This is a genomic window from Shewanella sp. NIFS-20-20, from assembly GCF_019209865.1.
GTDB lineage: Bacteria > Pseudomonadota > Gammaproteobacteria > Enterobacterales > Shewanellaceae > Shewanella.
The window spans coordinates 1-81,848 of sequence record NZ_JAHUTT010000011.1; the positions used below are offsets into that span (position 1 = coordinate 1).

Annotated in this window: 73 protein-coding genes; 19 read left to right on the top strand and 54 right to left on the bottom strand. The window is 46.5% G+C overall.

Annotation, left to right across the window (positions count from 1 at the left end):
• Positions 1-373: 373 nt before the first annotated feature.
• The 5 genes from gmhB to KU855_RS05510 all read right to left on the bottom strand — a co-directional run bounded on the left by gmhB (position 374) and on the right by KU855_RS05510 (position 6,611).
• Positions 374-919 carry a D-glycero-beta-D-manno-heptose 1,7-bisphosphate 7-phosphatase gene (gene gmhB / locus KU855_RS05490; protein ID WP_218529300.1) on the bottom strand — a complete coding sequence of 182 codons (546 nt, stop codon included), beginning with the start codon at positions 917-919 and terminating at the stop codon, positions 374-376.
• 283 nt (positions 920-1,202) lie between these two features.
• Positions 1,203-2,264: an HlyD family secretion protein gene (locus KU855_RS05495; RefSeq protein ID WP_218529301.1), complete on the bottom strand. Its 1,062-nt coding sequence runs from the start codon at positions 2,262-2,264 to the stop codon at positions 1,203-1,205.
• A 137-nt stretch (positions 2,265-2,401) separates the two neighbouring features.
• Positions 2,402-3,592, bottom strand: a complete 1,191-nt coding sequence (locus tag KU855_RS05500; RefSeq protein WP_256260893.1) for a glycosyltransferase — start codon at positions 3,590-3,592, stop codon at positions 2,402-2,404.
• A gap of 7 nt (positions 3,593-3,599) precedes the next feature.
• Complete coding sequence (locus tag KU855_RS05505) at positions 3,600-4,967, bottom strand: hypothetical protein (RefSeq protein WP_218529302.1); 1,368 nt, start codon at positions 4,965-4,967, stop codon at positions 3,600-3,602.
• A 387-nt stretch (positions 4,968-5,354) separates the two neighbouring features.
• Complete coding sequence (locus tag KU855_RS05510; protein WP_218529303.1) at positions 5,355-6,611, bottom strand: FAD-binding oxidoreductase; 1,257 nt, start codon at positions 6,609-6,611, stop codon at positions 5,355-5,357.
• Between the two features lie 671 nt (positions 6,612-7,282).
• Here KU855_RS05510 and dapA point away from each other — a divergent pair.
• The 6 genes from dapA (at position 7,283) to KU855_RS05540 (ending at position 13,417) form a co-directional block, all read left to right on the top strand.
• On the top strand, positions 7,283-8,197 hold the full coding sequence (gene dapA, locus KU855_RS05515; protein ID WP_218529304.1) for a 4-hydroxy-tetrahydrodipicolinate synthase: 915 nt from the start codon (positions 7,283-7,285) through the stop codon (positions 8,195-8,197).
• Between the two features lie 18 nt (positions 8,198-8,215).
• Positions 8,216-9,217 carry a 4-hydroxyproline epimerase gene (locus KU855_RS05520; RefSeq protein ID WP_218529305.1) on the top strand — a complete coding sequence of 334 codons (1,002 nt, stop codon included), beginning with the start codon at positions 8,216-8,218 and terminating at the stop codon, positions 9,215-9,217.
• A gap of 18 nt (positions 9,218-9,235) precedes the next feature.
• Positions 9,236-10,774, top strand: a complete 1,539-nt coding sequence (locus KU855_RS05525; RefSeq protein ID WP_218529306.1) for an aldehyde dehydrogenase (NADP(+)) — start codon at positions 9,236-9,238, stop codon at positions 10,772-10,774.
• A 134-nt stretch (positions 10,775-10,908) separates the two neighbouring features.
• Positions 10,909-11,583 carry a GntR family transcriptional regulator gene (locus tag KU855_RS05530; protein WP_218529307.1) on the top strand — a complete coding sequence of 225 codons (675 nt, stop codon included), beginning with the start codon at positions 10,909-10,911 and terminating at the stop codon, positions 11,581-11,583.
• A gap of 78 nt (positions 11,584-11,661) precedes the next feature.
• On the top strand, positions 11,662-12,735 hold the full coding sequence (locus tag KU855_RS05535; RefSeq protein ID WP_218529308.1) for a ketoacyl-ACP synthase III: 1,074 nt from the start codon (positions 11,662-11,664) through the stop codon (positions 12,733-12,735).
• Positions 12,736-12,850: 115 nt separating this feature from the next.
• Positions 12,851-13,417, top strand: coding sequence for a DUF1415 domain-containing protein (locus KU855_RS05540; RefSeq protein WP_218529309.1), 567 nt, complete (start codon positions 12,851-12,853; stop codon positions 13,415-13,417).
• Between the two features lie 22 nt (positions 13,418-13,439).
• Here KU855_RS05540 and ycfP read toward each other — a convergent pair whose 3' ends face one another.
• Together ycfP and nagZ are read right to left on the bottom strand one after the other, a co-directional pair.
• Complete coding sequence (gene ycfP, locus KU855_RS05545) at positions 13,440-13,982, bottom strand: alpha/beta hydrolase YcfP (protein ID WP_218529310.1); 543 nt, start codon at positions 13,980-13,982, stop codon at positions 13,440-13,442.
• A gap of 14 nt (positions 13,983-13,996) precedes the next feature.
• The gene (gene nagZ, locus KU855_RS05550) at positions 13,997-15,013 is read right to left on the bottom strand and encodes a beta-N-acetylhexosaminidase (RefSeq protein WP_218529311.1); all 1,017 of its coding nucleotides are present in this window, start codon (positions 15,011-15,013) and stop codon (positions 13,997-13,999) included.
• A gap of 225 nt (positions 15,014-15,238) precedes the next feature.
• Between nagZ and KU855_RS05555 the strand changes: the two genes are divergently transcribed.
• Positions 15,239-16,615, top strand: a complete 1,377-nt coding sequence (locus KU855_RS05555; protein ID WP_218529312.1) for an L-serine ammonia-lyase — start codon at positions 15,239-15,241, stop codon at positions 16,613-16,615.
• On the opposite strand, the gene cysB is transcribed toward KU855_RS05555, so the two are convergent.
• A complete protein-coding gene (gene cysB, locus KU855_RS05560) occupies positions 16,616-17,590 on the bottom strand; it encodes an HTH-type transcriptional regulator CysB (RefSeq protein WP_218529313.1) in 975 nt (324 codons plus the stop codon).
• Between the two features lie 226 nt (positions 17,591-17,816).
• Between cysB and KU855_RS05565 the strand changes: the two genes are divergently transcribed.
• Entirely contained in the window at positions 17,817-18,596 is a 780-nt protein-coding gene (locus KU855_RS05565; RefSeq protein ID WP_218529314.1) for a hypothetical protein, read from the top strand.
• Between the two features lie 135 nt (positions 18,597-18,731).
• On the opposite strand, the gene topA is transcribed toward KU855_RS05565, so the two are convergent.
• On the bottom strand, positions 18,732-21,383 hold the full coding sequence (topA, locus tag KU855_RS05570; protein ID WP_218529315.1) for a type I DNA topoisomerase: 2,652 nt from the start codon (positions 21,381-21,383) through the stop codon (positions 18,732-18,734).
• 379 nt (positions 21,384-21,762) lie between these two features.
• Here topA and astB point away from each other — a divergent pair, with 379 nt between their 5' ends.
• Positions 21,763-23,097, top strand: coding sequence for an N-succinylarginine dihydrolase (astB, locus tag KU855_RS05575; protein WP_218529316.1), 1,335 nt, complete (start codon positions 21,763-21,765; stop codon positions 23,095-23,097).
• A gap of 48 nt (positions 23,098-23,145) precedes the next feature.
• On the opposite strand, the gene KU855_RS05580 is transcribed toward astB, so the two are convergent.
• On the bottom strand, positions 23,146-25,545 hold the full coding sequence (locus tag KU855_RS05580) for an Ig-like domain-containing protein (protein WP_218529317.1): 2,400 nt from the start codon (positions 25,543-25,545) through the stop codon (positions 23,146-23,148).
• A 216-nt stretch (positions 25,546-25,761) separates the two neighbouring features.
• Here KU855_RS05580 and KU855_RS05585 point away from each other — a divergent pair, with 216 nt between their 5' ends.
• Entirely contained in the window at positions 25,762-27,078 is a 1,317-nt protein-coding gene (locus KU855_RS05585) for a dicarboxylate/amino acid:cation symporter (RefSeq protein WP_218529318.1), read from the top strand.
• Between the two features lie 59 nt (positions 27,079-27,137).
• Here the strand turns inward: KU855_RS05585 and KU855_RS05590 are convergent, their stop codons facing one another.
• The 14 genes from KU855_RS05590 to KU855_RS05650 all read right to left on the bottom strand — a co-directional run bounded on the left by KU855_RS05590 (position 27,138) and on the right by KU855_RS05650 (position 39,960).
• The gene (locus tag KU855_RS05590) at positions 27,138-28,442 is read right to left on the bottom strand and encodes an inosine/guanosine kinase (RefSeq protein WP_218529319.1); all 1,305 of its coding nucleotides are present in this window, start codon (positions 28,440-28,442) and stop codon (positions 27,138-27,140) included.
• 187 nt (positions 28,443-28,629) lie between these two features.
• Entirely contained in the window at positions 28,630-29,274 is a 645-nt protein-coding gene (gene adk, locus KU855_RS05595) for an adenylate kinase (RefSeq protein WP_218529320.1), read from the bottom strand.
• Positions 29,275-29,374: 100 nt separating this feature from the next.
• Positions 29,375-30,220: a tetratricopeptide repeat protein gene (locus KU855_RS05600; RefSeq protein ID WP_218529321.1), complete on the bottom strand. Its 846-nt coding sequence runs from the start codon at positions 30,218-30,220 to the stop codon at positions 29,375-29,377.
• Between the two features lie 48 nt (positions 30,221-30,268).
• A complete protein-coding gene (htpG, locus tag KU855_RS05605) occupies positions 30,269-32,176 on the bottom strand; it encodes a molecular chaperone HtpG (RefSeq protein ID WP_218529322.1) in 1,908 nt (635 codons plus the stop codon).
• Positions 32,177-32,304: 128 nt separating this feature from the next.
• Positions 32,305-32,904: a recombination mediator RecR gene (gene recR / locus KU855_RS05610; RefSeq protein WP_218529323.1), complete on the bottom strand. Its 600-nt coding sequence runs from the start codon at positions 32,902-32,904 to the stop codon at positions 32,305-32,307.
• A 7-nt stretch (positions 32,905-32,911) separates the two neighbouring features.
• Complete coding sequence (locus tag KU855_RS05615) at positions 32,912-33,241, bottom strand: YbaB/EbfC family nucleoid-associated protein (protein WP_218529324.1); 330 nt, start codon at positions 33,239-33,241, stop codon at positions 32,912-32,914.
• A 93-nt stretch (positions 33,242-33,334) separates the two neighbouring features.
• Positions 33,335-35,965, bottom strand: a complete 2,631-nt coding sequence (dnaX, locus tag KU855_RS05620; RefSeq protein ID WP_218529325.1) for a DNA polymerase III subunit gamma/tau — start codon at positions 35,963-35,965, stop codon at positions 33,335-33,337.
• Positions 35,966-36,089: 124 nt separating this feature from the next.
• Positions 36,090-36,641, bottom strand: coding sequence for an adenine phosphoribosyltransferase (apt, locus tag KU855_RS05625; RefSeq protein ID WP_218529326.1), 552 nt, complete (start codon positions 36,639-36,641; stop codon positions 36,090-36,092).
• A gap of 86 nt (positions 36,642-36,727) precedes the next feature.
• Positions 36,728-37,123 (bottom strand): response regulator, encoded by a 396-nt coding sequence (locus KU855_RS05630; protein WP_218529327.1) that lies wholly within the window; start codon positions 37,121-37,123, stop codon positions 36,728-36,730.
• Positions 37,124-37,241: 118 nt separating this feature from the next.
• On the bottom strand, positions 37,242-37,613 hold the full coding sequence (locus tag KU855_RS05635; protein ID WP_218529328.1) for a YbaN family protein: 372 nt from the start codon (positions 37,611-37,613) through the stop codon (positions 37,242-37,244).
• 50 nt (positions 37,614-37,663) lie between these two features.
• On the bottom strand, positions 37,664-37,792 hold the full coding sequence (locus tag KU855_RS18830) for a hypothetical protein (RefSeq protein WP_256260894.1): 129 nt from the start codon (positions 37,790-37,792) through the stop codon (positions 37,664-37,666).
• A 79-nt stretch (positions 37,793-37,871) separates the two neighbouring features.
• Positions 37,872-38,618, bottom strand: a complete 747-nt coding sequence (locus KU855_RS05640) for a DUF2063 domain-containing protein (protein WP_218529329.1) — start codon at positions 38,616-38,618, stop codon at positions 37,872-37,874.
• On the bottom strand, positions 38,618-39,451 hold the full coding sequence (locus tag KU855_RS05645) for a DUF692 domain-containing protein (protein WP_218529330.1): 834 nt from the start codon (positions 39,449-39,451) through the stop codon (positions 38,618-38,620). Before KU855_RS05645 ends, KU855_RS05640 begins: the two co-directional genes overlap by 1 nt.
• A 56-nt stretch (positions 39,452-39,507) precedes the next feature.
• Positions 39,508-39,960, bottom strand: coding sequence for a hypothetical protein (locus KU855_RS05650; RefSeq protein ID WP_218529331.1), 453 nt, complete (start codon positions 39,958-39,960; stop codon positions 39,508-39,510).
• Between the two features lie 229 nt (positions 39,961-40,189).
• Between KU855_RS05650 and KU855_RS05655 the strand changes: the two genes are divergently transcribed.
• The gene (locus KU855_RS05655; protein WP_218529332.1) at positions 40,190-41,146 is read left to right on the top strand and encodes a tRNA-dihydrouridine synthase; all 957 of its coding nucleotides are present in this window, start codon (positions 40,190-40,192) and stop codon (positions 41,144-41,146) included.
• Positions 41,147-41,205: 59 nt separating this feature from the next.
• Here the strand turns inward: KU855_RS05655 and KU855_RS05660 are convergent, their stop codons facing one another.
• The 12 genes from KU855_RS05660 to trmJ all read right to left on the bottom strand — a co-directional run bounded on the left by KU855_RS05660 (position 41,206) and on the right by trmJ (position 55,921).
• Positions 41,206-43,821: a TonB-dependent siderophore receptor gene (locus KU855_RS05660; protein WP_218529333.1), complete on the bottom strand. Its 2,616-nt coding sequence runs from the start codon at positions 43,819-43,821 to the stop codon at positions 41,206-41,208.
• A 401-nt stretch (positions 43,822-44,222) separates the two neighbouring features.
• Positions 44,223-46,892 carry a TonB-dependent siderophore receptor gene (locus KU855_RS05665; protein ID WP_218529334.1) on the bottom strand — a complete coding sequence of 890 codons (2,670 nt, stop codon included), beginning with the start codon at positions 46,890-46,892 and terminating at the stop codon, positions 44,223-44,225.
• Between the two features lie 1,224 nt (positions 46,893-48,116).
• Positions 48,117-48,548, bottom strand: a complete 432-nt coding sequence (gene ndk / locus KU855_RS05670; protein WP_218529335.1) for a nucleoside-diphosphate kinase — start codon at positions 48,546-48,548, stop codon at positions 48,117-48,119.
• A 304-nt stretch (positions 48,549-48,852) separates the two neighbouring features.
• The gene (fdx, locus tag KU855_RS05675; RefSeq protein WP_218529336.1) at positions 48,853-49,188 is read right to left on the bottom strand and encodes an ISC system 2Fe-2S type ferredoxin; all 336 of its coding nucleotides are present in this window, start codon (positions 49,186-49,188) and stop codon (positions 48,853-48,855) included.
• Positions 49,189-49,197: 9 nt separating this feature from the next.
• A complete protein-coding gene (hscA, locus tag KU855_RS05680) occupies positions 49,198-51,057 on the bottom strand; it encodes a Fe-S protein assembly chaperone HscA (RefSeq protein ID WP_218529337.1) in 1,860 nt (619 codons plus the stop codon).
• A gap of 64 nt (positions 51,058-51,121) precedes the next feature.
• A complete protein-coding gene (gene hscB / locus KU855_RS05685) occupies positions 51,122-51,646 on the bottom strand; it encodes a co-chaperone HscB (RefSeq protein WP_218529338.1) in 525 nt (174 codons plus the stop codon).
• Positions 51,647-51,655: 9 nt separating this feature from the next.
• Positions 51,656-51,979: an iron-sulfur cluster assembly protein IscA gene (iscA, locus tag KU855_RS05690; RefSeq protein WP_218529339.1), complete on the bottom strand. Its 324-nt coding sequence runs from the start codon at positions 51,977-51,979 to the stop codon at positions 51,656-51,658.
• A gap of 2 nt (positions 51,980-51,981) precedes the next feature.
• On the bottom strand, positions 51,982-52,368 hold the full coding sequence (gene iscU / locus KU855_RS05695) for a Fe-S cluster assembly scaffold IscU (RefSeq protein WP_218529340.1): 387 nt from the start codon (positions 52,366-52,368) through the stop codon (positions 51,982-51,984).
• A gap of 46 nt (positions 52,369-52,414) precedes the next feature.
• Complete coding sequence (locus tag KU855_RS05700; protein WP_218529341.1) at positions 52,415-53,629, bottom strand: IscS subfamily cysteine desulfurase; 1,215 nt, start codon at positions 53,627-53,629, stop codon at positions 52,415-52,417.
• Positions 53,630-53,708: 79 nt separating this feature from the next.
• On the bottom strand, positions 53,709-54,170 hold the full coding sequence (gene iscR, locus KU855_RS05705; protein ID WP_218529342.1) for a Fe-S cluster assembly transcriptional regulator IscR: 462 nt from the start codon (positions 54,168-54,170) through the stop codon (positions 53,709-53,711).
• 184 nt (positions 54,171-54,354) lie between these two features.
• Positions 54,355-55,176: a serine O-acetyltransferase gene (gene cysE, locus KU855_RS05710; RefSeq protein WP_218529343.1), complete on the bottom strand. Its 822-nt coding sequence runs from the start codon at positions 55,174-55,176 to the stop codon at positions 54,355-54,357.
• A gap of 10 nt (positions 55,177-55,186) precedes the next feature.
• On the bottom strand, positions 55,187-55,921 hold the full coding sequence (gene trmJ / locus KU855_RS05715; RefSeq protein WP_218529344.1) for a tRNA (cytosine(32)/uridine(32)-2'-O)-methyltransferase TrmJ: 735 nt from the start codon (positions 55,919-55,921) through the stop codon (positions 55,187-55,189).
• A 156-nt stretch (positions 55,922-56,077) separates the two neighbouring features.
• Between trmJ and suhB the strand changes: the two genes are divergently transcribed.
• The 3 genes from suhB (at position 56,078) to KU855_RS05730 (ending at position 57,818) form a co-directional block, all read left to right on the top strand.
• Positions 56,078-56,881: an inositol-1-monophosphatase gene (gene suhB, locus KU855_RS05720; RefSeq protein ID WP_218529345.1), complete on the top strand. Its 804-nt coding sequence runs from the start codon at positions 56,078-56,080 to the stop codon at positions 56,879-56,881.
• A gap of 148 nt (positions 56,882-57,029) precedes the next feature.
• Positions 57,030-57,434 carry a phosphate-starvation-inducible protein PsiE gene (locus KU855_RS05725; protein ID WP_218529346.1) on the top strand — a complete coding sequence of 135 codons (405 nt, stop codon included), beginning with the start codon at positions 57,030-57,032 and terminating at the stop codon, positions 57,432-57,434.
• Positions 57,435-57,518: 84 nt separating this feature from the next.
• A complete protein-coding gene (locus KU855_RS05730; protein ID WP_218529347.1) occupies positions 57,519-57,818 on the top strand; it encodes a PilZ domain-containing protein in 300 nt (99 codons plus the stop codon).
• Between the two features lie 5 nt (positions 57,819-57,823).
• On the opposite strand, the gene KU855_RS05735 is transcribed toward KU855_RS05730, so the two are convergent.
• Positions 57,824-58,063, bottom strand: coding sequence for a YecH family metal-binding protein (locus KU855_RS05735; protein ID WP_218529348.1), 240 nt, complete (start codon positions 58,061-58,063; stop codon positions 57,824-57,826).
• Between the two features lie 318 nt (positions 58,064-58,381).
• Here KU855_RS05735 and KU855_RS05740 point away from each other — a divergent pair, with 318 nt between their 5' ends.
• The gene (locus KU855_RS05740; protein ID WP_218529349.1) at positions 58,382-58,711 is read left to right on the top strand and encodes a VF530 family DNA-binding protein; all 330 of its coding nucleotides are present in this window, start codon (positions 58,382-58,384) and stop codon (positions 58,709-58,711) included.
• A gap of 12 nt (positions 58,712-58,723) precedes the next feature.
• Here the strand turns inward: KU855_RS05740 and KU855_RS05745 are convergent, their stop codons facing one another.
• From KU855_RS05745 to rssA, 6 genes are all read right to left on the bottom strand, one after another.
• On the bottom strand, positions 58,724-59,545 hold the full coding sequence (locus KU855_RS05745) for a hypothetical protein (RefSeq protein ID WP_218529350.1): 822 nt from the start codon (positions 59,543-59,545) through the stop codon (positions 58,724-58,726).
• 189 nt (positions 59,546-59,734) lie between these two features.
• The gene (ribA, locus tag KU855_RS05750) at positions 59,735-60,346 is read right to left on the bottom strand and encodes a GTP cyclohydrolase II (protein ID WP_218529351.1); all 612 of its coding nucleotides are present in this window, start codon (positions 60,344-60,346) and stop codon (positions 59,735-59,737) included.
• A 197-nt stretch (positions 60,347-60,543) separates the two neighbouring features.
• A complete protein-coding gene (locus KU855_RS05755; RefSeq protein WP_218529352.1) occupies positions 60,544-60,900 on the bottom strand; it encodes a YibL family ribosome-associated protein in 357 nt (118 codons plus the stop codon).
• A 90-nt stretch (positions 60,901-60,990) separates the two neighbouring features.
• Entirely contained in the window at positions 60,991-61,476 is a 486-nt protein-coding gene (gene nrdG, locus KU855_RS05760) for an anaerobic ribonucleoside-triphosphate reductase-activating protein (RefSeq protein WP_218529353.1), read from the bottom strand.
• 61 nt (positions 61,477-61,537) lie between these two features.
• Complete coding sequence (gene nrdD, locus KU855_RS05765) at positions 61,538-63,655, bottom strand: anaerobic ribonucleoside-triphosphate reductase (protein ID WP_218529354.1); 2,118 nt, start codon at positions 63,653-63,655, stop codon at positions 61,538-61,540.
• Between the two features lie 461 nt (positions 63,656-64,116).
• Positions 64,117-65,088 carry a patatin-like phospholipase RssA gene (gene rssA, locus KU855_RS05770; RefSeq protein ID WP_218529355.1) on the bottom strand — a complete coding sequence of 324 codons (972 nt, stop codon included), beginning with the start codon at positions 65,086-65,088 and terminating at the stop codon, positions 64,117-64,119.
• A 150-nt stretch (positions 65,089-65,238) separates the two neighbouring features.
• On the opposite strand from rssA, the gene KU855_RS05775 reads away from it, so the two are divergent.
• Complete coding sequence (locus KU855_RS05775; protein ID WP_218529356.1) at positions 65,239-66,579, top strand: DEAD/DEAH box helicase; 1,341 nt, start codon at positions 65,239-65,241, stop codon at positions 66,577-66,579.
• 52 nt (positions 66,580-66,631) lie between these two features.
• On the opposite strand, the gene KU855_RS05780 is transcribed toward KU855_RS05775, so the two are convergent.
• Entirely contained in the window at positions 66,632-67,087 is a 456-nt protein-coding gene (locus KU855_RS05780; RefSeq protein WP_218529357.1) for a YHS domain-containing (seleno)protein, read from the bottom strand.
• 110 nt (positions 67,088-67,197) lie between these two features.
• On the opposite strand from KU855_RS05780, the gene KU855_RS05785 reads away from it, so the two are divergent.
• Both KU855_RS05785 and KU855_RS05790 read left to right on the top strand, forming a co-directional pair.
• The gene (locus KU855_RS05785) at positions 67,198-67,635 is read left to right on the top strand and encodes a DUF3010 family protein (protein WP_218529358.1); all 438 of its coding nucleotides are present in this window, start codon (positions 67,198-67,200) and stop codon (positions 67,633-67,635) included.
• Positions 67,636-67,686: 51 nt separating this feature from the next.
• On the top strand, positions 67,687-68,184 hold the full coding sequence (locus KU855_RS05790) for a M48 family metallopeptidase (RefSeq protein WP_218529359.1): 498 nt from the start codon (positions 67,687-67,689) through the stop codon (positions 68,182-68,184).
• A 21-nt stretch (positions 68,185-68,205) separates the two neighbouring features.
• On the opposite strand, the gene KU855_RS05795 is transcribed toward KU855_RS05790, so the two are convergent.
• The 10 genes from KU855_RS05795 to KU855_RS05840 all read right to left on the bottom strand — a co-directional run bounded on the left by KU855_RS05795 (position 68,206) and on the right by KU855_RS05840 (position 81,111).
• On the bottom strand, positions 68,206-69,483 hold the full coding sequence (locus tag KU855_RS05795; protein WP_371316323.1) for a peptidoglycan DD-metalloendopeptidase family protein: 1,278 nt from the start codon (positions 69,481-69,483) through the stop codon (positions 68,206-68,208).
• A gap of 125 nt (positions 69,484-69,608) precedes the next feature.
• Positions 69,609-73,346 (bottom strand): AAA family ATPase, encoded by a 3,738-nt coding sequence (locus tag KU855_RS05800; protein WP_218529360.1) that lies wholly within the window; start codon positions 73,344-73,346, stop codon positions 69,609-69,611.
• Positions 73,343-74,557 carry an exonuclease subunit SbcD gene (gene sbcD, locus KU855_RS05805; protein WP_218529361.1) on the bottom strand — a complete coding sequence of 405 codons (1,215 nt, stop codon included), beginning with the start codon at positions 74,555-74,557 and terminating at the stop codon, positions 73,343-73,345. The genes KU855_RS05800 and sbcD overlap by 4 nt, the downstream gene beginning before the upstream one ends.
• Positions 74,558-74,566: 9 nt before the next feature.
• The gene (locus tag KU855_RS05810; RefSeq protein WP_218529362.1) at positions 74,567-75,343 is read right to left on the bottom strand and encodes a TSUP family transporter; all 777 of its coding nucleotides are present in this window, start codon (positions 75,341-75,343) and stop codon (positions 74,567-74,569) included.
• Between the two features lie 73 nt (positions 75,344-75,416).
• Positions 75,417-77,372 (bottom strand): NERD domain-containing protein kinase family protein, encoded by a 1,956-nt coding sequence (locus KU855_RS05815; protein ID WP_218529363.1) that lies wholly within the window; start codon positions 77,370-77,372, stop codon positions 75,417-75,419.
• Between the two features lie 205 nt (positions 77,373-77,577).
• Entirely contained in the window at positions 77,578-77,964 is a 387-nt protein-coding gene (locus KU855_RS05820; protein WP_218529364.1) for a ribonuclease E inhibitor RraB, read from the bottom strand.
• Positions 77,965-77,976: 12 nt separating this feature from the next.
• On the bottom strand, positions 77,977-78,207 hold the full coding sequence (locus KU855_RS05825) for an RNA-binding S4 domain-containing protein (protein ID WP_371316324.1): 231 nt from the start codon (positions 78,205-78,207) through the stop codon (positions 77,977-77,979).
• 73 nt (positions 78,208-78,280) lie between these two features.
• Positions 78,281-78,802, bottom strand: coding sequence for a GNAT family N-acetyltransferase (locus tag KU855_RS05830; RefSeq protein WP_218529365.1), 522 nt, complete (start codon positions 78,800-78,802; stop codon positions 78,281-78,283).
• A 46-nt stretch (positions 78,803-78,848) separates the two neighbouring features.
• Complete coding sequence (locus KU855_RS05835; protein WP_218529366.1) at positions 78,849-79,127, bottom strand: peptidylprolyl isomerase; 279 nt, start codon at positions 79,125-79,127, stop codon at positions 78,849-78,851.
• A gap of 133 nt (positions 79,128-79,260) precedes the next feature.
• Positions 79,261-81,111, bottom strand: a complete 1,851-nt coding sequence (locus KU855_RS05840; RefSeq protein ID WP_218529367.1) for a DUF885 family protein — start codon at positions 81,109-81,111, stop codon at positions 79,261-79,263.
• A gap of 72 nt (positions 81,112-81,183) precedes the next feature.
• Here KU855_RS05840 and KU855_RS05845 point away from each other — a divergent pair, with 72 nt between their 5' ends.
• A complete protein-coding gene (locus KU855_RS05845; RefSeq protein ID WP_218529368.1) occupies positions 81,184-81,696 on the top strand; it encodes a diguanylate cyclase domain-containing protein in 513 nt (170 codons plus the stop codon).
• Positions 81,697-81,848 lie beyond the last annotated feature (152 nt).

An 81,848-nucleotide genomic window follows, 5' to 3' on the forward strand; every position in this document is an offset into this window, starting at 1 on the left:
TTTTTTCGGACCCGAAAGTCCTGCTCAATGAATTCTGTCGATTCGATGATAAATCACCGAATTTGCATGTTATGCGGACATCTTCGTTGAAGTCTCTTGCGAGACGTTTTAAATCGTTGTCGATTTAGCAACTACTGTGAATGTCCACATAGATTGTCTGATAAATTGTTAAAGAACATGTCACTAGGTGACTGAGCCGAAACTCTCTGACCTACGAATCATTCATCGTGTCAGTGGTTGCGAATTATAGGCAAGAAAGAATTTAGCGCAAGCCCTTTTATTGAAAAACATCGCAAAAACCAATCGTTCGCACACTTTTCAAACCAAGCGGTGCTTTTTTACTCAAAACAGCGCTTCAACGCCCCTTTTTGCTCTATAACCCACTTAAATAAGCTGGTACATCGGCGATACTATCGAGGATCACTGTAGCTTCGGCACTCTCGACGATTTCTTTACCAGTTCTAACTAAAATACGAATTGGAACACCGGCAGCTTTGGCCGCCAACATATCATCGACTTTATCACCCACCATGACCGATTGACTCAAATCTAGTGATAGGTACTTAGCAGCATCATTGAGCATGCCCGGTTTAGGTTTACGGCAGTCACAATCCACTTTGTACACACCAATGCCTTGTTCTGCATGATGTGGACAATAATAGATGCCATCTAATTCAACCCCTTTATCGGCAAAGTTCCAATCCATCCATTCGGTCAGACTATGAAACTGATCTTCACTATACATACCACGGGCAATGCCTGATTGATTAGTAACTACCACCAATTTATATCCCATTTGCTTTAACGACATGCAGGATTCAAAGACACCATCAATGTATTCAAAATCGTCAACTTGATGGACATAGCCATGATCTTTGTTGATTACACCATCACGATCTAAAAAAATGGCTCGACTCACAGTTCAAGCTCCGATAACTATCAAAATTTGTGCTTATTATTTCACTGTTGTGTTCAAATTGCATCGTCATTATTAGGGGAATTGTCACAAGACAGACGCTCAACAGCCTACAAGCGCTATTTTTTACACCGATTGGATTTTAGCCGCGGGACACTGAACACATATTGCTAGCTATCATTGCATGCCAATCTGACAGCGGCGGAGCACATGACTAGTTATCGCCCCGCTGCCTTCATTATCATGCAATCACTGAACTATAGTGTCTGTTCAATGACAGCTAGTTTCATTGTTGCCAATGGTGGTCAAAACTGATCTCAACTGGTATGCCTTCAATATTAATATCTAAGGGTTCCTGCGGGGTTAACGTGACCTTTAGCACAGGCTTTTCACCATCAAAGGGCCCCATCAACTGTTTGGGTAAGCGCCCCACCAGCTCGGTGGGTTCATTTATTTGTGCGCGAAAGGTCTCCCCTGTAGGTAACTTGACCGTGGCTAGTTGACCAATATCAACATAATCGAGGTACTTAGGTTCAAGATAAGCAATTACCACAGGCTTTTCTCGTCCCGATAACCACAACAATGGCACCTCTGAGTTGACAAACTCGCCAACCTGCACCTGAATTTCACTTATCCTACCGACAAAAGGAGCGAGAATAGTCAGTTGTTGTTGCTGACTTTTAAGTGCACTGAGTTCACGGGCTAGTGATAGTTTTAACTGAGCTAGAGAACCCGATTCTTGCTCAATGCGTTGCTCATAAATCGCATTTAAATAATCACCTTTGGCTTGTTCATAGGCCATACTTGAGGCCGTTTGTGCTTCGATGATTGCGGCCATATCCGATAAAGGCACCAAGCCTTTATCCTTAAATTTTTGAAAATCTTTCAGTAACGACTCTTGCTTTTCTAACCCGATACTCGCGACATGAATGCGTTGCTGATATTGATTTAAAATAGCCACTTGCTGTTCAGTCAGCGATAAATCTAATTGTGATTGTTGCAGGTGTAACTCGTTTATCTTCGCTGACAATGTCGGCAGCTTAAGTTGAATTAATGCCGTATCTTTTTCAACTAAATCACCGACATTTACCAGCAATTCAGAGACAACACTCAGCTCTGGCGCCCGCATTCCTAGTGGTTCAGTGGTAATAATACCTGGCGCAAGAATAAACACATATGGCCGGGCTAAAAACCAGGCCAATAACACCACGGGAGAGATGACTAACAACAGTAATAAATACCAACGGCCTCGAAAACCATCGCGCTTCGATTGCGCGTAATTGACTTTAATACCTTTTTCATGAGTCGGTGTTTTGCTCTTACTGGTAGCAGGATAGATGATTTTCATTAAAATTTACGACCTCGTTTAAGTACCCACCAAGGAGCCATGGAACTTTCTTCGTGAGAACGCCTAACCCATTCATTTAACAATGCGAATAGACAAATAAAGCGCATAAACAATGCATACAGAGGATAAATAAACAACTAGGGTAATAATTTCAGGTCTTGTTTTGGCCGTTCAGATACCGCTAGCAACACGATGAAGTAGAGAAATATTAACACCGCCAAATAAACACAATAAATAAATGCAGTCATAGACACCACAAATTCAAACGGATAACTGAACAAAATATACAATGTATAGCCAGCAATAATGACAGGCATCAATACGTTTTGTAAGAAGCCATAAAGTAAGGTAAAAATAAAGGTGCCCATACCAAGTAACTTTGGCGAGAAAGCCGGCCAATGTTTTCTAAAATACAGAAAAAATAAATCTCCATCCCATCGTAATCGCTGCCAAATTAGAGAGTAGAGAGTATCAGGAGCATCAGTATGCCCAACCGCAAAGGTCGCGAAAGGAATTCGCCATTCTGAATGACGTTTAAAATATTGTTTAAAGCGTAAGGTTAAATCAAGATCTTCTGCGGTATGCGTATCCCAACCGCCGATTTGTATTAAGAGCTCTCGACGAAAAGCACCGAAAGCACCGGATATATTATTCACTAAATTCCATTGAGCTAAACCGGTTTTCCCCCCTTGCATCGAAATTAAGTATTCAATCGATTGCATTCTTGTCACTAACGATGCATTGGAATTTCTGACCCTAAGAGCACCCGCAACAGCAGGGACATTAGGATCAGCAAAATAACTAACGATTTGCGCGACACTATCATTATCAAATGAAGTATCAGCATCCGCATTAAAAATGATCTCTCCATTAGCCACACTTAAACCTGCATTTAAGGCTGACACGCGTCCACCACGTTGCCATTTAGGCAATACTATGATCTGTCGGTTAACGGTGGCGTATTGCTTGGCCGCATCACACGCATGTTGATAGGTTTCATGATTAGCCACCGCCCCATCAACCACCGCAATAATTTGGATGTCGCCGTCATACACCTGCTCTGCTACCGACGCAATGGTGGTTTTAACGGCTTCTTGCTCGGCGTAACAGGTAATGATGCAAGAGACTTTGGGCGTGAAAAAACTGTTCACCTGAGTCGTTTGGTGTTGTTGATAATAAAAACGGACAATGCCGCTAACCACTAAAATCATTAATGGTAATTCGAAACAAATGATCAGGGGTAAAAACCATAAAATGACACTGCCATCCTGACTAAGGCTGTGCTTAATCTCTAAAAATAAGAATGCAATAGTTGTCAAATCAAACATTTGCTAATCATTCCAAGCCAACGAAATTATCCACCAGCCAACTTTTCACATCAATTCCTATTTCAGAAGGCAGTTCTACATGATTAAACTGAAATTGAAATTCTTGCGACAATGAAGATGTCAATTCCGTCAATTTTTTATACACAGACTGTAGTTGGTTACTGTTTACAAAAGGCAAAAACAGTAACAAGCCTTCCTCAGTAAACTGACTACAGGCATCGGTAGTCCTCACGATTGACGATAAACGCTCTTGAAATTCCTGTAACTGCAAAAAGCTAAGTTCCGAACTGACAATTTCATCTAAATTCAGCACCTTTATCGCAATAATGGCATGGCGGTGATGATGGCGTCTGGCCAATTCATTTTGCCATTTGATCACCCAGTAAAACTGGTTTGAGTCCATCACATTGCCTGAAATCTCTGAGAATATCTGAGTCATCGCCCCTTGGATGACCAGTAAACGTCCTGATTGCGCTAAACGGTATGTGTGGATATTTCTGACAACTAACTCATCTAAAGCATGCTTTTCATCACATTCAAGGCACTGAGCCTGAACATTGGCATCGACAAACATATGATGACAACATCTGCACGAATGGGTCTCAATCGGTCTGTCGTAATCAACACCAATATGCCTTAACTGTGTAAAACAATTGGGACATGCGAGCACACCAGCATCTCTAAATGCACTTTGCTCCCCGATATGACCACAATTAAAGCAATGCAAGCTGGCCATAATATTAATATCTAAATCGAAGCAACGTGGGCACACATCAATATAATTCAGGTGAGATGAATGGCAACAAGGGCTAAATCTTACTCGGCTTATTAATCGGGTAGATTCGAGCCAACCTTTTGCTTGTAATTGGGCTAATAGAGCAAAACTATCGACGTTAGAGATCCCCCAAGCTTCAAAAATAGGATAATAAAATAATGAAGCTCCTTGAGGATCTTTCATCGGGGTTAACTCAAAATCAGGATGCAGCCAAAGGTAAGTTAGCAATGTAAATTCATGATTCTTTTCATAATATAAATTTACCAAACTTTTCTTATGCAGGTATTTATCCACATGTTTATCGACATCTTCACCAAATAGGCCATTGGCTAAATAGGGAGACATTCGACTAGCGGCGGTCACAAAAATTAAACATAAGCCGGTGGTATATTGTTTACGTAAATATAACAATAATTCATCTTGTTCTGCAGGGGCAGCTGCAATGACAAAATAGGCATTGTTCAAATCAACATTAAGCAATTCATTCATATTATCAATGAAAATATATTGTTGTTGATATTCTATTGGCGGCGGCATTCCGAGCCAGATGCCAGTTTTTTTACTTGGCTGACTCGGGTTAACATTCATGACATTATTCATTGGCAACCACCACCCTAAAAATTTGTATACAACTAATTTAGCATGTTTTGACAACCCGCATGGCAACACAACACTCCGACCACAAAATACGCAACAAATATTATCATGAGCAACACGCCAGCATCAACACCAATACCACTGACACAAGCGCGCCCCACAAAAGACAAATAAGCAACAGAAGGTTAGCAATGTGTTCCCCAAGTCTAATAATGCGCAATGATAATTGTACGCTGAACTATTAACGTTATAGTGATTAAGCCATTGTTTTAACTTAAAATGATTTCACGCATTATTAACATTGTAAATACTGTCTAGATTGACATTGGACCCTTATATTTTCAGTTATTTCCATCGCCGCTTAAGCATCTAGACGCTACTAGTCGACATTTAAAACCTATCTATCCGATAGAACCCCATGTCGATAGTGGGCCGGTGACCTTGGATTAGTTCACCTGTTAATTGGGCACTGATGGCTGACCAAGTCAACCCTAAGTGTTGATGACCAAATGAAACAAACACGTTATCGTGATGTGTTTGACTTATCACTGGCAAGCTGTCTGGCAATGATGGTCTAAACCCCATCCAACGTTGCCCTTGGTCGGCCGAGGCTTGCAAAAACACACTGGGCATTAGCGCTTTAGCATGCGGTAATAGACAATCCGCCCTCGCCAAAGACATTGGCGCGTCTAAGCCCCCAAATTCGACGGTCCCAGCTAAACGCGTCCCTGTTGCCATCGGGGTGATGATCATTTTACGCTCGTACGATGCCACCGGTCGCGTTAAATTGGATTGTTGCGGCATCATTAAATGATAGCCTCGCTCTGTTTCGAGCGGCACCTTATATCCTAATTGCTTGGCGAAAGGTCGCGACCAAGCGCCTGCCGTCAACAAGAGTTTATTTATCTCAATGTCAGTATCCTCTATTGTAAGCGTCAATGGTGCACTAGGATTGTTGACATTAATCTTAGTGACATCAGCCTGAGTAAACGCCCCGCCTAAGCTAATAAACTTGTTAAAAATAGCTAGGCATAACTGGTAAGGATCCTCAGTATGACCCACGTCAGTAAACCATAAGGCATAGGTGATCTTACGACTCAAACAAGGTTCCAGCTCTCGCACCTGTTGGCCAGTTAGCAACGTAACGGCAATGCCTTCGTTAACATAGGATTGCCATTGATGCCGTATGTCGAACAACGCCGTATGCTCAAACACTAATAGACTGCCGTTAAGCGTTAATAGATGTTCACATCCGCAACTTGTTACCAAAGCCTTGATGGCTGAGATTGACTGTTCATTAAGGGCTTTGATCCCTTGCTTATTATGTAATCTCCGCTCTGAGGACATATTCACCATAAACCGTAAAAACCACGGCAGTGCTCGATGAAGGTATTGAGGACGAATACGCAGCGGCCCGAGAGGGTCCATCAGCATCTGCGGAAGCGTTAACAGTAATTTGGGATCCGCTAACGGAAACACCTGTTCAGTAGCAAAATGTCCGGCATTACCAAAAGATGCTCCCAAAGCCACTCCCTGTTTGTCGAGGAGGGTGACCTGATATCCCGCCTGTTGCAAATACAAGGCGGACGTTAACCCCACGACCCCCGCCCCTAGCACACAAATATCTTGATCGTTTGTGTTTAGCATTCGTTGCTTCATCATGTCCCTCTTCTCATTTATTGCGTGTGGGGATGGATTAATCCAATCTCAAGTTTCAGTGATACAGACCTGCGAGGTTAGCATCGATAATAAAATCGCCACGCTCCCACTTTGGTCACCGATAAAATGTTGACTCGTCCGTGATAAATCACCACTCAGACACTCGAGCTCATTACGGTAGGGCTATGTAAGCTCACCCCCTGTTTTGCCATCCCCAGTCAGTGGTGCTCGCTATTCGCCACCGTCCATGTTCTCAGACCATGGCTGCAGGCCTTTAGCAAGATGGCAGCACTTAAAGGTTAACATCAGGCCATCAACCAGCCTCTACTATGGGCGGCGAAATTGTGCCCGCAGCCATAATATTCTACTTGCGGTTAACCTATCACTGACTGTGCATAAACACTGAACAATGCTTTATGCAGACGTTTTACTCATTACGTATCAGATGCTTGCGCAGAAAAATCCATGATATCTGCATGCTGCAGGTGCTTAACGCCAACTTAGACAGCAAGGAGCATACCTAGATGGCAAAGGTATCTATTCATCACCCCTGGTATTGCACCAGAATATCGCAAAAAAAATACATCTTGATAACATCATACACCTTGGATTATTGTATACAATATACCGTTATGATTATTTTAACAGAGAGGTCGACAATGAAGATTAATTGGCAAGGGGTATTTCCTGCAATTTCAACGCAATTTCATGATGATGGTTCAATTAACTTTGCATCTAATGCCACTATGCTTGAAGCACTCATTGATGAGGGCATTGACGGCATTATTGCGTTAGGGACTGTGGGTGAAAATGCGTCACTGAGTGCAGAGGAAAAGCGTGCCTTTATTGAACACACGGTAGCCACAGTGAAAGGGCGTATTACCGTCATTGCTGGTTGTACCGAAAATACGGCTCGCGCTGCCGCACAATACGTCAATGATCTTGAACCTCTCGGGATAGATGGCATCATGCTATTACCAGCCGTGGTCTATCGAGGAACAGACAAAGAAGTATTGGCTCATTATCAATACGTTGCTCGCTCAACCAGGTTACCTATCATGATTTATAATAACCCAGTCAGCTACGGCGTCGACATTGATCTCGACATGACCGCTATTTTGGCCGCCGAGCCCAATATTGTTGCCATTAAAGAGTCCAGTACCGATACTCGGCGCATTACAGAATTACAAAGCCGTTTTGGTGATCGTTTCACCATTTTTTGTGGGGTCGACGATATTGCGCTAGAAAGCATGCTACTGGGAGCCACGGGTTGGATTTCCGGCCTGACCAACGTATTTCCCCGAGAGTCGGTGGCCTTGTACCAATTAGCACGAGCCGGCCGCATAGAAGAAGCCCGCGAAATCTACCGCTGGTTTATGCCATTGCTACGCTTAGATACCATTCCCACCTTAGTTCAATGCATTAAATTAGCAGAACAAATGCTCGAGCGTGGCAGTGAAAATGTGCGCTTACCCCGACTGCCCCTGGAGGGCGAAGAGCGGGCTTATGTTGAACGTACGGTTAACACGGCACTGAGTCAGCGCATCGATTTAAGCAAGTTCAACCTTAACTAATAGCCAAGGAATGTGACGATGTTAAAAGGTACGTTTTTTTGCATCGACGCTCATACTTGTGGCAATCCGGTACGGTTGGTCAGTAGTGGCCATCCGCACTTGTTAGGCACAACCATGAGTGAAAAGCGCCAACATTTTATGCAAGATCATGATTGGATCAGGCAAGCATTGATGTTTGAGCCTCGTGGCCATGCCATGATGTCGGGCTCATTTCTCTACCCTCCTTGCAGTGAGAATGCCGACGCATCTATCTTATTTATTGAAACAAGCGGTTGCCTGCCGATGTGTGGCCACGGCACCATAGGCACCATCACCGCAGCCATAGGCGCAGGCCTTCTCACCCCGAAGACCCCAGGAACCCTGATTATTGATGTTCCTGCCGGACAAATTAACATCGACTATCAGACCCGCGATGGTAAGGTCGACTGGGTGAAAATCTATAATGTCCCCTCCTTTTTAGCCCATCAAGATGCGATGTTAGACGTGCCAGGATTGGGTCATCTTAAGGTCGATGTTGCCTACGGCGGTAACTACTATGTGATTGTAGATCCTCAGCAACACTTTCCTGGGCTGCGACATTGGAGCGCTGCAGACATTCACCGTTGGAGCCCGCTGGTTCGCGCCGCAGCGCAACAGCAATTGAGCTGCGTTCATCCTAATGATGCCTCGATTAAAGACATTAGCCATGTGTTGTGGACAGGAGATCCAATCGCGCCAGGTTCTGATGGTGCGTGCGCCGTGTTTTATGGCGATAACGCTATCGATAGATCACCATGCGGTACGGGCACTAGTGCAAGGATGGCACAACTTTATGCCCGCGGCTTGCTTAGCGTCGGCGACAGTTTCACCCATGAAAGTATCATCGGCAGCCAATTTATCGGCCGCATCGAAGCCTGTTCACACGTTGGAGACTACCCTGCCATATTACCAAGTATTCAAGGCTGGGCTAAAGTCATCGGCCACAACTGTATCGTGGTTGATGATGACGACCCTTATGCACACGGCTTCCAAGTCCTATAAATACAAGGAAACTTTTTAATGACACCAACACTACTGGGACAGCATTTAATCAATGGCCAATGGCTAGGGCAAGCCACGGCTTTTACACCTATGGACCCGGCTACCAATCTGGCATTAAGCCAAAGCTTTGCCGAAGCCGATGCCGACACCATCGCCCTAGCCGTTAATGCGGCAAGTCAGGCATTTACGACCTATCGGCGCGCATCTCCAGCAACACGCGCCACTCTGCTACAAACCATTGCCGAAGAAATTGAACTGGCGCAAGCAGATATCATCGCGATTGCCATGGTTGAAACGAGTTTGCCTCAAGCGAGATTGAGCGCTGAAACCACTCGCATCTGCGGCCAATTGCGTCTGTTTGCCCAAACGTTACTGAGTGACTACCAACCTAGGTATATTGATAAAGGCGACGCCCACCGCCACCCCCTTCCCAAGCCTGATACCCGCCTTGGGTATCTCCCTTTGGGTCCGGTGGCGGTGTTTGGTGCATCTAATTTCCCACTGGCATTTTCTACTGCCGGTGGCGATACCGCCTCGGCATTAGCCGCCGGATGTCCGGTGATCGTTAAAGCGCATCCGGCTCACCCAGGGACCAGCGAATGCGTGGCCAATGCGATTCTAAAAGCCCTGAGGCGCTGCCAACTCCCAGCGGGTATTTTCAGCTTACTGCAAGGACAGCAGCCGCAGTTATCCACCGCACTAGTACAACATCCAGCCGTTGCTGCCGTTGGCTTTACTGGCTCACATAAGGTTGGCCGTCTTCTCGCTGATTTATGTGCCGCCCGTGCCAACCCCATCCCATTTTACGGTGAGTTAGGTTCGAGTAACCCGCAAATCATTTTGCCGCAAGCCTTAGCACGTAAAGGAGCAACCTTGGCGCATAACCAAGTCGAGTCCATGTTAATGGGTCATGGCCAATTCTGTACATCACCGGGGTTAGTGCTTGTGACCCAAGGCGAGGGCTTAGATAGTTATCTTCGCACCTTAGCCGCAGACATTGCCGAGCGTCCAGCGGCCAATATGTTAACCTTGGCCATTTCACAAAGCTATCAATGGCAAGTAGAGCAGATCTTGCAGCTTAGCGGGGTTGATGTAATAGCCCAAGGCCAAGCCAATCATGCCAATCATGCCAATCACCTCATTCGTCCCTATGCCCTGCTCACCGATGCCAACAGCTTTCAACAGCACCCGATCCTAGCTGAAGAAATTTTTGGCCCGTGTGTACTGGTGGTTATCTGCCAGTCCGAGCAAGAACGCCTCCAACTCATTGAACAATTACCCGGTCAACTCACGGCGAGTATTCATGGCGAAGATCAGGAAGTGATCCATTACCAAGAGCTCGTTGAATCCCTGTGTTATAAAGTAGGTAGGATCATGGTTAATCAACTGCCTACCGGCGTAGAAGTCTGTCCATCAATGCAACATGGTGGCCCTTATCCAGCCAGTACAGACAGTCGCTCAACATCGGTTGGCAGCCAAGCTATTTGGCGTTTCTTGCGCCCAATTTGCTATCAGAATTACCCTCAAGCACTCTTACCTGAGTCGTTGCGCCATTAAGCCATAAACATCACTAACCCATAGGTGGCACGCCATTAAGGGAAGCTGTCTCAAGGCAGTTTCCCTTTATTTATGAATCAACAAAGAGTAATCTGTTACAGATTATTACTACAAAAATTGGCAAAAAAAACAACATGAGTCGAACGACACCTATCGTCCACAAAACCCGCACTCAGGTAGTAGTAGAAGTACTGAGAGAGAAAATTCTGTCTGGGGATATTGGCGCTGGCGAACCGTTACGCCAAAGTGCACTGGCTGAAGAACTCAATGTCAGTCGGATACCTATTCGTGAAGCCTTGGTGCAATTAGAGGCCGAGGGTTTGGTAAAATTTGAAGCCCATAAAGGCGCGACTGCCACTGAATTATCGGTGACGCAAGCGAAAGAACTGTTTGAACTGAGAGCCTTAATCGAAACTGAATTACTTGCCAAAGCGATTCCAAACATTCAAGATGACGACCTGAAACAGGCCGAACAAGTGCTTAATCAACTAGAGTCAGCCTTTAAAACTGAAGATGCAGTGGGCAGTTGGAGTGAACTAAACACTCAATTTCATACCTGTCTGTATCAGCCAGCCAACCGACCTCACACCTTGGATGTGGTCCACGGACTAAATACCAACTGTGATCGCTACATTCGATTACAGTTATTGTTGACTGGCGGTATTCCCCAAGCAGAACAAGATCATCGAGATTTGCTTGAATTTTGTAGAACCAAACAAACCGATAAAGCGGTTAAGCTATTAAGAAATCATATCTTACATGCGGCCAATGCCATCAGTGAATTAGTTGAACAACAAACCAACAACTAAATTCTCCTTGCAGGACATGTGTTTTAGGCACCACGTTATTGGTCTGGGCGAAATAAGCCCACCACGAGAGAATATACCATGCAGTACGCAACAATTACCGGCTGGGGCAAGTGTCTGCCTCCTGCGATATTAACCAACCATGATCTCGCCACTTTTATCGAAACGTCAGATGAGTGGATCCGTCCTCGTACCGGCATTTCCCAGCGTCATATTAGTCATGTCAATACCTCTGAGTTAGCCTCGGTAGCGGCTAAACGAGCCTTAGCGGCCGCTGGGTTAGATGCCAGTCAAATTGACATGATTATTCTTGCTACCGCCAGTCCCGATACCTTGATACCGAACATTGCCTCGACAGTACAAGCGAATATTGGTGCTCAATGTGCGGCCTTTGATATTAACGCGGCTTGCTGTGGTTTTCTTTATGGCATGGGGTTAGCTAATGCACAAATCCAAAGTGGCCAATGCCAGCGAGTATTAGTGATTGGGGCCGAGCGATTGAGTTTCTATTTAGACTGGTCGCGTCGGGAAACCGCGGTTCTATTTGGTGATGGAGCTGGCGCCGTGATCCTCGAAGCCACCGACACCAAACAGGGTGTTTTAGCTTATGAGCTCAACAACGATCCTAGCTGCCGCGAAATTTTAAGTGCCGGTTTTGGCACTAAAATGGATAGGTTCGATGCCGATTCTTTGGATTTCTTCATTCAATTTGATGGCCAAGAAATCTTTAAGCGCGCGATCCGGGGCATGGGGCAGTTAAGTAAGAAGGTCTTGGAAAAAACGGGGACGAATAAAGATGACATCGATTTGGTAATTCCCCACCAAGCCAATGAGCGCATCATTGATACCTTAGTTAGCCGAATGAAAATTGATAAAAGTAAAGCCTTTATCAACATTGCTAATTATGGCAATACTTCAGCAGCAACGATTCCGATTGCCATCTGTGATGCCTTGGAGCAAGGACGGATCAACGCCGGAGACACCATTTTATCCTGTGCTTTTGGCGCTGGATTAACCTCAGCCGCCATGCTACTCAAGTGGGGGGATAGAGTGACTCCTATCGCGGAGTCTGATGCCGAGTTACCCCCTTGCGACAGCACTGGACTTGAATTAGTCAAACGAGCCGCAGATTACTTCTTAAGTAAAGCACAATAGGCTGTTGGCCTCCCTCACCTGATCAGACGTAAGTCGAACTTCAGGTGAGGAAGGTGAGCGATAGCCTGCGCCTCTTTGCCGAGGCCACCTCTTCTTATTCATTGACGAGACCAACATGTCAGAGCCAAACGACGTCATTATTCACACCGATAACTGGGTAAAGCGGGTTATCATGAAATACAATATTTGTCCGTTTGCTCGGCGCGAAGTCGAACGCAATGCCATGCGTTATCGCGTGGTGGAAGATACCAAGTTTAAAGCGGTACTCAAGCAATTAATTGATGAGTGTCAGTACTTGGATCAACATGAGAATTTAGAAACGTCACTGTTTATTCTTCCTCGAGGTTTTGAAGATTTCTATACCTACTTGGATTTAGTCGATGCCGCTACTGACTGCCTAGCAGAACAAGGCTATGAAGGCATTTACCAGCTGGCGAGTTTTCATCCGGACTATTGTTTCGAAGGTGACGATGAACAGGCCGCGGCCAATTATACCAATCGAGCCCCCTACCCAACGTTACATATCATTCGCGAAGCGAGTCTAGAAAAAGCCCTCGCCGGTTATCTTGAACCAGAATCCATCCCACAACGCAACATTGGCTTTTGCGAACGTAAAGGGGCTGAATTCTTCCGCGACTTATTAGCTCAGTGCAAAAAGGACGGACCCCAAGGCCGTCACTAACTCAAGCCACTGCCCTAGTGGCTTACATAGCGTGATAAAACGCTTTTATTTGAGCTAACCAAGGCGCTAGATGGCTAAACTTGTGGCTTTGCTCTTCATCGAAATGAATGTCGTAATACGGGTTGAGACAAGTCTCAATAGCTGCCACATCAAGGCATTCATCTTTTCTCGATAATATCACCAGTGAGCGCCGCTGATTTTTAGCACGAAAGTCAGTCACGCATTTGGTGGCGATGTCTTGATATTCTTCAGCACGGTCTATTTGCCCCTGCATCGTGCGTTCAGGCCATAAATTGGGGTTAATCATCACACTACAACCGCCAACTAAGAAGGCCAATCGCTCAGCCCAGTAACCGCCGAGTCCCACGCCAATAAATAATGCGTTAGCATTCGGTTCGACAGCCAATTGCCTTGCAATATCATTAAGTAGTTGCTGCATATCGAGTTTGGGATGCATGGCTGAATAACTCAATAATCGCACATCAGCATCGATAAATTGTAACTGACGCATTTTGTCGTGATTACCGGGACTGGTCGCATCAAAGCCGTGTAAGTAAAAAATCATAGGCGCTCCGTGTATCAAACATTACTGACGATATGTTGTGCAATCGCCACCGCATCATGCCAACGTTTATCTTGCTCTAAGGCAATGGCTACTTGCGCTTTATTCGCCAACAAGCGCGTTGCCACTGATGGTTGCGAAAACGCAGGCCATAAAAACTCAGGATCAAGTACACTCGCGACGCCGGCCGGATCATTACATAGTAATGCCATATCACACCCGGCAGTTAAAGCAGCATTAACCCGCGCTCGATAGTCACCGGCCACCGTTGCCCCTTTCATGCCCAAGTCATCGGAGAAAATCACCCCGTTAAATTCAAGTTCTTGCTTTAAAATCTGCTGTAACCAAATGCGTGAAAAGCCTGCAGGTTGCTTATCTACTTGCGGGTAAATCACATGTGCAGGCATCACCCCTTGCAATTTATCTTTACGCATCAGCGACTGAAACGGAATTAAATCATGCGCGCGGATAGCGTCAGCTGACCGCTCATCGACTGGCATGGCGATATGCGAGTCGGCGGCAACACTGCCATGGCCGGGGAAATGTTTGCCTACCGCGGCCATCCCAGCACTCTGCATGCCGTCAATAAAAGACTCGGCTAAACGTGCCACCATGGCTGGGTCATCACTGAAACTGCGGCTACCAATTACCTCACTGATGCCATTGAGATCAAGCACGGGGGCAAAACTTAAATCAATATCGATAGAGACTAACTCGATCGCCATTAAAAAACCTAGTTCCCGCGCCCAATCGCAGGCTTGTTGAGGATCTTTGGCGACGCGAAGCACGCTACCCATTGCCGGTATGGCAGTAAAGCCTTCTCGAAAGCGTTGCACACGCCCACCCTCTTGATCGACGGCAATTAAGATCTCTGGCCGACACCGGCGTACACTGGCTATCAACTGCGCTAATTGGGAGCGATCTTGGTAATTTCTACTAAAAAGGATCAAACCGCCTACGGCTGGGTGCGCTAATTGCTCTGCCTCTAAAGGACTCAATGCCAGTCCTTGCAGATCCATCATTAAATAGCTCATCTCAAATCCATCTATATTTTCGTTGGCTGTAGTCTGCCATAAAACCTAGCCTACTGTAGAGCAGGGATTAAGGGCTTGTTTGATAAAATTTGATAACGGTAATCACAAGGATAAGAAAATCTCATGAATTGTTCTGACTCACTCTGTGGGATACTGACTTAATTAACGTCTTAATGACAAGGTGGCTATAATTTATTAGCCAGAAATTACATCAAGGTAATGGTTATGATCAGTGTTTTTGACATGTTTAAGATTGGGATTGGCCCATCTAGCTCACACACCGTGGGCCCGATGAAAGCCGCCAAAACGTTCATCGAAGGGCTAGTCAGCCAAGGACTCCTAGAACAGGTCGACGAGTTACGATCGGAACTGTTTGGATCTTTAGGTCAAACAGGTAAGGGCCACGGTACAGGCAAAGCCGTGATTTTAGGCTTGCTCGGTGAAGAACCCCACCTTGTGAATACCGATAATATCGATGCCATGCTGGCATTGGTAGAACAAGAACAAAAACTCACACTCAGCAATGGCCATATTGTTAACTTTACTCGTCAAGATGGCATAACTTACCATAGACGCAAAACCTTACCCGCACATGCCAATGCCATGACCTTGTATGCCTACCAAGCTGGGCAATGTATCGCCCAGCGCACCTATTATTCTGTTGGCGGCGGGTTTGTGCTTGATCAAGATGAAATATTGGCCACCGATGCCTCGCCAGCCACGCCAATTACTGCCGCACCCTATGACTTCAATAGTGCGCTTGAGCTAGTCTCAATGTGTAATAACAATGGCTTAAGCATTGCCTCATTAATGATGCAAAATGAATTAAGTGTTCACAATGAAGGTGCCATTGATGCCCAGTTATGGGCCATTTGGCAAACTATGAAAGATTGTGTCAATAAAGGCTATTCCAAAGAGGGATTGTTACCCGGTGGCTTAAAATTAAGAAGACGCGCCCCTTCTTTGTATCGGCGCTTAAAAGCCGAAGGTCGTAACAATATCGATCCCCTAACCGCGATGGATTGGGTTGATCTGTTTGCCTTATCAGTGAATGAGCAAAATGCCGCGGGCGATCGCGTGGTGACAGCCCCAACAAACGGTGCTGCGGGGATTATTCCGGCGGTATTATGTTATTACGATATGTTTGTTGAAGAAGTCGACCAAGATATATGTAATCGTTTTCTGTTAACCGCTGCCGCCATTGGTATTCTCTATAAGAAAAACGCTTCTATTTCTGGCGCGGAAGTGGGCTGCCAGGGAGAAGTTGGAGTCGCGTGCTCTATGGCCGCTGGCGCATTAACCGCCATCATGGGTGGCACAGTTGAGCAGGTAGAAAACGCCGCTGAAATAGGTATGGAACATAACTTAGGCCTCACCTGTGATCCTGTCGGCGGCTTAGTCCAAGTGCCATGTATTGAACGCAATGCCATGGGTGCAGTGAAAGCCATCAACGCCTCGCGAATGGCATTACGTGGCGATGGCAATCACAAAGTCAGTTTAGATAAAGTCATCAAAACCATGATGGATACTGGCCGAGACATGGGCAGCAAATATAAAGAAACGGCTAAGGGGGGCTTAGCCGTGAATATTGTTGAGTGTTAACTAACGCACTGGCAAAGGGATATCAGCCACGATGCGGTCAATCAAGTGCTGTTCTTTTTGGAGTGTAATTTGTTCAATTTGTTCTCGACTAAGATGTGGCGCAACTGCGTGAATAAAATCAAGCAAATAGCGCCGTAAAAAACTGCCACGACGAAAACCAATACGTGTGATGCTCGCCTTGAACAAATGGCTAGCATCACGCACGACAAACTCGCTATCCACTGACTTATCAATCGCCATCGTCGCCACAATTCCCACTCCTAACCCCATCGCCACGTAAGTGTTAACCACATCGGCACTGATCGCCGTGAAAGCTACCCGCGGATTTAAGCCTGCTTGTTCAAAGGCCATATCGATGGGGGATTTACCCACACCGCTGCCCAAATAGGTTAACAATGGAAACTCAGCCAACTTAGCTAAGGTCAATTGTGGTGCTCTCGCTAAGGGGTGCGTGGCGGGCACGACTATGCTGTAGTTGCACAAGTAGCAAGGTAATAACAATAACTCCGCAATCACAGGTAAAGGGTGGTCGGTGATCACAAAATCCACGTCGCCTTGGATCACTTTGTCTTCAATATAGGCGCCACTCCCTTGATGCATATCAAGACAGACCTTGGGATACTGGCTTAGAAAAGGTTTGATCACCTGCGGCAAGGCATAACGCGCCAAAGTCTCGGTGGTGGCAAGGCGTAAATGCCCCTGATCTGGGCAAGTAAACTCGTGGGCAACGCTTTTTATGCAATCGACTTTATTGAGAATATCATTGGCAATCGCAATCACCTGCTCTCCGGCTTCAGTCACATGCGTCAAGTGTTTACCACTTCGCTGAAATATTTGAATACCCAGCTCATCTTCAAGCATACGCACTTGCTTGCTAACCCCAGGTTGCGAGGTATACAGCGCGTCAGCCGTAGCCGACACATTGAGGTTATGATTTACAACTTCGGCGATATATCTAAGCTGTTGCAATTTCATGTTGGTTATCCTGACCACTAACTTCCTACGAAGACCCGCAGACGTCTTTCCTGACTGAATACCTATAATTATTAGTTTTAATAGTGCAGATTACCAAACCAAAGCGGAATAAATAATATGATTTACCTGTCGAGCGCGACACAATCGTAAAGCTAGACTAAGATAACTATGCTAGTTGTTTGATTTAATGTAGCATTGTCTCAATTCTTAACTTAATGGATTACCTATGATATTCACTGTGGTCTTAGTCCTGATAGGCGCCTTGGTATTAGTGGTGATCGGGATCAACATCATACAACAGCAGAAAGAGCGCGTTGAGGCCGATCGTAGAACTGAGTTTAATCGTCAAAAGGCGATTCTTGATGAAACAGAAGCCGTGTTAGCCAATTCAGCTATGTTGCCTTGTTCCACTCAAATCATCATCATTTTGCATCAAAGGATTAAAGACGCTCTGGAATCGGCCTTGTCGTCAACTAAGCCCCCGGTCTCAAATCAGTTAGAAAAGCGTCTGATCGATGTCAACAGTATGCTTGAGCAATTAAAAAAGAGTAACGGTCAAGCGCCACCCATCGAAAACTTCCGTCTACCTGACAACGACAAACAAATTTTATTATTGGTGCAATCACTGAAAAAATTGAAAGCGATTTTGCGCAATGAAAATAGCAAGGGCAAAATAAACCCCGAGGTCTTCACCCAAGAAGAGAAGCGTATCGATAGCCTGCAATTAAGGATAAATGTTGATGCCATGCTCAATCGTGCTCGTAGCGCTTGTGCAATTAAACAATATGGTTCGGCTAAGCAATTGGTAACGAAGGCAATTTCTACACTCAACGCATTAAAGCAACACAACCCCTCCGATCCGTTTGTACTTAAAAAGGTAGATGAAGCTAAGCTACTACTTGAAGAATTAACCGGGGCTCAAGAAACCGATCAACCGACGGCTACTCGCAATGAAAAGCCAGAAGACGATTTGGATATGTTGTTCCAACCGAAAAAGAAATGGTAATAATTTTGCGTTAATTTCCCCATCTTACAAGCCGCTCATTCGAGCGGCTTTTTTATTGGCCAATGTCAGCGTTTAAGCATAAAAAAATCCAGTACTAACACAGGCTAGTACTGGATCATGATGAAGCAAACCAAATTACTTGGTCTCTTTGGCCTTTTTCTTACGGGTGTTTTCAGCCACCCATTGACCATCCAGATATTTAGCTGACCAACCGGTGGCTTTGCCATCCACTTCGGTCGCCACGTATTGCTCTTTGGTTTTACGGCTAAATTTCACTTGTGCTTTATTACCATCATCATCGGTAGCAGGAGCATCAGCTAAGTATAAATACTTAGGCCATAATAATTCACGGTATTTCACCAGCTCTTCAACCAACGGTGCCCGAGTTTCACGAGACTTTGGAAAAGTACTGGCGGCTAAGAAAATACCGGCAGCCCCATCACGCAGTACAAAGTGCGCATCAGACTTAGTGCACTTTAGCTCAGGCAAATAAATCGGATCTTCTTTTGGTGGTGCAGCTTCACCATTTTTCAACAATTTACGAGTGTTTTTACACTCTGAATTGGTGCAACCAAAATACTTACCAAAGCGACCGTTTTTAAGCTCCATGTCATTGCCACAGCGATCGCACTCGATCAATGGCCCTTCATAGCCCTTAATTTTGAACTGCCCTTTCTCGACTTCATAACCCCCACAAGTTGGGTTATTACCACACACATGCAATTTGCGGGTTTCATCGATGAGATAAGAGTCCATCGCCGTACCACAAACATCACATCGATGCTTTGCACGTAAAGCATCGGTTTCGGCATCTTCGCTCAATGAGGTGATGGCTTCATCACCAGAAGTCAAATTCATAGTGGTTTTGCAGCGCTCTTTAGGCGGCAATGCATAGCCACTACAGCCTAAGAATACGCCCGTGGTGCCCGTTCGGATCCCCATTTGCCGGCCACAGGTCGGGCAAGGAATATCGGTTAACACCATCTCATTGGGCAACATACCGCCTTCATCAGGCTCATGTTCTGCGGTATTCAGCTGTTCAACAAAATCAAGATAGAAACCGTCTAATACTTGTTTCCAATCACGCTCACCTTTAGCCACGTTATCTAAGGTTTGCTCCATGCCCGCAGTAAAGTCATAACTCATTAATTCTTTGAAGCTATGCAATAAGCGATCACTGACGATTTCACCCATTTTTTCCGCATAAAAACGGCGGTTTTCAACCTTGACATAGCCACGGTCTTGAATGGTCGAAATAATGGTCGCATAGGTCGATGGACGACCAATACCACGTTTTTCTAATTCCTTGACTAAAGACGCCTCACTGAAACGCGCCGGTGGTTTTGTAAAATGTTGTTTTGGTGATAAATGTTCGAGACTTAGTGATTCGCCTACCGCAATCTCTGGCAACAGTTTTTCTTCTTCATTTTTCTTTTTCAAGGCTGGCTGAACACGCGTCCAACCATCAAATTTCAAAATTCGACCATTGGCTTTCAGTTCGTAATCACCAGCTTTGACGGTCAACCGAGTGGCATCGTATTTAGCTTGGGTCATCTGACAGGCAACAAACTGGCGCCAGATCAGTTCGTATAAGCGCTGCGCATCTCGCTCCATATCTTTCAAGAAAGCCGCTTCAACGTTGACATCCGATGGACGAATGGCCTCGTGAGCCTCTTGAGCGCCCTCTTTGCTACCGTAGCGCAACGGAGCTTCAGGAAGGTAACTTGCTCCAAACTCTTTAGAGATAAGCTCTCTGACGGACTCTAGCGCCTCCTGACTGATATTCGTGGAGTCGGTTCTCATATAAGTGATGTAACCCGCCTCATATAAGCGCTGTGCCATCATCATGGTCTTTTTCACCCCAAAGCCCAAACGCGTACTCGCCGCTTGTTGCAGGGTCGAAGTGATAAATGGAGCGCTAGGCTTACTTTGAGTCGCCTTGTTTTCACGCTCCAACAAGGTAAATTGCTGTGACCCTAACGCATCGACAGCCACTTGGGCGTCGGCTTTGGTCACTGGCTCAAATGCTTGCCCTTTAAAGCGCACCACTTGCATGGTGAGGTTTTGCTGAGTAGGCGTCAGCAAATCCGCATGAATATCCCAAAACTCTTCAGGCACGAAGGCTTTGATTTCACTTTCTCTATCAACCACCAACCGCACAGCCACTGACTGCACACGCCCCGCCGATAATCCGCGCGCGACTTTTTTCCACAACAATGGCGACACCATAAAGCCCACCACACGGTCGAGGAAACGACGGGCTTGCTGAGCATTGACCATATTGGTGTCTAATTGACCCGGTTTGCTAAAGGCATCCTGAATCGCCGATTGGGTAATTTCGTTGAAGACCACACGTTGATAACGCTCTGGATTGCCGCCGATGATCTCTTGCAAGTGCCATGCAATCGCCTCACCTTCGCGGTCCAAATCCGTTGCGAGATAGATTTTATCCGCCGAATCCGCCAATGCTTGCAGTTCTTTTACGACTTTTTCTTTGCCGGGTAAGATCTGATATTTGGCTTTCCAGCCATGCTCAGGATCGACTCCCATCCGGGTGACTAAGTTATATTTGTCCTTCGCACGCTTGTACTCCGCCTTTTCATCAGGAGACATTTTACGAACTTCAGCAGCGGTTTTCGTTACGCCATTGCCTTCAGACACCGAGGAAGATGTGGGTAGATCTCTAATATGACCTACGCTCGATTTAACAATAAATTCTTTACCAAGATACTTATTAATGGTCTTGGCTTTAGCCGGTGATTCGACAATTACTAGCGATTTACCCATAGTATGATTCGCGCCAATGGTCTCTGGAAGGTGGAAATGGCTCCATATATAGAGGGTTGTACCGCGAGTTTCAAGTGAATCCCTCGAATATATGCGCCAGCGAGTCAATTTTTATACAATTTATGTGTTTTTGTAAAAAATAATATTGCGTAATTAAAAACTATTCTTTCACTATTTACCATCAAATGAAAATACTTATGCACTTTAGGCCAAGCAGAGGCGATTAAGCAAATTATCTCGCTCTTGTACGAACCTCTCGCTCACGTATACTGAGGCAACTTTACAGCCGCGCAACAAAGCTGTTGCTAATTTTAAATAACTACCAAACCAACATCACAATCCACTGTTGCCCTAGAATAACTAATTACAAGGAACCAAGATGACTGCTCTGGAAGCTAATTTTGATGGGCTCGTAGGCCCTACCCACAACTACGCGGGACTGTCATTTGGCAATGTTGCCTCTCAAAATAATGCAGCGGCAGTGTCAAATCCTAAAGCCGCAGCATTACAAGGATTACAAAAAGCAAAAGCGCTCGCGGATCTGGGTCTCGTACAGGGCATGCTCCCACCACAACTACGCCCCGACCTTGCCAGCTTGCGACGTGTCGGTTTTGCCGGCACCGATGCCAAGGTGCTCCACGAGGCAGCAAGCCATGCGCCGCAGTTACTCAACAGTTTTAGCAGTGCTTCTTGCATGTGGACCGCCAACGCCGCTACCGTTTCTCCCAGTAGTGATAGCGCCAATGGCAAAGTCCATTTCACTCCAGCTAACTTGGTCGACAAGCTGCACCGCAGCATTGAACCGGGCCAAACCGCCCGCATTCTCCAAGCAATTTTCAAAGATCCCGCCCATTTTCAGCATCATATGCACTTACCCGAGCATCCATATTTTGGCGATGAAGGCGCGGCTAATCACACCCGTTTGTGCCACCAATATGGTCAACAGGGGGTGGAACTGTTTGTTTACGGTCGCAAAGCAAGTCAAGCGAACAGCCCAGCGCCCAAGCATTTTCCTGCGAGACAAACTTTGGAAGCAAGCGAGGCTATCGCGCGCTTACACCAACTCGATGACCGCTATGTACATTACATTCAGCAGAATCCCGATGTTATCGATCAAGGTGTATTCCATAACGATGTCATTGCCGTCGGCAACCAGAACGTATTGTTTTACCATCAACAAGCGTTCCTTAATAGCGCATCAGAATTAGCGCTATTACAACAAAAGATGCAAGGAGACTTGCATCTCGTCGAAGTCAGTACTGAGGATGTCAGCATCGATGCTGCGGTAAGAAGTTATTTATTTAATACCCAACTGGTCACCTTAGGTGATGGTAGTATGGCCTTAATCGCGCCGAGTGATTGCCAAGAAAACCCGCAAGTATATCAATACTTACAAAGCTTGCCTGAGCGCGGAAGTCCCATCAAACAGGTCAAGTATTTTGATGTCAAACAAAGCATGCAAAATGGCGGTGGACCGGCGTGTTTACGCCTGCGTGTCGCCCTCACCCCTGCAGAATTAGCGGCAGTGAACCCCCAGGCATTGTTGACCGATGACCTATATCAGCAACTCACGCAATGGATACATAAGCATTATCGTGATCGTTTATGCGCCACCGATCTTGCGGATGTTACTCTCTACCAAGAGTCGTGTGCTGCGCTTGATGAATTGACCCAAATTATGCGATTAGGCAGTATCTACGCGTTTCAACGCTAACCATGGTTGTCATAAAAAATGGCGCCTAAGGCGCCATTTTTTCATCCCTTAATAAATATTAATCGGGATGGTTGCCACCGGTGAGACCACGCCTGCCGGTGAGGTGACCTCAATGATCAATGAACCAGCGTTAGGCTCATCTTCACCTTTGACGACCACGCCGAAAGCGCTACCACCATTGAAGTTTGACGAAGGCCAAGTATAGTCACTGGTACTGACCACTGAGCCCGCGGTGGCTCTAAAGCTGACAATGGAGCCTGATGGCATTTGCTGATTATGTAAGTCACTGATCACTATGCTGACGGTGCCAGTGCTCTTACCAGCAATGTCCAGTACCCCATCACCATCATCAACGCCACTGTCGGTCACTATCGGCGTCGAGCCATAAGCCGCGCTGCCTGACATCACTAACACCAAGCTCGCGCGAACATTGATTGATTGTGGATTAGAGATTCCATCGGCACAGCCTGAATGTGCCGGAATAGAACAAAGCACGCCGTTATAGAGATTATCCGCTACATCAAATACCCCATCACTGTCGAAATCAACCAACTCTTCATTGGTCCCGCCAGATTCTCCACCCGCTTGCTGCGGGTTGAACACACCATCTTCATTGTGATCAATAAAGGCTTCATCCAAATCATAGCGATTACCGCTGACGTCAAGCCCATTGAGGAACATTGGCATTTCGGCCACGTCTAAACGGCCATTACCATTGGAATCAGGGAAAGACTCTTCACCAATAGCTGTCGCAATAATGGTAGCTCGACCACCATAAGACTGGCCCATAAAGTTGTTGGTGCGAGGCAACAAGCCTAACTCGGGCAACTTATTGCCATCAGGACGAGCCTGCTGGCTGCGCCAAACCACGCTACATTCACCGTTGAGGGTGGTGCACGATGGATCTATCGCGCCACCTTCAGTGGTAAAGGTCACCGCAGTGCCATCTTTAACCGGGTTATTGTAAGCATCTGCCAACCGAGCCGTGACGGTGACCTCGGTGCCATCGACAACCCAGCCTTCGGCATTCAAGGTGGAAGCAGACAATGAAAAACTGTCTTGATCTGGAATGCCAGTGGAGACAACCAGTTCACTCGATTGACTCGAAATCAAAGGCGTTGGGCCATCGACAATCGCGGTCACTCTGACACTGGTAGCCACGGTACCTGAGTTAATCACAGTTTGAACTAAGCCTTGACCATTGGTTGTCGCCGAAGCAGGGTTGACTGCGATGCCACCCACATCCGTGTTAAGGCTAAAATTAACCGACTGATTGCTGACCGGGATGCCGTTCGTATCAAGCACCTTAAACACTATGGTGGATGATTCATCCCCACCAGTGCCTAAAATACCAATATTTTTAGGTGTGGCTGATACAAACACAATACTACCGACGTCAGCCGCGAGTACATTAACCGTACCGGTGGCCGATAAATTAAGGCCGCCGGCATTGGCTGTTACATTGATGATGTCATCACCCTGGCAGCCTTGCGCTAAATAGGTACTGGTGGCGACGCCGTTGACCGCTTGCACTGGTGAGCTCAACAACGCTTTAGGCGTAATGGCGCTACTACAGGTTGAGGTAAAAATGACATCAATAGGTTGGTTGTAAGGGACGCCATTGGCATCTTGAATAACCACAGACACACTGGCAGTGCCTCCTGCCGACAATGTCGGGCTGCTGACCGCCGCTCGGCCATCGACAAAGGGAGTGCCACTGCCCATATTTAGGGCGGTTTCACCAATCACCACGATGGTTTCAGCAGTTTCACCGGTGGACAAGGTCCCCACCACGGCGGCAGCACCTAAGCTATTACCCGCGTAAATATCCACCACGGCCTCGCCATTAGCGTTGGTCACAGCGGTATCTATCGGCAATTCGCCCTTGGTACTGGTGAACGTCACTATCACGGGCTTATTAATCCCCGAGACCGTGGCCTTAATGCGACCAGGCAGAAGATTATTAATGGTGCTGATGGGGTTGCCACTTTGATCGGTCAGCGCTAACGCTATTTGTGCGCCTCCTGTCACATCCCCACCATCACCGACCATAGTAAAGGCCACATCGGCACTTTCACCGGTGCCGATACTGGCGGTGATCTTACCGGCGCCAGCGGTGCTAGCTGTATACAAGGACACCACCGCAGTGCCGTCTGCTTGTGTCACCGCCGTACCAATCGCCGGCACCAGAGTGCCAAGATTGTTGTCGTTAAGGGTGAAAGTAACCAGTTCATTGGCCAACGGATTATTATTACTATCAGTCACCGTTGCCGTTAACTGGGCAGGGTTTTCTTGTGAAATTGTGGTGTTATCTATGACCACCGAGATGGAGTTACTTGGCTCAGGCTCCTGATCACCACCAGATGAACTTAAGTCTCCTCCGCCACTACATGCTGCTAATAGCACCGCCAAAGTAAGGGCGGTAAAGTTCCTTAACGCTGACATCATTGCCAGACTCCCCGTGTTGTCCATGAATATTATTAATTATTGCGCCACCAAAATCACACAAACAGAAATTACCGCGCAACATTGCTTACATAATAATATGAAAAGCCCGCAAGATCACAACAATATAACGAATTTTACTTATTCTCTTCGGCCTTGAATCTTGCTAGTCTTTACATCGTTTAAAATAATAATGACAATATTTGAACAGGAATCACAATGAGTGAAAAAAAACACAACAAATTAGGGCTGACAGCTAAAATATTGCTGGGCATGTCAGCGGGTATTATTTTTGGTCTGCTACTGCGAAATATTTTCCCAGCCAATGAGATTGTTCAAGAATATATCACTGACGGTTTTCTCCATGTTATCGGCACTATTTTCATCTCCAGCTTGAAAATGCTAGTCGTTCCTTTAGTCTTCATTTCCTTAGTTTGTGGTACTTGTTCGTTAAGCGAACCGTCAAAATTAGGTCGATTGGGTAGCAAAACCATCGGGTTTTATTTATTCACCACGGCGATTGCACTAACCGTCTCCATTTTGGCTGCGGTGGTTATCCACCCCGGTAATGCGTCGCTAGCCACCACGGAAAATATGCAGTTCGTCGCCAAAGATGCCCCAAGCTTATCGGAAGTATTGATCAATATTGTGCCGACCAATCCTCTGCAAGCCATGAGCCAAGGTAACATGCTCCAAATTATTATTTTTGCAGTTATTTTTGGTTTTGCCATTGCCCACATTGGTGAGCGCGGCAAGCGAATTGCTGCATTATTTGATGATTTAAACGAAGTGATCATGCGGGTGGTGACCTTAATCATGCAGCTTGCACCTTATGGCGTTGCCGCTTTAATGGCTAAGCTCGCATTAACCTTAGGTCTTGAGACCTTTGGCAGTGTATTAAAGTACTTTGTCGTGGTGTTAATGGTGCTACTTTTCCATGGCTTAGTGGTTTATCCCATCCTGTTGAAGTTGTTCTCTGGATTAAACCCGTTCACCTTTATTCGCAAAATGCGCGATGTGCAGTTATTCGCCTTTAGTACGGCAAGCTCCAATGCCACATTACCTGTGACCATTGAAACGGCGGAGCACCGCTTAGGGGCCGATAACAAGGTTGCTTCATTCACCCTGCCATTAGGCGCGACCATCAATATGGATGGCACCGCCATTATGCAAGGGGTCGCCACTGTATTTATTGCTCAGGTGTTTGGGGTCGAATTAACCATCACGGATTACTTTATGGTGGTAGTGACTGCCACCTTAGCTTCTATTGGAACGGCGGGGGTTCCCGGTGTCGGTTTGATCATGTTAGCCATGGTGCTCAATCAAGTCGGGCTGCCAGTCGAAGGCATAGCCTTAATTATTGGGGTCGACCGCTTGCTGGACATGGTTCGCACGGCGGTCAATGTCACTGGTGACTCAGTGGCTACTGTGATTATTGCCAAATCTGAAGGTGAATTTAATCAAGAGATTTTCAACGACCCTCAAGCAGGAAAAACTGCGGGAAGTTTTGATGATCAAGTGCATCGTGCCAGTTGATCATCATTAAGGACATAGAAAAAAAGCGCCTGAGGGCGCTTTTTTTATAGACCAAAGGGTTATCGGCCCCAGTATGACTCTTCTAGACTATCTTCACGCTCAGGTAAGCCTCGCGACAAACGCGGACTATGCTGCGCTAAGACTTCATAGGCCACGCGGTTTGCGTACTTACAAATTTGCGAGAATGAGGAATAACATAAACCTTCACGTTTATGCTTGCTTGAACCTGGCACATTGGTTTTATGAAAATCGTTAGCCGATAAATCATGTAACAAGGCTGATAAAGCCCCATCTCCGGCACCATTGGTGTTACGGATCCGCTCAGGGCCACCCATATATGGCGAAATATGCGCGTACACTTTCAACGGGGTGACACAGTCGGCTTTCATCATAGGTCGCGAGAATTCATAACGGTTGAATTCAGGAATAGCGCCCGGTAACAAGGTATGCTGCGTTTCACGTTTTTGGCTCTCTTCGGTATACCCTGCAGTGTATAAACCGATGGGGCCGGCAGTGAGTAGAATCATATCACACCAGTCAAGGGCACTTTCACACGCCAGCAAAGGATCGCTAAAGCCAGTGAGCGCTTCCGCTTCGTCCTCGTTCATGGCCAATATGGTCACATGCTCCGAAATAAAGTCCTGCCACCATTTAGGATCTTCGGCAATTAAAAAGCGGGTACCTAAGGTCAACACCACAGGAACATCGGCCGCTTTGGCATATTCAATCGCTTTCATGGCAGCATCAGTGATGCCATCGCCTTCGCTCGCGCGCATTAAATAGGCGGTTAACACTAAGGCACTGGCCCCTTGGATCACATCACAATGAATAAACTCAGGGGTCAGTTTATCCATTGAGCCTTTACTGATGGCGAACGTGCGCTCGCCACATTCAGAGATCAGCGTGAAGCAACGGCCAATAGGCCCATCGACTGGTTGTAAATAATTTAAATCTACCTTAGATGAGGTATGACAAAGGTAGCGATAGGCGTAACTACCGACTTCAATGTTCTGACTCATTACCCCAAATAACACCGAACGATCATCAGCAAGGATAGAATAGTTATGAACCGTGTTACCAATGGTGCCACCAGCAAACTCATCACTGATCATTTGCTTGGTTCTAAGCTCTTGATAAAGTTGATGTGCCTGCTCGTCATTAATTAAGGTCGAATTCCCCTTAGGCAGCTGATAGCGTTCAAGCAATGCATCTTCTACTTTCGCTTCAATATCCACTAAGGTCTGATCAATACCTGTGATGTAAGCAGAAAAAGGTTCTGGCTGTTGAGTCAGTTGTGCGAGTAAAAGGTCTCGGGTTTTAACGGGAAAATAATGCTTAGATTTACGCTGACCGGGAAACTTCATTCTGGGTTCTCTAATTACTGGCTTCCGTGCACGCCGTCACAGACAGACAGAGGTCTGTCCCCATGCAACCTACGGGCTGCTAATGGCGGCAGATTCTAGCATAAATAAATCGATGCACCAGTACTGCCCCCCATTCAAATACAAAAAAGCCTGCACACCGGCAGGCTTTTATAGCGTCATTGGCGATTTACTTTAACGCAGCAACCATTTGCTCGCTGACCGCGGCAACGGTTTGAGTACCATCAAACTTACGGTACTGAGTATTCCCCGCAGCCGCCATCGCGCCGTAAAAATCAACCAGAGGCTTAGTTTGCTCATGGTAAATATCTAAACGCTTACGTACTGTGGTTTCTTCATCATCAGGACGGATCACTAGGTCTTCACCGGTCACATCATCTTTATCCGCCACTTTAGGTGGATTAAATACTACATGATAAGTACGACCTGAACCTGGGTGCACACGACGACCCGACATACGCTTAACGATTTCTTCGTCAGGCACATCAATTTCAATCACGTGATCTACAGCAATACCATTTTCAACCATGGCATTTGCTTGGGGAATGGTACGAGGGAAACCGTCTAACAGAAAACCGTTAGTGCAATCATCGGCTGCAATTCGCTCTTTTACCAATCCAATGATCAGGTCGTCAGACACTAATTGACCCGCATCCATGACTTTCTTGGCTTCCAGTCCCAGCGGGGTGCCCGCTTTCACTGCTGCACGCAACATATCACCAGTGGAGATTTGGGGAATACCAAAATGCTCCATAATAAATTGAGCCTGAGTACCTTTACCGGCACCGGGGGCGCCCAATAGGATAATGCGCATTCAAGAGTCCTCTTTTGCACGAATAATTAAAGTCCGTGATCTTCGCATATATAACCACAGGATAGAAGGAATTTTCATTAGACTTTAGAATGAGTCCGCGCTAATACAATAAGCTATAGAGTTTACGTCGGTATTGATTAGCGACACTATTGCCCTGCCCCAATGCCGTCATAATTTCCATAAAGGTTTTTTTCAGTTCACCATCGGCGGCATTCATGTCGCGACGGAGTACTTCGAACAAAATCGCCAACGAATCTTCATCACGACGAACCTGATGATATGCCTTAGCGAGCGCTTGGCGAGCTTCAGCAGAGTCCGGTAGTTGTGCCAATGCTTGCTCAAGCGCGCGGATCTCCGGGCTGTCAGTTGACTCTTTGGCCAAGGCTAACTTGGCCACAAGATTGGCATAATAGCCATCTTGGCCCGCTAGACCCACTTGGCTCAGTAACTGTTCGGCCTGGGCGATATCTTGCTGCTGCAGGTACACATCAGCCATCGCTAATGACACTTCATCACATGGATGTGATTGCTGCGCCTGTTGCAGTAAAGCCAAGGCGGCGGCTAATTGACTGTCATCCTCAGCTTGCAGCATAGCCATCGCTTGAGCCAACTGCAGCTGCCATAACGGTTGGACATGTTTATCCAGTAATGCGCCAACCATCTCAGTGCTCATGGGGGCCATTAACGCATCGACTGGTTGGCCTTGCTGCAATAACATTAAGGTTGGCAAGGTTTGAATACGGAAATAACCGGCAATTTCCATTTCAGTATCACAGTTAACCTTAGCTAACAAAAACCCACGAGGTTGAGCAATACTTAATTGCTCAAGTACGGCCAAACTTGTAGGTTCTGACGGTGACCAAAAAGCCAGCACCACCAGCTGCTGCATCGAAGCATCAACCACTTGCTGAATATTTTCTTTGGTTAAATCAATTACGCCATTCATAAGCAATCCTTAGAAATAAGGGCCACCGCTGGGTGGCCCTTATTATGATCAATCTTTTTGCAGTAACATTTGGTTCATCAATTTAATGAACGTCGATGGGTCGGCTAATGATCCCTTCTCTGACAGCAAGGCTTGTTGTAATAACAACTCACTCCAGTCAGTAAAAGCTTGCTCATCTTGCATATCAATCAGTCTTGCCACCAACGGATGGCTTGGGTTCAGTTCAAATGTAGGTTTAGACTCAGGCACCGCTTGTCCTGCCGCCTGCATCAACTTAATCATTTGCGTTGACATTTCCCCTTCGGCTGATACCACGCATGCCGGGGTATCGGTCAAACGAGTTGTCACTTTAACGGCACTGACTTTATCGCCTAATGCCGCGGTAACACGCTCAACTAAGCCTTTGCTTTCTTCAGCTAATTGCTCTTGGGCTTGTTTTTCTTGTGCATCTTCGAGATCACCTAAATCCAAATCGCCTTGGCTGACACTGTGCAAGGATTTCTCTTTGTAATCATGCAGATGATTAACCAGCCATTCATCAATACGCTCAGACATTAATAAGACTTCAATGCCTTTTTTACGCAGTAATTCTAAATGGGGGCTATTAGCCGCGGCGGCATAGCTATCAGCAACGATGTAATAAATGTGCTTTTGGCCATCTTTCATACGACTAATATAATCGTCTAACGACACGGTCTGGGCTGCACTATCATTAAGCGTTGACGCAAAACGTAACAAACCAGCAACTTTCTCACGATTAGCATAGTCTTCCGCTGGACCTTCTTTTAACACCTGACCAAATTCAGTCCAGAATTGCTGATATTTGTCGCTGTCGTCTTTGGCCAGCTTTTCAAGCATGCTAAGCACACGCTTAGTCAAAGCGTTACGTAAATTACGGGTCACCTTACTGTCTTGTAAAATCTCACGCGATACGTTTAACGGCAAGTCGTTCGAATCTAGCAGTCCTTGTACAAAGCGTAAGTAAGACGGCATAAATTGCTCAGCGTCATCCATGATGAACACCCGTTGTACAAACAATTTTAAGCCATGTTTACGATCACGGTTCCACATATCCCAAGGCGCCTTAGCAGGGATATACAGCAAGCTAGTGTACTCTTGATTACCTTCAACTTTATTGTGGCTCCAACTCAGCGCATCGCTAAAGTCATGCGATAAATATTTGTAGAACTCTTGGTACTCTTCATCACTCACGTCAGATTTACTGCGTAACCACAACGCGGATGCCTTGTTCTTGGTTTTCCACTCCCCTGGCACTGCCGCGATGGTTTCGCCATCTTCTTCACGCTCAGGGCTACCTTCTTGCCACATTTCAACCGGAATGGAGATATGATCGGAGTACTTGGTGATGATGGAGTTAAGGCGGTAGTCATCGGCAAATTCTTTATCGTCTTCGCGTAAATGCAGAACAATTTTGGTACCACGTTCCGCTTTAACAATATCTTCTACGGTAAAGTCACCTTCGCCGCAAGATTGCCATTTAACACCTTTATCAGCACTATCACCCGCCGCGCGGCTAGTCACAGTCACTTTATCGGCCACGATAAACGCAGAATAAAAGCCGACACCGAACTGGCCAATCAGTTGCGAATCTTTGGCGGCATCACCAGATAAGTGGCTAAAAAAGTCTGAGGTGCCAGATTTAGCAATCGTGCCTAAATGCTCAATCACACTCTCGCGGTTCATACCGATACCATTATCTTCAATGGTGATGGTGCCTTGCTCTTTATCCGTGCTAAGGCGAACCCTTAATTCACCATCCCCTTCATACAGGGCATCATTGGTGAGCGCTAGGTAGCGTAATTTATCGGCGGCATCGGCTGCGTTTGAGATCAATTCACGCAGAAAAATCTCTTTATTGGAATACAAAGAGTGGATCATCAAATGCAAAAGTTGCTTTACTTCTGTTTGAAAACCGAGTGTTTCTTGTTGAGACATGAAAATTTCCCTTGTGTTACACAAATACAAATTCGATATAACCAAGATGGGGTTAGCCAACAATATTTCAAGGGTAAAAAACAAAAAAGACCCAATATAGGGTCTTTTTTCATTCACTTAAACCTAGTTTACAAAGGCAGGCGCCCAGTAAATGACAAGGCTAAGGTGGTGCTATCAACGTATTCTAGCTCGCCGCCAACAGGAACACCGTGGGCAATACGAGAAATGCTGACCTGATAACGTCGAGCGATATCCGCAATATAGTGCGCGGTGGCATCACCTTCTACCGTGGGGTTGGTCGCGAGGATCAACTCACTAATGCCGCCACAGGCTAACTGCTCTTCGAGTAACGCTAAACCAAGCTCATGCGGACCCACACCATCCAAGGGAGACAAGTGGCCGAGCAACACGAAGTAGCGACCACTAAAATGACCACCAGCTTCAATCGCGAGCACATCGGCAGGAGTTTCTACCACACAAACAAGCTCAGACTGACCCCGCTTAGGACTCGCACAAATGGGGCAAGTTTCTTGCTCGGTAAAGTTGCGGCACTGACGACAATGACCGACATCACGCATGGCAGACGCTAATGTTTCAGCCAGCGCAAGCCCAGCATTACGATTACGTTCCAATAACGAAAAAGCCATACGTTGTGCCGATTTTGGCCCAACCCCAGGCAAGCACTTCAGTGCTTGCACTAACTCATCAACCAGAGGACTAAATTTCATCAGAAACTTAGAAAGGCATTTTCATGCCCGGTGGTAATTGCATTCCACCGGTAACTTCAGCCATTTTAGTCTTCTGATTCTCTTCAATGCGACGAGCGGCATCATTGCAAGCCGCGGCGATCAGATCTTCGAGCATTTCTTTATCATCTTCGAGCAGGCTAGGATCAATATCCACTTTACGAACATTGTGCGATCCTGTCATGGTGACCTTAACCAATCCGGCACCGGCTTCACCAGTGATTTCCATGCGAGCAATTTCTTCCTGCATCTTGGCCATTTTGTCTTGCATCATTTGGGCCTGTTTCATCAGGTTACCCATTCCGCCTTTTCCAAACATAATACTTATCTCTTTATCAAAATGTTGGGCTTATCCCACTTAGGGGCTAATCTTACTGAAAACATCATCATTGGCCAACTGTGTTGACTCGGATCATGATGCATTTATTCTGTCAGCGGCTAAGGATGGGATCTGCTGCGCAACTGCGGTTAATAGCTCCGCAGGATAACTGAGCGAATCCTCATCCAAGGTGGCCGCCAACATGGTCTGCAACCAATTGACCTGTTCATCATTCAACAAGGCATTTCTGGCTTGATCTAATAATTGCCGATGGAAGCGATGGCGCATTTCCCGAGGCGTCTCATGTTGCTGATCAACGCCTACCTCGATAGCTAATACCAAGGTCGGCGACAGAATCGGCACTAAGGCTTGCCGCAGTTGCTCAATGGCATTGGCTGCACCTAAGTGTTTTTGATCCGGTTTTAGCAATAAATTGACCTGTTCATTAGACCAATGAACGCATACCGAATTGACCGCTAACTGTCTAACGCGCCCCCCGACCGCAATGTGCGACATTTGTTTGTACCAATGCAAATCTAAGGCATCACCGCTGGGCTCGAAGTCAGGCACCATTAATTGGCTGGCCGCGCGGGTGTTCGCTACAGCCGTTGCCGCTTGAGGGATAACATGGGGATGCTTTGCCTCCAAATCAAGAGGGCTCGACGCCGCAGCGTCGACAACGACCTCAGCAGGTGCTTCCCAAGGTGGCCGACAAGCGTGCTCATCGGCCGTCGAGTTTGGCTTATTCATCTCGGGAGCCGTTGGCAGCACTGGCGAGTCACTTGGCAAGGCATCCGCCCCATGCGCTGCGACAGTGGAGTCATCAGCATCTAACACCGGTGCGCCGCTATCGTCAGCGGTTGCTTTAGCGCTGGCGCCAGCGTCACGCTTTTTTATATCACCTACCCTAGCCAAAGCACTTGGTTTATATTCAGTGTCAGCGCTCAGCGCCACTGGGGCGATTGAAGATAGGAGCTCGGCTTGTGATTTGAGCACCAAATCCAACATGTCATCGAGCGGGTCAACATCCGCAGCCTCAGAGTTGGCGTGAGCATTGGCCTTTGGGGTTACATCGATGCTTGCAGGCGCAGAGACGTCTCGCGATTGCTCCGCCGCTTGCGAGTGTTCCGCCGCTTGCGATTGCTCGCCGCCAAAACTACTGGCATAAGCGTAATAACTATCATCCGTGCTAGGCGCGTGTTGCGTCTGATAATCGCTAAACTCATCGTGGAAGCCCTGAGAGACCGCCTGACTCATGATCAAGGATTGTTCGGCCAACATGCGCTCATCAGGGCCGTCATCGGCCATTAATGGCAACTCATCAGCGCCTACAACGGCGTCGGCCTGCTGGCTGGCTTGGTCGCTTCCTACGCGTGAGCCGACATCTGCGCTAGTGGCTTGAGTAGAGGTTGAGCTAGAAGCGGGTTGCGCTTGCATGTCAGCTGCGTTCACTGCCGTTGTTGCCGCACGTGATTCTGGGCGCTTAGCCAGCGAGGGCGGCACATCAGGTTTCGCTAATGACTGTTGTAACTGCTGTGACAACTGGTTAAAAGCCTGCTTACCCTTGGCGGACGAGGACCGCTCTGCCGTGGATTTTTCGCTATGTTGACTCGATGAACTTGGGCTTGAACCGTCAGGATCGCTATCGGGCTCAAAAACCAAAGCACGCAATAACGCCATCTCCAACCCGGAGCGCGGATCCGGTGCAAAGGGTAAATCTTTGCGCCCTTGCAGCAGCATCTGATAATACATTTGCACTTGCTGCGGACTTAACTGTTCGGTGAATGGCAGTAGTTGATCGCCATATAGACTGAGTTGAGCGCAAGCCGGCGCAAATTGACACAAGGCAATTTGATGTAGTTGTTCAAGTAAGCTGCGCAGGATCTCTTCAGCATCACCGCCGTAACTCAACGCCTCTGCCGCTAAGGTCAATAACCCGACAGAGTCGCCCGCGACTAATGCCGCCAGCATGGCTTGAATATGCTGAGCATCTAAGGTGCCAAGCATGGTTTGAACTTGTTGGTGAGCGACAGTTCCCGCCCCATAGGCGATAGCCTGGTCTGTTAAGCTTAAGGCATCACGCATACTGCCATTAGCCGCCTTAGCAATCAGTTGTAACGCGGCATCATCAAATGGGATAGTTTCTTCGGCCAAGACATGTTGTAATTGACCTAAGATATCATCCAGTCCCAAGCTCTTAAGGTTAAATTGCAGGCAGCGGGACAACACGGTTACCGGTAGTTTTTGCGGGTCCGTGGTGGCCAATAAAAATTTCACATGTTCTGGCGGCTCTTCTAGCGTTTTAAGCAGGGCATTAAAGCTGCTACGCGAGAGCATATGCACCTCATCGATAAGGTACACTTTGAACCGACCTCGACTCGGACGGTATTGAACATTCTCAAGCAATTCACGCGTATCATCGACCTTAGTCCTCGAGGCAGCATCAACTTCAATTAAATCGACAAAGCGTCCCTCGGCAATTTCGAGACAACTGCTGCATTGACCACAAGGATTGGCAGTAATTCCGGTTTCGCAGTTTAACCCTTTGGCAAACAACCGTGCCAAGCTGGTTTTACCGACGCCTCGGGTTCCTGTAAACAGATAAGCATGATGTAAACGTTGCTGTTGCAAAGCATTAGTCAATGCCTGTAAGGCATGAGATTGACCAACCATTTGCTCGAATGTGGCAGGGCGCCATTTTCTGGCTAACACCTGATAGGACATGAGACTCCCCAAATAAGATGAGATTGGGAGCAAGCTCCGCTATATTTTGCTCGATATTGGCACCATATCACGCAAAGCTCAAGCTTGCCACATGGTGCCTTGCGGCATGAAAGCGTGTGCTTTTTTATTCGCCGTCAAATTCACACAGTTTAAGTACGTCAAGACCTAAAGCTTGTAAACGCGCTTCACCACCTAATTCAGGTAAAGAGATCACAAATGCACCATGAGCGACTTCTCCGCCTAAACGACGAATAAGCTTCACTGTTGCTTCAATTGTTCCGCCAGTGGCCAGCAGATCATCAACCACTAATACCTTGTCACCGGCAACAATAGCATCTTGATGAATTTCTAAGGTGTCATGGCCGTATTCTAGCTCATAACTTTCGGCGATCGTTGCACGTGGTAACTTGCCAGGCTTACGGACAGGCACAAAACCAATGTTCAGTGCTAATGCTAAAGGGGCGCCAAATAAAAAACCGCGCGCTTCGGTGCCTACAATTTTAGTGAAACCCATCCCTTGGTAATGAGCGACCATAATGTCTATGGTTGCTTTGTAGGCTTGAGGGTCTTCCATTAAACTGGTGACATCACGGAACATAATTCCTGGTTTTGGGTAATTAGGAATTGTTTTAATGCTGTGTTTAATCAACGCCAAGCTTTCAGAATTCATCGCCATATCCACTTACTTCTTCCGCCGGTTAGACCGGTCTACAAACAAAAAAGTCCACTCAAAGGTGGACTACTTTAATATCCGGCACAAGCTTATGCCGCTTTGCCACTCGTTGCAACTATGAGTGTCGAGATGTGATCGAGTAATTGTCGTTTCGCATCACAATTTAGCGGTTTGCGCAGAAACATCGAGAGTAATTGCATATCCATAGCCGCCGCCACATCGGCTTCGCTACGGGTACTAAGCATGATCACCGGAAGGTCGGCACTATCATGACGGGTTTTAATGAGCCCGGTGAGATGAGGTCCATCAATAACGGGCATATAATAGCCAGTTATCACTAAATCGTAATCTGTGTGGTTAATATTAGCTAACGCTTGTATTGCGTTATCAACACCATCCACCAGCCAGCCAGCGTCAACAAGTAAGGTTTGTACTGTTTCTCGACTGATTTTATTGTCATCGACGACAAGTATTCTGAATGCCATATTTACACCTTGTAATCTCGATGGCGCGGATTTTAAGCTAGTTAGCTAAGAATTTCATGATTAGCGCATGAGAGTGTGCGATAACGCACGCCAATGAGTGTAAATAAATACGTACAAATCACGATTCTTCCAGCGTCGGGATACGCCAGAGAAATAACATTAACATTGAGAAACAACAGAGTAGGAAAATTTTGACCCAAAACAGGGGAACAAAGTAAATGCTGATCATAAAACTGAGACTACTCATGATCACGGCTTTGCGTTTCAAGCTGGGCTGCATCGCCCGATGCTGCGCCCAATTTTGTAAACCTTCTGCAAACCATGGATGAGACATTAACCATGAGTGCAAACGTTCATTCGAGCGTGCAAAACAAAAGGCCGATAACAAAATAAAGGGTACCGTCGGCAATACCGGTAGAAAAACCCCAGCAAAACCTAACCCTAAACTAATGAGGCCAACCAGCAATAATAAACCACGCTTAAAGATCATGAATCATCCGACATGGGCCAGTAGTCATCTGGCCACCTAATCATCTAGGTTTAATAATAGGGAATAATGCCGGCTACTTTAAGCCATGACAATGTCGCGGGCAAGGTAGGCAGTAATAGCAGTAGTACGAAAACAAGCAAATACAGCGCATTGAAAGGGTCTTTAAATTCCGATTGCATAGCTAACATCCTTTGTATTATTTGACCTTGGCATTATGCTGACGAAAAATTGTGAGCACAATCACATTATTACTCATATTCAACCAACTGCCTCACTTTTGCGCAATATTCCTAATTCAGCCAAGGATGATAGCAATGACATTAATCCTTGCTGAATTTGGACAGGGTCAACACTGGGGTAATGTTGCGCTAAAGCGTCACTCACATAGGTTAACGATGCCGGCTGTTGTTGCAAGATAAACAAGGCTTGCGCCGCCAGCTGGGTTAACTGCAAAAATTGCACTTGATCTTGATGATCTCGATAAATACAAAAGTGTTGCGGCTGCTCAGCCACGGTCTGCGGAATAAAATCTTGACTGATATGTTGTACTGGGTAGTGATAACTCAGTACAACGGCAAAAGGCGCCAAACGGATAACATAATCAGCCACTTCTTGTGGCAACAATACGTTAGCCTGCGGTTCATTAGCCGCCACTGCCACCACCAACTCTTGCCATTCATAATGCGCCAACTCTAACTCAAACGGCCACTTAAAAAAGGATGGCGGTTGTTGTTGTAGAAATTGCATAAACTCACCTGCAATATCTACAAAGAGTGGGCTATGGCAATCATGATGGGCAAAAAATAGGTTAACTCTTTGGTCCCAATCACTGGCGGTGTGTAAGCTTTTTAATACCGGAAAAGCATTCGACACAAAGCCATGCACGTTATTGTAAAACAAGTCACGGTAAACCTGCATATGACGCTGTTCTGTGCCTAGCGGCAGCGCTTGACTCGGATCTTTAATGTAATCAATAAAGGATTGTTGTATTTGTTTGAAGTCCATTAAGCAATCCTTTGTTTAACCAGAGCTTGTTGCTGCAGTAAGCTGATCTGATCTATTTCAGTTAATAATTGTGCCGTGGTTGGCAAATTAAAATCACGCTCGAGCAGGGTTGGAAACACCCCATGAATGGCGTAACACTCTGCCAATAACTGCCAAACCGGCGCATTAATATTGGCGCCATGGGTATCGATGATCAAATCTGGGGCTTGTTGATAATGTCCCGCCACATGCAAATAGCGAATTCTATCCGTGGGCATGGCCGCTAAGAATTGATGGGCATCATAACCATGATTGGTGGCATTAACATAAATATTATTGACATCTAATAATAAGCCGCAATCGGCTTCATTGAGGACTTCGCATACAAAGGCCTGCTCGCTCATTTCTGCACCTGGGGCAGAATAAAAAGACACGTTTTCCAGGATCAATGGTCGCTCTAAGATATCTTGGATTAACTTTACACGTTCGGCAACATGGCTCACTGCTTCGCTAGTAAACGGGATCGGCATTAGATCATAAAGATGCCCCTCGCCTGAGCAATAACTTAAGTGTTCTGAATAACACTCAATATTATGCTGTTCAAGGAAGTGCTTAACCGCTTTAACAAACTCAACATCCACAGGGGCGGGGCCACCGACCGATAACGATAAACCGTGGCAAAAAAAACGATGTTGTTCAGTTAATTGACTAAACTGTTTGCCATATTTGCCACCAAGTGTCATCCAATTTTCAGGAGCAACCTCAAAGAAATCAATGGCATCAGGCACAGATTGGCAAAACTCATTCAGCATCTCTCGCCGCAATCCTAATCCGGCACAACTGGCTTTGGGCATAACTCGTCCTTCAATGTTAAGCCTCCCCTTAAAACAGAGGAGGCTATAATTAGCGCTTAGTGATTGCCACCACATTTACCTTCTTTGGCTTTTTTATCGCCGCCGCACTTGCCTTCGCCGCATTTACCTTCTTTAGCGGCTTTACCTTCACCGCACTTGCCTTCGCCACACTTACCTTCTTTAGCGGCTTTACCTTCACCGCACTTGCCTTCACCACACTTACCTTCTGTGGCGGCTTTACCTTCACCGCACTTGCCTTCGCCGCATTTACCTTCAGTAGCGGCTTTACCTTCACCGCACTTGCCTTCGCCACACTTACCTTCTTTAGCTTTTTTATCTCCACCACATTTGCCTTCGCCACACTTGCCTTCACCGCCAACTAACTGGTAACCAGATGTCATTTGTTCAAAACCGAATAGTGCTTGCTCTTGGGCTTGAACCGACAACGCTCCGGTCATCATGACTGAACCTAAAGCGACAGCTACTGCGGTTTTTTTCACTGAACTCATAATATTTCCCTCTTAATTGATGATTGACGTTCACTAGCATGGCTTGCTATGAACTTGAGCTAATAGACCCTCGGCGGTAGAAATAAATTTCGCGAATTACTCAATTGTTGCAAACTTTAACAACACCCCGCTTCAATTGTTATCGCACAGTTACAGAATAAAGCAAGACTATGCCAACGATTTGCCATGAGGTAAAATGTGCGGCTATTGAAAACAATCACAGATATTTATGAAAACTCGGGTAATACTGGCGCCAATGGAAGGGGTCGTTGACGCATTAATGCGTGACATTCTTTCCAGCATCAATCCCTATGATTTAATGGTGACTGAATTTATTCGTGTCACCGATCAAATCCTACCTGACAAGGTATTTTATCGCCTCTGTCCAGAGTTACATCACCAAGGGTTTACCCCCTCTGGAACCCCGGTTAGAGTCCAATTATTAGGTCAAGATCCCGATTATGTGGCCGCCAATGCAGTCAAAGCCGTGGAACTTGGATCCCATGGCGTGGACATCAATTTTGGTTGTCCGGCCAAAATGGTAAACAAAAGCAATGGTGGCGCGGTGTTGCTTCAATACCCAGAGCAACTGTACGCCATCGTCAAAGCCATGCGAGATGCGGTAGCGCCAGAACAGCCCGTCACTGCCAAAATCAGGCTGGGCTTTAATGATCGTAGTCTTTATATGGAAAATGCTTTGGCCATTGCTGAAGCCGGCGCCGACGAATTGGCCGTGCATGCCCGCAGCAAGGTCGATGGTTATAAACCGCCGGCCTACTGGGAATACATTACCGACTTACGTCAAGCCCTTTCCATTCCAGTGATTGCTAACGGCGAAATCTGGTCGGCAGACGATGCCAAGCGCTGCCAAGCGATCACGGGATGCCACAGCGTTATGATTGGCCGCGGTGCAATTTCATTGCCCAATTTGGCCGCGTGTATCAAAAATAATGACACGCCTTTTGATTGGCAACAGACCTTAGATTTGATGCTGTCTTACTCAGAACGAGAACTCAATGGCCGCAAAAGTTGCTATTATCCCTCGCGAGTCAAGCAATGGTTTGCCTATTTAAACCGCCAATACGCCCAAGCAGATACCTTGTTTAGACAATTAAGAGTCTTTAAAGAAACTGACGCGATTGTCACGAGTCTTCGTGCCGCCAAGGCCGAATTAGCAAACGATTAGTCAATGACTAGACCTAAAAAGCCCAGAAAATTTTCTGGGCTTTTTATTACGCTAAAAGATTACATCTTCAAGCTAAGTTGCAGATAGAAATAGCGGCCTAAGGTATCGTAGCTATAAGGATCGGTATTGGAATCATTGTTATATGAATAATAAGGTGGTGCCTTATCAAACAGGTTATTGATGCCACCAGAGATTTTCCAACCCTGCGGCAAGAAGTAACTGGCCGACAGATCATGATAGATCACGCTTCCAGTGGTTGGCGCATAACACTTAGATGTATCATTAACGCAAGCATAACTGTCCATGCCCGCAATGTATCTGGCTTGATAGTTAGCCGTCCACTCGTCCGCTTGAACCCCTAAGTTAACATTGCTCTTGTATTTAGCGAAACCACCGCTGCCAGAAGTAATTAATCCAGCATAATCAATGGCTTCACCCAAGATTACCGACTCATTTTCTAATAGAATTGTCGTGTCGACGCCAGTGCGCCAATCAAGACCCAAGGCTTCAAACGTGTAGGCTAAGTTAATATCAACCCCTGAGGTATTTTCCGCGCCTATGTTTTGCAGTTGGTTGTTGAAAATGATCCGGTTGCCAGGGCCCATTTTAATCGCGGCTGACTGACATAATGCGGTGCTGCTATTGTATGGATTACCTTGAGCATCCATACACTGATTAACAATATATTGTGAATCAACTAAAGCAATCGAGTTAGTCACCTCAATATTGTAGTAGTCGGCCGTCATCGAAAAACCGTCAAACCAAGCGGGTGAATAGACAAAACCGGCAGTAAGAATATCGGCTTGCTCAGGTGTCAGGTTAACGTTACCACCGCGGGTCACCTCCGCTTGATCTTGGCCTACGGGATGCTCTACATCATCAAATGAGGGCGATTCGCCACCATAGAGTTCATCAACAGACGGCGCTCTAAAGGCCGTTGAGGCCACACCACGTAACATCAAATCATCCACAAGGCGCCAGGTTAAGCCTAATTTCCAGGTACTGTCTGAGCCAAAGGTACTGTAATCAAATACCCGAACGGCAGCACTCAAATCCACTTGCTGTGCCAAGGGTAAGTCACTGAGCAGTGGGATGGCTAATTCAAGGTATGCTTCATTAACATCATACTCCCCACCTGTGGGTTCAACCTTGGGATCATTGGCTAACCCTTGCGAGGTTAACGAGTCAGGGATAAACCAAGCTTTTTCTTGGCGATGTTCAAGCCCCGCGGCGAAACCTAAATAACCGGCCGGTAGCTCCATGATTTCACCGGCAATATTGGCGGAGAGAATGAACATCTCACTGCCACCTGAATTTAACTCAGTATAAATGTCCCCATCTAAGCTCTCTTTGCTCCAAGCGTTTTGATCTAAGGGATTAAAGCTACCGTTATCAATTCTTTCGTTAATACTGCCCATATTAAGCAGGTTCGCTAAACGATCGACTGAGTCGTTACGACCGAAGTTCACTGAGGCATCCCAGTTCCAGCCATTATCAAGATAACCATCAACGCCTAGCACGACCCTTGCAGTATCGACCACTTGACTAAATTCACGGTTGCCAATATCTGACATACGGCGACCATAATCCAGTTCATCACCGTATTGGTATCCGTGAGCCAGTAAGCTATCACCCATGGCTTCAGTATATGTGAAGGTATTCGTCCAAATGGGCTGCGGCGCCATTTGCTGTGATGACCAACGTTTGGTAAACATGGCTTCAGCAAATAAGCGCGAATCAGCCGTGAGCTCGTAGTTAGCCAATGCCGTCAGATTCAAGCGTTGCATCGGCGTATATAAGTAACTGGTGGTTGAATAATTGTATTTATCATCATCACCAAACTTGTGCCAACTGCCATCTGCCGCCCCTTGTAACTGATCGCGGCCTTTCGGTCCCCAAATATGCCCGCCGGGAGTATAGCTGCTACCACCACAATACAGTTCTTTGCCCCCAATAGCGGCATCTCGCTCGGCGATCGGACATTCAGAGAAGTCACGGTCAGCCATCGAAGCGCTGCCACGATCCATATACTGCATGCCCATCACAACATTACCGCGGTCAAAATTAGCCCCTAAGGTAATATCAACACTCAATTCTTTTGCGTCGCCCTGACCTGATATCCCGTTTTGCAGGTTGATGTCGAACCCTTCAAAATCATCGACCAAAATAATGTTGACCACACCGGCTACGGCATCTGAACCGTAAACTGCCGACGCGCCATCTTTGAGCACTTCAACGCGTTTAATCATAGACACGGGAATGGTATTCAAATCAACAGTGGACGCGGCGCCGGTGCCCGAGTTGACCATCCTACGACTATTTACCAGCACTAAAGTACGCTGTGAGCCCAAACCGCGCAGGTTAATAGAGGCATTGCCTTGAGAGCCATTGTTAATCCCTGGGTTGGTCATCGCACCGCCAGTGGCCGTCATTTTTTGCAACACTTCATCAATCGAGGTAGCTCCGCTGGCCTTAATGGCACTGGCATCAATGGTTGTTACTGGGCTAGCCGTTTCCATATCGGCTCGTTGAATACGCGAACCGGTAACTTCAATGCGCTCTACATTTTCTGATGTTGTTTGTGCGTAACTTACATTACTAAAAATGGTACTTGTTGATACGACTAATAATAACGAGCGACGAACCGCTTTTGCCGTTAAATTCATTGCTACCATGCTTGCCTCCAAAATTTGACTAGGGTTAGTCAAATACAACTTTGTCTTTATATTTATGTAATCGTATATCGCACGATTGCAATGATGATGTTAAATAAAGGCTGGGGAGTCAATGATATTTTGTGATATTTATCACGATTTATTCGATTTCGTGATGATAATTAACAATGTTAGGGATTGAAATATTAAATTCCACTTTAAACAATTACTTAGGTTTTTATTGATCACCATGCCCAAATAACAATATTCACACAAAATCAACACCCGAGTGTAATTGTATCAAGCATTAAAATGGTGATGGTTAAATAACGCACAACTCAAATTCAGTTAAAAAGCAAAAATAAATAAAAATAAAAAAGCCAGCGTGATGCTGGCTTTTTTATTTTTCATTCTAATAAGATTTAGAACTTCTGATTGTAGCGCAAATAATATTCACGACCAATCGGATCATACAAGCTCGTACTATAGAATGGGAAACCTAACTCATAATTAAATGGTGGCTCTTCATCTAACAAGTTACGAATACCAAAATTGATCTTGCCATTCCATGGCAAGTAATAGCCAACTTGGGTATCTACGATCCACTGGCCATCAGTGGTGCCATAGTCCGCATCTTCTTGTTCAGCTGTGTAACGAGCGAATAATGATGCTTCCCACTCATTATGAGTCCAGGTCGAACTCAAGTTGATACGGAATTGCGGCTGATCAGTTTCACCCACGATATCTTCCATCGGTGAATTTGGACCATCTTTGGCTTCCCAACTCAACACATAGTTGGTTTCGGCGCCGAAGTTAAAGTCACCCACTTGTGTCGCTAATAAATAGCGCAGGTTAAAATCAATCCCGCGAGTCTTCAACTCACCTAAATTTAGCTTTTGTAACAGTAGGCGCTCAACTTCGCCATTAGCATCACGGAATAGCATCTCAGACACATCAAAGCCATCACGTTCTAAGTTAAACACATCTTGTGATGATAAAGTGCTGATAACATTGTCAATTTGAATATCGTAGTAGGATAATTCAAAATCTAATTCATCAGTAATATTCCACACCATCCCCATCGATAGCGACGTTGATTCTTCTGGCTCTAACTCCTCATTACCTTGGTAGAAAGCTTTATACTGTTCTCTCGCACAGTCAGTTGGCGATGGGCATGATGCCCAATCAGATGCCCACAAGAAGGTTTCCGATTGACCCGTATATAAGTCGTCAAAGGTAGGGGCTCTAAAGCCTGTACCGTAGGATGCACGCAGCAACAAGGAATCGAATGGACGATAGCTGATGCCAGCCTTTGGATTAAAGGTATTGCCAAAATCGCTATAATCATCGAAACGAGCCGACAGCTCTACATCTAAATTGTCTAACACCGGAATAATGGTTTCGGCTGATATTGACCAGACTTCACGACTTTTACCGGTAATAATGTCACCACCTGAGCTACCGACGATATTGCCTTGGTTTGATGCCAAGTCATAAATCTTCTCATATTCAGTGCGGTTCCACTCAAACCCAATTGCCAATGGGATGGTGCCATTGGGTATATCAAATAAATCGATGCTAAAGCCACCATCGACACCGTAGGTCTGGACTCGACCATTAAACAATGCCGTATGACCTGCCGCTTGAATTGCGGCCTCATTGCTGCCGTCAACATAACCGCTGCCTGCCGCAAAATAGTCAAGCTTACCGCCATCGAGCAACTCTTGGATCACTGTGGCATTTGCCGCACCCGACTGCACTGAACTCACATCAGAGCGGATCCATTGCGCGCCAACACCCCAGGTCATGCCACCGAGTAAATCGGCATAGCCATCTAAAGCCGTTAAGAAGTTAATATCTGAATCTTGAACTTTGGTAATACGTGGGCCTAATGGCGTCGTACGCATTTTTAAGTCGATATCAACATAGTTGCCCGCGGCGACTTGATCCTTTAACCATTGGCTACCGTATTTGTCGATAGTGGCCATATAGATATCTGAGTTCGCATCAGTGTGTTTAAGGGTTGGGCTATTACTGTTTGGTGCACCGGCATACTGACCTTCGGTCCATACACGGGTCATCATCAAACGGTTAGTCCAATTGATATCGTCGGTAATGGCATGATCTACCTTAACGAAGGTAGAAAAACGCTCTTGGGCCGCCATGGTGGCAGAGTCAGCAGCAGCATTATAGCCGCACACAGTGTTACCTTTGCTGTCGGTGATCAATTGAGAATTTTCTGATCCATCACAGCGGGCATCAGCGAAAGAAACGGTTTCATACTGCGGCGTGCCATCAGCGCCAAGGACAGGCTTGCCATCCTTATCTAGTTTTGGCTTACTTTTATCAACATATGAGCCGGTACCTGGCCAACCATAGGAACTGAGCATTTCACTGCTGAAATCACGATCACTATCGTACAGCGGTGAACGATTAAAATACTCAACCGAAGCAACAATATTGGTGCTATCAGTGACGGCGCCAAAGGTCATGCGCACGCTGGTATTTTCTGCGCCGCCATGTTGCGTGATCCCCTGTTCAGCATCAATCTCAACGCCTTCATATTCTTTTTTGGTGATGATGTTAATTACGCCAGCAACCGCATCCGAGCCATACACTGCCGAGGCACCATCGCGCAGCACTTCAATGCGCTCGACCGCCGCCATAGGAACAACGTTAAGGTTTTGGGTACCGCCACCAAAAGCGACTGATGAGCCCATACGACGACCGTCAATTAGGATCAAAGTACGTTGAGGGCCAAGGCCGCGCATACTAACTGTTGATTGTGAAGATTGGCCGGCACCAAATCCTGATGCATCACGGAAAGAGCCAAAGCTGTTTTGCGATAGATTGCGTACAAAATCAGAGACAGTCGCGACCCCAGAGGCATCGATTTCAGCTTTGCTGATCACTGTCACTGGTGATGAAGTTTCCATATCGGTACGTTGAATACGTGACCCCGTCACTTCTATACGTTCGACATTGGCACCTACTTGCTCAGTTTCAGCATGGGCAATGGTTGCCGCAGATGAAGAAACTAAAGCAAACAAACTAAGACGTACAGCCTTAGATACAGCAGTTTGCGTTGACATAATATTCTTTCCCTTTATTTCGATAACAGGAAGCTATACCGAAACTTATTATTTTAATAACCAGACCTTCCGTAATAGATACTTATCAATAACAAGCCTAAGATCAACATTAAATTTTGTTACATACAATCGGTGTTAATTGATTTTTTGTTGCGACAAGCGCGTAATTTATATCGCCAAATAACCAGATACAACAGCGAAGACAGTCAGCAAGGGAACTTTAGCGATATTTAATTAACACAAATTAATTACAATTAACATTTTTCGCAAGCCAACCCCAGTTAACCTTATTGATAAATTTGTGACTTAGCTCTCAATGAAATAGAGGGATTACTCATCGCAATTGGCGTTAATTAGCAAAGTTAAGCTGCTAAATACTTAGGTTGAACATGAAATTCTTTCAAGATAGCCATTTACGACAACCTTCAGAACAGTGAGTATCGGTGTTGAAACAGAAAACGCCACAGGCACCATCAGGCCTTGTATTTGATGACATCAACATTTAGCAACATTTGGATAACGCTGAATGTTTTACAAAAAACTGCCCAAATTTATCGACATTTTTGCAGATTAATCATTACTAACTATGTTCTAGCGTTAAATAATAAGATAAAGCACTATCCTCATCGCCACAGCTCGTTTTCATTGACAACTAGCTGGCCAAAAATCGCCATATGGCCAGATAGTAGCCATGTGACATAAAATATATTTTACCGATTATGGGTGTCCCCTTACATCGGGTTATATATAAGTCATCTCAAACGCGATGAACAATTTACCCAATCATGTTAACGCCGCGACTCTAGCTAATATAGGGACATTCCTCAACTATGAGCTCTCATAATTAACTAAGGTAGTATTAATCATTGCCGGCAAGATAATAAATGACCGTGACTAGTTTATTTAACATCTGAGCAATGGCGTGTTGCGTCCGCTAATCAAACATCATAACTAAAATCGAAAAGCCGCCGCAGCAATTAACTGCGTAGTAAGATGATGGGATGAGGGTTCGGTGGCGCAGAAATACGCGCTGGCATTGCACTATGCCCAGAGTGATGCGTTAGTGTTTTGACAGGCACAAATAATAGCTGCCATGAGCAAAGAGAGAGGAAGGAGCCGTTACCCCGCAGGCAGTGACGCAACCATTGGCTATGCCAACGCAGGCTCACTGTTAAGCCACAAAAAAAGGAGCCAGTAGGCTCCTTTTTACGATATCAATAGCGATTAGCGAGTGCGTGGGCACAACTCATCGTTGCTAAAGAAATAGGCAATTTCACGCTCAGCAGAAGCTAATGCATCTGAGCCATGAACTGCGTTTTCATCGATGCTGCTAGCAAAATCGCTACGGATAGTACCACGAGCAGCATCAGCTGGATTCGTTGCACCCATGATCTCACGATTAGCCAGTACTGCATTTTCGCCTTCTAACGCTTGAACCATGATAGGGCCAGACGTCATAAAGGCCACTAACGCGCCAAAGAAAGGACGCTCGCTGTGCTCAGCATAAAAACCTTCAGCCTGCTCTTTGGTCAAATGAACCATTTTAGAGGCTACAATTTTCAGACCTGCAGACTCAAAACGGCTATAGATAGCGCCGATGTGGTTATTCGCTACGGCATCAGGCTTAATGATAGAAAAGGTGCGTTCGATCGCCATTTTTGTGTCTTCCTTTAAGTAGGGGTTATCAATTCCGCGCGGATTATACGAAATTAACGTATTGAATCCTATCTTTATAACAAAAAAATGTGTGATTTATTTCACATACACCCCAATAGCCAGCTAGACCTTGCGCACACACTTAAGTATGCACTGATTTATCGTTCACTGATGTAGCCGGAACGGCGCTGGCGCCGATCCATTTATGCCGCTTTGGCGCTAGCCATCGCGCCGCCATGACTCCTAGCTGAATTTTTGACAAAAAAAATCCCCGCATGCGGGGATAATTCAATTCACAGAAGCATTAGCCTTCACTCACCATATTGATGGTGTATTTAGGGATATCGATTACCATATCGCAATCAACGACCTTAGCTTGGCAAGATAAACGGCTCTCAGGCTCGAGCCCCCAAGCTTTATCCAACATATCATCTTCTAACTCGTCACTGGGCTCTAATTCATCAAAGCCCTCACGCACAACGACATGGCAGGTTGTGCATGCACATGACTTTTCACAGGCATGCTCAATTAAAATGCCATTGCGTAAAGCCACATCAAGAATGGATTCACCGACTTCAGCTTCAACAACCGCACCTTGCGGACACAATTCTTCATGAGGAAGAAAAACTAACTGTGGCATAGTTCTTACCTATATATTATCAACAGATTGGCCGGTTAAAGCCGTCTTTATAGAATTATCCATACGGCGCGCAGCAAACTCTTGGGTTTGCACATCGACCGCCTCAATGGCATCTGTAATCGCCTTGGCATCATCACCACTTGCCGCGCTGGCAAGTGCTTGCATCGCCGCGGTGATAGCGGCATGCTCACTCGATGATAGTAACTGCCCATCTTTAGCTAACGCTGAGGTTAGAGATTCAATCACCCGTGCCGCTTCCACTTTTTGCTCAGTCAACATCCGCAATTCTATGTCAGATTTGGCATGATTCAATGAATCTTTGAGCATCGTGCTGATTTCATTTTCACTTAATCCAAAGGAGGGTTTAACCTGAATACTGGATTGAACACCCGACGATTTTTCCATGGCGGTAACACTGAGCAAACCATCGGCATCCACCTGAAAGGTCACGCGAATATGTGCCGCACCGGCCGCCAGTGGCGGAATGCCGTTCAAGGTGAAACGGGCCAATGAACGACAATCTTGGACTAACTCGCGTTCACCTTGCACGACATGGAATGCCATCGCGGTTTGACCGTCTTTAAAGGTCGTAAATTCTTGGGCACGTGATACTGGGATAGTGGTGTTACGCGTAATCACCTTCTCCACTAAGCCGCCCATGGTTTCAATCCCCAAGGACAAAGGCAACACATCGAGCAACAATAGTTCAGATTCAGGTTTATTGCCCACCAAAATATCGGCCTGAATGCCGGCTCCAATGGCCACGACCCGATCGGGATCTATGCAAGTCAGCGCTGGCTTTCCAAAAAAGTCCGCCACGCGCTCACGCACTAAAGGCACCCGAGTTGAACCGCCGACCATAATAGTCTCAAGCACGTCATCCGCACTGATATCAGCATCACGCAAAGCCCGACGACACGCAGCAATGGTTTTTTTAACTAACGGCTCAATCAAGCGATTTAATAGCTCGCGGGAAACCTCACATTGATAATGACCACTGTCGCTATCAAGCGTTGCCTCAACCACTGCTGATCCGCTCAAGGCTTCTTTAATACGGCGCGCCTCAATCAACAATTGGCGATTTACTTGGTGATTGTCAGTGGTTAACTGCCATTGTTCAACCAGATACTGCACCAGTAAATGGTCGAAATCGTCACCACCGAGCGCAGAGTCGCCACCGGTGGCCATAACTTCAAACACACCTTTATGCAGACGTAAAATTGAAATATCAAAGGTCCCGCCGCCTAAATCATAGACGGCAATGACCCCTTCCTGACCCGAATCAAGACCATAAGCAATGGCTGCTGCGGTGGGTTCATTAAGTAGCCTTAACACTTTAAGGCCTAATAAATTTGCAGCATCCTTGGTGCCTTGACGCTGGGCATCATCGAAATAGGCGGGGACGGTAATCACCACACCTTCCAGCTTACCGCCAAGGGTTTCTTCTGCTCTAGCAACCAAAGGTTTAAGAATTTCGGCAGACACTTGAATAGGGTTTACTGCCCCTTGAATAGTGTTAAATAATGGCAAGCCATTGTCGCTGGCGCTGAATTGATAAGCATGGTGGCTGTCGTTACTGAGCACATCCGCCAGACTGCGCCCCATAAAGCGTTTAACCGAGACAATGGTATTTTGCGGATCTTGCGCTGAAGCATTGGCGGCACGATAACCCGTTTCAACGTAATGCTCGCAGTAACGCACAATGGACGGTAAGGCATGACGGCCTTGGCTATCAGCGAGGGTATCTGCTTGGCCACTTCGAACAGCGGCAACGAGGGAATTAGTGGTACCTAAGTCGATACCGGCGGCGAGTCGATGTTGATGCGGCGCGGCGCTCTGACCAGGCTCGGCAATTTGCAGTAAGGCCATAGTGATAACTCTTATAATAAAGGCTCAACAAGGTTGAGCCTCAATGGCAACTCTTTATACAGGATTAATCGAACAAAGCATCTTCTGCTCGACTGAGTTCATCCTGCAACTTATTCATGAATTTAAGCTTACGTACCAAGTCCACTGCAATGGTTAAGTCTTGCGGCTGTGAACTGGCCAACTTAATGGCAAGTTGGCCAATAATCTCACCTTGATAACGCGTAAATTCATCGGCTAATTCAGCAATATTATCTTCAGGCACCTGAGCGGAAGGTATCTCCGCTAAGGCTTCGCGCCACGTCATTTGCTGCATTAAGAACGCCATGTCTTTGACTGTAGTCGTTTCGTGCTGAATATCTTGGCCCTTGAGCAACAACATATGTTCAGCACGACTCACCGGGTGTCGCAATGTTTGATAAGCGTCATTGACTTGCGCCGTCCGTTGCAATGCTATCCGTTTATCCTGCTCACTACCGGCTGAAAAAGTATCTGGGTGCACGGTTCGCTGTAGCTCACGATAACGCTCGCTGAGTGACTGTTTATCTATCGCGAAATTAACGGGTAGCGCAAATAACTCAAAATAATTCATAAGACACGCTTATACCGTAAAGCTTTCACCACAACCACATTCGCCTTTGGCGTTGGGATTGTTAAATTTAAAGCCCTCGTTGAGGCCTTCTTTAACGAAATCAAGCTCGATGCCTTGTAAATATATTTCACTTTTAGCATCAATAATGATGTTCACGCCGTCGACATTATGCACTTGATCATCATCATTAAGTTCATCAACAAACTCAATGACATATGCCATGCCGCTACAGCCTGAGGTTCGTAACCCCAAGCGTAAGCCAATGCCCTTACCACGGTTTTCGAGGAATGCTTTCACCCGAGATACCGCGGAGGGTGTCATCGAAATCGCCATGATTACTCCGCTGCGTGCTTAGACTTGTATTCATCCAATGCTGCTTTAATGGCATCTTCTGCCAAAATCGAGCAATGAATTTTTACCGGTGGTAACGCTAATTCTTCAGCGATATCGGTGTTTTTAATTTCTGAGGCTTCGGCAATGGTTTTGCCCTTAACCCACTCAGTCACTAATGAACTTGATGCGATGGCACTGCCACAACCGTAAGTTTTGAATTTGGCATCTTGGATCACGCCATTATTGTCAATTTTCAGTTGCAACTTCATTACGTCACCGCAAGCAGGCGCACCTACCATACCAGTCACGACGGATGGGTCATCCTTATCAAAGGCGCCCACGTTACGAGGGTTTTCATAATGGTCTATTACTTTTTCGCTGTAAGCCATGGTTCTGCTCCAATTCTGTAGTATTGCTAAATCTTAGGGCGTCTGATTAATGATGAGCCCATTGCACCTTGCTTAAATCGATACCGTCTTTAAACATTTCCCACAAAGGTGACATTTCACGCAATTTGCCTATCGAGGCACGAATGGTGTCGATGGCATAATCAATTTCTTCTTCAGTGGTAAAACGACCAATGGAGAATCGAATAGAGCTGTGAGCCATTTCATCACTCAAGCCTAAGGCTCGCAAAACATAGCTAGGCTCTAAACTGGCTGAGGTACAGGCAGAACCAGAGGATACGGCCAAGTCTTTCAACGCCATCATCAAGGATTCACCTTCAACAAAGTTGAAGCTGACATTGAAAATACCTGGATATCTGTGCTGCATATCGCCATTGATGTAGGTTTCTTCGATATCTTTGATGCCATCCCACAGGCGGTCACGCAGAGCTAAAATACGTTGTCCATCACTTAACATATCTTGTTTAGCGACGGCAGCAGCCTCACCTAAACCGACAATTTGATGGGTTGCTAAAGTGCCACTACGCATTCCGCGCTCATGACCACCACCGTGCATTTGTGCTTCTAAACGAATGCGTGGTTTACGGCTCACATACAAGGCACCGATCCCTTTAGGACCATACATTTTGTGACCGGAAATCGACATCAAGTCGACCTTGGCGGTTTGCAAGTCAATCGGTAATTTACCCGCACTTTGCGCTGCATCGACGTGATAAATGACTTTCTTGGCACGGCATAATTCACCAATTGCTTCAATGTCATGCACCACACCGATTTCATTATTGACATGCATTAAGGTCAACAAAATGGTGTCGTCGCGCATCGCTTCTTCTAAGCGCGCCAATGAAATAATCCCATGACTATCTGGCTCAAGGTAGGTTACTTCATAGCCTTCACGCTCAAGCTGACGGCAAGTATCTAACGTGGCCTTATGCTCAGTCTTGCTGGTAATGATGTGCTTACCCTTTTTATGATAAAAATGGGCAACCCCTTTAATGGCTAAATTGCTTGATTCAGTCGCACCGGAGGTAAATACAATTTCGCGATGATCGGCATTGATAAGATCAGCTATCTGGTTGCGGGCGTTATCAACCGCCTCTTCTGCTTGCCAACCGTAACGGTGAGAACGTGACGCAGGATTACCAAACACGCCATCCATGGTCATATGCTGAATCATTTTTTCAGCCACACGCGGATCAACAGGGGTGGTAGCGGCATAATCGAGATATATAGGAAGCTTCATTTCACACTCCGTACTTTACAATCGGCATCATTGCGATTGTCTACTACGTACAAAAAAAATGTTGATTAGGTTGCGATTATCATGCACTGGCACGATGTTTCAAGTGTCGTTCGTCTTGCTTGACTGAGATCACCTGTACGTCGCGTTTCTGCATTAGTCCAGCAAGGCTGATACCATCAAGGAAATCTGATATCTGTTTGCTCAAGTCACCCCATAACGAGTGAGTTAGGCAGCGGTTGCCACCTTGGCAGTTACCCTTACCTTGACATCGCGTTGCATCTACGGATTCATCGACCGCACCTACCACCATAGCAACAGTAATCGCATCAGCATCTTGGCCTAAGCGATACCCTCCACCTGGTCCACGGACACTGGCCACTAAACCTTGTTTACGTAATTTGGCAAACAATTGTTCAAGGTATGATAAAGAGATACCTTGACGTTCAGAAATATCGGCTAATGGTACCGGACCATTGGCTGAGTGAATGGCAACATCCAGCATGGCAGTGACGGCATAACGTCCTTTCGAGGTTAATTTCATAACAACTACTGCTCCCAACGGTTATTGGTGAGCATTTCAACATAACCTAGCATTTTAGTCAAGTATTTACCTGAGTAAAATACTAGGACATTATGTCAGCTAATACCCCGTAATTTAGCTGGGGTATTTAACCCTTTTCTGGTCAAAGTTTCAATCTTGTCAGACTATTTAATCGTGTCTGTGCTCAGATTATGGGATCAAACTCATCTAAGGATTTTTGCCGCTTCTGTGCGGCCGCAATTTCGGCTTCATTAAACTCACCAACATCCAGTTGGGGTAAGCGTTCAGTACAGACATCGCCGCCTAGAGTTTCAACCACTTTGCACAAGTCCTGAACCTTAGAATCCATCAAGTGCATATGATCGAGCATCTGGCCGATGGCATTGGCGACAGGATCAGGATTATCCGGAGATACCGCATAGGCATCAAAACCGTACTTTTTGGCCATGGCGCTGCGGCGCTCGGACTGTTCAGTTTGTTGGGTGGTCGCCTTAGCCACCATGCGTCCAGGGATCCCCACGACCGTGGTGTCGACTTCAACATCTTTGACCACCACCGAGTTTGAGCCTACCCGCGCACCATCGTGCATGGTTATTGGCCCTAAAATCTTTGCGCCGGCGCCAACAACGACATTGTTTTTCAAGGTCGGGTGACGCTTACCGGCTTGCCAACTCGTCCCGCCTAAGGTCACCCCATGGTACAAGGTGCAATCATCACCAATTTCGGCGGTTTCTCCGATAACCACCCCCATGCCATGATCGATAAAAAAGCGTCGACCTATGGTGGCGCCGGGATGAATTTCTACCCCAGTCAAAAACCGCGAAAAGGTTGAGAGTAAACGCGCACTCAGACGCCAATTGGCCCGCCATAAGCGATGACTGACCCTATGTATCCAAATGGCATGCATCCCTGGATAATTGAATAAGATCTCCACAGTGCTGCGCGCAGCAGGATCCCTATCATAAATAGACGCAATATCTTCTTGCAATCTTGTCTTGATCCCCATGGATACTTCCTTACTTTTGCTTATCAGAGACCTTTTTATCTATCGAGGTCAAAATGCCACGTAAAATATTCATCTCATGGGCTTCAATACGTGCCCGAGTGAATAAACGACGTAATTTAGTCATGACTTGACCAGGATGATTTTTAACGATGAATCCAGTACGCAACAAGGTTTGTTCTAAGTGTACAAAGAAGCGCTCTTGATCATCGGCTAATGGGTATTCAGTCGCCGCCTCTGGCGGAGCCTCAGCCGCTAGCTGAGCTAAATGTGATACCCGCGTTTCATAACAAATCAGCTGCACCGCTTGGGCAAGGTTTAACGAACTGTATTCTGGATTCGCGGGAATACAGACATGGTAATTGCACTGCTGTAATTCTTCATTACTTAGGCCGTGATTCTCACGTCCAAAAACAATGGCGACAGGTCCTTGAATCGCTTGGGACGCTAATTTTTCACCGGCTTGTCTGGGATCCAACATCGGCCAGTCTAAGGTCCGACTGCGAGCAGAGGTCGCAATCACCAGTGAACAATCTTTAATGGCATCGGCTAACGAATCTACGGTGACCAAGTGTTTGAGGATATCTGAAGCACCTGCCGCTAATGCCACAGATTGACCATCAGGTTCGACCCGAGGCTCAGCCAAATAAAGGTTAGATAACCCCATGGTTTTCATGGCGCGAGCCACCGAACCTATATTTCCTGGGTGGGATGTCCCCACTAATACAACACGGATATTACTGAGCATAAGATAGAATAATTTTCACAGACAATGAGTTATAAGAGTAAAAGTTTATCACAGCCGAGTTTGTTTATTTAGTGCAAAATCAGCATTTGATATAACTGAATATTTGGGTATAATCTCGCGGTTATTTTTTCGTTCTTTTACATCCAGGGGAATGCAATGCATCCGATGCTGACCATCGCCGTCCGCGCTGCCCGCGCCGCCGGCCAAACCGTTATGCGTGCTTATCACGACTCAGACAAAATTGAAGTCAGTGCCAAAGGTATGAATGACTTCGTTACTAATGTCGATAAAGAAGCCGAATCAGCGATCGTGTACCAAATTCGTAAATCTTACCCTGATCACACTATCGTGGGTGAAGAAAACGGTGAAAATCGCGGTACCAATAATGATTATATCTGGATTGTAGACCCACTGGATGGTACCAATAACTTTGTTAAAGGTATTCCTCATTTCGCTGTGTCTATCGCGTTACAAATCAAAGGCAAGACTGAAGTCGCTGTGGTTTATGATCCAGTACGTGACGAGCTGTTTTCTGCCGTTCGTGGTCAAGGTGCTAAGTTCAATGACCGCCGTATTCGTGTGGGTCAATCAAACGACTTAAGCAGTGCCATCATTGCCACCGGTTTTCCATTTAAAGCCCGTCAACACACTGAAAGCTATTTCGCTATGTTAGGTGAAGTCTTCAATCAATGTGCTGATATTCGTCGCGCCGGTTCAGCCGCATTAGATTTAGCTTACGTGGCTGCTGGCCGCGTTGAAGGTTACTTCGAGTTAGGCTTAAAGCCATGGGATATCGCTGCCGGTGACTTAATTTGCCGCGAAGCGGGTGCCACAGTCACCGATTTCACTGGTGGTCATAACTACCTGACCTCAGGCAACATCGTGGCTGGTTCACCGAAAGTGACCAGCAACTTAGTGAAGACCTTCCGTCCTCATTTAAACGAAGCGCTTAAGCGCTAAGTGATGAACTAATCGCTGTTAAAACCGCCGCTAGGCGGTTTTTTATTGCCAAAAATTAAGAATAACGATCTAGATCACACCCTTGATGTCACAATTTTTAAGGATACTGATACCATGGATAGCCTATCTATTTTTTGAGAGTGATGACATGGGACGCGTACGTAGGACTGGGATTAAAAGTATCAAGGTTGTAGAACATCTGGTGCTTGCCATCATCGCCATTGCTACCATAGTGGCGATTGGTCAAGAAATTGTCCATATCTTTAAGGTGGGTATGGTGGCCTTAGCGGATCTCTTGCTACTGTTTATTTACCTTGAAGTCTTAGCCATGGTGTCTAACTATATCGAATCCGGTAAATTACCGGTTCGTATGCCGGTATATATTGCCATTGTCGCCTTAGCTCGCTATCTGATCCTCGATATGAAGAGCATGGATGATTGGCGCATTGCCGCCATTTCATTATCCACCATAGTGCTTGCCGGCACGGTGATCGTGATCCGTTGGGGTCAATTAAAACTGCCCTATCCTAAAACGCCTGACAGCGACGATTAAAAAAAACGGCCTCAGGCCGTTTTTTTATTTGCATCAGCGCTTCACAACTCATATCTTTGAATTTTTCACAAAAGGATTTTGACATTGACTATTCAAGGATTTAACGAGCAACGTCAATCAGTGCGCATCGATATGGAAGCCAGCGATCTCTTGATTGTTTGGCGACAAGATGGCCAAGAGCAACAAATTATCGCCAAGCATTCCGATGTTTCACGCTTAGGGTCCAGCTTTGTCTGCAGTCTGCCATTTGCCATAGGCAGTCAATTGACCGTGGTCTTACAGTCAAATAGCCCTAATCCCCGTAGGATCAATGGCCAAGTACTGCGCGTCAGTCCGCTTGAGCAGCAATATTTTATCGCTGTTGAGTTTGAGGCTGACGCATAACCGCCTTAATGGTCACATTGCTGACCGGCAGCCAGCTGCCAATGCGAGCCGCTGGCGACTAATTTGCCTTTCATTTTCAAAAATGCCAGTAACTCCTGGGCATTTAGATCATTGGCTTTACAAGTATGAAAGCGCTGGCTATCACCAAAGTGAGCCTCTATCGCGCTGATTAACTCGGCCTCGGTCAACCCACCCAGCTCCACCATAAAATCCATCACTTTGTGACCATGAATTGAACGTGTCATTCGTTTCCACCTTAAACATATAAATTTATTGCATGTTACCAGTCTTTGTTGACTTGATCTCTGATCTACCGCAAAAATCTGCACGATAATCAGCAATCACTCAAGTATGCCGTCGGTCAGACATTGCGCTGCTCACCCAGCAATGTCTAGGGGTTGCAGCCCGAGTATCACTGCGCGAAGACCTGCACATAACTGCGATAAGATGACGGGCGCTGCGTCGGTCAACACCATATCCTCTCGCCTAACAAAAAGCACACAGAACCTTGGTCCTGTGTGCTTTTTTGCTATAATGACCACTCACTTTTTGCTGAGTTAATCATGAATCAAGCTAACAATCCTTTACACGGCCTTACCTTAGAAGCCATTTTAACTGACTTACAACGCCAATTAGGTTGGGAAGGTCTTTATCAGAAGATCCGAGTCAATTGCTTTAGCGATAATCCAAGTATTAAATCAAGCCTAAAATTTTTACGTAAAACCCAGTGGGCCCGCGATAAGTTAGAGATCCTGTACTTAACCACGCATCAGCTCGAGCTGCCAGCGCACTTACTTGCCGTGCATACCCAAACCGCGCCCCAAAAATCCCAACATAAAACCAGCCCCACCTCGGCCGCCGGGATTAATTCGCATATTTGGGGAAAAAAATAACCTAGTGGGCGGCTAGAAAGGGAAATCAAAAATCAGTCGCCATACTTCTAAGCCATTGGCATAGCGATAGCTCAATCCGAGCCGACTGATGGAAACCCCGAGCCATTCAGGCACGGGATCGATAGCGAAACTCAAGCCAAATTCTATGCCGTTACGTACAAATAGATTATCATCCATCGTGCGCAACTGCAGCGGCGTAAAATACCAGTAGGCCGCCACAAAAGCCCGCGGTTGAAACTGGTGTTGATGCCAGCTCCAGCCCTCGGCCAAGGGCCAATCGATGCCAGAATGTAACACGGCATAAGACTCACTTTGATCACGGCTATTGTCGTTATAGCCCGCAGTATAAAGGCGCGAAACCCACATGGCTGCATCTTGTGCAGGCGCCATCCGATACAGACTGCTGACGCCGGTGGAAAAAATACCCACCTGCCTATCTTCACTAAAGTTCCAACCGGCACCTAAATCAAGATAGGACTCTAATGACAGCTGCGAGTTAACATACCAAGTGTACTCAATCCCTGGGGTGAACGTGGCAGTACCAATATTGGCAGGTAAATCGCCGTCAGGTAAGTCTTGCCATTGATAATTAAAAAAGCCAAATGACATCGGCAAACGTAAGTCGAGTCGATGCTCTGTATCTTCTTCCAGGTTGACCGCAAGCGGTAAATTAAGCACCGCTGCTTGCTGACCGCTAGTGCGGTAAATGCCACTGCCAAGATAACTGGCGAATGCAAAATGAGCGTCACTGGCATTTTGGCTATCGCCAGTTTGCGCCATCACACTGGAAGTCAGGCAAATGAGTGCCATTAACATTATTCGGGGTTGTTTCATTAACCAAAGCTCCAAGAGTCTTACCGATGAGATTATTATTAGATCAGTAAAGCCGTGGGTTAATGATAAATCAGAAAACGCTAAGGTTAAGTAAAATTCTGATTATCGGAGGGAATTTTATAGGTACACCACAAGGATAACAGCAATAGTCGCCACTCTGTGCTCGGCAGTGCGGCGACTCGGGGCCAGTTACAGATCATCGTTGAAATGATATTCACTCATTAGATGACCTAACTGGGTTGATTTAGTTTTTAAATAATCTTCGTTATAACGATTTTTACCCACTTGCAGTGGAACGCGCTCCACCACCTCAATGCCTAACGCACTAAGTGCATGAACCTTTCTTGGGTTATTAGTCATTAGCTTCACTTTATCAATGCCTAAATGCTCAAACATTGGCGCGATCATATCGTAGCGACGCATGTCGGCTTCAAAGCCCAATTGCTCATTGGCCTCAACGGTATCAGCCCCTTGATCTTGCAGTTGGTAAGCGCGAATTTTATTGAGTAAGCCAATGCCTCGGCCTTCTTGACGCAAATATAGGATGAAACCTTGGCCTGCTTCCGCAATATTTTGCATGGCCGTTTGTAGTTGAAAACCGCAATCACAACGCAGGCTAAATAGGGCATCACCGGTCAGACATTCAGAATGAATACGACCTAATAGCGGGGTTTGCTCGGTCCATTCACCAAACGTTAATGCGACATGCTCTTTACCGGTTTCAGTATCCGCAAAACCGTGCATAGCAAAGACACCCCAAGGGGTCGGTAATTTCGAGGTAGCGACATAATTAATCGACATGTGTAAACCTTAACGATAGCTCTATCCTTTGAATTCTTATCAATCCGTTGAAAAGAAATCCTTTATATAACAGAGTGTTGAAATAAAGTCATCCACTAATGGGAAAACTCTAACTCCATCAACACTCACTGGAAAGCGTTAACTCTGAGGGTGACACCAACCTCAAGATTGGCATGACCTCTAGTGGGTTATCATCATTAGAAAGCTTGAGGAGCAAACCCAGTGACTTTGGTTAAGCCCATTTGGCGGCCGAGCTTAGTCATTGGATGAACCACAACTAATCCTTTCACTGACTTTTTGAGCTGGCCCATATCGGCTTGCTCTTTAGAGGTTAATTCACGCTTGAATGGTAAACTTTTGATTTCTTGACCTTCTTTACCTAGCAAACGGTCTTGCTGACCCTTGATGCTAGCAATACGCTTGGTCACAGTGGCGATTTCGCGTTTAAACTGCAAAATAACACCCGCATCACCGCGCTGTTCTGCCACGGCCAATTTACGGCGAAACTTGTCCAGCTTATCATTGAGCTGTTGCAGTTCTTCTTTCAAATTCATGGTAATACCTTAGGGATCAAAAAATACAGCGGTTAAATGCTGTTTGTCCGCTGATTATAACACTGCCTGTCGCCTGAGAAACAGTCTGTTTTAACGACAAGACTGAGCCAAAGCCGACAAATAATGAATTTGCTGATTACTCGAGCCACGAAAACGTAAACTGGGGTCTGCTAATGCCTGCTCAAATTTACCATCGACTAAGACATCGATCAGATCCACCACAGCTTGTTGCGCTGGCGTCAATGTGGCAAATTCATAGCCGGTCCACAACCACACATCCTTGCCAGGGCAAGCGAGCCTAACTTGGCGTAATAGCGCTTCAATGCTTGCTAAATTGGCCGGATGCAAGGGATCGCCGCCGCTCAGTGAGAGACCTCGGCGTTTAATGCGGCTGTCATTGAGATCGGTAATAATCTGTTGCACCATGGCATCATCAAACACATGGCCAGAATCGGGACGCCAAGTGCTTTGGTTATAACACCCTCGACATTGGTGCTCACAGCCAGAGACAAACAGGGTGGCGCGCGTTCCTGGGCCGTTAATCACATCCAGTGGGTAATATTGATGATAATTCATATAACCTCAAAGGGCGCCATTGGCGCCCATTGCTTTACTTATAACACCAAGAAACAACTAGTTAGAGGTGTTTAACTCGGCGCTTAACTTCTTCTTGCTTACCGTAGTTGAATGGTCTGGCATCGGGACTGCCTAAATAACCACACACGCGGCGGGTCACTGACACTCGACTCGGCTCATGATTACCACATTTAGGGCAAGTAAAGCCTTTACTCGTGCAGCTAAACTCTCCGGTAAATCCGCAATCATAGCATTCATCTATCGGCGTATTAGTGCCATAGTAAGGCACACGTGAATAACTGTAATCCCATACGTCTTCCAGCGCTTCGATGTTGTGCTGCATGTTAGGGTATTCGCCGTAACAAATGAATCCACCGCTGGCAATTTCAGGGTATGGGCGCTCAAACTCCAATTTATCGTAAGGATTCACCTGCTTTTCCACATCCAAATGGAAACTGTTGGTGTAATAGCCTTTGTCGGTCACACCGGCCACCACGCCAAAGGCCTTGGTATCTATTTTGGCGAATCGGCTGCATAAGCTTTCGCTCGGTGTACTGTATAAGCTAAACCCGTATCCGGTTTCGGCTTTCCAACTATCGGTTGCAGCCCGTAAGTATTTGACGACATCGATGGCTTTTTGACGTAATTGTTCACTGTCAAATACATGCCCTTGATCAGCATAAAGCGCATTAATGGTTTCGTGCAGACCAATGTAACCTAATGAAATGGAAGCGCGGCCATGTTTGAAAATTGGTGCAATATCGTCATCGGGTCCTAAACGCACCCCACAAGCACCTTCCATATATAAAATTGGAGCCACGCGCGCTTTGACACCGTTTAACCGCTCAATTCGCGTGTCTAAGGCTTTTCTAGCCACCAGCAAACGGGCATCTAAAATTCGATAAAACTCGGCTTCATCGCCTTGGGCTTCTAGCGCAATCCGAGGTAAGTTCAAGCTGACGACACCTAAGTTATTGCGGCCTTCATGGATCAGCTCGCCATTTTCCTCATAGGTGCCAAGGAAACTGCGACAGCCCATTGGAGTCTTAAAGGAGCCGGTCACGCGCTCAACTTGTTCATAATTTAAAATGTCTGGGTACATGCGCATGGTCGCGCATTCCAGTGCCATACGTTTAATATCGTAATTAACATCACCGACTTTGTGATTAACCCCATCACGAATCGCAAACACCAGTTTAGGGAACACCGCGGTTTTACGATTCTTACCTAAACCACCGATCCGGACTTTCATCATCGATTGTTGGATTAAACGAGATTCCCAACTGGTGCCTAAGCCAAAGCCAAAGGTTACAAATGGGGTTTGACCGTTAGCCGTATGCAAGGTGTTGACCTCATACTCTAACGATTGGAATGCGTCATAACATTCTTTCTCAGTTTGGGCACGACCAAAGGCCTCAGGATCAGCAATCTGCCACTCAATACCAATGGCTAAATGCTTTTGATAACTCTTAGTCACAAATGGCGCTAACACTTCATCGATACGGTTAATGGTAGTGCCGCCATAAATATGGCTCGCCACTTGCGCAATGATCTGGGCGGTGACCGCCGTGGCCGTTGAAATCGACTTAGGCGTTTCAATTTCGGCATTGCCCATCTTAAACCCTTGGGTCAACATGCCCGCTAAATCAATCAGCATACAGTTAAACATCGGGAAAAATGGTGAATAGTCTAAATCGTGATAATGAATTTCACCGGCTTCATGGGCTGCGACCACATCTTTTGGCAGTAAATAACGGGTAGCATAATGCTTGGCAACAATGCCCGCTAATAAGTCACGCTGAGTTGGGATAACCTTGGCATCTTTATTGGCGTTTTCATTGAGTAAGGCGGGGTTACTTTGCTCAACCAAGCCTTTAATTTCGAGGTTTAAACGACTGGTCGACTCACGTCGAATATCGCGATCATGGCGATATTCAATATAATGACGTGCCACTTCTTTGTAAGGGCCTTCCATCAGCGCATTTTCAACAGCATCTTGTAAACAAGCGATTTCAACTTCTTCCAGATGAGCAACGCTAGCACTCACGCCTGCGGCGACTGAAGCTGCATAATCCATGTCTTCAATGCCTGCCGATTGAGTTGCGGCTATCACTGCATCCTTGATCCTGGTTTCGTCAAATAAAGTACGGCAACCGTCTCGCTTAATCACAACTGGCATTATTAGTTATCTCTCCGACTGATGATGAAAATACGCACTAGATATAGTGGCACTTCGCAACCCAAACACAATATGTAGCGTATTAGGCGCCAAGCCGACGAAAAAAACCTTGATCCAGATCATGTATTTTGTGTGATGGCTGCAACACTAATCTATTAGTGATGCACTGGCCACTGTTTGTAAAAGTGCTACTTGACCCTGTGCAATTCTCAGGTTAGTGCGGCGCAAAGCCGCTAAAATTTCAGCCGTCTTGCGCCGCTCTTGCGAGAAATAAAATGCAGTCATATCCGCCCGGGTTCTCCTCAAAATAGGCCACATTCCGCGCTGGCGATTGCGGCGCGACGACTTACTGCTGGCCACAAAAAAAGCCATCAATGACTTACATTCATGGCTTAAATATTCACTGCACCTTCGCGTTAAGTGTTAACCGCCAGATAGCGGAGTTAATTAAAGTGCCATGCTCAATCAGGGCGTGGTTCACGATGGCCACTTAAGGCCGCCTCAATTAAATGACGGGCATCCATGACGGCTTGCTCTCCGGCAGCGATCGCTTCAGAGGCACGATGAAATTCCATGGTACCAATATCCGCCACCTTAGGCGTGATACAAATATCAGGAGGGTCGCCCATCAAACGCGCTCGCTTATGGCGCTGCTCAAGGATTTCCATGGACTGCGACATCACGGCTAACATGCCAGGATCACCAAAGCCATGGCTTAAGTTTAATTTATCACTTAAGCCCGCCACATATTCTTTGCCTTTCGCCAGTAAGTCCATAAATCCGGCGCTCTTATGGGCATCATTTTCAACAATATCTTGGGCACTCGGAGCGCTGGCCATCATCTGCACAGGTAACACCTGCATCCGACTTCGCTTATGAGCACTTAAATCTACCGCAATCACCATATCGACGTTCATGGCTTTGGCCACAGATACCGGCACAGGATTGACCACCGCGCCATCGACCAGCCAGCGTTGATTTAAGCGCACTGGGGCTAAAATGCCCGGCATAGAGCATGACGCTCGCACCGCTTGGCGTAAATCGCCTTGTTGAAACCAAATTTCTTGGCCCGAATATAAATCCGTGGCAACCGCAATAAATGGCCGTTGCAAGTCTTCGATTTTAACGGCACCAATGCTGGCTTGCATTTGATCGAATACGCGCTCGCCCCCCATCAGGCCACCTTTACGCCAACTCAAATCCATCATGCCAAGCACGTCCCACGATGAAAATCCTTCCACCCAAGACTGCAATTGCGGCAAGTGGTCATTGGCATAAGCCGCGCCCACTAAAGCGCCGATGGAACATCCCGCCACTTTATCAGGCTCAATGCCCATTTTTTTTAACCCATTCAGTACGCCAATATGCGCCCAACCTTTGGCAGCACCACTGCCAAGCGCCAAGCCAATGGTCGCCCGATTGTTACTGTGCATTATGTCTCCAACAACATGCCTGCTTACGTTGACGCCATGTATACCATAGACAATCGTGCAAACAAACCTTGTTGAGCATCCTTGATCATTGCTGGTGCCACGCAGGCTTTGGGTTTACAATATTGGGTCAATTTTTTTAGGAGTTCTCTTTTGCACTTTACCGATTTTTCCCTTGATAAACGCTTAATGGCTAGTCTTGAGCACATGGGGTTAACCACTCCCACTGAAGTACAGGCTCAGGCCATTCCTGTGGCGCTTGCTGGTAAGGATTTAATGGTCTCGTCCAAGACGGGCTCGGGCAAAACCTTGGCGTTTTTATTGCCCGCGATGCAAAGGATTATCTCCAGTAAAGCCTTAAGCAAAAAAGATCCCCGAGTCTTAATTTTGCTGCCTACCCGCGAATTAGCCCATCAAGTCTACAGCCAGTTACGCTTATTGATTGCCAATACTCAATACAAGGCCGTGAGTATTCTCGGCGGCGAGAACTTTAACGACCAAGCCAAATCATTGGCCCGTGAGCCGCATTTTATTGTGGCGACCCCGGGGCGAATTGCCGATCATTTACAAAAACGTCATCTGTATCTTAATGGCCTTGAATTGCTGATCTTCGATGAAGCCGATCGTATGCTCGATTTAGGGTTTGCTCCCCAATTACGTGCAATTAACCAAGCGGCAGATCATAAACGTCGTCAAACCTTGATGTTTTCGGCCACCTTAGATCATGGCGACATCAATGAGTTGGCTAGTGAGTTACTCAAAAATCCAGAACATGTTGCCATAGGTAGTGCCAACGTGGCTCACCAAGATATTCAACAGGCCGTGTATCTGTGTGATCATCTCGATCATAAACAAGCCCTGTTGAACCATTTACTGGCGGAAAAAGCCCACAAACAAGTGATCATCTTTACCGCGACTCGCAGTGATACTGAACGGTTAGCCAATTTACTCAATGAATCGAATCTCAGTGCCATCGCACTCAGTGGTGAGCTCAAACAGAATGAACGGAACCGCATCATGGATCAATTCAGCCGTGGTCAATACAACATTCTCGTCACCACAGATCTGGCTTCACGCGGCTTAGATTTACTCAATGTGTCCTTGGTGATCAACTTTGATATGCCCAAATTTGCCGAAGAATATATTCACCGCATTGGGCGTACCGGTCGTGCCGGTGCCAAAGGTGATGCCATCTCTTTAGTTGGGCCGAAAGATTGGGCTAACTTTAAGAAAGTGGAAATCTTCTTACGTCAACCATTGGATGTAAGCCAAGTAGCCGGTCTTGAGCCTAAGTTTAAGGGCTTAAGTGACAAACCTAAGGCCAAATCAAAGTCTACTAACATACAGTCGACGCCAAAGACTTCGCGCGCCAAAGTCAACAAAGCCCCTAAAGCGGCACCTAAACGCGATAAACGCTTTATCACAGGTATCGATGTTGGCGATGCACCTATGCGCAAAAAAGCCAAGCCTCTGCAAGACACTGAAGAAGAGTAACTTGCTCTGCTGTACCCAGCGCAAGACGATTGGGTACAGCCAGCATTAGCGCTTATCGCTGCTGCGCGGCTAACTTTTGCTGCCAATTCTCATTGGCAGCATCAATATAACCGTCTTTATCTTTTAGCCAAGTGTCACGCACTGACAAACTGTAATTTAGATAGAGTTTATTGTTATACCAAGTGAACGCTTGTGGATCTGAGCTGACCACAAATCCTTGTGCCATAGCATAAGCGCAATAACCACCGTATTGAGGCAGGTATTGCAATGGCTGTTGCCGAAAGAGTTCGGCATGTTCTGCCGAGCTAAATTGCCACTGCACGCCCCCATAAATCACCACAAACTCATCTGTACCGGCCACGGCTTTGTGCTCGGTTTGATAACTCACCAAATCATAGCCAGAGGCGCCAAGCCCCTGATCGTCGACATACCAAGTATCACGTCCCAAACTAGTGCAGCCCATCAAAGTGACCACTAAACTGAGTACTACCCCTATCCGCATCATCATTTTCCCTTCGGTTATACCTGCACACTTGACCGTAAGACTAAGGAAATCATTTCAGCTTTCGCGAGAAAGCTTATACAATAGCGGCCTTGAAATTTGCTGACAGGTGTAACATGAGAGTTTGTGGTGTGGAGTTAAAAGGTGGCGAAGCCATTATTTGTTTACTGGAACAAAATGCGGATGTGTTTGTGGTGCCTGCATGCCGTAAGCAATCTTTTGCGGTACCGCAATCTGCCACAACTGAGGCAATGCGTAAATTCCAGTTTGATTTCGACAAGCTGATGGAAGATTACCACGTAGATCAAATTGTGATCGTTGAACGTGAGCAAAAAGGTAAGTTCGCTGGCAGTGCCACCAGCTTCAAATTAGAAGCCGCGATCCAGTTAACCGACCTGCCTGTCAGTTTGATTAAACCTGTTGAAATTAAAGCACAATTGAAACGAAATCCTCCAGTAGCGGCCTTCGATGGCTTGGATTTAAAGAAGTTTCAACAGCTGGCCTTTGAAGCCGCCTATGCGCAGCATATGAATGTGATGTACAACAAAGATTAATCTCTGATGCCGAAGTGAACCTTCGGCATTTTTTTAGCCCATTAGGTTCGCATGCTCAAGTATCTCGCCCACTATCCCGACTCATTACAGCAACAGGTTCAAACCTTAATCGATAACCAGCAATTACAGCGCTTTCTCGATAACAAGTACCCCCATGCCGACAATAGCCTGCGCAATGATAAAGCCTTATATCACTATACGATGGCGCTTAAACATCGCTTTTTAAAAAACGCCCCGCCCTTAGCCAAGGTGTGTTTTGATGATAAACAAACATTAAAACAACAAGCATTAGGACTGCATACCTATGCCAGACGCCAACAGGGCAATCGTATTAAAGCCAAACATGAAATTCGCATCAGTAGCCAATTAAAGGCCCTCCCCGAGCCGTTAATACATATGGTGGTGGTGCATGAACTGGCACATATCAAAGTCAAAGATCATGATAAAGCCTTTTATCAATTATGCTGCCATATGGAGCCCGATTATCACCAACTCGAGCTCGACTTACGCCTATTTTTAACCTTGCAAGATCTTAGCACTGACACCTAAGCTGGCCTCAGCCGTGGCTGGTTAGACCCCCATTTGCAGATCACGTTGACTGACCATGGCCTGAAAGCTGCCCATTTGCGATTTGGTTAAGCGACTGGCCATTGGGATTTTCGCTTTCATTGCATTCACCGCTCGGCCATTGATATGGAACTCATAATGCAAATGCGGGCCCGTGGTGCGGCCAGTATTCCCCGTTAAGGCAATAGGTTGCCCGCGGGTCACTCGCTGGCCTTTACGCACGAGGGATTTTGATAAGTGTAAATAGCGAGTGCGATACTGATTGCCATGATCGATAACAATATACTTACCGGCAAAACGATGGTCGGTCACCAAACTCACGATGCCATCCCCAGGCGCAATCACTTGCGTGCCGGTAGGTGTCGCGAAATCAGTGCCATTATGTGGTGCTAATCGCCCTGTCACTGGATGACGGCGATTGCCGTTAAAATGCGAACTTAACCGATAAGACTTGACTAACGGTGTACGTAAAAATGCGCGGGCTAAACTTTCACCTTTGGCATCATAATACTGGCCGTCGCTAAATTGATAAGCATTAATGGATTTACCTCGGTTAACAATATCCACCGCGAGGATCTCGCTAGCGCCACTGGCATCTCCGTCAATATACTGCTCACTGACGACCACAGAAAATCGGTCGCCTGCTTGTAAATCTCTTGAGAAGTTGACCTTTTCCTTCAGAATAGATTCTACCCGTTGAATTTGTGAGGCACTAAGCCCCGCTTTACTGGCCGACACATAAAACGAGCCGTAGATGTCGCCACTCACGGATTTAGGTTGCCACTGCCCTTGTTTGTGGATCTCTTCGACGTCGTAACTGCCGTCAACGAGCGTAAACACCACTTGACGCGCCAAGCTAAAATCCAATTCCAAGCGTGTCAATTGGTGGTTGTCATCCATATAAAAACGCAAGGTATTACCGGGTTGTAACGTATCTAAAGCGAGGACAGTTAAATCGGCCTCTAACACTTGATACATGGTTTGCTGATCGACTCCTGCGCGCTCAAATAATTGACTTAAGGTATCGCCGGCAGAAATTGTGGCCGTAAAATCGGGTTTGGGGGCTAATGCCTCGATAGCATCCTGCCCGGTCAAGCCAGGATTGACCGCCGAGGTTAATACCAAAGGTAAGGCAATACGCTGGCCGGTCGTGACCTCTGGTGATGGCCACATGAGCGCGGTGGCTAATAATAATCCGCCACCCAAAAGCACACGCTTTTGCGGCACTGACAATCGCGGCTTTCTTTGAAAGCGCGTACCTTGTTGATCGCTTGAATGCACACTGAGTCCTAAATTATCACCTAAGGTGAACGCAGATTAGGCTAGACATCGCCTGAAAATGGCGATGTTATAGCAAAAATTAGTGATAGGACAAAGATTCCATCTCACAGTTCCCAACAATAGCATTAATCCACTTTCATCTTAAAGCAGTCTTGCAGCTGACTATACCCAAGTCCAGTCTGTTTTCTGACGCGAATTTGCACATCAATGCGCTCTTTCATTGCCTCAATATGACTGATCACCCCGATCATTTTGCCACTCGCATTCAAATTATCTAAGGCATCTAGCGCAATATCTAAGGTATCGGCATCCAATGTCCCAAAGCCTTCGTCTAAAAATAACGAATCGATACTCGTCTTGTGACTGACTAAATCTGACAATGCCAAGGCCAAGGCTAAACTGACCAAGAACCCCTCTCCTCCGGATAAGGTGCGAGTATCGCGACTAATGTCCCCTTGCCAGGTATCGAGTACTTCCAGTTCGAGCAAACCATCTTGCTTACGTTGTAAGGCATAGCGACCATGTAATCGTGATAATTGACGATTAGCCAACGCCACTAAGTGATCTAAGGTCAAGCCTTGGGCGAAGCGTCTAAATTTACTGCCATCGCGAGAACCTATCAGGCTATGTAAACGGGCCCAGTCCTCGTGGGACTGCTGCGCCTGTTGCCATTGTTCAAGCCATTGCTGCTGCGCGGCACGATTAAGGTCATCTTGCTGTTTTGCGGCCTTAAGTTCACCGAGTTGAACATTGAGTTGATCCCGTTGCACTTTCACCTCAGCCAATTGACGCTCAAGCGCTGTCACATCAAGCGCCAGCCAAGCTTGCCCCATGTGCTGATGCTGTGCACTATCTTGGCGGATTAATTCAAGTTCGGTCGTGGCTTGATGCAATTGTTGCTGCAAGCTTTGCTCAAGCGCCATTAAACGCTCGCGTTCATCCTCTTCCAATAGGGCCGCCACAAAAGCGCTCTCATCCGCAAACACACTGTCACTGAGCACCTGTCGCCATTGCTCAAGCGCGGTTTCAAGTTTGGGCTGTAAGGTCTGTATCTCGAGGGTTAAGGTGTCAACTTGGCCGACTTCACGAGCCAAGTCTTGTTGCAATATTTGGTATTGCGCGCGTAACTCATCGGCGCAACCCTTAGCTTGGTTGACCTGCAATTGTTGGTCATCGAGCAGTTGTTTGATTGGCAGTTCACCCACCAAGGCCACACGTTGCTGGCGGTTGTGCTGAATTTGCGCGGTAAGCGCGCGGCATTTGTCAGCTAAGTCTTGAGCTTGCTGTTGCAGCTCTTGTTCACCGGTTTGTAGTGGCGTTAACGCCGCAAGCTGCTTATCTTTATCACTGACTAATTCAATTCGCGCTTGTTGCCACTGCTGCCACAGGCTGAGTTTTTGCTGTAGCTGTTGCAACCAAGCCTCAATCTCATCATAAGCGGGTAAACTTAGCCCCACTTGCTCGAGCGCTTGACTCAAGCTTTGGCTGTGCTGCGCTAAGCCGCGCTCAGCCGCAATGAATTCTTGCTCACCACTGTGCTTTTGCTTGAGCAAATGCTCCAGCGCAAATTGGCGCTGCTGCTGTTGATGCACCATGTGTTGATAGGCTTGCTGAGCGATTTGCTGTTGCTGTTGCTGTTGCGCATGCGCTTGTTGCGCAATTCGCCAAGCATTCACTTGTGCCTGAGCATCGGCCAGAGCCGGTACTAATGCCGCAAGCCGCGCCTCAATATCCGCCTGTGCATGTTCATCTAAGGCGGGTAGCGGCTCAGCGTTGCGATCATTGACGACATGGCGCTTTATCTCTTGCTGCGCATGCTCGGCGACCACCAGCTGCCATTGTTGCGACAACTCGGCTTGTTTACGCTGGAGTTCGCTGAGGCTTTGTTCTGTTTGCTGTTGTTGCTGCTGGCCATGTTTTTCATTTTCAGTCAGCGCAGTGCCACGCCGTTTAATCTCATCCAAGGTCAGTGCTAAGGCTTGGCGCCGTTGCTCGGTCGCGCTGAGATCTAACTGCTGATATTGCTCCACTAATGGATGCTCAAGCCCACCACATAAAGGACACGGCTGCTGCGGCTGTAATTGCGCTCGCAGTTGCTGCAAATCCAAAATGGTTTTTTCTTGCTCGACCAAGGTTGAGACATCCATAAACTGCTGATTGATGTCGCGATACTCAAGCCGTAATTGGTGACGCTCCGCGGTGATAGCTGCTAGCGCTTGGGCGCGGCTTGTTTGTTGTTGGGTTAACTCTACAATTTGCGCGCCCTGCAGATTAAAATCGCGGGCGATGGGTTGCAAGGTTAATAATCTTGGCTGCAATTGCTGCCAATATTCTACTGCCTGATAGAGATCAGCCTCGCTTTGGCCTGCGAGCACTTGCTTGAGTTCAGCCTCACTGTGTTGGATCTGAGTTTGCTGCTGGGTTAACGCTTGCTCATTGCTAAGCAATTCTGGCGCAGCGGCCTCGATAGCCTGTAATTGAGTTTGTTGTGCCTCATGGTGCTGCGCTAACGTCTGCTGCAATGTGAGCTTAAGGGTATGCTGGTGTTGTAATTGAATAAGCTGTTGCTGCCAACCACTAAGCGAGGAGGCCAACTGCGGACAATCGGCAAATTCAGCCTGCTGTTTATCTAAGCCACTGAGCTGGTGCTCAATCGTGTCTAAGCGCTCACGGCAGCTTAGCAGTTTGGCTTGGGTATCACTGAGTTTTTGCTGACTCGCCGCTTGTTGCTCATTCACTCCGGCGTGCTGAGCTGCCAAAATATCAAATGCGCCATCCAAGGGTTGCACTTGCTCATCAATCTGTTGCCGCAATGCACTAAGAGCGTCATCGGCCTGAGTGAGGGCGAGCGCCGCCTCAGTGACCTGCTGTTTGAGTTCTGCTTCTTTTTGCGCCATGGCCGATTGTGTCAACAACCGAGCTTGGTGCTTTGACTTGAGCTCATTGTCTTGCAGCAGAAGATCGCACTTGGCTTGATAACGTCCCTGCATTTTCATTGCCGGTTGGCAAAGTGCCAGTGGCGCTAATACTGCGGCCTGATCTTTTAGGGCTTGATCGGCGCGAGCATACTTTTCAGTAGCATTTGCTTCGCGGATTGACCATACTTGCTGCTGTTGCCACCAATGACTTTGTTGTTGCAACAAGCTTAATTGCTGCTCAAGGGCGGTGACTTGTTCAACAATCCCCTGTTGCTGACCATCAAGCGCTGCTAAGTCTGCCTCTGACAACAAGCTCACCGCATCGGCTTTATCTTGTAAGCGCGCCAGCGTTTGCTTAGAGTCGGAATACTCTACATGGACCTGCTCAGATATTTTGCCATAAATTTCAGTGCCCGTGAGCTCTTCTAGCAACTCGGCCCTATCATTGGCCGATGCATTTAAAAACGCAGCAAATTGCCCTTGAGAGAGCATCATCGACTTAGTAAATCGACCAAAATCTAAGCCGGTTATCGATTCCATCAACTCCGACTTGCGCTTGATTTGACTGGCCAAGATCTCGCCATTATCTAAACGCGCAAATTCAACCATGGCATCTTGCAACTTGCCGTCTATCTGATTACGGCTACGTCTTTGACTCCAAAAGGCACGATAACCCACGCCTTTGACGTCAAATTCCACCTCTGCATGGGATTCGGCAGTACCACGAGTCATCAGTTCATTACTGGTTTTCGAAATTAATCCCAGCCGAGGCGTTTGGTGATATAAGGCCAAGCATATCGCATCTAATATTGTGGTTTTTCCGGCGCCGGTTGGGCCGGTTATGGCAAAGAGTCCGGTGCCATCAAACGGTGACTGGGTAAAGTCGATATCCCAGTGGCCTTTAAGAGAATTGATGTTACTAAAGCGCAACCGTAAAATCTTCATGCCAGAGGGGTCTCCATCGCAGCTACCGCCACCTGGGTAAATAGCGTCGTTAGCCGCGCTTGTTCATTGTCACTGTAAGGTTCATTAGCGAGTCGGCGCTGAAAAACCTCATCAATGCTCAGCTCAGACAAGGTTTCTTGGGTATCTAGTGCAGTCAATTGACGCACACTACGTTGACGCTTGATTTGCAACACTTGCACTTTCGAATCCGTGACTTGCGCTTGAAGTCGTTGTTGCAAATCACTGATGAGCTCATCGCTACTAAGCACCACACTGACCCACACACTTTCATCCATAGCCACCAGTTTATTGAGTTCGACTTCAACCTCAGCGAGCTGGCCTTTGATGACCGCCAGTTTTTGAAATAACGGCACCGCCACGGACACCACGCGCTCGAGTGACTGACCATCAAAGTGAGCAATGAGAACCTGTTTACCCCGACCAAGCTCGTCAAAGCTCAAGGGAATAGGTGAACCGCTATAACGGATATGTTCACTGCCAGCCACCAATTGACCGCGATGAATATGCCCCAGCGCCACATAAGATGCTGGCGGAAAAGCCTTGGCATTAAACGCATCTAAACTGCCGATATAGATTTCGCGCACCGACTCACTGCTACTTGCACCGACAGTCGTCAAATGCCCAGTCATCACCACCGGCAGCGGTGCTAATGCGCCCAATTGCTGTGCCTTAGCTAAGGCGTAGTCATAATGGTGCTGGTAATAATCCGCAATCGCCAGTCCAAGTTGTTGCTGCTTATCTAAGCCACTTTGACCCGCTTCACTGCGCATAATATCGCGGGGACGCAAATAAGGTACTGCCGCAAGGACTAAGCCTGGGGCGCCACTTTTATCATGAATAATAAAGGTAGCATCTTGAGGCTCACAGCCACAAGGAACAACATAGGTATTTAAGCAACTGAGCAAGCTTTGGGATTCGGCGAGCATCGCCACTGAATCATGATTACCGCCCAATATAAACACCGGGCAAGATAACTGCTGCATTTGCACCACAAACTGATTGTAAAGGGCTCGGGCATAACTTGGTGGTGTGCCAGTATCAAAAATATCGCCGGCAATAATCACCGCATCAATCGCTTGTTCTCGCACCTGTTCTAACAACCATTTTAAAAAAGCTTGATGCTCTTCAAAACGGCTTTTTCCGTAAAACGATTGCCCTAAATGCCAATCAGAAGTGTGCAACACTCGCATGACTTGTCCTTACCAACTAAAAAATAAAAAATGATCGTTAAGTAACTTAATACTCATCAGCAGCGACATAGTGACGACTAACGGTTTGATAATGCCAGAGCCCCGCGTCACGACCATCCGCGAGCCTAACGTGGCGCCGAGTGCTTGGCCCAATAACATGATCCCACCGAGTAACCACACCACCTTACCGCCCAAGGCAAAAAAGATGAGCGAAGAGATATTGGTGGAAAAGTTCAGTAACTTGGCATGAGCCGTTGCTTTAGCCAAGCCAAAACCTGCTAACGTCACAAAAGCTAGCGCCAAAAAACTGCCAGTTCCTGGGCCAAAAAATCCATCATAAAAGCCGATCCCAAGCGCTGCGGTAAACGCAAATGCCGTTGGGGTTAATACTCGGTGTTTATCGTCATCAGAAATCTTGGGGGAAAATAAAAAGTACATGCCAATGGCTAAAATCAGAAAAGGCAGCATCAGTTGCAGTACGCTGGCATCGATAAGTTGCACCGCAATCGTGCCTAATGCCGATCCAATAAACGCACAGAGTAGCGGTAACTTAAGTTCTGATATCTTAACCATGCCTTTGCGGATGAAGTACAAACTGGCAAAAAAACTGCCGCCACAGGCTTGCAATTTATTGGTCGCTAATGCGTGAGCAGGCGATAATCCTGCCCACATTAACGCGGGGATCGTGAGTAAGCCACCGCCACCAGCGATGGCATCGATAAATCCCGCCACCACGGCCACACTAAATAAGATGGCCGCTAATTGCATACTGAGTTCAAATTCCATCGCCGTTTCCGTTCACACAAGGTGACGCTATTAAACTGACTTTTGCATTAAAACTCAAAAGGTAATCTCGTCTTTAGTCAGATAATCCAAAACTTGTCAGATAATCGTGACCTGCAATCACTTGTAAATCATACGTGAGTATTTGCTCACAAGCTTGGTATAGCTTGGGACGCAGGAACATAGGTTTGATTTGGATTAACGCCTCAATTAAAGATTGAGGACTGTTATCTTGCTGATGGCCACTGATACTGGCAATCATTGAGGCCACTAAGCCATACAGATCCTTTTCGGCAGCCCCTTCTTCTAGCCATAAGGTCGGATCGGCATATTGGCGGGCGTAATGACTAGCCGCAATATCCAGACCGATACCAAAGTTGACCAAGATTGCGCGGCCATCACGGACAATAATATTTTTCGGGCAAATAGCACCATGGTAAATATCAAGCTGATGTAAATATTGGAGTGCACTCAGCAATTGTATAAACCAAGCCTTTAATTGTTCAGGGGAGTACGCATTAAGTTCATCCAATGACACCCCATCTTCCCAAGCACGCACAATATACAGATCTTCGCTTTGGGGCAGTTGGCCAAATGCTAATACTTTTTCAATACTCGGATGATACAGTTTAGATAGGCTGACAAATTGACTGCTTAAGCTGGGCCAATGGCATTCAGTATCACGGTAAAAACTGACCGCGACTGGATAGTGCCCTTGAATATGGAGTCCGCGCCATAATTCGCTGGTTGAGGTTGCATCGACAAAATCACATAATTGAAAATGATTGTCTAAAATGGCCCCTGACGCTAAGGTAAAGGGATTATCGAAATTATCACAAACCCCTTGCTGCATCAGCGCGCTGAGATCACATCGCAGCCCATCTAAATCGATCATGGCACCGCGAGCAGCTAATCTGAACCATTGGTACACTCGCGGTTGATGGGTACGTTCAGCAATACGCAAGAAGCGTTGAGCATAAGCCATAATGTCTTCACTGCTATCGACATTGTCGCGGATATCAATGAATTCAACGTCGCCCATATCAGAAATAAACACACAATTTTCGCTCCAGCCACCCACGGTGAAACCGCGACGATGTATTTGCTGTAAGCCTGTGACTGAGCGCCTAAGGATATCCAACAGCTGATACGTGGTCAGTCGCTCAAATTCGATAATATTCATCGGCATACCGCGGGGCATGCGGATCGGTAAGATCAATTGTTCACCATCTTGAATTAATGGGGCACAAAATGGCACCCCGCTGCAGCCGGATAACGACTGTAATCGGGCAAACTCATCGCGCATGGTCTGTTCATGTTGATGAGCCAAATGGGGTTCATCGATTTGCACCGGCATTAATATTTTAAGCAGCCACGGGGCAGTCCACCCACCAGGGCTGTACTCCGCTTGCCAGATCTCAAGACCATTTTGGATAAATAGACACTTTAACTTGATGAAATCTTGAATTCGATTATTGCGCTGTTCGACAATGGCAACCTGCCCTATCGTATCGAGCACCATCGCCTTTTGCTCGGCAGTGATCTGATGTTTATGCGGTGCGGTTAACCCCCATTCATGAGTTAATGCCTCAACGATTTGTCTTGGGGTATAAATACTTAATGAACCTTCATCTTTTTCAAGCTCAATTTCTTCTCCTTTGCGCCCAGTCACAAACACCATGCCCTGACACCAAGGAGCATAAACACCAACGGGGATTTTATATTTCAATTTACCCGCGAGTACCCGCGCCACATAGTTAGCCTTAGATAAGGAGTTGTCCACATCACGGCCATCCAATGACCAGGCATGCATGCCCGCATTTAGCCGACCTATATAGCCTTTAACATCGACGACATAGACCCCCCACTGACCAATCACTAAGGCATCAACCTCCATCGCTTGACCACTACGGGTGGGGATTTCAACATTGGTAAGTAAACTGTAATCCTCGGGTAACTCGTCGGCTAATAACGAAAATGCCCAACGCTCGGCATCGTTGACTGGGGTGTTAAAACTGATGTGTTTGGCCATAAAAACATCCTGTTGGCTGGCAAAAATTGCGGCTGGTACCTATTGAGCACATTCACCCATTTATCTGTGCAAAAGTAAAAGGATGAGCATTGCATCTTGTTATACCAGTCTTCAGCAAGAGACTAAAGCACTATAAACAACAATGCCAACCGCAGCGGCTGGCATTGATATCGCATTAACACTCAGCCATTAAGCCTGGGCGTTATTAGTGGTGACAATGGTCATCACACTCATGCTCATCATCAGCAAATTCATCATCGCCCTGTTGATGCTGCATAACACCCCAGCCATCACTTTGGCCATCAAACTCACTGGCAAAGTCATGCAGCCAAGTTTCCTTAGCCACTAATGCCTCGTATTCTGGCACCATATTGATACAGACGATGAGCTCCCACTTTTCCAGCTCTTCACTGAAATTAAGCTCTAATTCACCGCTGACATCGCTAGCAACCAAATCTTCTAGTGCCGATTCCGCATCACGTTTATCATCGAACACTAAAAAGAAATCGACATCCAGCGCTTGGCTTAAATCTATGCCTGACTCTTGCATCGCCGCCAACATTTGGCCATTGTCATCATCTGGAAATTGCATTACTGACTCCTATTAAGCTTGGCTAATCACGACCACTGCATCATTAAACTGAACCTTGTCACCCACCACGAGCTTTTTACGCTTGCGAGTTTCAACCATGCCATTGACCTTAACTTGGCCTTCACTGATCAGATGTTTAGCATCTCCACCACCATCTACCCAGCCTTGGATCTTGAGTACTTTATACAGCTCTACAAATTCATCCCCAGTACGTAGGGGTAATTGCTCAATATTGTCGCTCACGCGTAATCGCCTATTCGGTCTAAAATCAATTCGGGCGCTAGTATAGCAGTCACTGCCAAGATCCATCAAAAAATTACGCCATCACTTTGCCCATAAGGACTTCGTCCACCCAAGCATCACCCAAGCGATAGTTTTGTTGCAGCAGACCTTCACGTTTGAAGCCACATTTTTCGAGGACTCGTATTGAGGCGAGGTTTTGCCAATGGACGTAAGCAATACATTTATGCACATCAAATTCCGTGGTGGCCCAGTCAAGGATTGCCGTTAAGGCTTCAGTAGCAAATCCTTGACCTTGATAGGCGGGATGCAGCATATAGCCCACTTGAATTCGTGCTGAAAAGTTATCTTCACAAAAAAAACCGATGACGCCCATAAAGCCATGCTCAGCACTGGCAATCTTAACACTGACCCACTCGCCTGAATCATACACCCAAGGTTGCAGCCCAGAGATAAACTTGGCTCGAATGCGACTGACAGGATCCGGCGCTCGAACAAAGTGATTCACCAGGCTATCTTGGTGCATTGCGAGAAAATCATCCCAATCGCTGTCGACCAGCGACGATAGTGTTAATCTTGATGTGCTTAAACAGACCATCACTAACCCCATAAACAAACGGCAGCCACTGGCTGCCGTTTATTAATTAACCGCGACTGGTCACTTCCAGTAAGTGATAACCAAACTGGGTTTTCACCGGACCTTGAACTTGATTCAAAGGCGCACTAAACACCACTTCATCAAATTCCTTAACCATCATACCTGGGCCAAACGATCCAAGTTCGCCGCCTTGAGCACCGGATGGACAGCTTGAATGAGCCTTAGCAACGTCGGCAAAATCCGCGCCATTTTCAATCTGTTGTTTTAGTTCATTACACTGCTCTTCACTGCTGACTAACAGATGTCTTGCGCTTGCTTGTACCATGGTGACACTCCTTCAATAACTTCGCCAATAGCGATAACAATGGCAATCAACGATTGCCCAGTCGCCAGTATAAAAAGTCAGACGCTGATTACCAGTATTAAATGAAGCCCTCGCTAAAAAAGCTCAGTGCGACTTAATCAGCCATTGCCGTTGTTTGCGTGCTCTGTGCTAGGTTTAGCGCAATCCATCCATCAATTTTTTGCTCCAATACTGCCATGGGCAATGAGCCCGACGTCAACACCTGATCATGAAACGCTTTAATATCGAAGCGCTCACCCAGCGCAGTTTGCGCCCGTTGACGTAATTGAAGGATGGTTAATTGGCCGACTTTATAAGATAAGGCTTGACCTGGAATGGCCATATAACGCTCCACTTCTGCCACAATATCACTCTCGGCCATTGGCGAGTTATCTTGCATATACTGGATCGCTTGTTCGCGACTCCAGCCCTTCATGTGTAATCCAGTATCAACAACCAACCGCATCGCTCGCAACATTTCATCGGATAATTTGCCAAAGTACTGATAAGGATCGCTAAATAATCCCATTTCAATGCCGAGATCTTCTGCATATAACGCCCAACCTTCTTCAAATGCGTTATAAATACCGAAACGCTGAAAATCAGGTAAATCATCAAGTTCTTGTTTGATGGTCATTTGAAAATGATGGCCAGGCGATGCTTCATGTAAAGAGAGGGTAGTCATTCCCCAAATAGGCTGTGCCATCAAATTATAGGTATTAATATAAAATATTCCGGGTCGAGAACCATCGATAGCCGGTGATTGATAAGACGCACCTGCCGCAGACTTTTCCCTAAACGCTTCAACCGGTTTGACCACATAGTCAGCCTTAGGTTGCACATTAAAATACGCTGGTAGTACTTGATTTATCGAGAGCCGCAAGCTGTCGTAGCCCTCAATCAAGTCAGTTGCAGTGCCATGGAAGTACTGGGGTTGGGTTGATAAATGATCAAAGAAGGCCGCTAAATCACCATCGAAGCCCACTTGTAATCGCACCTTATCCATTTCAGCTAAAATGCGAGCGACTTCTGCGAGACCTATTTGGTGGATCTCATCAACCGACATTTGGGTCGTGGTATGTTGATTCGCGAGGTGCTGATACCACACGCGCCCATTAGGAAGCCCCCACCAACCATCAGTACCGCGACTGGCGGCAAGATAGTCAGTGGTAAGGTATTGTTGCAATGTCGCTAATGCGGGGTAGATTCGCTCACTAATCATGGTCTGAAAAGCGTCACGCATCTGTTGCTGCTGCGCAGGCGTCATCGACTCGGGAAAACTTAATACCGGTTGATAAAACACACTCTCTTCAACACTTGGGGATCTCATCACAGCGAGCTGTTCAATCATACGCTCAACCAGAACGCGAGGTAATACCACCGAACTGGCGATACCTTCATTCATGCGATCACGCGCCATGGACGTCCACAAAACAAAGCCCTCGACTCGTGCTATCCATTGTTGATATTGCTCAAGACTCGTAAAGGGCTGCGCACTGTCACCGCTTCCTAATTGCATCAATAAGAACAATTGACTGTCAAACTGGTTAAGCGGTAAAAATCGCTCAGGAAACGTTTCGGCGACCAGCGCTTGCTCACGATCATAAACAAAAATATCATGGCTTAAACGGTCTTGTTCAGACAGGCTGTCCCTATCGATTGCCTTAGCCTTAGCCAAATAACCTGCGTTCAATTGATGCCGTTTTGTCAAATACTCATGGCTAAGGCCATCAGTGAATAAATGATTATAATCATTAACGCCAACAAACGTGGCATAGACAGGCTCTAACGCTAACTGCTCGTCAAAATACGCATCAACCAAGGCACGATAAGAGACTTGCACCTGTTGCTTGTCGGTAACGGCTGGGGACACACTTGATGGCGTGGACACGCTCTGAGTCGTTTTTTCGCAGCCCAATAACGCCAGCGAGATGACAACAGATAATAAGGTAACTGTCCGATTCATTATTTTTATTCTCCAAATGCAGGCATTTTCCCAGAAATTTCTATACTTAGGTTTAGGACAGGGAGGCGCCATATGATTTATTCTTTTCGAAATGCCAGTTTTAGAGACTCACAAACGGGTGTCTATAATCAAGAATATTTCCTTGAGGTATTTAACCGTGAATGGCATCGGCATTTGCGTGAAGAGCAAAGTTTAGCACTAGTGTATCTAAGGCCACATGTACATGAAATGGTTAAACACCCTAAATTACTCGAAATATTCAGTCATGAAGTAGAAAAAAGCTTGCTCAGAGCCACCGACTTGATGGCCAAATTTAACCAAGATATTTTTGCGTTAGGGTTATTCAACGTCAACGAGCAAGGGGCTGAAGTGGTAATTGAGCGTATTGAGCATCAAATTCACAAATTTTTAGACACCCATGGCCGCGATCATAGTTTCAGCATCGATTACAAAATCGCCACGGGGGTTTGTACTCCCGATAGACGTAACAGCATTGAACAGTTATTTAACTTTGTTGAAAATCTTAGTGATGAACTCGAACAAGCCAGTGGCCCCCATGTGATTGCCCTGATGCCGAATAACTGAGCCACATAAAAAAACCCGCCTAAGCGTAATGCCGATCAGTTAAGACAGATCGCTTGACGATCTCACTGAAAGGATCAAAATCCGATGACCCCTTGTCATCGGATTTTTTTATGCAACTTTCAGAAGCTTTGGCGCGTACTCATATCAATCGT

Bases quoted from the DNA above. Each gene is read 5' to 3' on its own strand.
- hscB (WP_218529338.1), bottom strand. From the start codon at position 51,646: ATGAATTATTTTGAGTTATTTGCGCTACCCGTTAATTTCGCGATAGAT.
- KU855_RS05785 (WP_218529358.1), top strand. From the start codon at position 67,198: ATGAGAGTTTGTGGTGTGGAGTTAAAAGGTGGCGAAGCCATTATTTGT.
- KU855_RS05520 (WP_218529305.1), top strand. From the start codon at position 8,216: ATGTTAAAAGGTACGTTTTTTTGCATCGACGCTCATACTTGTGGCAAT.
- KU855_RS05505 (WP_218529302.1), bottom strand. From the start codon at position 4,967: ATGAATAATGTCATGAATGTTAACCCGAGTCAGCCAAGTAAAAAAACT.
- trmJ (WP_218529344.1), bottom strand. From the start codon at position 55,921: ATGCTCAGTAATATCCGTGTTGTATTAGTGGGGACATCCCACCCAGGA.
- htpG (WP_218529322.1), bottom strand. From the start codon at position 32,176: ATGTCTCAACAAGAAACACTCGGTTTTCAAACAGAAGTAAAGCAACTT.
- suhB (WP_218529345.1), top strand. From the start codon at position 56,078: ATGCATCCGATGCTGACCATCGCCGTCCGCGCTGCCCGCGCCGCCGGC.
- fdx (WP_218529336.1), bottom strand. From the start codon at position 49,188: ATGCCACAGTTAGTTTTTCTTCCTCATGAAGAATTGTGTCCGCAAGGT.
- KU855_RS05665 (WP_218529334.1), bottom strand. From the start codon at position 46,892: ATGTCAACGCAAACTGCTGTATCTAAGGCTGTACGTCTTAGTTTGTTT.
- KU855_RS05820 (WP_218529364.1), bottom strand. From the start codon at position 77,964: ATGCAATTTCCAGATGATGACAATGGCCAAATGTTGGCGGCGATGCAA.
- KU855_RS05780 (WP_218529357.1), bottom strand. From the start codon at position 67,087: ATGATGATGCGGATAGGGGTAGTACTCAGTTTAGTGGTCACTTTGATG.
- KU855_RS05555 (WP_218529312.1), top strand. From the start codon at position 15,239: ATGATCAGTGTTTTTGACATGTTTAAGATTGGGATTGGCCCATCTAGC.
- KU855_RS05650 (WP_218529331.1), bottom strand. From the start codon at position 39,960: ATGAGTTCAGTGAAAAAAACCGCAGTAGCTGTCGCTTTAGGTTCAGTC.
- KU855_RS05585 (WP_218529318.1), top strand. From the start codon at position 25,762: ATGAGTGAAAAAAAACACAACAAATTAGGGCTGACAGCTAAAATATTG.
- astB (WP_218529316.1), top strand. From the start codon at position 21,763: ATGACTGCTCTGGAAGCTAATTTTGATGGGCTCGTAGGCCCTACCCAC.
- topA (WP_218529315.1), bottom strand. From the start codon at position 21,383: ATGGGTAAATCGCTAGTAATTGTCGAATCACCGGCTAAAGCCAAGACC.
- KU855_RS05530 (WP_218529307.1), top strand. From the start codon at position 10,909: ATGAGTCGAACGACACCTATCGTCCACAAAACCCGCACTCAGGTAGTA.
- KU855_RS05830 (WP_218529365.1), bottom strand. From the start codon at position 78,802: ATGGTCTGTTTAAGCACATCAAGATTAACACTATCGTCGCTGGTCGAC.
- KU855_RS05540 (WP_218529309.1), top strand. From the start codon at position 12,851: ATGTCAGAGCCAAACGACGTCATTATTCACACCGATAACTGGGTAAAG.
- recR (WP_218529323.1), bottom strand. From the start codon at position 32,904: ATGAAATTTAGTCCTCTGGTTGATGAGTTAGTGCAAGCACTGAAGTGC.
- KU855_RS05735 (WP_218529348.1), bottom strand. From the start codon at position 58,063: ATGACACGTTCAATTCATGGTCACAAAGTGATGGATTTTATGGTGGAG.
- KU855_RS05580 (WP_218529317.1), bottom strand. From the start codon at position 25,545: ATGATGTCAGCGTTAAGGAACTTTACCGCCCTTACTTTGGCGGTGCTA.
- ndk (WP_218529335.1), bottom strand. From the start codon at position 48,548: ATGGCGATCGAACGCACCTTTTCTATCATTAAGCCTGATGCCGTAGCG.
- KU855_RS05640 (WP_218529329.1), bottom strand. From the start codon at position 38,618: ATGGACTTCAAACAAATACAACAATCCTTTATTGATTACATTAAAGAT.
- nrdD (WP_218529354.1), bottom strand. From the start codon at position 63,655: ATGCCAGTTGTGATTAAGCGAGACGGTTGCCGTACTTTATTTGACGAA.
- KU855_RS05590 (WP_218529319.1), bottom strand. From the start codon at position 28,442: ATGAAGTTTCCCGGTCAGCGTAAATCTAAGCATTATTTTCCCGTTAAA.
- apt (WP_218529326.1), bottom strand. From the start codon at position 36,641: ATGGCGATGAATTCTGAAAGCTTGGCGTTGATTAAACACAGCATTAAA.
- KU855_RS05810 (WP_218529362.1), bottom strand. From the start codon at position 75,343: ATGGAATTTGAACTCAGTATGCAATTAGCGGCCATCTTATTTAGTGTG.
- KU855_RS05510 (WP_218529303.1), bottom strand. From the start codon at position 6,611: ATGCTAAACACAAACGATCAAGATATTTGTGTGCTAGGGGCGGGGGTC.
- KU855_RS05600 (WP_218529321.1), bottom strand. From the start codon at position 30,220: ATGAATGGCGTAATTGATTTAACCAAAGAAAATATTCAGCAAGTGGTT.
- iscU (WP_218529340.1), bottom strand. From the start codon at position 52,368: ATGGCTTACAGCGAAAAAGTAATAGACCATTATGAAAACCCTCGTAAC.
- KU855_RS05615 (WP_218529324.1), bottom strand. From the start codon at position 33,241: ATGTTTGGAAAAGGCGGAATGGGTAACCTGATGAAACAGGCCCAAATG.
- dnaX (WP_218529325.1), bottom strand. From the start codon at position 35,965: ATGTCCTATCAGGTGTTAGCCAGAAAATGGCGCCCTGCCACATTCGAG.
- KU855_RS05660 (WP_218529333.1), bottom strand. From the start codon at position 43,821: ATGGTAGCAATGAATTTAACGGCAAAAGCGGTTCGTCGCTCGTTATTA.
- KU855_RS05700 (WP_218529341.1), bottom strand. From the start codon at position 53,629: ATGAAGCTTCCTATATATCTCGATTATGCCGCTACCACCCCTGTTGAT.
- nagZ (WP_218529311.1), bottom strand. From the start codon at position 15,013: ATGAGCTATTTAATGATGGATCTGCAAGGACTGGCATTGAGTCCTTTA.
- KU855_RS05500 (WP_256260893.1), bottom strand. From the start codon at position 3,592: ATGTTTGATTTGACAACTATTGCATTCTTATTTTTAGAGATTAAGCAC.
- KU855_RS05495 (WP_218529301.1), bottom strand. From the start codon at position 2,264: ATGAAAATCATCTATCCTGCTACCAGTAAGAGCAAAACACCGACTCAT.
- KU855_RS05815 (WP_218529363.1), bottom strand. From the start codon at position 77,372: ATGGCCAAACACATCAGTTTTAACACCCCAGTCAACGATGCCGAGCGT.
- KU855_RS05635 (WP_218529328.1), bottom strand. From the start codon at position 37,613: ATGATCTTTAAGCGTGGTTTATTATTGCTGGTTGGCCTCATTAGTTTA.
- cysB (WP_218529313.1), bottom strand. From the start codon at position 17,590: ATGAAATTGCAACAGCTTAGATATATCGCCGAAGTTGTAAATCATAAC.
- KU855_RS05745 (WP_218529350.1), bottom strand. From the start codon at position 59,545: ATGAAACAACCCCGAATAATGTTAATGGCACTCATTTGCCTGACTTCC.
- KU855_RS05645 (WP_218529330.1), bottom strand. From the start codon at position 39,451: ATGCCCAAAGCCAGTTGTGCCGGATTAGGATTGCGGCGAGAGATGCTG.
- nrdG (WP_218529353.1), bottom strand. From the start codon at position 61,476: ATGAATTATCATCAATATTACCCACTGGATGTGATTAACGGCCCAGGA.
- hscA (WP_218529337.1), bottom strand. From the start codon at position 51,057: ATGGCCTTACTGCAAATTGCCGAGCCTGGTCAGAGCGCCGCGCCGCAT.
- iscA (WP_218529339.1), bottom strand. From the start codon at position 51,979: ATGGCGATTTCGATGACACCCTCCGCGGTATCTCGGGTGAAAGCATTC.
- KU855_RS05845 (WP_218529368.1), top strand. From the start codon at position 81,184: ATGATTTATTCTTTTCGAAATGCCAGTTTTAGAGACTCACAAACGGGT.
- ribA (WP_218529351.1), bottom strand. From the start codon at position 60,346: ATGTCGATTAATTATGTCGCTACCTCGAAATTACCGACCCCTTGGGGT.
- KU855_RS05835 (WP_218529366.1), bottom strand. From the start codon at position 79,127: ATGGTACAAGCAAGCGCAAGACATCTGTTAGTCAGCAGTGAAGAGCAG.
- KU855_RS05790 (WP_218529359.1), top strand. From the start codon at position 67,687: ATGCTCAAGTATCTCGCCCACTATCCCGACTCATTACAGCAACAGGTT.
- KU855_RS05630 (WP_218529327.1), bottom strand. From the start codon at position 37,123: ATGGCATTCAGAATACTTGTCGTCGATGACAATAAAATCAGTCGAGAA.
- iscR (WP_218529342.1), bottom strand. From the start codon at position 54,170: ATGAAATTAACCTCGAAAGGACGTTATGCCGTCACTGCCATGCTGGAT.
- KU855_RS05655 (WP_218529332.1), top strand. From the start codon at position 40,190: ATGAAAACTCGGGTAATACTGGCGCCAATGGAAGGGGTCGTTGACGCA.
- KU855_RS05525 (WP_218529306.1), top strand. From the start codon at position 9,236: ATGACACCAACACTACTGGGACAGCATTTAATCAATGGCCAATGGCTA.
- rssA (WP_218529355.1), bottom strand. From the start codon at position 65,088: ATGCACAGTAACAATCGGGCGACCATTGGCTTGGCGCTTGGCAGTGGT.
- dapA (WP_218529304.1), top strand. From the start codon at position 7,283: ATGAAGATTAATTGGCAAGGGGTATTTCCTGCAATTTCAACGCAATTT.
- KU855_RS05755 (WP_218529352.1), bottom strand. From the start codon at position 60,900: ATGAATTTGAAAGAAGAACTGCAACAGCTCAATGATAAGCTGGACAAG.
- cysE (WP_218529343.1), bottom strand. From the start codon at position 55,176: ATGGGGATCAAGACAAGATTGCAAGAAGATATTGCGTCTATTTATGAT.
- sbcD (WP_218529361.1), bottom strand. From the start codon at position 74,557: ATGCGAGTGTTGCACACTTCTGATTGGCATTTAGGGCAATCGTTTTAC.
- KU855_RS05725 (WP_218529346.1), top strand. From the start codon at position 57,030: ATGGGACGCGTACGTAGGACTGGGATTAAAAGTATCAAGGTTGTAGAA.
- adk (WP_218529320.1), bottom strand. From the start codon at position 29,274: ATGCGCATTATCCTATTGGGCGCCCCCGGTGCCGGTAAAGGTACTCAG.
- KU855_RS05535 (WP_218529308.1), top strand. From the start codon at position 11,662: ATGCAGTACGCAACAATTACCGGCTGGGGCAAGTGTCTGCCTCCTGCG.
- KU855_RS18830 (WP_256260894.1), bottom strand. From the start codon at position 37,792: ATGCAATCGGAATTTAAAGACCCTTTCAATGCGCTGTATTTGCTTGTT.
- KU855_RS05740 (WP_218529349.1), top strand. From the start codon at position 58,382: ATGAATCAAGCTAACAATCCTTTACACGGCCTTACCTTAGAAGCCATT.
- ycfP (WP_218529310.1), bottom strand. From the start codon at position 13,982: ATGATTTTTTACTTACACGGCTTTGATGCGACCAGTCCCGGTAATCAC.
- KU855_RS05840 (WP_218529367.1), bottom strand. From the start codon at position 81,111: ATGAATCGGACAGTTACCTTATTATCTGTTGTCATCTCGCTGGCGTTA.
- KU855_RS05565 (WP_218529314.1), top strand. From the start codon at position 17,817: ATGATATTCACTGTGGTCTTAGTCCTGATAGGCGCCTTGGTATTAGTG.
- KU855_RS05800 (WP_218529360.1), bottom strand. From the start codon at position 73,346: ATGAAGATTTTACGGTTGCGCTTTAGTAACATCAATTCTCTTAAAGGC.